Annotated in this window: 108 protein-coding genes and 1 pseudogene (1 of these 109 cut by a window edge); 40 read left to right on the top strand and 69 right to left on the bottom strand. The window is 67.5% G+C overall.

The features are described from left to right. Nucleotides 1-89: 89 nt before the first annotated feature. From KHC24_RS14150 to KHC24_RS14200, 11 genes are all read right to left on the bottom strand, one after another. A complete protein-coding gene (locus KHC24_RS14150; RefSeq protein WP_213363960.1) occupies nt 90-533 on the bottom strand; it encodes an acyl-CoA thioesterase in 444 nt (147 codons plus the stop codon). Nucleotides 534-542: 9 nt separating this feature from the next. Continuing rightward, nucleotides 543-2,069 carry an acyl-CoA carboxylase subunit beta gene (locus KHC24_RS14155; RefSeq protein WP_213363961.1) on the bottom strand — a complete coding sequence of 509 codons (1,527 nt, stop codon included), beginning with the start codon at nt 2,067-2,069 and terminating at the stop codon, nt 543-545. Between the two features lies 1 nt (nt 2,070). After that, nucleotides 2,071-2,289 carry an acyl-CoA carboxylase biotin carboxyl carrier protein subunit gene (locus KHC24_RS14160; protein ID WP_213363962.1) on the bottom strand — a complete coding sequence of 73 codons (219 nt, stop codon included), beginning with the start codon at nt 2,287-2,289 and terminating at the stop codon, nt 2,071-2,073. A 40-nt stretch (nt 2,290-2,329) separates the two neighbouring features. After that, on the bottom strand, nt 2,330-3,610 hold the full coding sequence (locus tag KHC24_RS14165; protein ID WP_213363963.1) for a TRAP transporter large permease: 1,281 nt from the start codon (nt 3,608-3,610) through the stop codon (nt 2,330-2,332). A 4-nt stretch (nt 3,611-3,614) separates the two neighbouring features. Next, on the bottom strand, nt 3,615-4,121 hold the full coding sequence (locus KHC24_RS14170) for a TRAP transporter small permease (protein WP_213363964.1): 507 nt from the start codon (nt 4,119-4,121) through the stop codon (nt 3,615-3,617). A 66-nt stretch (nt 4,122-4,187) separates the two neighbouring features. After that, nucleotides 4,188-5,207, bottom strand: a complete 1,020-nt coding sequence (gene dctP, locus KHC24_RS14175) for a TRAP transporter substrate-binding protein DctP (RefSeq protein WP_213363965.1) — start codon at nt 5,205-5,207, stop codon at nt 4,188-4,190. 66 nt (nt 5,208-5,273) lie between these two features. Further along, nucleotides 5,274-6,185: an HpcH/HpaI aldolase/citrate lyase family protein gene (locus KHC24_RS14180; RefSeq protein ID WP_213363966.1), complete on the bottom strand. Its 912-nt coding sequence runs from the start codon at nt 6,183-6,185 to the stop codon at nt 5,274-5,276. Further along, nucleotides 6,182-7,441, bottom strand: a complete 1,260-nt coding sequence (locus KHC24_RS14185; protein WP_213363967.1) for a CaiB/BaiF CoA transferase family protein — start codon at nt 7,439-7,441, stop codon at nt 6,182-6,184. Before KHC24_RS14185 ends, KHC24_RS14180 begins: the two co-directional genes overlap by 4 nt. Next, nucleotides 7,438-7,917 carry a MaoC family dehydratase gene (locus KHC24_RS14190; protein WP_213363968.1) on the bottom strand — a complete coding sequence of 160 codons (480 nt, stop codon included), beginning with the start codon at nt 7,915-7,917 and terminating at the stop codon, nt 7,438-7,440. The genes KHC24_RS14185 and KHC24_RS14190 overlap by 4 nt, the downstream gene beginning before the upstream one ends. A 1-nt stretch (nt 7,918) precedes the next feature. Beyond that, the gene (locus tag KHC24_RS14195) at nt 7,919-9,073 is read right to left on the bottom strand and encodes an acyl-CoA dehydrogenase family protein (RefSeq protein ID WP_213363969.1); all 1,155 of its coding nucleotides are present in this window, start codon (nt 9,071-9,073) and stop codon (nt 7,919-7,921) included. Then, nucleotides 9,070-9,546, bottom strand: coding sequence for a MaoC family dehydratase (locus KHC24_RS14200; RefSeq protein ID WP_213363970.1), 477 nt, complete (start codon nt 9,544-9,546; stop codon nt 9,070-9,072). Before KHC24_RS14200 ends, KHC24_RS14195 begins: the two co-directional genes overlap by 4 nt. 260 nt (nt 9,547-9,806) lie before the next feature. Between KHC24_RS14200 and KHC24_RS14205 the strand changes: the two genes are divergently transcribed. The 5 genes and pseudogenes from KHC24_RS14205 to KHC24_RS25645 form a co-directional block, all read left to right on the top strand. Further along, a complete protein-coding gene (locus tag KHC24_RS14205) occupies nt 9,807-10,559 on the top strand; it encodes a helix-turn-helix domain-containing protein (protein ID WP_213363971.1) in 753 nt (250 codons plus the stop codon). A gap of 30 nt (nt 10,560-10,589) precedes the next feature. Continuing rightward, nucleotides 10,590-11,966, top strand: coding sequence for an acetyl-CoA carboxylase biotin carboxylase subunit (locus tag KHC24_RS14210; protein ID WP_213363972.1), 1,377 nt, complete (start codon nt 10,590-10,592; stop codon nt 11,964-11,966). A gap of 66 nt (nt 11,967-12,032) precedes the next feature. Next, the gene (locus KHC24_RS14215; RefSeq protein ID WP_213364276.1) at nt 12,033-12,386 is read left to right on the top strand and encodes a RidA family protein; all 354 of its coding nucleotides are present in this window, start codon (nt 12,033-12,035) and stop codon (nt 12,384-12,386) included. Nucleotides 12,387-12,421: 35 nt separating this feature from the next. After that, a complete protein-coding gene (locus KHC24_RS14220; protein ID WP_213363973.1) occupies nt 12,422-13,846 on the top strand; it encodes an aldehyde dehydrogenase family protein in 1,425 nt (474 codons plus the stop codon). 328 nt (nt 13,847-14,174) lie between these two features. Then, nucleotides 14,175-14,411, top strand: a pseudogene (locus tag KHC24_RS25645) (2-oxo-4-hydroxy-4-carboxy-5-ureidoimidazoline decarboxylase); the annotation flags it as partial. A gap of 180 nt (nt 14,412-14,591) precedes the next feature. On the opposite strand, the gene KHC24_RS14230 reads toward KHC24_RS25645, so the two are convergent. From KHC24_RS14230 to KHC24_RS14240, 3 genes are read right to left on the bottom strand one after another with little or no spacing between them, the layout of a single operon-like run. Beyond that, nucleotides 14,592-15,806 (bottom strand): amidase, encoded by a 1,215-nt coding sequence (locus KHC24_RS14230; RefSeq protein ID WP_213363974.1) that lies wholly within the window; start codon nt 15,804-15,806, stop codon nt 14,592-14,594. After that, nucleotides 15,793-17,040, bottom strand: coding sequence for an amidohydrolase family protein (locus KHC24_RS14235; protein WP_213363975.1), 1,248 nt, complete (start codon nt 17,038-17,040; stop codon nt 15,793-15,795). The genes KHC24_RS14230 and KHC24_RS14235 overlap by 14 nt, the downstream gene beginning before the upstream one ends. 41 nt (nt 17,041-17,081) lie before the next feature. Continuing rightward, on the bottom strand, nt 17,082-18,044 hold the full coding sequence (locus KHC24_RS14240; RefSeq protein WP_213364277.1) for a LysR family transcriptional regulator: 963 nt from the start codon (nt 18,042-18,044) through the stop codon (nt 17,082-17,084). A 306-nt stretch (nt 18,045-18,350) separates the two neighbouring features. Between KHC24_RS14240 and KHC24_RS14245 the strand changes: the two genes are divergently transcribed. The 19 genes from KHC24_RS14245 to KHC24_RS14335 all read left to right on the top strand — a co-directional run bounded on the left by KHC24_RS14245 (nt 18,351) and on the right by KHC24_RS14335 (nt 36,530). Further along, complete coding sequence (locus KHC24_RS14245; protein WP_213363976.1) at nt 18,351-19,541, top strand: ABC transporter substrate-binding protein; 1,191 nt, start codon at nt 18,351-18,353, stop codon at nt 19,539-19,541. A gap of 62 nt (nt 19,542-19,603) precedes the next feature. Continuing rightward, nucleotides 19,604-20,479, top strand: a complete 876-nt coding sequence (locus KHC24_RS14250) for a branched-chain amino acid ABC transporter permease (protein WP_213363977.1) — start codon at nt 19,604-19,606, stop codon at nt 20,477-20,479. Beyond that, nucleotides 20,476-22,269: a branched-chain amino acid ABC transporter ATP-binding protein/permease gene (locus tag KHC24_RS14255; protein WP_213363978.1), complete on the top strand. Its 1,794-nt coding sequence runs from the start codon at nt 20,476-20,478 to the stop codon at nt 22,267-22,269. The genes KHC24_RS14250 and KHC24_RS14255 overlap by 4 nt, the downstream gene beginning before the upstream one ends. Next, the gene (locus KHC24_RS14260; protein ID WP_213363979.1) at nt 22,266-23,024 is read left to right on the top strand and encodes an ABC transporter ATP-binding protein; all 759 of its coding nucleotides are present in this window, start codon (nt 22,266-22,268) and stop codon (nt 23,022-23,024) included. The genes KHC24_RS14255 and KHC24_RS14260 overlap by 4 nt, the downstream gene beginning before the upstream one ends. A gap of 45 nt (nt 23,025-23,069) precedes the next feature. Then, the gene (locus KHC24_RS14265) at nt 23,070-23,765 is read left to right on the top strand and encodes a cyclase family protein (RefSeq protein WP_213363980.1); all 696 of its coding nucleotides are present in this window, start codon (nt 23,070-23,072) and stop codon (nt 23,763-23,765) included. A gap of 65 nt (nt 23,766-23,830) precedes the next feature. Then, nucleotides 23,831-25,267, top strand: coding sequence for an amidase (locus KHC24_RS14270; RefSeq protein ID WP_373878569.1), 1,437 nt, complete (start codon nt 23,831-23,833; stop codon nt 25,265-25,267). Continuing rightward, entirely contained in the window at nt 25,264-25,740 is a 477-nt protein-coding gene (locus KHC24_RS14275) for a nucleoside deaminase (protein WP_213363981.1), read from the top strand. Before KHC24_RS14270 ends, KHC24_RS14275 begins: the two co-directional genes overlap by 4 nt. Nucleotides 25,741-25,822: 82 nt before the next feature. Beyond that, complete coding sequence (locus KHC24_RS14280) at nt 25,823-26,983, top strand: ABC transporter substrate-binding protein (protein ID WP_213363982.1); 1,161 nt, start codon at nt 25,823-25,825, stop codon at nt 26,981-26,983. A gap of 89 nt (nt 26,984-27,072) precedes the next feature. Beyond that, a complete protein-coding gene (locus tag KHC24_RS14285) occupies nt 27,073-27,981 on the top strand; it encodes an ABC transporter permease (protein ID WP_213363983.1) in 909 nt (302 codons plus the stop codon). Continuing rightward, complete coding sequence (locus tag KHC24_RS14290) at nt 27,978-28,784, top strand: ABC transporter permease (protein WP_213363984.1); 807 nt, start codon at nt 27,978-27,980, stop codon at nt 28,782-28,784. Before KHC24_RS14285 ends, KHC24_RS14290 begins: the two co-directional genes overlap by 4 nt. Then, nucleotides 28,781-29,878, top strand: a complete 1,098-nt coding sequence (locus KHC24_RS14295) for an ABC transporter ATP-binding protein (protein WP_213363985.1) — start codon at nt 28,781-28,783, stop codon at nt 29,876-29,878. The genes KHC24_RS14290 and KHC24_RS14295 overlap by 4 nt, the downstream gene beginning before the upstream one ends. Before the next feature lie 31 nt (nt 29,879-29,909). Beyond that, on the top strand, nt 29,910-31,445 hold the full coding sequence (locus tag KHC24_RS14300; protein WP_213363986.1) for an amidohydrolase family protein: 1,536 nt from the start codon (nt 29,910-29,912) through the stop codon (nt 31,443-31,445). A gap of 1 nt (nt 31,446) precedes the next feature. After that, nucleotides 31,447-32,232, top strand: coding sequence for a creatininase (locus KHC24_RS14305; protein ID WP_213363987.1), 786 nt, complete (start codon nt 31,447-31,449; stop codon nt 32,230-32,232). A gap of 388 nt (nt 32,233-32,620) precedes the next feature. Beyond that, nucleotides 32,621-32,800, top strand: coding sequence for a hypothetical protein (locus tag KHC24_RS14310; protein ID WP_213363988.1), 180 nt, complete (start codon nt 32,621-32,623; stop codon nt 32,798-32,800). A 177-nt stretch (nt 32,801-32,977) separates the two neighbouring features. Continuing rightward, nucleotides 32,978-33,169: a hypothetical protein gene (locus KHC24_RS14315; protein WP_213363989.1), complete on the top strand. Its 192-nt coding sequence runs from the start codon at nt 32,978-32,980 to the stop codon at nt 33,167-33,169. Between the two features lie 257 nt (nt 33,170-33,426). Beyond that, nucleotides 33,427-33,642 (top strand): hypothetical protein, encoded by a 216-nt coding sequence (locus KHC24_RS14320; RefSeq protein WP_213363990.1) that lies wholly within the window; start codon nt 33,427-33,429, stop codon nt 33,640-33,642. Nucleotides 33,643-33,810: 168 nt separating this feature from the next. After that, nucleotides 33,811-34,707, top strand: coding sequence for a LysR family transcriptional regulator (locus tag KHC24_RS14325; protein ID WP_213363991.1), 897 nt, complete (start codon nt 33,811-33,813; stop codon nt 34,705-34,707). A gap of 194 nt (nt 34,708-34,901) precedes the next feature. Further along, nucleotides 34,902-35,798, top strand: coding sequence for an alpha/beta fold hydrolase (locus tag KHC24_RS14330; protein WP_246546957.1), 897 nt, complete (start codon nt 34,902-34,904; stop codon nt 35,796-35,798). Between the two features lie 102 nt (nt 35,799-35,900). Further along, nucleotides 35,901-36,530, top strand: a complete 630-nt coding sequence (locus KHC24_RS14335) for a pyridoxamine 5'-phosphate oxidase family protein (protein ID WP_213363993.1) — start codon at nt 35,901-35,903, stop codon at nt 36,528-36,530. A gap of 142 nt (nt 36,531-36,672) precedes the next feature. Here KHC24_RS14335 and KHC24_RS25555 read toward each other — a convergent pair whose 3' ends face one another. From KHC24_RS25555 to KHC24_RS14350, 3 genes are all read right to left on the bottom strand, one after another. After that, complete coding sequence (locus KHC24_RS25555) at nt 36,673-36,969, bottom strand: aldo/keto reductase (protein WP_271180560.1); 297 nt, start codon at nt 36,967-36,969, stop codon at nt 36,673-36,675. 149 nt (nt 36,970-37,118) lie between these two features. Then, entirely contained in the window at nt 37,119-37,331 is a 213-nt protein-coding gene (locus KHC24_RS14345) for a hypothetical protein (RefSeq protein ID WP_213363995.1), read from the bottom strand. Nucleotides 37,332-37,507: 176 nt separating this feature from the next. Beyond that, a complete protein-coding gene (locus KHC24_RS14350; RefSeq protein WP_246546959.1) occupies nt 37,508-38,215 on the bottom strand; it encodes a FadR/GntR family transcriptional regulator in 708 nt (235 codons plus the stop codon). A gap of 323 nt (nt 38,216-38,538) precedes the next feature. On the opposite strand from KHC24_RS14350, the gene KHC24_RS14355 reads away from it, so the two are divergent. The 7 genes from KHC24_RS14355 to KHC24_RS14385 all read left to right on the top strand — a co-directional run bounded on the left by KHC24_RS14355 (nt 38,539) and on the right by KHC24_RS14385 (nt 46,210). Continuing rightward, nucleotides 38,539-38,931, top strand: coding sequence for a VOC family protein (locus tag KHC24_RS14355; protein WP_213363997.1), 393 nt, complete (start codon nt 38,539-38,541; stop codon nt 38,929-38,931). Between the two features lie 3 nt (nt 38,932-38,934). Then, nucleotides 38,935-39,987, top strand: a complete 1,053-nt coding sequence (locus KHC24_RS14360; protein ID WP_213363998.1) for an ABC transporter ATP-binding protein — start codon at nt 38,935-38,937, stop codon at nt 39,985-39,987. Between the two features lie 37 nt (nt 39,988-40,024). Then, nucleotides 40,025-41,062, top strand: a complete 1,038-nt coding sequence (locus KHC24_RS14365; protein WP_213364279.1) for an ABC transporter ATP-binding protein — start codon at nt 40,025-40,027, stop codon at nt 41,060-41,062. Beyond that, a complete protein-coding gene (locus tag KHC24_RS14370; protein WP_213363999.1) occupies nt 41,059-42,681 on the top strand; it encodes an ABC transporter substrate-binding protein in 1,623 nt (540 codons plus the stop codon). Before KHC24_RS14365 ends, KHC24_RS14370 begins: the two co-directional genes overlap by 4 nt. Nucleotides 42,682-42,755: 74 nt before the next feature. After that, on the top strand, nt 42,756-44,336 hold the full coding sequence (locus KHC24_RS14375) for an ABC transporter substrate-binding protein (RefSeq protein ID WP_213364000.1): 1,581 nt from the start codon (nt 42,756-42,758) through the stop codon (nt 44,334-44,336). 34 nt (nt 44,337-44,370) lie between these two features. Beyond that, a complete protein-coding gene (locus tag KHC24_RS14380; protein ID WP_213364001.1) occupies nt 44,371-45,342 on the top strand; it encodes an ABC transporter permease in 972 nt (323 codons plus the stop codon). A 31-nt stretch (nt 45,343-45,373) separates the two neighbouring features. Beyond that, nucleotides 45,374-46,210: an ABC transporter permease gene (locus tag KHC24_RS14385; RefSeq protein WP_271180570.1), complete on the top strand. Its 837-nt coding sequence runs from the start codon at nt 45,374-45,376 to the stop codon at nt 46,208-46,210. 133 nt (nt 46,211-46,343) lie between these two features. On the opposite strand, the gene KHC24_RS14390 is transcribed toward KHC24_RS14385, so the two are convergent. The 8 genes from KHC24_RS14390 to KHC24_RS14425 all read right to left on the bottom strand — a co-directional run bounded on the left by KHC24_RS14390 (nt 46,344) and on the right by KHC24_RS14425 (nt 55,441). Continuing rightward, nucleotides 46,344-46,697 carry a cupin domain-containing protein gene (locus KHC24_RS14390; RefSeq protein WP_213364003.1) on the bottom strand — a complete coding sequence of 118 codons (354 nt, stop codon included), beginning with the start codon at nt 46,695-46,697 and terminating at the stop codon, nt 46,344-46,346. A gap of 21 nt (nt 46,698-46,718) precedes the next feature. Next, nucleotides 46,719-47,663 (bottom strand): 2-hydroxyacid dehydrogenase, encoded by a 945-nt coding sequence (locus KHC24_RS14395; RefSeq protein ID WP_213364004.1) that lies wholly within the window; start codon nt 47,661-47,663, stop codon nt 46,719-46,721. Beyond that, the gene (locus KHC24_RS14400) at nt 47,660-49,294 is read right to left on the bottom strand and encodes an ABC transporter ATP-binding protein (RefSeq protein ID WP_213364280.1); all 1,635 of its coding nucleotides are present in this window, start codon (nt 49,292-49,294) and stop codon (nt 47,660-47,662) included. The genes KHC24_RS14395 and KHC24_RS14400 overlap by 4 nt, the downstream gene beginning before the upstream one ends. A gap of 5 nt (nt 49,295-49,299) precedes the next feature. Further along, on the bottom strand, nt 49,300-50,142 hold the full coding sequence (locus KHC24_RS14405) for an ABC transporter permease (RefSeq protein ID WP_213364005.1): 843 nt from the start codon (nt 50,140-50,142) through the stop codon (nt 49,300-49,302). After that, nucleotides 50,139-51,086 carry an ABC transporter permease gene (locus KHC24_RS14410; RefSeq protein WP_213364006.1) on the bottom strand — a complete coding sequence of 316 codons (948 nt, stop codon included), beginning with the start codon at nt 51,084-51,086 and terminating at the stop codon, nt 50,139-50,141. Before KHC24_RS14410 ends, KHC24_RS14405 begins: the two co-directional genes overlap by 4 nt. Continuing rightward, entirely contained in the window at nt 51,086-52,693 is a 1,608-nt protein-coding gene (locus KHC24_RS14415) for an ABC transporter substrate-binding protein (RefSeq protein ID WP_213364007.1), read from the bottom strand. Before KHC24_RS14415 ends, KHC24_RS14410 begins: the two co-directional genes overlap by 1 nt. Nucleotides 52,694-52,814: 121 nt before the next feature. Further along, on the bottom strand, nt 52,815-54,104 hold the full coding sequence (locus KHC24_RS14420; RefSeq protein ID WP_213364008.1) for an NAD(P)/FAD-dependent oxidoreductase: 1,290 nt from the start codon (nt 54,102-54,104) through the stop codon (nt 52,815-52,817). 11 nt (nt 54,105-54,115) lie between these two features. Next, nucleotides 54,116-55,441 carry a glutamine synthetase family protein gene (locus tag KHC24_RS14425; protein ID WP_271180561.1) on the bottom strand — a complete coding sequence of 442 codons (1,326 nt, stop codon included), beginning with the start codon at nt 55,439-55,441 and terminating at the stop codon, nt 54,116-54,118. A gap of 102 nt (nt 55,442-55,543) precedes the next feature. Here KHC24_RS14425 and KHC24_RS14430 point away from each other — a divergent pair, with 102 nt between their 5' ends. Further along, the gene (locus tag KHC24_RS14430) at nt 55,544-56,224 is read left to right on the top strand and encodes a GntR family transcriptional regulator (RefSeq protein ID WP_213364010.1); all 681 of its coding nucleotides are present in this window, start codon (nt 55,544-55,546) and stop codon (nt 56,222-56,224) included. Between the two features lie 326 nt (nt 56,225-56,550). Here the strand turns inward: KHC24_RS14430 and KHC24_RS14435 are convergent, their stop codons facing one another. The 9 genes from KHC24_RS14435 to KHC24_RS14475 form a co-directional block, all read right to left on the bottom strand. Beyond that, on the bottom strand, nt 56,551-57,672 hold the full coding sequence (locus KHC24_RS14435; protein WP_213364011.1) for an FAD-dependent oxidoreductase: 1,122 nt from the start codon (nt 57,670-57,672) through the stop codon (nt 56,551-56,553). Next, nucleotides 57,672-58,382: a metal-dependent hydrolase gene (locus KHC24_RS14440; RefSeq protein ID WP_213364012.1), complete on the bottom strand. Its 711-nt coding sequence runs from the start codon at nt 58,380-58,382 to the stop codon at nt 57,672-57,674. Before KHC24_RS14440 ends, KHC24_RS14435 begins: the two co-directional genes overlap by 1 nt. A gap of 39 nt (nt 58,383-58,421) precedes the next feature. Further along, the gene (locus tag KHC24_RS14445; protein ID WP_213364013.1) at nt 58,422-59,213 is read right to left on the bottom strand and encodes an amino acid ABC transporter ATP-binding protein; all 792 of its coding nucleotides are present in this window, start codon (nt 59,211-59,213) and stop codon (nt 58,422-58,424) included. Beyond that, entirely contained in the window at nt 59,210-59,893 is a 684-nt protein-coding gene (locus KHC24_RS14450) for an amino acid ABC transporter permease (RefSeq protein WP_246546963.1), read from the bottom strand. Before KHC24_RS14450 ends, KHC24_RS14445 begins: the two co-directional genes overlap by 4 nt. A gap of 11 nt (nt 59,894-59,904) precedes the next feature. Beyond that, nucleotides 59,905-60,585, bottom strand: coding sequence for an amino acid ABC transporter permease (locus KHC24_RS14455; RefSeq protein ID WP_213364014.1), 681 nt, complete (start codon nt 60,583-60,585; stop codon nt 59,905-59,907). A 112-nt stretch (nt 60,586-60,697) separates the two neighbouring features. Beyond that, a complete protein-coding gene (locus KHC24_RS14460; RefSeq protein WP_213364015.1) occupies nt 60,698-61,531 on the bottom strand; it encodes a transporter substrate-binding domain-containing protein in 834 nt (277 codons plus the stop codon). A gap of 70 nt (nt 61,532-61,601) precedes the next feature. Beyond that, on the bottom strand, nt 61,602-62,402 hold the full coding sequence (locus tag KHC24_RS14465) for an alpha/beta fold hydrolase (protein WP_213364016.1): 801 nt from the start codon (nt 62,400-62,402) through the stop codon (nt 61,602-61,604). Further along, complete coding sequence (locus KHC24_RS14470; RefSeq protein WP_213364017.1) at nt 62,402-63,253, bottom strand: alpha/beta fold hydrolase; 852 nt, start codon at nt 63,251-63,253, stop codon at nt 62,402-62,404. The genes KHC24_RS14465 and KHC24_RS14470 overlap by 1 nt, the downstream gene beginning before the upstream one ends. A 1-nt stretch (nt 63,254) precedes the next feature. Then, nucleotides 63,255-63,842, bottom strand: a complete 588-nt coding sequence (locus KHC24_RS14475; RefSeq protein WP_213364282.1) for an amino acid synthesis family protein — start codon at nt 63,840-63,842, stop codon at nt 63,255-63,257. Nucleotides 63,843-63,950: 108 nt separating this feature from the next. Here KHC24_RS14475 and KHC24_RS14480 point away from each other — a divergent pair, with 108 nt between their 5' ends. The 5 genes from KHC24_RS14480 to paoC all read left to right on the top strand — a co-directional run bounded on the left by KHC24_RS14480 (nt 63,951) and on the right by paoC (nt 70,326). After that, nucleotides 63,951-64,640 carry a GntR family transcriptional regulator gene (locus KHC24_RS14480; protein ID WP_213364018.1) on the top strand — a complete coding sequence of 230 codons (690 nt, stop codon included), beginning with the start codon at nt 63,951-63,953 and terminating at the stop codon, nt 64,638-64,640. A 146-nt stretch (nt 64,641-64,786) separates the two neighbouring features. Continuing rightward, nucleotides 64,787-66,232: a cardiolipin synthase gene (gene cls, locus KHC24_RS14485; RefSeq protein WP_213364019.1), complete on the top strand. Its 1,446-nt coding sequence runs from the start codon at nt 64,787-64,789 to the stop codon at nt 66,230-66,232. Nucleotides 66,233-66,502: 270 nt separating this feature from the next. Further along, nucleotides 66,503-67,165, top strand: coding sequence for an aldehyde dehydrogenase iron-sulfur subunit PaoA (gene paoA, locus KHC24_RS14490; RefSeq protein WP_213364020.1), 663 nt, complete (start codon nt 66,503-66,505; stop codon nt 67,163-67,165). Next, complete coding sequence (locus KHC24_RS14495) at nt 67,162-68,112, top strand: FAD binding domain-containing protein (RefSeq protein ID WP_213364021.1); 951 nt, start codon at nt 67,162-67,164, stop codon at nt 68,110-68,112. Before paoA ends, KHC24_RS14495 begins: the two co-directional genes overlap by 4 nt. Nucleotides 68,113-68,115: 3 nt before the next feature. Further along, nucleotides 68,116-70,326 (top strand): aldehyde oxidoreductase molybdenum-binding subunit PaoC, encoded by a 2,211-nt coding sequence (gene paoC / locus KHC24_RS14500; protein WP_213364022.1) that lies wholly within the window; start codon nt 68,116-68,118, stop codon nt 70,324-70,326. 226 nt (nt 70,327-70,552) lie between these two features. Here the strand turns inward: paoC and KHC24_RS14505 are convergent, their stop codons facing one another. Beyond that, nucleotides 70,553-71,497, bottom strand: coding sequence for a hydrogen peroxide-inducible genes activator (locus KHC24_RS14505; protein WP_213364023.1), 945 nt, complete (start codon nt 71,495-71,497; stop codon nt 70,553-70,555). Between the two features lie 98 nt (nt 71,498-71,595). Here KHC24_RS14505 and katG point away from each other — a divergent pair, with 98 nt between their 5' ends. Beyond that, on the top strand, nt 71,596-73,773 hold the full coding sequence (gene katG / locus KHC24_RS14510) for a catalase/peroxidase HPI (RefSeq protein ID WP_213364024.1): 2,178 nt from the start codon (nt 71,596-71,598) through the stop codon (nt 73,771-73,773). A gap of 136 nt (nt 73,774-73,909) precedes the next feature. Here the strand turns inward: katG and KHC24_RS14515 are convergent, their stop codons facing one another. From KHC24_RS14515 to KHC24_RS14585, 15 genes are all read right to left on the bottom strand, one after another. Beyond that, nucleotides 73,910-74,833, bottom strand: coding sequence for a DUF6734 family protein (locus tag KHC24_RS14515; protein ID WP_213364025.1), 924 nt, complete (start codon nt 74,831-74,833; stop codon nt 73,910-73,912). Beyond that, complete coding sequence (locus KHC24_RS14520; RefSeq protein ID WP_213364026.1) at nt 74,830-77,478, bottom strand: DUF6519 domain-containing protein; 2,649 nt, start codon at nt 77,476-77,478, stop codon at nt 74,830-74,832. The genes KHC24_RS14515 and KHC24_RS14520 overlap by 4 nt, the downstream gene beginning before the upstream one ends. Before the next feature lie 57 nt (nt 77,479-77,535). Further along, entirely contained in the window at nt 77,536-79,710 is a 2,175-nt protein-coding gene (locus KHC24_RS14525; RefSeq protein WP_213364027.1) for a hypothetical protein, read from the bottom strand. After that, nucleotides 79,707-82,436: a baseplate J/gp47 family protein gene (locus KHC24_RS14530; protein WP_213364028.1), complete on the bottom strand. Its 2,730-nt coding sequence runs from the start codon at nt 82,434-82,436 to the stop codon at nt 79,707-79,709. The genes KHC24_RS14525 and KHC24_RS14530 overlap by 4 nt, the downstream gene beginning before the upstream one ends. Further along, entirely contained in the window at nt 82,433-85,039 is a 2,607-nt protein-coding gene (locus KHC24_RS14535) for a putative baseplate assembly protein (RefSeq protein WP_213364029.1), read from the bottom strand. Before KHC24_RS14535 ends, KHC24_RS14530 begins: the two co-directional genes overlap by 4 nt. Beyond that, nucleotides 85,036-85,401, bottom strand: a complete 366-nt coding sequence (locus KHC24_RS14540) for a GPW/gp25 family protein (RefSeq protein WP_213364030.1) — start codon at nt 85,399-85,401, stop codon at nt 85,036-85,038. The genes KHC24_RS14535 and KHC24_RS14540 overlap by 4 nt, the downstream gene beginning before the upstream one ends. Before the next feature lie 3 nt (nt 85,402-85,404). Further along, a complete protein-coding gene (locus tag KHC24_RS14545; protein ID WP_213364031.1) occupies nt 85,405-85,728 on the bottom strand; it encodes a hypothetical protein in 324 nt (107 codons plus the stop codon). Between the two features lie 13 nt (nt 85,729-85,741). Then, on the bottom strand, nt 85,742-86,257 hold the full coding sequence (locus KHC24_RS14550; RefSeq protein WP_213364032.1) for a phage baseplate assembly protein V: 516 nt from the start codon (nt 86,255-86,257) through the stop codon (nt 85,742-85,744). Further along, entirely contained in the window at nt 86,254-87,393 is a 1,140-nt protein-coding gene (locus KHC24_RS14555) for a PAAR domain-containing protein (RefSeq protein ID WP_246546965.1), read from the bottom strand. Before KHC24_RS14555 ends, KHC24_RS14550 begins: the two co-directional genes overlap by 4 nt. After that, complete coding sequence (locus tag KHC24_RS14560) at nt 87,393-87,755, bottom strand: LysM peptidoglycan-binding domain-containing protein (RefSeq protein WP_213364033.1); 363 nt, start codon at nt 87,753-87,755, stop codon at nt 87,393-87,395. The genes KHC24_RS14555 and KHC24_RS14560 overlap by 1 nt, the downstream gene beginning before the upstream one ends. Beyond that, a complete protein-coding gene (locus tag KHC24_RS14565) occupies nt 87,752-88,408 on the bottom strand; it encodes a hypothetical protein (RefSeq protein WP_213364034.1) in 657 nt (218 codons plus the stop codon). The genes KHC24_RS14560 and KHC24_RS14565 overlap by 4 nt, the downstream gene beginning before the upstream one ends. A 29-nt stretch (nt 88,409-88,437) precedes the next feature. Next, entirely contained in the window at nt 88,438-90,339 is a 1,902-nt protein-coding gene (locus KHC24_RS14570) for an eCIS core domain-containing protein (protein WP_213364035.1), read from the bottom strand. A 101-nt stretch (nt 90,340-90,440) separates the two neighbouring features. Beyond that, nucleotides 90,441-90,698: a hypothetical protein gene (locus tag KHC24_RS14575; protein ID WP_213364036.1), complete on the bottom strand. Its 258-nt coding sequence runs from the start codon at nt 90,696-90,698 to the stop codon at nt 90,441-90,443. Then, nucleotides 90,695-92,638, bottom strand: a complete 1,944-nt coding sequence (locus KHC24_RS14580) for an ATP-binding protein (protein WP_213364037.1) — start codon at nt 92,636-92,638, stop codon at nt 90,695-90,697. Before KHC24_RS14580 ends, KHC24_RS14575 begins: the two co-directional genes overlap by 4 nt. After that, nucleotides 92,635-93,978: a Pvc16 family protein gene (locus KHC24_RS14585; protein WP_213364038.1), complete on the bottom strand. Its 1,344-nt coding sequence runs from the start codon at nt 93,976-93,978 to the stop codon at nt 92,635-92,637. Before KHC24_RS14585 ends, KHC24_RS14580 begins: the two co-directional genes overlap by 4 nt. A 99-nt stretch (nt 93,979-94,077) precedes the next feature. Between KHC24_RS14585 and KHC24_RS14590 the strand changes: the two genes are divergently transcribed. Beyond that, on the top strand, nt 94,078-94,698 hold the full coding sequence (locus KHC24_RS14590; protein WP_213364039.1) for a hypothetical protein: 621 nt from the start codon (nt 94,078-94,080) through the stop codon (nt 94,696-94,698). Here the strand turns inward: KHC24_RS14590 and KHC24_RS14595 are convergent. The 19 genes from KHC24_RS14595 to KHC24_RS14685 form a co-directional block, all read right to left on the bottom strand. After that, entirely contained in the window at nt 94,695-95,432 is a 738-nt protein-coding gene (locus KHC24_RS14595; RefSeq protein WP_213364040.1) for a T4 family baseplate hub assembly chaperone, read from the bottom strand. The genes KHC24_RS14590 and KHC24_RS14595 overlap by 4 nt on opposite strands. Further along, on the bottom strand, nt 95,432-95,956 hold the full coding sequence (locus KHC24_RS14600) for a phage tail protein (RefSeq protein WP_213364041.1): 525 nt from the start codon (nt 95,954-95,956) through the stop codon (nt 95,432-95,434). The genes KHC24_RS14595 and KHC24_RS14600 overlap by 1 nt, the downstream gene beginning before the upstream one ends. 10 nt (nt 95,957-95,966) lie before the next feature. Further along, entirely contained in the window at nt 95,967-98,297 is a 2,331-nt protein-coding gene (locus KHC24_RS25100; RefSeq protein ID WP_246546968.1) for a phage tail sheath family protein, read from the bottom strand. A gap of 834 nt (nt 98,298-99,131) precedes the next feature. Continuing rightward, nucleotides 99,132-100,292 (bottom strand): BatD family protein, encoded by a 1,161-nt coding sequence (locus KHC24_RS14610; protein WP_213364042.1) that lies wholly within the window; start codon nt 100,290-100,292, stop codon nt 99,132-99,134. Beyond that, nucleotides 100,286-100,900 (bottom strand): hypothetical protein, encoded by a 615-nt coding sequence (locus KHC24_RS14615; protein ID WP_213364043.1) that lies wholly within the window; start codon nt 100,898-100,900, stop codon nt 100,286-100,288. Before KHC24_RS14615 ends, KHC24_RS14610 begins: the two co-directional genes overlap by 7 nt. Then, nucleotides 100,897-101,778: a vWA domain-containing protein gene (locus KHC24_RS14620; protein ID WP_213364044.1), complete on the bottom strand. Its 882-nt coding sequence runs from the start codon at nt 101,776-101,778 to the stop codon at nt 100,897-100,899. Before KHC24_RS14620 ends, KHC24_RS14615 begins: the two co-directional genes overlap by 4 nt. After that, on the bottom strand, nt 101,775-102,716 hold the full coding sequence (locus KHC24_RS14625) for a VWA domain-containing protein (protein ID WP_213364045.1): 942 nt from the start codon (nt 102,714-102,716) through the stop codon (nt 101,775-101,777). The genes KHC24_RS14620 and KHC24_RS14625 overlap by 4 nt, the downstream gene beginning before the upstream one ends. Next, complete coding sequence (locus KHC24_RS14630; protein WP_213364046.1) at nt 102,713-103,054, bottom strand: hypothetical protein; 342 nt, start codon at nt 103,052-103,054, stop codon at nt 102,713-102,715. Before KHC24_RS14630 ends, KHC24_RS14625 begins: the two co-directional genes overlap by 4 nt. After that, nucleotides 103,041-103,880 carry a DUF58 domain-containing protein gene (locus tag KHC24_RS14635; protein WP_213364047.1) on the bottom strand — a complete coding sequence of 280 codons (840 nt, stop codon included), beginning with the start codon at nt 103,878-103,880 and terminating at the stop codon, nt 103,041-103,043. The genes KHC24_RS14630 and KHC24_RS14635 overlap by 14 nt, the downstream gene beginning before the upstream one ends. Further along, entirely contained in the window at nt 103,874-104,824 is a 951-nt protein-coding gene (locus KHC24_RS14640; protein ID WP_213364048.1) for an AAA family ATPase, read from the bottom strand. Before KHC24_RS14640 ends, KHC24_RS14635 begins: the two co-directional genes overlap by 7 nt. A 92-nt stretch (nt 104,825-104,916) precedes the next feature. Beyond that, nucleotides 104,917-106,245 (bottom strand): histidine kinase, encoded by a 1,329-nt coding sequence (locus KHC24_RS14645; protein ID WP_246546970.1) that lies wholly within the window; start codon nt 106,243-106,245, stop codon nt 104,917-104,919. Further along, nucleotides 106,242-106,877 (bottom strand): response regulator, encoded by a 636-nt coding sequence (locus KHC24_RS14650; RefSeq protein WP_213364049.1) that lies wholly within the window; start codon nt 106,875-106,877, stop codon nt 106,242-106,244. Before KHC24_RS14650 ends, KHC24_RS14645 begins: the two co-directional genes overlap by 4 nt. A gap of 88 nt (nt 106,878-106,965) precedes the next feature. Continuing rightward, the gene (locus KHC24_RS14655; RefSeq protein WP_213364050.1) at nt 106,966-108,144 is read right to left on the bottom strand and encodes an MFS transporter; all 1,179 of its coding nucleotides are present in this window, start codon (nt 108,142-108,144) and stop codon (nt 106,966-106,968) included. A gap of 1 nt (nt 108,145) precedes the next feature. Beyond that, a complete protein-coding gene (locus tag KHC24_RS14660) occupies nt 108,146-109,465 on the bottom strand; it encodes an NAD(P)-binding domain-containing protein (protein WP_213364051.1) in 1,320 nt (439 codons plus the stop codon). A 50-nt stretch (nt 109,466-109,515) separates the two neighbouring features. Further along, nucleotides 109,516-109,833 carry an ArsR/SmtB family transcription factor gene (locus KHC24_RS14665; protein ID WP_213364052.1) on the bottom strand — a complete coding sequence of 106 codons (318 nt, stop codon included), beginning with the start codon at nt 109,831-109,833 and terminating at the stop codon, nt 109,516-109,518. A gap of 84 nt (nt 109,834-109,917) precedes the next feature. After that, on the bottom strand, nt 109,918-110,973 hold the full coding sequence (gene arsB, locus KHC24_RS14670) for an ACR3 family arsenite efflux transporter (protein WP_213364053.1): 1,056 nt from the start codon (nt 110,971-110,973) through the stop codon (nt 109,918-109,920). A gap of 6 nt (nt 110,974-110,979) precedes the next feature. After that, entirely contained in the window at nt 110,980-111,405 is a 426-nt protein-coding gene (gene arsC, locus KHC24_RS14675) for an arsenate reductase (glutaredoxin) (RefSeq protein ID WP_213364054.1), read from the bottom strand. A gap of 8 nt (nt 111,406-111,413) precedes the next feature. After that, complete coding sequence (locus KHC24_RS14680) at nt 111,414-111,941, bottom strand: arsenate reductase ArsC (protein ID WP_213364055.1); 528 nt, start codon at nt 111,939-111,941, stop codon at nt 111,414-111,416. After that, nucleotides 111,934-112,290 (bottom strand): ArsR/SmtB family transcription factor, encoded by a 357-nt coding sequence (locus KHC24_RS14685; RefSeq protein ID WP_213364056.1) that lies wholly within the window; start codon nt 112,288-112,290, stop codon nt 111,934-111,936. The genes KHC24_RS14680 and KHC24_RS14685 overlap by 8 nt, the downstream gene beginning before the upstream one ends. Before the next feature lie 239 nt (nt 112,291-112,529). Between KHC24_RS14685 and KHC24_RS14690 the strand changes: the two genes are divergently transcribed. Further along, nucleotides 112,530-113,017: the start of an Hsp70 family protein gene (locus tag KHC24_RS14690; protein ID WP_213364058.1), read on the top strand. Its footprint extends 760 nt past the window's final position; only the first 488 of its 1,248 coding nucleotides appear in the window; its start codon is at nt 112,530-112,532; its stop codon lies off the right edge, out of view.

The raw sequence follows: 113,017 nt of genomic DNA on the forward strand, positions 1-113,017 counted from the left end.
CGGATCTTAACGTTGTAGTCCACAACCCGCTTGACGGGCACAAGGATCTTCATCGTTCTGCCTGCATCCTGGCCGGAGGCCGATCGGAATCAGAGGTTGAGGAGTTTCAGCAGCATGTCGCGTTCCGCCTCCGAAAAGGCGGCCGCACGCCTCTGGGTGCGATCCACATTCACGGTCACCGCGCGCCCGGTCGCCGCGACCCGCCCGCCGTCGAACAGCGCCTGTCCGAACACCACCGAGGACCGCCGCACCTCGACGATGCGACACGCTGCCTCGACCGTGCCCGGGTAATGCAGCTCGCCGACGAAATCGGCTTCGAGATGCACCAGCATGAAGGTGCGCTCATCGTCGCGGACGAGCGGCGTGCGCCCGGCGATGAAGCGGTTGCGGACGTTCTCGAACAGCTGGAGGAAGGCGAGATTGTTTACATGCCCGTTCTGGTCGAGGTCGGAAATCCTCAGGCTCTCGGTGGTGAAGAAATCAAAGGACGCCTTCAGTTTGAGGTCGATGGTCGGTTCGGTCGTCTCGCTCATCGCCGGTCCTCAGCACGTCGTCGGCCAAGTGGACAGGCGGTGCAGTCCGATGCCGCCGGTCGGGCGGCGGGCATGCAGCGCCCGCATGTGGATCAGCCAGTCGCGCGTCTCGCTCGGCTTGATGACGGTCTGCGCCATGAAGGCGTCGGCCAGTGCATAGGCCGAAGTGTCGCGGGTGAGCTGCGCCTCGAGCGCGGCATATTGCTCCGGCGTCTCGCCCGGTTTCAGCCGGTGCAGCACGTTCATCGCCGGCTGCCGGCCCATCAGGCTCACTTCGGCGCTGAACCAGGCCGCCATCTCGTCGCAATAGCCCGCGCCCATATTGAGATGGGCCTGCCCGTAGGACTTGCGCATGATGACGCTGAGCTTCGGCACGCTCGCCGCGCCGAGCGCCTGGAGGTAGTTCATGATCTTGCCGGGCATCTTCTGACGCTCGCCGGCCGCCCCGACCATGAAGCCGGGCGTATCGGCGAAGGTGACCAGCGGGATGTTGAAGCTGTCGCAGAGTACGATGAAGCTGACGATCTTGTCGCAGGCCTCGGCGTCCAGCGCGCCGCCCTTGTGCATCGGGTTGATGGCGATGATGCCGACCACCTCGCCGGCGAGGCGGGCGAGGCCGGTGAACGCTACCGGTGCGAAACGCTCCTTCAGGGGAAACAGCGTGCCGGCGTCGAAGATCACCTGAAGGATGCGGCGCACGTCATAGGTGCGCTTGGGACTCTCGGGCAGGATGGCGAGCAGGCTTTCCTGGTCGCCGCCGGGCTCGCCCGCTGTGGTGCGCGGCGGCAGCTCGTTGGCATGCGAGGGCATATAGGAGAGGAAACGCTTGATGAGCTCGATCGCTTCCTCGTCGGTATCGACGGCACGGTCGACGGCGCCGGTGACCGAGGTCTGCACCTCCCAGCCGCCAAACTCGCGCGGATCGCCGGCCTCGGCGAGGGCCACGGAGGTGACGTGCTCGCTCGACACCGCCATCACCGCCCCCTTGCGCATGACGACGAAGTCCGACATCGAGGCGTAGAAGGATCCGTCGCCATAGGTGAGGCCGAGGATCGCCGTCGCCCAGGGCGAGGACCGGTCGCGCCACAGTTCGGAGTGCTCGCCGGCGCGGTGCAGACCCTGTGCGCCCATGATGTCGGGAATGCGTGAGCCCGCACATTCGTTCAGCAGCACCAGCGGCACGCCGTTCCTGGCGGCGTTGACCTTGGCGTGGTGGAATTTCTTGTCGCCGATCGCCGAGGTCGAGGCGCCGAGCGTGGTGAAGTCCGCGGCGTGCACCACGACCGGGCGTCCCTCGACGGTCGCGCTGCCGCTCACATAGCCGTCGCCGGCCGAACGTTCGCGATCCTCGGGGCGGATGGAGACGGCGAGCAGGCCCCATTCGGAGAAACTGCCCTCATCCGTGAGACCTGCCACGCGCTCGCGCGCATTGAGGATATTCTGCGCGCGCCGCTCATCGAGGCGCTTGGCCGAGCCCATGGCGAGCGAGCGGGCGCGGCGTTCCTCGAGCTCGCTGATTTCCTTTTCGAACGCCATGTCAGTCGATCCACGCGACGGTCTGCTCGGCAGCGACGGAGGACTTCTCCGCCACCAGGATCTCGGTGATGCGGCCAGCGCGCGGCGCCAGCACGGGAATCTCCATCTTCATGGATTCGATCAGGACCAGCTCCTGAAATTCCTCAACCGCGTCGCCGACCGCCACCAGCACCTGCCACACGGTGCCGGACACCTCGGAAAGGACAGCTGTTCGATTCATTTCTGGGACCTCTGCATGAACGGGGCGCGCCGTGACGCGGCTATTTCGAGAAGACGAGATTGGGCAACCAAAGAGATAGCGAGGGTACGAAGGTAACCAGCATCAGCAGCAGGAAGAGCAGCACCTCCAGTGGGAACACCCCTTTCGTCACCACGCTGAGCGGCGTCTTCGACACGCTGCTGAGCACGAAGAGATTGAGGCCCACCGGTGCCGTCAGCAGCGCCAGTTCCATGTTGATCGTCATGACGACGGCGAAATGCACGGGGTCGATGCCCATCGGACCGAGAAGCGGAACGAGGATCGGCAGGGTGATCAGCATGATCGCCACGACCTCGAGGAACATGCCGAGGATGACGAGCAGGATGTTGATGATCAGCAGGAACTGCCAGGGTTGCAGATTGATCTCGACGATGAAGCGAACGATGGCCACCGGCACACCCGACGCGGTCAGCCAGTGCGCGAAGGCCAGCGCCGTCGCGATGATGACCGTAATGACGGCGGCGCTGCGCACCGAATCGCCGATCTCCACCGGCGCCTCGCGCCAGCCGATGCCCTTGTAGTAGAGCAGCGAGATGAGCAGCGCCACCACGGCGGCGAGCACCGACGCCTCCGTCACCGTGACGAGACCGCCATAGATGCCCACCCCGACGATGACGGGGAGCAACAGGGCCGGCAAGGCATGGAGCGTGACCTGCCAGGCATCCTCGCGGGACCGGTGCGGCTCGCGCGGCAGCTTGTGGCGATAGGCGTAGTAGAGCGCGTAGACGAGGAAGATGCCGGCCTGCAGAAGGCCGGGCACGACGCCGGCGAGAAACAGGCGCGGCACCGACTCCTCGGCGATCAGCGCGAAAAGGATCATCGCCAGGCTGGGAGGAATGAGGATGCCGAGCGTGCCGGAGGCGGCGAGCACGCCGAGCGAGAACGGCATCGGGTAGTCGCGCTGGGCCATGGCCGGCACGAGGATCGCGCCCATCGCCATCGCCGTGGCGACGGAGGATCCGCAGATCGCCGAGAACAGCGCGCAGGCCAGGATGGCGACGATGGCAAGCCCGCCACGCACCGAGCCGACCCACAGACTGACGAGGTCGATCATCGCTTTCGCCACCCCGCCCTTCTGCATGAAGGACGCGGCCATGACGAAGAACGGCACGGCCAGCAGCGTCTCGGAGTTCAGCCCGTCCAGCATCTTCTGGACGACGCCGACCAGCGGGTCGCCATTGAGCGCGTACATGAGGAAGGCGACGGCGCCGAGCACCAGGTAGATCGGCATGCCGATCGCCAACATCGCGAAGAAGACGAGGCCGAAGACTTGGACCGCCATGGTCTCAGACCTCCGCCGCCGAATGGAGGGCCATGGTCCGCTCGTCGAAGGCGGCGGCGTAACGAACGAACCGTTCGAGATAGCGAAGGACGATGAACACCCCGCCGGTCGGAGCGGCGGCATAGTAGAGCCACATGGGAAACATCAGGGCGGTGGCGCTCCGCTCGTCGAGGTCCCAGGCGTCGTAGGTCGCCTGCCAGCCATACCAGACGAGGCCGGCCCCGAAGAGCAGACCGACGAGGCAGTTCACCAGTTCGAACCAGCGCTGGGTTCTCACCGACACATGCGTGATGAGGAAGTCGGCCCGAATGTGCGAGTCGACACGGATCAGTTCGCTGCAGGCGAGGAACATGGCCCAGACGAGCAGATAGATGGACATCTCGGCGCCCCACGAGATGCTGTACTCATGGAAAGCCCAGGTGGAAACGATCTGGTAGAAATAGAGCAGGAGTGCAGCGACGCCGAAGCCGCCGATCACCACCCGCAACAGCATTCCAAGACGATGGGTCATCACATTCGTTCCAGCAGAACCGTGGAGGGTCGGGAGAAGTTGCCTCCTCCCGATAGCCGTAGGCCACTAATCGAGCTTGAGGTCCTCGCGCGCCTCGGCGGCAAGAGCTGGATCGATCTTCAGGGTCTTGATGAGTTCGTCCTGCGACTTCATCAACTCCTTGCGAACCGCCGACAGTTCGGCGTCGCTCGGAGCGACGACGGTGACGCCATGTTGGGCAAGCACGCCGAGCGCCTGCTTCTGCGCATCGGTGGTCATGGCGCGGTATTCGCCGATATTCTTCTCCCAGCTCTCGACGATCAGCTTCTGAAGGTCCGGCGGCAGCTTGTCATAGGCCGGCTGGGAGATCATCGGAATGAACTGGTGGAAGAACTCGCGGTCGGCCAGCGTGTACTTGATGCCGGCCTCCCAGAGCTTGGCCGAGGCGATACTGTTGGACGTGCTGAACAGCGCACCGAAATTGCCCTGGCTCAGACCCATGGCGACGTCCGCCCACGGCACCAGCACGGGATCGCCGCCCAGCGCCTTGATGCGCACTTCCGTGCCGGCGCCGCCGAAGGAGCGCACGCGCAGGCCCTTGAGGTCGGTGCTGGTCTTGAGCGGCGTGTTGGTGCTGTGGGTGTCGCTGTAGCCGTGGTCGAGCCAGCGGCCGATCACCTTGACCCGGAGCTTGTCTTCCAGGGACTTGTTGATCGCCGCACCGACCCGCCCGTCGCTGACCGCGTACATTCGTTCCTGCGGGACGCCGTAAAACATCGGCAGCAGGAACAGATCGTTGTTGGGGTCGATGCCGCCGAGCACCCAGTTGCCCGGCATCGCCATATCGACGGAGCCCTGTCGCAGGGCGCGGCCGACATTGAGGTCGTTGAAGAGCTGGGCCGAATGGAACAGCTCGATGTCGAGCTGCCCGCCGGATTCCTTCTTCAGCAGCTCGAGCCATTTCATGACGACGATGGTGCGGTGATGAGCCGGCGCCGTATCGATCGACATTTTCAGCTTGTAGGTCTCGGCCGAGGCCGTTCCCGCGAAAGCGGCAAGCCCGACCGCCATGACGGCGCCGGCCAGTCTGGTCAAGATGGTCTTCATGGTCCCCTCTTTATTGTGCAGGCGCCGGATCGTTCGCCGGGCTCTGTTCGGAAGTCGAAAAGTCCCCTACATGCCGATCAGGTCGGCTTGCTTCAGGATCGCCCCGAACATGCGGATCGAGGCGACGTCGACCATGGTGCCGTCGACCTGGATGGCGCCGAGGCCCTGGGCCTCGGCCTCCTTGTAGGCCGCCGCGAGCTTGCGGGCGCGGGCGACCTCGCCGGCATTCGGCGTGAACACGTCGAGCGCCCAGTCGATCTGCGCCGGGTGGATGGCCCATTTGCCGACACAGCCGAGGGTCAGCGAGCGCGAGGCTTCCTCGGTGTAGCCGGCGGGATCGCGGAAATCGGCATAGGGGCCGTCGACCGGATCGATGCCGGCGGCGCGGCAGGCCATCACCAGGCGGAAGCGCGAATAATGCCAGACGTCGCCCGGATAGGGGCCGACCTTGCCGTCCGGCTTGATCAGCACGCCCATCGAGGCGGAGAAGTCCCCCATGCCGAAGATCAGGCATTCGAGGCGCGGGGAGGCCTTGGCGATCGCCTCGACGTTCTGCAACCCCTCGACCTCCTCGATCAGTGCCTCGAGGCCGATGGATTTCGTCAGCCCGATATCCTGCTCGAGCTGGTTCAGCAACGTATCGGCAAACAGGATGTCGGCGGGCGTCTTCACCTTGGTGAGCATGATGGTGTCGAGGTTCTCGCGGGCGCCCTCCACCACCTCGATGATGTCGCGATAGGCGTATTTCGTCGTGAAGTCGTTGATGCGGATGCAACGCGTCTTGCGGCCCCAGTCGAGCGTGTTGAAGGCTTCGACGATCTTCTTGCGGGCACCGGCCTTCTCGCTGGGCGCCACCGCGTCCTCGAGATCGAGGAAGACATGGTCGGCGGCGGAAGCGGCCGCCTTGCGGATCATCTTTTCCGAGGATCCCGGAACGGCAAGCTGGGCGCGCCTCAGGCGCTGGGGACGAATGGTCATGCTGCGGTCTCTGTGGTCTGGGAAAGCAGGGCGCCGAAGATGCCGGCGGCGCGGAGTTCTTCGATGGCAGCGGGAGCGAGCCCGGCCTCGGCGAGCACCTCATCGGTGTGTTCGCCGAGCAACGGCGCCCGGCGGCGGATGGATCCGGGTGTCTCGGTCATCTTCACCGGTATGCCGGCGAGCATGACGGGCTGGTCCATCCCCGGCTGCTCGACCGGCACGATCATCTCGCGGGCGGCGAAATGCGGATCGGCCATGATGTCGGCGACGTTGTAGACCGGACCGAACGGGACGCGCCCGCCCAGCAGGACGAGGAGCTCCTGCTTGGTCCTGCGCCGCGTGAAGCCGGAGAGGATGTCGATCAGCTCGACATGGTTGTCGTAGCGCACCTGCCAGGTGGAGAACCGCGCGTCGGCCGGCAGCTCCGGCATGTCGAACAGCCGGCACAACTCGCAGAACATCCGGTCGTCATAGGCGGTGATGGTGCAGGAGCCGTCGCGGGTCGGAAAGGTACCGAAGGGGCACAGAAAGGGATGCTGGTTGCCTTGCGGCACGGGTACCGTGCCGCCATACGCATATTGGTGGAGGACCCGCTCGCACAAAGCGAGGATCGAATCCACCATGCTGACGTCGACGAACTGCCCCTGCCCGGTCCGGCCGGCATGGTGCACCGCGCAGACGATGCCGAAGGCGGCCAGCATGGCCGGTACGATGTCGCCCACGCCCGGCCCGATCTTTGTCGGCTCACCGCCCAGCTCGCCGGTGATCGCCATGATGCCGCCGAAAGCCTGCGCGACCACATCATAAGCCGGCCAGTCGCCATAGGGGCTCGGCAGGGTGCGCGCATCGCCAAAGCCGCGGATGGTGGCGTAGACGAGCTTCGGATTGCGCGCCCGCAGCGTCTCGTAGGAAAGACCGAGCTTCTCCATGACGCCGGCGCGGTAGTTCTCGACCACCACGTCGGCGCCGTCGATCAACGCCAGCAGCACCTCACGGGCGGCATCCTGCTTGAGGTCGAGCGTGATGGAGCGCTTGTTGCGGTTCACCGAAGCGAAATAGCCGGCATAGGCCCTCAGCCCGTCCTCGGGATGGAACGGCCCGAAGGTGCGGGTCACGTCGCCGGCCGGCGGCTCCACCTTGACGACGTCGGCGCCCTGATCGGCCAGCATCTGTGTGCAATAGGGGCCGGCGAGGAAATGCGTCAGGTCGATCACCCGGAGGTCGCCGAGCGCTCCCGCCGGCGCGGCGCGGCTCACGCTGCCCCCCAGTGGCTGGCGCGCTTGACGAGCACCCTGCGCACGCATTCGCAGACGACGACGTCGTCCTGGTTCACGCCCCAGTGCTTGAAGGTGACGATGCCGGCATCCTCGCGTCCGGCGTCTTCCTTTGCGAGCACCTCGGTGTAGGAATAGAGCGTGTCGCCATGGAACACCGGCGACTTCAGCCTCAGTCCGGTCATGCCGATCTCGGCGAGCGCATTCTCGGCGGTATCCTGGCTCGCCATGCCGATCACCAGCGAGGCAGTGACACCGCCGAAGGTGACGCGCCGGCCGAAGGGCGAATCCTTCATCGCGTGCTCGTCGAAATGGCCGGAGGCGGTGTTCATGACCAGATTGGTGATCAGCACGTTCTCCAGCGGCTCCACCGTCTTGCCGCGCGCGTGCCTCATCACCTCGCCGACGGTGAACGCCTCGAAATAGCTGTCCTTTGAGGTGAGCGATGCGATCTTCATCTCACATCCTCCCGAGGATCTGGTCGGAGATGACGCGCAGCTGGATCTCCGAGGTGCCTTCGAACACCTTGGTGAGGCGCGCGTCGCGCCAGTAGCGCTCGACCGCATGGTGGGTGGTGTAGCCGGCGCCGCCATGGATCTGCAGCGCCTCGGACGTCACCTTCTCGGCCATCTCCGAGGCGAGATATTTCGCCATCGAGGCTTCGCGATCACAGCGCTCGCCGGTGTCGATGCGGTCGCAGACATAGTGGACGAGCTGCCGGCAGGCCTCGATTTCCGAAGCCATCCTGGCGATCTTGAATCGCGTGTCCTGGAAGCTGGCGATCGGCTTGCCGAACTGCACCCGCTCCTTGGCGTACTCGACCGCGTCCTCGAGGCCGGCACGGGCGACGCCGACCGCACGGGCCGCCGTCTGGGCACGGGCGCATTCGAGGCCCTGGGTCGCGTAGTAGAAGCCCTTGCCCTCTTCCCCGATCATGTTCTCCGCCGGGATGCGGAAATTGTCGAAGGCGAGCTCGTAGGTCTTCATCCCGAAATAGCCGATCTTCGGGATGGCCGAACCCGCCATGCCCTTCGGGAACTCGCCTCGCTTCTTCTCGAAGATGAACATGGAAAGGCCGAGATGCCGGCGCTCCGGCGGCGCCTTGGAGGTGCGCGCCACCAGGATGATGAAGTCCGCCTCCTTGGCGAAGGTGCACCAGTATTTGTTGCCGGTGACGAGATAGGAGTCGCCGTCCTTCACCGCGCGGGTGCTGATCGAGGCGACGTCGGAGCCGGCGCCCGGCTCGGACATGGCGAAGGCACCGACCATCTCGCCCGCCGCCATCTTCGGGAGGTAGTGCTTGCGCTGTTCCTCGCTCATCATGTGGCTGCCGATGAGCAGGTTGCCGCGCACGATGATCGAGCCGACCGACATCCAGCCGCGCGCCAGCTCCTCGGACACGAGGCAGTATTCGAAGCAGCCCAGGCCGAGCCCGTCATATTCCGGCGGGATGAGGATGCCGAAATAGCCCATCTCGGCGAGCTTTTCGCGCAGCGACATCGGAATGTCGGCGCGCTCGGGATCGAGTTTGTTGGCGAGCGGGATCACCTCGCGACGGGTGAATTCGCGAGCGTGCTCCTGAATTTCACGCCGCTCTTCGGTCATGTGCGTCATTGGACTGCCACTTCCCGCGGCTTCAGGCGCGGGACCATGTTGGTGCGGACGAACGAAATGACCCGCTCGCCCTTCTGGTTGAAACCTTCGGTGTGCCAGGTCGCGATGCCCATCATCGGGCTGGATGAGGAATCGCGCAGGGCGACGACCGTGCTGCGGGCCGTAAGCGTGTCGTCGGGGTAGACGGCGGCGCCGTAGTCGAGGTCGTCGACGCCGAGAAAGGCGCCGCCCGCCTCCGAAAGGTCCTCGACCGACAGGCCGAGCACGAGGGTGAACACCATCAGCGGGTTGACCGGCGTGTCCGCATGGCCAAGCGCGGCGGCGTATTCGCGGTTGAAGTACAGCGGATTGAAATGAAGCGTCAGCGTGGAGAACAGCGCGGCCTCCGAATGGCGCAGTGTCCGCCCCCAATGGTGCTCGAAGCGCTTTCCCACTTCGAAGGCCTCGAAGTGGTTTCCCTTCGCCCTGAGCACCGCCGAATTTCGAAAATCTGCTGTCATTTCAATATGAAACCTCCGGCCATGAGGCCATGGCCACATTTTTCGGCACCGCTGCCTATCCTTTAATCACGATTAAATCTTCACGAGCAGGTTCGATGCTATGAAAAAAAATGTCAACGGCAATTTTCCATGTCATCGAAACTTGACACCAAAATTTCGATAGCACTAATTGTCCATCGATAGCCGCGGAGGCATGGGCCGCACGGCGACGATCGGTTCCCGGGACGCGTTTCATGGATGACAGGACCAAGATGGCCGGCACAAAGACCCGGACGAAAGCGGCGAAGCCCAAGGCTGCGGTCGTCGAGCCGGTGTCGGCGAAGGCGGCGGCCAAATCGGCGCGTCCGACGCCTGCCAGCGCGGAGACGACGGCCGACATTTCGCCTGACGACCTTCACGCCGAGTCCGATGCCCGTGTCGGCGCCGTGGTGCGCGCCGAGCGCCTCCGGCGCAGCTGGTCGCTGGGCACTCTGGCCGAACAGGCATCTATCTCGATCGGCATGTTGAGCCAGATCGAGCGTGGCCTCGCCACGCCCTCCCTGCGCACGCTGCGGCTTCTCGCCGGCGCGCTCGATATGCCGATCACCCAGTTCTTCGAGGGAGATTCGGTTCCGTCTTCGGCCAACCCCTTCATCGTGCGGGCCAACGAGCGGCATTGCCTGAATCTGACCGAGACCGGCATCAACAAGATGTTCCTGATGCCGCCGGGGGCGAGCCTGCTCGAAATGTGGGAGTTCCGCTTCGCGCCCGGCGGCACCTCGGGCGGCGCACTCTACAACCACAATGGCGAGAAGGCCGGCGTCGTCATCAAGGGCCGCATCCGGCTGCTCATCGGTGATGAAACCCATGTGCTGGAGGAAGGCGACAGCTTCCGCTTCTCCAGCATGCTGCGTCACCGCGTCGACAACGATTCCGACGAGGAGGCGCGCGTCTTCTGGGTGGTCACCCCGCCCGCCTCGGGAGGGCGGGCTCCGTCGCGGCAGTGATGCGCCCCATCCGTTTTTGAAGGCTATGTCATGAAGAAAGTTCTGGTCGCCAATCGCGGCGAGATCGCCAGACGTGTGTTCCGCTCCTGCCGCGCACGAGGCATCGCGACCGTCGCGGTCCATTCCGACGCGGATGCGGCAGCCGCCCATGTCGCCGAGGCCGACGAGGCTGTCGCGATCGGTCCGGCCCCCGCACGGGAAAGCTATCTGCGCCCCGACGCGGTGATCGCGGCGGCACATGCGAGCGGGGCGGACTCCATTCATCCCGGCTATGGGTTTCTCGCCGAGAACGCCGCCTTTGCCCAACGGGTCGCCGATAGCGGCCTCACCTGGATCGGCCCCTCGCCACAGACCATCACCGACATGGGCGACAAGCAGCGCGCGCGCGAGATCGCCAGACGAGCGGGCGTGCCGGTTGTTCCCGGCAGCGCGCGCTTCTCCATCGAAGATGAGGGTTGGCAGGAAGCCGCCGCCGAGGTCGGCTATCCCCTGCTCGTCAAGGCGGCCGCGGGCGGCGGCGGCATTGGCATGCGCCGCGTCGACAGTCCGGATACGCTCGCCGGCATGTTCGCCGCCACCCGCTCGATGGCGGCGAAGGCCTTCGGCGACGCGACGGTCTATATGGAGCGCTACGTTCCCAGAGCCCGCCATGTCGAGCTACAGGTCTTCGGCTTCGGCAATGGCGAGGCCATCCATCTTTTCGAGCGGGACTGCTCGCTCCAGCGGCGCTTCCAGAAGGTGATCGAGGAGAGCCCCGCCCCCGGCCTTCCCGCGGACACGCGCGCCGCGATGGCGGAGGCGGCGCTGCGTCTCGCCCGCGCCACCCGCTATGCCGGTGCCGGCACGGTCGAGTTCATTCTCGATGTGGCGAGCGGCGAGTTCTTCTTCCTGGAAATGAACACCCGCATCCAGGTCGAACACCCTGTCACCGAGATGCTGACGGGTCGCGATCTCGTCGGCATGCAGCTCGATTTCGCCGCCGGTGTGTTCGACGCAATGCCCCAGGAAAGCATCACCGCGAGCGGCCATGCCGTCGAATGCCGCCTCTATGCCGAGGATCCCGCCAAGAACTTCCTGCCGGCTCCCGGCCTGATCACGCGCTACGAAGAACCTTCGGACATGGAGGGCATTCGTGTCGATTCCGCCTATCGCCAGGGCGATGTGGTGACGTCGTTCTACGATCCGATGATCGCCAAGCTCATCGCTCACGCACCGACGCGCGAGGCGGCTATCGACCGGGCGGTGGAGGCGCTTCGCCGCTTCCGCGTCGAAGGCGTGACGACCAATCGCGACTTCCTCATCGCGTGCCTGAAGGATGCGGAATTCGCCGAGGGCCGCGTGCACACCGGCTTCATCGAGGCCCGTCGCGCGCTGCTTCTGCAAGCGCTCGCTCCGGCGGCCGAGTAATCGGCCCCGCAAGGCCTCACTTTCTCTCGTCCCTTGAAAACTGGAAGGTCGCCCATGAGCGTCAGCATGCCGATCGAGCGTCTCGGAACCGGCCCGCGCATGTCGCAGGTCAATGTCTTCGGCGGCGAGACCGTCTATCTCGCCGGACAGATCGCCAAGGCGAAGGCCGGCGCCTCCATCCGTGAGCAGACGGAGGAAATCCTCGCCAATGTCGACGCGCACCTCGCCTCGGTCGGCAGTTCCAGGGAGCGCATCCTTCAGGCGACCATCCTGCTCGCCGACATGAAGGACTTCGACGAGATGAACAGCGTATGGGACGTCTGGGTGCCGCAGGGCAGCACGCCCGCCCGCGCATGCTACGAAGCGAAGCTGAACCGCCCGGCGCTTGGCGTCGAGGTCATCATCGTCGCGGCGCGCTGAGCACCTCGATGGCGTGCGCGCAGCAGGAAACCGTGATGTCCCGGCTCGACCGGTTCTATATCGATGGGGCCTGGGTGGAGCCCAGATCCACGGCCGTCACCTCGCTGGTCGATCCGGCGAGCGAAGCGGTCATCGGGCAAGTCGCACTCGGCAGCGAGGCAGACGTGGATCGCGCCGTCACTGCCGCGCGGGCCGCCTTTCCGGGCTTTGCGGCGATGGAGACGGCCGAGCGCATCCAATTGCTCGAACGGATCGCGGAAATCTATCGCCGACGCATGGGCGAGATGGCCCACGCCATTTCGCTGGAGATGGGGGCACCGATCCGGCTGGCGACCAAGGCACAGGCTCCCGCCGGTCTCGCGCACATCCTTGAGGCGGCAAATGTTCTGCGTCGTTACAACCGCGATGAAATGATCGGCAAAACCCTGGTCACCCGGGAGCCGATCGGCGTCTGCGCGCTCATCACGCCCTGGAACTGGCCGATGAACCAGATCGCCTGCAAGGTTGCGCCGGCGCTTGCGGCCGGCTGCACCATGGTGCTGAAGCCCAGCGAGTTCGCACCGCTCTCGGCCCCGCTCTTCGCCGAAATCCTGGACGAGGCCGGCGTGCCCGCCGGCGTCTTCAATCTCGTCAACGGCACGGGAACCGTCGTCGGGGCGGCGCTGTCGCGCCACCCGGACATCGACATGATCTCCTTCACCGGCTCGAACCGTGCCGGCGCGCTCGTGGCAAAGGCCGCGGCCGACAGCGCCAAGCGAGTCCATCAGGAGCTCGGCGGAAAGTCCCCCAATCTTCTTCTCGACGACGTCGATTTCGCCAAGGCGGTCCCGGCAGCCGTCCGGGCCTGCTTTCTCAACAGCGGCCAGAGCTGCAACGCGCCGACGCGGCTGCTGGTGCCCCGCACCCGGCTTGCCGAGATCGAGGCCTTGGCGCGCGCCGAGGCTGAATCGCTCATGGTGGGCTCGCCGCTCCACGAAAGCAGCTTCATGGGACCGGTCGTCAGCGCGCGCCAGTTCGAGCGGATCCAGGCCTTGATCGAAGCTGGCATCGCGGAGGGTGCGAAACTCCTTTGCGGCGGTGTGGGCAGACCGGAACACCTTGCGACGGGCTTCTACGTCAAGCCGACCATTTTCAGCGGCGTCGACAATGCGATGAGCATTGCTCAGGAAGAGATATTCGGTCCGGTGCTCTGCATCATCACCTATGAGAACGAAGAGGAAGCCATCGCCATCGCCAACGACACGCCCTACGGCTTGTCCAGCTACGTCTCCTCGGCCGACCCGCAGCGCGCACGCCGTGTCGCCCGGCAGCTACGGGCCGGCATGGTGCATATCAATGGTGCCTTTGCCGACTTCGCCGCACCGTTTGGCGGCTACAAGGCTTCGGGAAACGGCCCCGAATGGGGCCGCCATGGCGTCGAGAGCTATCTCGAGGTGAAATCGATCTTCGGCCATGCATGACCGCCGGGCGCGGTGCCTAAAGGGACATTCACCGGGCCGTTCGGCATGGCAACGGCGCCCTCCCTAGGATGCCTGCCGGCGATACAGTTGCACGCGACGCTCGCGCACCGCGCGAATGGAGCTCAGATGGGTTTCCACCACCCTCGATGCGCAACGGCATAATAGGCGGGCGCGACATGATCGGCGACCAGATATTCCTCGGCTGACGGCAGTTGCCGGACGAACGCATGATCCTGATCGACGCGGCAGACGAACTCGTCCTCGAACCTGCCGAGCGGCGAAGATCGCTCGGCAGGTTCGGCCAGTTGCGGCCTCCGAGAGCGAGCAGATGCGCCTGCTGTGCGCTCATCCCGAGCTGGCCGGCCGCGAGGCGCAGGGCGGCGAGCTCATCCCGGCCTCGGAACTCGAACAGGCCAGTGCCGGGCTGAAGCGTCTGGCGCCGCGCGAGCTGGAGGAACTGCGCCAGCTCAATGCCGCCTATCTCGCCCGGCACGGCTTTCCGTTCATCGTTTGCGTGCACCATTGCACCAAGCGCGGCATCCTGGCGGAACTGGAAAGGCGTAGCCGCCGCGCCACCGCCTTCGAGCGCGAGGAGGCCTTCGCCCAGATCGCCTGCATCGCCCGCGCGGCTGGAGCCGCTTCTGGATCTCGCGGAAGCATCCCGCAAAGAGCCGGCTTTATAAGCCAGCTATTATCTGGCCACGCCGCCAATGCCGCATCGCGCGCCTCACCTCGCGCGCCTCCCTCAGCCCGGCACGTTCTCGACGTGCCGATGCCGGTCGATCCGCTGCGCGATCCCGAGCAGGGACAGGTCGGAGCCCGCGGCGCCCACCAGCGACACCCCCAGCGGGCATCCCTCGTGGCGCGCCAGTGGCAGCGAGACCTGCGGCAGGCCGGCAAGCCCGGCGATGCACAGCAGGTTCATGGCCAGGTGCCGATAGGCGACCTCGACCTCTGCCACCGGCAGCCCCTTCAGCGGCGCGATGCGTGGAACGGTCGGCAGCACCAGAAAAGTGCCGGGCACGATGAGCCGCCGCAACGCGTCGACGATCCGCGCCCGTTCGATTGTGGCGGTCGCCACCGCTTCCTGCTCCACCGTGCCGGCGAGCCTGAAGCGTTCCTCGACCCCCGGGCCAAATCGCGGTTGCGTGTCCTCGATCCAGCCGCCGAGGGAGCTCCAGATTTCGGCGGCCTGCAGCGTCCGGAAGGTCGCCGACCAGGCGGACAGCCCCTCGGGAGCGATCTCGATCGTCTCGGCCGGCCCCAGCAGTTCCTCCACCAGGTGGAAAGCCGGCTCCAGGGCGCCGGCGACATCCGGTGCCAGCGCCTCCAGCGCCTCGCGCGGCTTGAGCAGGCGGGGCGGCGCCAGTTCCTGCCCCGATGCGGCCCCCAGCAGCGCCTCGCCAGCCCGCAGCAATGTCGAGGCGTCCCGCGCCATCCAGCCGACGCTGTCGAAACTGGGAGCGAACGGCGCGCAGCCGTCGAGCGGGATCGCGCCATGGCTCGGGCGAAAACCGAAAAGGCCGCAATAGCTCGCCGGCACCCGGATCGATCCGCCGCAATCCGAGCCGAGGCCGATATCCGCCAGCCCGGCCGCCACCGCGCTGGCCGAGCCCGAGGAGGAGCCGCCGGACACCCGGTCGGGCGCGGCCGGGTTCAATGGCGCGCCGTAATACGTGTTCTCGCCGGTCAGCGAGTAGCAGAGCTCGTCGCAGACCGTCCGGCCGACCAGCTCCGCACCGGCATCCAGCAGCCGCGCCACGGCCCAGGCATGGCGGGGCGCCGGTTCGTGGGTACGTAGCCAGTCCGGGTTGCCGTTGCCGGTGACCGAACCCGCAATGTCGAACATGTCCTTGGCGACGAAGCTCAGGCCGGCAAGCGGCCCGTCTGTCGCTCCCGTGGCGGTGACGTTGTTCGGCCGGCAGAAGGCGCCGGTCGCCTGTGCCTCAGCGGGCGGCATGGCGCGCTCCATCGGGGAAATGGAGTTCGGCCGGCTTGCGGGTGAGCGTCCGGCGCCCGCGCTTGAAGCCGTCAAGCACCGGAGCCAGCTCGGCAACGGCAGCCTGCGGACTGGCGGCGTCGAGGACGACGAAATCCGCCGGGTTCCCGACCGCGATGCCGTAGCCGTCCAGGTTCAGCAGCCGGGCCGAGCGGCTGGTCACCATGTGGAAGCATTCGCCCATGTCGTGCGCCGAGCCGACATGGCAGATGTTGGCGTTCAGATTCGCCATCCGCACCAGCGAGCAGTCGCCGAAAGGCGTGAAGGGGTTGAGCACGTTGTTGGTCGACAGCGAGCAATTGACGCCGTGGCGCAAAAACTCGTGCGCCTCCGCCACGCCGCGGGTCTTGGCGTGGTCGCGGTCGCGCCCCATCAGGAACAGGTCGGTCGAGGGCAGCACCGTCAGCGCCACCCCGGCATCGCCCATGCGCCGGGCGATCTCGGCCCGCCGCGCCGGCTCCACATAGGCGAGCTTGGTGACATGCCCGATCGCCGTGCGCCCGCCCCAGCCGAAGCGCGTCGCGCAATCGCACACATGCTCGAGATCGAGCCAGGCGGTATCGGTGCCGAAGTCGAGATGCATGTCGATATCGACATCAAATTCCCGCGCCATCTCGAACACCCGGTCGATCTGGCCGTGCGGATCGCTGTCGGTGTAGGGCGCCGCGCCGACGCAGGTGGCGCCGCCCTTCAGCGCCGCGACCATCAGTTCGTCGGTGCCGGGATTGTTGAGCAGCCCTTCCTGCGGAAACACGCAGATCTCGATGTCGATCGCCCAGCGATAGGCGTCGCGCACGGCGAGCACGCCCTCGAGGCTGCGCAGGCCGATGCCGGGATCGACCTCCAGATGGGTACGCATCTGCGTCGTGCCCTGGGCGATGCACTTCTCCACCGTGCGGCTGGCCCGCGCGAAGACGTCCTCGGCGGTAAAGTCGCGCTTCACCCGGGCGACCTCGGCGATGGCCTCGGTCAGATCGCCGCGCGCCGACTGGCAGCGCTCCAGAATGCAGGACTTGTCGAGGTGGATATGCGTCTCGACGAATCCGGGGGCGACCAGCCGGCCTTGCACGTCCAGCCGCTCGGCATCGCCGGACAGCCCCGCCGCGATCGCCACGAAGCGCCCCTCGGCGATACCGATGTCGACCAGCCGCTCCGGCTCGTCCGGCAGTCGCGCATTGGCTACGATCAGGTCCATCTCTCGGTCTCCTCGCAATCAGGCATCAGCGTGTGCAGGCATCAGCGTGTGGCGGTACGCAGCGTGTCAGGGCGTGCCCGGTCGCCCCGGAGCCGGGCCAGCCAGACGCCCGCCCCCACCATTTCGGCGATCACGTCGGCCATGACCTTGGCCACCGCCTCGCTGCCGCGCGGGTTCATCGTGCGCTGCGAGACCACGACCGACAGCCGCCAGGACGGGGTGGGATCGACGATCGGCACGGCGACCATCTCGCCGCGCTCCATCTCGTCGGAAAAGGCGAAATGCGGCATCACCGCCAGCGCCTTGCGGGCACGCACCATGCGGGCGATGGCGGGAAGGCTGTCACAGGCCATGGCGTTGGGCACCACATCGTGGCGGGCGGCGAACTGCTCGATCACCGTGCGCATCACATTGGGCGCGCCGGGCAGCACGATGGGAAGCGCGAACATATCGCGGAAGGAGATGCTGCCGAGCGCCGCCACCGGATGATCCGGCGGCACGAACAGCATCAGGTCCTCCACCATCATCTCGGTCCACGCCACATGCTCGAAGGCCTTGTGGTCGTAGAGCAGGGCGACGTCCAGCCGCCCCAGCTGGATGAAGTCGTCCAGATAGCCGGTCATCGCTTCGACGATGTGCAGCGTGATGTTCGGCTGGCGCTCCGCCATGGCGGTGATCAGCGGCAGGGACAGGCCGCGGCACGCCGAGGTGGGCAACCCCACCGAGACCCGCCCGGACGGAGTCTGCGATTGCGAGCGCACGACGTCGCGTGTGCGCTCGACCTCCTCGAGGATGCGCCGCGCGTGGTCGTAGAGCTGCTGCCCGATCTCGGTCGGCGTCACGCCGCGGGCATGGCGCAGCAGCAGCTCGACCCCGAGTTCCTCCTCCAGATTCTTCATCTGCTGGCTGAGCGAGGGTTGCGCGATGCGCAGCACCTCGGCGGCACGCGAGAAATTTCCGCTTTCGGCAATCTGAACGAAATATTTGAGCTGACGCAGATCCATGGACAGGCCTTTCATCGCCAACTCTGCCGCGCAAAGGCCAAATGTCAAATGACTAAAAAATAGTCCATATGCACAAACTATTGACACTAGCTTTCAATTTATTAAGTAAAAACAATAAGATACATGAATCATAGAGTCATATGAATTGCCTATAATTCATTGCAATAGTTATTGCCTATATCACCGATTGGAAAATCATCTTTGTCGATAGGCCACACTTATACGTAGCCTCGCTTCGTACCCGACAGTAACGGGCCCACACGCCCACCCCATCCGTTCATCCTGGCCACGACAGGAGAAATAAACATGTCTTCCAAGGGACTTATGCGCAGCCAGCTTCTGGCGGCGACGGTGGCGTTCGGCCTTTTGAGCTCGGTGGCACACGCCCAGCAGCAGCCCTGCATCGGCAACTCGGCCGCCGTCACCGGCCCGGCCGCGTTTTCCGGGCAGGCCATCAAGATGGGCGCGCAGATCGCCATTGACGAGATCAACGAGGCCGGCGGCGTGCTCGGCCAGAAGCTGCGGCTGGTGCAGTATGACGACGCTGGCGCGCCGCCGCGCGGCGTCGACAACACGAGGCGCATCGCGCTGGCCGACAAGTGCATCGCGGTGCTGGGCGGCTTCCATTCCACCGTCGCGGTGGCGCAGGTCGAGCCGGTGCACGAGATCGGCATCCCCTACATGGGCGTGTGGGCGGCCAACACCAAGGCGGTGGAGAACGGGCGCGACCCGAACTTCATGTTCCGCGTCTCCGCCAAGGACAAATGGGTCGCCCGCTTCCTCGTCGACGAGGCGCTTAAGGTCTCGAAGGACGGCAAGATCGCGTTCTTCTACGAGAACACCGGCTGGGGCAACGGCGCGCTCCCGGACATCAAGGCGGCGATGGCCGCGCGCGGCAAGGAACTCGTCGCGGCGGAGACCTTCAACTGGAACGACCAGGACATGTCCCCGCAGGTCATCCGCGCCCGCGATGCCGGCGCGGAAGTGGTGATGATCTGGTCGCTCGACCGCGAAGGCAACCAGGTCCTGCGCGCCATGGACAAGATCGGCTACAAGCCGGCCGTCATCGGCGCCTGGGGCATCAGCGGCAATCTCGGCGAGCTCGCCGGCCCGCTCGCCAATGGCGTGCGCGTCATGCAGACCTATTCCTTCCTCACGCCGCAGAGCGAGACGGGCAAGAAGATGCTCGCGACGCTGGCCGCCAAATACGGCCTGAACGATCCCTCGGCGATCAAGGCGGCATCCGGCATCGCCGATGCCTATGACGCCGTCTACATCCTCGCCGATGCCATCAAGATCGCCGGAGCCTTCGACTGGGCGAAGGTCCAGAAGGCGCTCTACGAGGTCAATCGCGACGGCCTGGTGGCGCCCTACAAGCCGGCCTTCGACAAGTCCGACCCCGAGCGGAACGACGCCCTGCTGCCGGAGAACTACCTGCTCGCGGTGTGGCACGACGGCAAGCTGATCCCCTTCAAGGGCTCGCCCTACGACAAGTGAACCGGGGACGGCGGCGCACCGCCGCCGTCCTTCTCACCGGCACGATGCGAGGACCCCGGCATATGTCGACCGTGGCGCAATACATCTTCTCCGGGCTGGCGATCGGCGGCATCTACGCGCTGGTCGCCCTCGGCTTCCACATCATGTGGTCCGCCGCCCGCGCGGTGAATTTCGCCCATGGCGACACGCTGATGATCGGCGGCCTCATGGCCGCCTATCTGGTGGCGAGCGGATGGTCGCTCGTCCTCGCCTGCGGGCTGGCGATCCTGGCCGGAGGCGCCTTCGGCTTCGTTCTCGAGCGTCTTGCCGTCCGTCCCTTTGCCGGGCAGGCAAACTCCATCGGCTGGATGCTGACCACCATCGCCGTCGGCATCATGGTCGAGAGCCTGGCGACGATCGAAACCCAGGGCTATGCGCTCCCCCTGCCCTCGCCCGGCGTCGCCGGCTCGGTGCAGGTCTTCGGCGCCGGCCTCTACCCGCAGGAACTGGTCATCCCCGTCATCGCGGTGATCGCCATGGCCGGGCTGCGCCTGCTCCAGCGCCACACGCTGATCGGCCGCGCCATGCAGGCCGTCGCCCACAACAAGAACGCCGCGGCGCTGATGGGCATCGACGTCAATCTGGTCATCGCCTTTTCCTTCGCGCTGGCGAGCCTCACCGGCGCGGCGGCGGGCGTGCTGATCGCGCCGGTGGTGCAGGCCTCCGCCACCATGGGCGTGCTGCCGGGGCTCAAGGGCTTCGCGGTCGCCATCATGGGCGGCATCACCTCGGCGCCGGGCGTGGTGCTCACCGGCCTCGCCTATGGCGTGATCGAGAAATTCGTCGAGGGCTACATCTCCACCGCGGCACGCGAGATCGTCGGCTTCTCGCTGATGATCGTGGTGCTGCTCGTCTTCCCGCAGGGCCTGTTCGGCAAGCGCGAGGTGGCCAAGGTATGAGCCGCCTCCACGCAATCGGCTTCCTGCTGCTGGCGGCGATCCTCGTCGCCGTGCCGCTCGCCTCGGGCAACGAGTACGAGCTGCGGCTGTTCATGCTGTTCCTGATCTACGCGATCATCGCCGTCGGGCTCAACGTGCTGGTCGGGCTCGCCGGGCTGGTCTCGCTCGGCCAGGCGGGGCTGTTCGCGCTCGGCTCCTATACCGGCGCCATCGTGGCGACGCGGCTCGGCTTCGACATGATCAGCTCCGGCCTGATCGCCGCCATCGTCGCCGGCCTGTTCGGCGTGCTGCTGGCCTATCCCACCGTGCGGGTGCGCGGCGTCTATCTCGCCGTCGTCACCATTGCCTTCGGCCTGATCGTCGAGAACGTCGCCATCGAATGGCAGTCGCTCACCGGCGGCACGACGGGTATCACCTCCATTCCCGCCCCTAACGCCTTCGGCGTCGCGTTGTCGGGCTATGCCTATTACGGCGTGCTGGCGGTGTCGCTGTTCCTGCTGGTGCTGGCCACCCATCACCTGAAGAACTCGCGCTACGGCCGCGCCATGCTGGCGATCGCACAGAGCGAGACGGCGGCGCGGGCGCTGGGGCTTAACCCCACCGCCCTGCGCACCCTCGCCTTCGTGGTCGCGGCGGTGACGTCGGGCATCGCCGGCACCTACTATGCCTTCCTCAACGCCTATATCTCGCCCGACATCTTCACTTTCACCGACAGCGTGCGCTTCCTGCTGATGGTGATCCTGGGCGGCGCGGCCTCGACCTTTGGCCCGGTGATCGGCGCCTACATCCTCACCTATCTGCCGGAATACCTTCAGGAATTCGCGGTCTGGCAGAAATTCGCCTATGGCGCGCTGCTGCTCGTGGTGATGTTCGTGCTGCCGCGCGGCATCATGGGCTCGCTGGGCGCGCTCGCCGCGCGCCTGCGCCCGGCGGCGAAGGCCGCACCCCTGGAGGCTGGGTTGCCGGCCGAGGTCACGCTGGCGCCGGACGCGAGCCGGCCGCATGCCGAGCTGGTGGCGCGTGACCTCACGGTGCGCTTTGGCGGCCTCACCGCGCTCGCCTCCGCCTCGCTGCGGGTGAAGCCTGGCGAGATCCACGCGCTGATCGGGCCGAACGGCGCCGGCAAGTCGACCTTCGTCAACACCATTTCCGGCTTCTACCGGCCGACCTCCGGCGCCTGCGAACTCGACGGCGTCCAGCTCACCGGCCTGTCCTCCCATGAGATCGCGCGCGTCGGCCTCGCCCGCACCTTCCAGAACACCGAGCTGTTCGGCGAAATGACCGTGCTGGAGAACGTGATGGTCGGCTACCAGCAGCGCCTCGGCTACGGCATCGCCGCGGCGGTGCTGCACACGCCGGCGATGCGCCGCGAGGAGACCCGCTGCCGCCGGACGGCGGCCGGGCTGCTCGCCTTCGTCGGGCTCGAGGCCTATGCGAACGAGCAGGCCCGCTTCCTGCCCTTCGGCCTGCAGCGCCGGCTGGAGATCGCCCGCGCGCTCGCCGCCGGGCCGCGCCTGCTGCTGCTCGACGAGCCCGCCGCCGGCCTGACCACCCAGGAGATCGACGCGCTCGAGGCGATGATCCGCAAGATCGCCGGCCTCGGCGTCAGCGTGCTGCTCATCGAGCACCATGTCGAGCTGATCATGGCGGTCGCCGACACCGTGACCGTCCTCGATTACGGCCAGGTGATCGCCAGCGACACGCCTTCCGTGGTGCAGGCGGACCCGCGCGTCGTCGAGGCGTATTTCGGCACCTCGGGCCATGGCGCCACCGCGGAGGCTTCGGCATGAACGTCACCGACAGCGCGACCGACGCCCCCCTCCTCGACATCCGCAATCTCGAGCTGCGCTACGGCGCCGCCGTCGCGGTGCGCGACATCTCGCTCAGCGTGAAGCGCGGGCAGCTGGTGGCGGTGATCGGCAATAACGGCGCCGGCAAGTCCTCCATGGTGCGCGGCGCCAGCGGTCTGGTGCGCCCCTCGAAGGGACGGGTGTTCTTTCGCGGCGAGGACACCACCTCGCTGCCGGCCAACCGCAAGGTGCGGCGCGGCCTGGTCATGGTGCCGGAGGGGCGACTGCTGTTCCCCGACCAGAGCGTCGAGGACAATCTGATCCTCGGCGCCTATGCGCATGGCGGCCTCAAGGGTGCCCGCGCGCGGGAGACGCTGGAGAAGGTCCTCACCCTGTTCCCGCGCCTCAGGGAACGGCTCGCCCAGCAGGCCGGCTCGATGTCCGGCGGCGAGCAGCAGATGCTCGCCATCGCCCGCGGCCTGATGGGCGAGCCCGAATTGCTGATCATCGACGAACTCTCCCTCGGCCTGGCGCCGAAGATCGTCGACCAGCTGATGGCCGTGCTCGCCGAGCTCAACCGGCAGGGCCTGTCGATCCTGCTGGTCGAGCAGCTGGCCGCGCATGCGCTCGCCATCGCCGACCATGCCTATGTGATCGCCAACGGCCACGTGGTGCGGCACGGGCCGAGCGCGGAAATCGCGCGCGATCCCGAGGTGATGGAAGCCTTCCTCGGCAAGAAGAAATCCTCCGCCTGAGGCGCCCGCACGGCGCCGCCTTTCCTAACCGTTCAAGGAGCGAACATGTCCCGCGTCATCGACCTGAGCCTGCTCATCGAGGACAACATGCCGGCCCACAAGCTGTTCCAGCGGCCGGTCATCACCACCCATCTGAGCCATGAGCGCTCGGCGGCGTTCGGCCTCGGCGTGCCGGGCGACGCCATGACCTTCCAGACCAACTTCATCGCCATGCTCGACCATGTCGGCACCCATGTCGATGCCTTCCGCCATGTGAAGCCGGATGGCGCGCCGATCGACGAGATGCCGCTCGAGATGTTCATGGGCAAGGCGGTGTGCTTCGATCTGCGGCACATCCCCGATCTCGGCGACATCACCGCCGAGGACATGCAGGTGGCCGAGGAGAAGGCCGGCGTGAAGGTGGACGGCCACATCGTGCTTTTGTGCACCGGCTTCCACGCCCGCAACTACCCGACGCTGGATTCGGTGTGGAAGAACCCGCTGCTCACCGTCGAGGCGACGCGCTGGCTTTATGACCGCGGCTCGAAGATGCACGGCGTCGAAGGCCCTTCCACCGACAAGCCCAGCGACGACATCTTCGCCCAGCACCGCCTGTGCCGCGAGCTCGGCATCAGCCACTGGGAGTGGCTGGTCAATCTGGAAGAGCTGATCGGCAAGGGCGAGTTCCAGTTCTTCGGCGCGCCGCTGAAGTTCAAGGGCGGCTCCGGCTCGCCGGTGCGCGCTTTCGCCATCGTGAACTGAACGCCGGCCGGGCGGCGTGCCGTCCGGCATCGTTCTTGCTCTTCAAGTCGGTGATGATGTCCTGTTTGCTAGCACATGCTCCCTTTGCCCATCTGAGCGCCCGCGAGACGCGCGACCGTATCGCGCGGCGCGAGCTCTCGCCGGTGGAACTCACCCGCGCCGCGCTCGACGCCGCGCGGGCGACGCAGGACAGCCTCAACGCCTTCTTCCTCATCTTCGAGGAGGAGGCGATGGCCGCGGCGCGGGCGGCGGAGGAGACGGTCCTGCGCGGCGACGCGCTCGGCCCGCTGCACGGCGTGCCGTTCTCGGCCAAGGACCTGATGGCAGTGAAGGGCGCGCCCTATGCCTCCGGCTCGCGCGCCATGGCGGACAATATCGCCCAGGTCGATGCACCGGCGGTGCAGCGTGCCAGGGCGGCGGGCGCCATCCTCATCGGCAAGACCACCACCAGCGAGTTCGGCTGCAAGCCGGTCGGCGACAGCCCGCTGACCGGCATCACCCGCAACCCGTGGAACCTCGAAAAGACGCCGGGCGGCTCCAGCGCCGGGGCTGCCGCCTCGGTGGCGGCCGGCATCACCCCCTTCGCGCTCGGCACCGATGGCGGCGGCTCGATCCGCATTCCCTGCGCCTTTTCCGGCCTCGCCGGCCTCAAGGGGCAGTTCGGCCGGGTGCCGGTGTGGCCGGTCTCGGCGACGCCCACCCTCGCCCATGTCGGGCCGATCGCCCGCGACATCGCCGATGCCGCGCTCATGTTCGCCGCCATCGCCGGCTATGACGCGCGCGATCCCTTCAGCGTCGCCGGCCCGGTGCCGGATGTCGAGGCCGCCATCGGCGCCTCCATCGAGGGCATGCGCATCGCCTGGAGCCCGACGCTGGGCTATGCCCGCCCGGATGCCGAGGTGCTGCGCGTGACCGAGGCGGCAGCCCGGCGCCTCGCCGATCTCGGCGCCGTCGTCGAGGAGGTCGGGAGCGTCTTCGAGACCGACCCGGCCGATCTGTGGATCGCCGAGTTCTATGCCGGCGTCGGCACCCGCCTGCGCAGCGTCATCGAGAACCAGCGCGATTTGCTCGATCCGTCCGTCGCCGTGGTGCTGGAAGCCGCGCTCGGGCAGGAGATGCGCGCCTATTACGAGACGGTGTTCAAGCGCTACGCGCTGCGGGACGAGATGCGCCGGTTCTTCGAGCGCTACGACGCCCTGCTCTCGCCGGTGCTGCCGGTCGCCTCGCTCGATGCCGGCCTCGACATGCCCGCGCATCTTTCCGACCGCAATCTGGTGAGCTGGGTCTTCTACACCTACCCGTTCAACCTCACGGGCCAGCCCGCCGCCAGCGTCTGCGCCGGTCTCGATGCCGCCGGCATGCCGGTCGGCCTGCAAATCGTCGGCCGGACATTGGGCGAGGCCGATGTGATCAGGCTCGCCAGCGCCGTGGAACGGCTGCGCCCGGCCAGCGACCTCCTGCCTCCCGCCCTGCGTCCTCCCCAAAGCGAGCACCTGTCATGAGCACGCCCGAAATCTTCATGCGCCGCGCCATCGAGATCAGCCGGGACAAGATGCGCGCCGACGGCTCGGCGCCGTTCGGCTGCGTCATCGTCAAGGATGGCGAGATCGTCGGCGAAGGGGTGAACAACGTCGTCAATAATCACGACGCCACCTCGCATGGCGAGGTGGAGGCCATCCGCGATGCCGGCCGCCGCCTGAAGACCTGGGATCTCTCCGGCTGCGATCTCTACACCACCTGCGAACCCTGCGAGATGTGCGTCGCCTCGATGTTCTGGGCGAAGATCTCGCGCATGTACTACGCGAACACGCTCAAGGACTGCACCGAGGTCGGCTTCGACCTCGAGCCCCTGACGCAGGCGGTTCGCGCCGACCTCCACGACCGCGCTCTCCCCGCCGAACGCCTGCTCGCCACCGAGGCGCGCGAGGTGCTGGACGAGTGGGTCGCCTCGCCGGGGTTCAACGCCTTCCAGTGACGTGCCGACGCCTGCGCCCATGCCGGCTGCGGAAAAGGCCGGCCAATACCTTCAAACAACCTTCCCGACGGAGCCATCGTCAATGAACGAGTTCGACGACAAGATCACGGACTTCCGCGCGCTGCTTCATCCGCTCAATCGCCGCCGCTTCATGCAGGGCGCCAGCGCGCTGGCCGGCGCCGCCGCCATCGGCGCCTCGGCCGTGCCGGAGACCGCCTATGCGCAGGACAAGGTGCTGAACCTGCTCTGCTGGCCCGGCCATGGCGATCCGGCCTTCGTGAAGCCCTTCGAGGAGAAGTACGGCTGCAAGGTCGTCGCCAAGGAATATGTCGGCGGCGAGCCGATGCTGGCGCTGATGAACCAGTCGCCTCCCGGCACGTTCGACGTAGTGCTGGCGGATGCCGAATATATCGGCATGCTCGCCCAGAGCAGCCTCATCGACAAGATGGACCCGGCCGACTACCCGCTCGCCGACTACTGGCCGGAGTTCCAGAAGTTCGGCCCGCACTGGGTGAACGAGAGCCTTTACTCGGTACTGATCCGCTTCGGCTATCTCGGCATCGCCTATCGGACCGACGTGCTCAGCGAGAAGGATGTCGAATCCTACAAGGTGCTGTGGGACGACAAGCTGAAGGGCAAGCTCGGCTTCTTCGACTGGTACCTGCCGACCATGGGCTGCCTCAGCCTGTATGATGGCAACAAGGCGCCCTTCGACATCTCCGCCGAAGCCTTCGACAAGCTGAAGAAGACCCTGTTCTCGCTGAAGCCGCAGGCCTCGGGCTTCTACTCGATGGCCGACCAGTTCTCGATGCTGACCAACGGCACCGCAGCGGCGATCCCCGGCGTCGGCGACTGGGTGGTGCTGCTCCTGCAGAAGAACGGCGTGCCGGTCTCGGCCACCGTTCCGAAGGAGGGCGGCATCCAGTGGACGGAATCGATGTCCATCGTCTCCTCCTCCACCAAGAAGGACCTCGCCAAGGCGTTCATCCAGTACGCCTCCTCGCCGGAAGGCCAGGCCCGCTCGGCGATTCTGCCGTCCTACTGGGCTTCGATTCCCAACAAGAAGGGCTGGGACTTGCTGATCAAGGATCATCCGGCCGAAGCCAAGGCGCTGCGCCATACCTTCGACGCGCGCAACGTCATGGATGAGTACAAGGACGGCAGGATTCACATCCGCCAGACCCCGGTGAAGCAGTCCATCGAGGAATGGAACGACGTCTGGTCGGAATTCAAGTCGATGTAAGCCCCAATGCCGGACGGCGGCCTCCCGGTCGCCGTCCGGCTCCGGCCCGTCACGCCTTCCGACCACGCCCCGCCACGAGCGCTCGCCCTATGTCCGACGCACGATCCACCCAGACCTTGCCGTCGGCCTCACCGGTCACCTCATCGGCCCGGGCGACCCGGCTGCGTTTCGCCGCCTTCTGGGGTCTGCCGCCGCTGGTCTGGCAGCTGGCATTCTTCGTCGTGCCGCTCGGTTTCCTCGTCGCCATGACCTTCTGGTCGGTGAAGAGCTTCCGGCTGACGCCGGATGCGACGCTCGCCAACTGGACCTTCATCCTGAACGCCGGCTTCTTCCGCAACGCCTATGTCTACACCTTCTGGCTCGCCGGCCTCACCGCGCTGTTGGCAAGCCTGATCGCCTTTCCCGCCGCCTATACGCTGGCGTTCCGGCTGCAGCCGGCGACCCGGCGCTTCCTCGTCTTCATGCTGGTGGTGCCGTTCTTCACCTCCTATCCGGTCCGCATCTACTCGACGCAGATCTTCTTCAGCCCGCAGGGCATCATCAACGCCGCGCTGCACCCGCTGGGCCTCGGCCCCATCTCGGTGCTCAACAGCCCGACCGGGACAGTGATCGGCTATCTCGTGCTGACGCTTCCGCTCGTCGTGTTGCTGCAAACCTTCGCTTTGATGAACGTTCCCAAGACCTTGATCGAGGCAGCGCACAATCTTGGCTGCGGCCGGCTGCGCACCATTCTTACCGTGATCGTGCCCTCCGCCCGCATCGGGTTGGTCGTCGCGGCGACCTTCGCCTTCGTGCTCGCCTTCGGTGACTATGTGGCGCCGCTCTATCTCGGCGGCTCCAAGCCGCCGACCCTGTCGATCCTGATCGCCGACCAGGTAAAGTCCGGCAACCATTGGCCCCGCGCCTCGGTGGTCGCGGTGATCATGATACTTACCCTGGTGGCGGTGATGAGCACGATGCTCGCCCTCGCCTATGGCCGCAGGGGAGCGAAGCCATGAGCCGGGCCCTGCTGCGCCGGGCGGCGCTCCTCGTCTGGACCTTTCTGGTCTTCACCTTCATCTTCGCGCCGATCATCTCGACGATCGTCTTCTCCTTCAACGCCGATCGCTTTCCGAGCCTGCCCTGGGGTGGCTTCAGCCTCCAGTGGTACGAGGCGGTCTTCGCCGATGCCAGCGTCCAGCGTGGTCTGGTGAACAGCCTGATCGTCGCCGGGGCGACGTCGGTAATCGCCACCTTCCTCGGCTTCGCCGCCGCCTATGTCGACTACAGGTATCGCTTCTTCGGCAAGGCCGCCTACACCGCCATCGTCGCCCTGCCGCCGACCGTGCCGGTGGTAATCCTCGGCGTCGCGATGCTGACCTTCGAGGGACGCATCGGCCTCTCCGGCACGCTGACCGGCGTCACCGTCGGCCATGTCGTCCTCGCCGCGCCCTTCGCCATGGCGCTGGTCCGCATGCGCCTCGCCGATCTCGATCCCGATATCGAGAGAGCCGCGTGGAACCTCGGCGCGACGCCCTGGTCGACCATTACCGGCGTCGTCATCCCGTTCTGCCTGCCGGCGATCCTCGCTTCGATCTTCCTCACCGCCGCGGTCTCCTTCGACGAGTTCATGATCGCCTGGTTCGTCTCGGGGGTGAACGAGACGCTGCCGGTCCGCGTGCTTGCCATGCTCCAGGGACAGGTCAGTCCCCGCATCAACGCCATCGGCGCCCTCGTCTTCGCCGTATCGATGACTTTGGTCGTCGCCGCCCAGATTCTGCTCGGGCGCAACGGCCGTCGCAGCAAGGAAACCCAGCCATGACGACCACGAAAGCCGGCCCGATGCTGGAGATCGACCGTGTCGCCAAGCGCTATGGCGGAACGCTAGCCGTCGCCGAGGTGTCGTTCACCATCGGAAAAGGCGAGTTCATCGCGCTGATGGGTCCCTCCGGCTGCGGCAAGACAACGACGCTGCGGATGATCGCCGGGCTCGATACGCCGAGCGAGGGAGAAATTCGCCTGTGGGGCCGGCGCATCAACGAGGATGCCCCCTGGGAACGCGATGCCCCCCTGGTCTGGCAGAACTACGCGCTGTTTCCTTTCCTCTCGGTGGTGAAGAACGTCGAATTCGGCCTCAAGCAGCGCCGGGTGCCCGCCGCCGAACGCCGCAAGAAGGCGATGGAATGGATGGAGCGGCTCGGCATTGCCGGCTTTGCCGAGCGCGGCGTCGACCAGCTCTCCGGCGGCCAGCGGCAGCGCGTCGCCCTCGCCCGTGCCTTGGCTCTCGAACCCGAAATGCTGCTGCTCGACGAGCCGTTATCCGCCCTCGATCCGCATTTGCGGGTGCGCATGCAGTCGGAGCTGGTGCGCCTCCATCGGGAGCTCGGCATCACCTTCGTCTGCGTGACGCATAGCCATTCGGAAGCCTTCGCCATGGCGGACCGCGTCGTCATCATGAGCGAGGGTCGCGTGCAGCAGATCGGCGCGCCACGCGAGATCTACCGCCGCGCCTCCAACCGTTTCGTCGCCGAGTTCGTCGGCGGCAACAACCTGTTCTCCGGCACGGCGTCGAGCGCGGGCAACGGGGCGCTACGCGTCGAGGGACCGTTCGGCGCGGCGCTGGCGCCACGTCCGTCGGAACCGGCAATCCACGATGGTGCGGCGGTGACGCTGGTGGTGGCGGCCGACCGCATCGACATCGCCTCGGCCCGGTCGGGCATCGGCAACGAGATCGACGCACGGGTAGTGACGCTGGAAGTCGTCGGCTCATCCGCCACGGTGTTTCTCGAAACCGCCGGCGGCGTGGATCTGCGCGTGCAGCGTTCTCTGCATGAAATCGAGAACACCCCTCTCAATCCCGGGCAGGCCGTCATCGCCCGCTGGTCGCAGGACGAAGGCTACTTCCTGCCGGCCTGACCCCCATCCAGTCCTTCTACGGAGTGAACCGATGTCGACCTTCATTCGCGGTGCCACCGTGCTCGCCATGGGCGGCGCCTCCGGCAGCACGCCCTTCACCGGCGATCTGCTTGTCGAGGGCGACCGCATCGCGGCGATCGGCCCGAACCTTCCGGTGCCGGACGGCGCCACCATCATCGAGGGCGCCGGCAAGCTGGTGATGCCAGGCCTCATCAACGCGCACCTGCATTCCGGCGAGGCGCTGTTCAAGGGCCGCTACGACAATCTGCCGCTCGAATTGTGGATGCTCTATTCCTACCCCATTCTCGGCGCCAAGGCGCTTGCCGAGCGGATGATCTATCTGCGTTCCATGGTGGTCGCCATCGAGTCGCTGAAGACCGGCGTCACCTGCCTGACCGACGACATCTTCGAGGCGCCGCGCCAGTCGCTGGCGCAGCTCGGCGCCGCCGTGCAGGCCTATGACGATGCCGGCATCCGCGCCACCGTCTCCGGCCATGTGATGGACAAGGACTTCCTCGATTCCATCCCGTTTTCGCGCGAGCACGTCCCCGCCGACCTGCAGGCCGAGGTCGCCAAGCTCGGCGTGCCGACGACCGCGGAATATATCGACTTCGCCAAGGAGGCCTACGCCGCCTTCCATGGCCGCTCGGGCCGCATCCGCTTCATGGTCGCCCCCTCGGCGCCACAGCGCTGCACGCCGGAGCTGATGCAGGCGGCGAACGAGCTGGCGCTGGAATGGAAGGTGCCGTTCCACACCCACATCGTCGAGACCAAGGTGCAGGGCGTCACCGGCCCGGCGATCTACGGCAAGACGTTGATGCGCTACATGGACGATCTCGGCCTCATGCATTCCGGCACCACCATCGCCCATTCGATCTGGGTGACGTCGGACGATATCGCGCTGATGGGCGAGGCCGGCGTCTCCATCGTTCACAACACCATCTCGAACCAGAAGCTCGGCGCCGGCGTCGCCCCGGTGCGTCAGCTTCTCGACGCCGGCGTCAATGTCGCGCTCGGCTCGGACGGCATCTGCTCCAACGATACGCCGCGCATGTTCGACGTGATGCATGCCTGCGGCCTGATCCACAAGGTGACGACGCCGGACTACAAGCAGTGGGTGAGCGCCGCCGAGGTGCTGCACGCCTGCACGCTTGCCGGCGCCAAGAGCGCGCTGATCGGCCACGAGGCCGGCTCGCTCGAAGCTGGCAAGAAGGCTGACCTGCTGATCATCAACCTCAACACGGTGAGCTTCACGCCGCGCAATGACATCCTCAACCACCTCGTCTATTGCGAGAACGGTTCATCCATCGAGAAGGTGATGGTGAACGGCGAGATCGTGGTCGAGAACGGCAAGCTGACCAAGATCGACGAAGAAGCCTTGCTCGCCGAGCTTCAGGCGGCGATGCCGGGCTTTAATGAGTATCATTCCGGCGTGGAGCGGACGAACAAGGCGTTCGAACCTTCCTTCGACGCCATTCATCGCCGCTGCAACCAGATCGACATCGGCGTGCATCGCCTCATCGGCAACAGCGACATGTGGCCATCAACGCCGTCGGGGAACTTCTGAAATGCCCGTCTCCAACACCCTCATCGCCGATCTCACCTGGTACGACTTCGCGGAAAAGGTGAAGGCAAACCCGATCGTGTTCCTTCCCATCGGTTCGGTGGAACAGCACGGTCCGCATCTGCCGCTCTCCACCGATATCCTGCTGCCGCAGGCTATCGCAGCGGAGGTGGCCGAGCGTGTCGGCGGCCTCGTCGCCCCGCCGGTGGCCTATGGCTACAAGTCACAGCCGAAATCCGGCGGCGGCAACCATTTTCCCGGCACGCTCAGCCTCGATGCCGGCGTGCTGATCGGCCTCGTGCGCAACGTCGTCAACGAGCTCGTGCGGCACGGCGTGCGCCGCATCGTGCTGTTCGACGGCCATATGGAAAACCAGTGGTTCCTGGTCGAGGCCGCCGATCTCGCGCTACGCGATCAGGCGATGCTCGGGCGCAGCGACGTGAAGATCATCAAGCTCGGCTATTGGGAGTTCATCACCAAGACTACCGAGAAGGTGCTGTTTCCCGACGGCTTCCCGAGCTGGGAGCTGGAGCATGCGGCGGTGATGGAGACCTCCGTCATGCTGCACATCCGGCCCGATCTCGTGCGGAGCGAACTCATCCCCGACGGTCCGGCAGCGGATTTCCCGCCCTACGATATCTACCCCTTCGACACCCGCCCGATCCCCCCCACCGGGGTGCTCTCCTCGGCGGGCTCGGCCTCGGCGGAAAAGGGAGCGGCCGTTCTGGCGCAAGTGGTACCCGATATCGCCGATGCCCTGATCAAGGCCTTCGATGCACCGACAGCGTAACGCTGCGCCATCGTAGTGCGTTCGCAGCAGGGGAGCACCATCCGCAGCAGGCCTCGCTCCCCTGCAGTCGATGAGACCCCGCCTTTGCCAACGCCCGCCTTCTAGCGACTGGCTTTCACGGACGACGCCAAAACCCTCCCGGCGTGGTGGCGATGGTCAGCGTGACGGCCAGCATGCAGGTCGGGCTCAGCCGAGTAGTGCCGATCTGATGGTGATGAGCCGCGACGCACCGACTAACATCACCAACGCGCTGCTGATCGTCGAGCCGACGGACAGCACGGTCGCGGCCTATGTCTTGCCGAGGGCCGATACTCGTGGCTTCATCGGTCTTTAGGCGCAGCGTATCCTTCGCACCGGCCGATCCGGCTACGGGAGCGCCGCCGAGCAGGTGGACCTGATCGGCTTCGACCCAGCGACGGATTTCACCATCCTTCCCTGGCTCTCCGAGCGGCTGGCCGGCACGATGCAGCCCGATGATGTGATCTTAGGCGGCAGTCGGGATCTGCCTTTGGGCTCGCAAGCCCTCAAGCAGGCCGTCCACATCGCCGACGGCGTGATCGTGCCATGAATAGACCGCATCTCCGGGATCTCGAACGCCTGAGTTCGGCAGAGAAGGACGCGCTGATCGTCAATCTCTGGAAGACCTTGCAGGCGCTCGATTGCCCCCTGCCCGTTCCCATGTGGCGCGGCTTCGACGGATGCTGGCCAGTCCGCCGATACGCCGCCCGGAGCGGACCGGCTGGCATTGATCCGGCGCATTGAAACGACCGCAGCCTCTCCTCGCGCATGGCACCGTTTCGGCCAGCGGCAACCATGGCTCTCGAAGCTGCTGGACTATCGCCCGCTCCAGATCCTGCTCGCCGTCATTGGCCTCGGATTGGTCGGTGACTTCGGCATCGGTTGGTATCAGCGCCAGCAGACGACCGCGCGGCAATAAGAAAGGCTGCGCCTCGAACAGGCTGCGTTCGGTGGCCTCTACATGGAACTCGTCCGTGCCGGTCCTGTACCGCAGGACAGTGCCCACCAAGCAACGCTGAGGCTGCGACGCACCTTGCCGGAGAGCGCGATGTATATATTGCAGAATCCGCCTCGGGTTTTCGTGCAGACCGGTTTGGTATGGCGCAAAGTGCGAGCGTGCACTCCCGTCGACAATTCGTGAGGTGTGACAAGGCTTGAAGATGGACCGATGTTGTCGTGATCTTCGAGGCCAATGTCGAAGGTTGGCGCGAACTGATCCCCAGTTACATGCATGTGCGGCTTCAGTTCGACCAGTTGATCAGCTTGCCGAGCGAGCCGGACGACGACATCGTGGAGCGCCAGAAACGCTTTTGCTTCTACCTGAGGCCACAAGGCACGGATGATTCGGAAATCGGGCAGCGGGTGGGCTTCAGCGGCCCGCCTTCATGCTGATGCCGCCGTATTAGCGACTCCAGGGAAAGCCGTGGCCTCGGGAATTTTTTTGCCCAAGCTAAATCAGAGCGGAATATTCGGCCGCCCGATACCGCTTTGTGAGCCTTGACCGCCTGGCCCAAGCGCGAGCAGCCTGCAGTGGCGGCCAGGCGGTCGAGGGGGATGGGAATGGATCGCTGGCAGGCCATGAAGGTGTTCGTCAAAGTTGCCGAAGCGGAGAGCTTCGCCGAGGCGGGACGCCAGTTGAACATGAGCCCGCCGGCGATCACGCGCGCCATCTACGCCTTGGAAGAACAGATCGGCGTCCGGCTTCTCACTAGGACCACGCGATCGGTGAAGATCACCGAGGCGGGAAGACGGTATTTCGATGACTGCCGCCGTATCCTTGCCGACATCGCCGATGCCGAGGCATCCGCCGCAGGCTCGCACGCCAACCCGACCGGCACGCTCATCGTCACCGGGTCGGTGATGTTCGGCCAGATGTATACGCTGCCCATTCTCCTCGAATATCTCGATCGATATCCCTCGGTGACGGGGCGCAGCCTGTTCGTGGACCGCATAGTGAACATCATCGAGGAAGGCATCGATGTTGCGATCCGGATCGGGCATCTGCCGGATTCCGGTCTCAGCGCCATAAAGGTCGGCTCGGTCAAGCGGGTGATCTGCGGGGCTCCGTCCTATTTCGAGAAGCATGGGGTTCCCCAGGTTCCGGCCGATCTGGCGCAGCATCGGATCGTCGCGCCGACGGCCGCCTGGGCATCGCCCGAATGGCAGTTCGGGGAGGAAACAAAGACCAGCGTCACCGTCCGCCCCCGGCTGCTCTGCAATACCAACGAGGCCGCGATCACCGCTGCCGAGCAAGGATGGGGTCTCACCCGTATCCTTTCCTACCAGATAGGTCCCGCCCTGTTGGAGGGACGCCTTCAAACCGTGCTCTCCGCATATGAAGAGAAGGCGCTGCCGATCCATGTCGTGCACGCAGAAGGAAGGCACGCACCGGCCAAGGTGAGAACCTTCGTCGACTTGGCGGTCGAGCGCCTGCGCGCCAACCGATTGTTCAACTGATGCCGAAGCCTGCGGATCGTGCGCGGACAGTGCGTGCCGACCGGACTGCGCATCGCGTGGCCGCACGATTATTCCATTATAAGGAATAATAACTTCCAATATTTACCGATTAAAGCCTTGAGAAGGAAGGGCTATTTCTCTTCTCGAGGCTGGCATCACGTCGTTCATCGGCCTCGACAAAGATGGAGGACGCTATGAACCGACCCAATATCTCCCCCGCGCCGGTCACCGTTCGCTACCGTTCCGCGACGGTCGATGGTGTAGAGATGTTCTATCGGGAAGCCGGTCCGGCGGATGGGCCTGTCGTGCTGCTGCTGCACGGCTTTCCGACGTCGTCGCACATGTTCCGCAACCTGATGCCGCTACTCGGCGATCGGTACCGCGTCATCGCCCCGGACTATCCGGGCTTCGGCCAGAGCGCCGCGCCCGATCACACGACGTTTTCCTACAGCTTCGGCCATTATGCCGACCTGGTGGATACGCTTCTCGGCCAGCTCGGCATCACCCGCTATGCCATGTACGTCATGGATTACGGCGCGCCGGTCGGCTACCGCCTCGCCCTGAAGCATCCCGAACGCGTCAGCGGCCTGATCATCCAGAACGGCAATGCCTATGAAGAGGGCCTGGGCGCGTTCTGGGATCCGGTCAAGGCCTATTGGGCGGATGGATCCGCGCAGCACCGGGAGGCTCTGTCCGGCCTCGTGACGCTCGAGATCACGAAGTTCCAGTACACCGATGGCGTCAAGGACCTGTCGCGCATCAGCCCGGACAATTGGGTGCACGACCAGGCGCTGCTCGATCGGCCGGGCAACAAGGATATTCAGCTCGACCTGTTCTACGACTATCGCACCAACGTCCCGCTCTATCCGCAATTCCAGCAGTTCTTCCGTGAGCGTAAGCCGCCGACCCTGATCGTCTGGGGCAAGAACGACAAGATCTTCCCTGAGGAGGGCGCACATCCCTATCTCCGCGACCTGCCGGCGGCCGAGCTTCACATCCTCGACACCGGGCATTTCGCGCTCGAAGACAAGCTCGACGAGATGGCCCCGCTGATCCACGATTTCCTTGATCGCAACGTTGCGGCGCGCTGAGGCGCCTGACCGCGCGGCCGCACTCGGAACCCGCTGAAAAGGAAGCTCCCGGCCGAGATGCCCGACGGAGGCATGGCCGGGAGTTCACGTCGGAGAACCATCATGTCCTATGGATTTATGGATATCGCCGTGACCCCTAGTGTCCGGGCCGCTCAGGCCGAGATGGGCGCCGATCACATCTGGACCGATTTCGAGGGTCATCGCGAATTCGGGCGGTTCACCGAGAACGAGGCCGCCTTCATTGCCGAGCGCGACAGCTTCTACATCGCCTCGGTTTCCGAAACCGGCTGGCCCTACGTCCAGCATCGCGGCGGCCCACCAGGCTTTCTCAAGATGATCGACGACAGGACGCTGGCCTTCGCCGATTATCGTGGCAACCGGCAGTACATCAGCACGGGAAATATCGCGGCGAACGACAGGGTTTGCCTCTTCCTGATGGACTATCCCAGACGCGCGCGACTGAAGATCTACGCGCATGTCGAGAAACTGGCGCTCGATGCCGACCCCGCCCTGACCGACCAGGTCACCGACGTCGCCTACAGGGCAAAGCTGGAACGGATTTTCCGGCTGCGGCTGGAGGCCTTTGACTGGAACTGCCAGCAGCACATCACCCCGCGCTTCACCGAGGCGGAGGTGGCCCGTGCGGTCCACCCGCTCCGTGAGCGCCTCGCCAAGCTGGAGGCCGAGAACGCGGCGCTGCGCGCCAGGCTCGCGCCCACCGACGGTCAGTGAAGAGCCGTGTCTTGTCGCAGCCGTCGTTCACGGTGACGGACTAGCGAACGCGGACCTGATGGCCAGGTTCGGAATCGTTGGGATAGTGCGGCGCCGGCTTCGAGACCTCGTCGAGACGCTTCAGCGCCTCGTCCGGCAGCGTTCAGCTGCTGGTGGCGAGATTGACCTTGAACTGGCTGGCGGTCCGGGCCCCGAGGATGATGCTCGCCACCGCTGGCTTCTCCAGTAGCCAGCGTAATGCCACGCTGGCCGGCGTGAAGCCAAGCTCCGCGGCCACCTCGAGCAGCTCCGCGACGATTGCGCCACGGTTAGGTGCCAGAAAGGGGATGCGGCTGCTGAAGCCCTGCCCGTTCTGCGAGCCTGTGTTCGCCGCTGGCTCAGGGCCTTCCTTGCCGCAAAGTATCAGCGCGACGCCCGTCCGCCGGGCGCCCCACCACACCGTTCGAGCAGAGCCAACGCGATCAGAAGCCCGGAACGGAAGCCGCTATCGATGCTCATCTGGCCGTCACCCGCGACTTCGGCCTCGATCCGGCCCAGCTCACCATCGCCTATGTCACCACAAGTATCCGTCAGAAGGCTGCACTGATGTCAGCTCTTGACGGGATCGTGCTTTTCCACGCCCAGGGCAGCAATTCGTCGAGCCCGGGCCGAGCGATGAAGATGCGGCACCCGCCAATCGATCGCCACCTCACCCTGGTCCAGCCGGTCGCGCCAGATGCGCAGGAACGTCGGCGAGAGCTGCAGCGCGGCGGCGTACTCGCGCACGCCCATGCCGCTCCATTTCATCGCCTCGACATGCATTGCTCAGAACGCCTGGAGCACACGATTGTGCTTGTCGGTGTTCACGGCAAACCGCAACCGAGCGCGTCTCTTCTGACGCTCTTCCTGGGCTTCGCGGCGCCGCTGAGGGCGATAAATCTCATGTAAAATGCAGAATATATTCAGAAACAATATATAATTAAACCAATATTTAATGCCTAATCTAATCCAAACACCTTAGAAGCTACATTATCAAGATGAAGTCGCATGAATTTTTCGGCGCTTTCCGGATTTCGGTTCGAGATAGCCGAGACGATATCCACGTGCTCCTTGAACTCCCGGCGTCCCGGCTGCGGCCCATTCGCATCCTCTCTTAGTCGCCCCCAAGCAACGGCCCTGCGAACAGTATTCAACGTATCGAACATAACAAGAAGAAGTGAATTTCGAGCCGATTCAGCAATGGCTCGATGCAAACGGTTATCCCAATGCTCAGCTCGGCGCCATGACGTCGCCTCGCTTCCCCGCAAAAGGCAGAGGTTCATTTCGGATATATTCGCCGAGGTGGCATTTATAGCCGCTTCACGGGCCATCATGGGCTCGAAGAGGATCCTCGCCCGCATCACCTCTGCCGGGCTGGTCAGATGCGCCAGATTGACGATTTCCATCGGCCCGTCGGACTGCCGAGGGCCGACAAAGGTACCCTTGCCTACGTGGCGCCAGACCTGGCCATCGGCTTCGGCGATTGCAAGCGCCTTGCGTAATTCGCCACGCGAAACCCCCAGCAGATCACAAAGCTCACGCTCCGCCGGCAGGCGCTGATTGGGAGCCAATTGTGATTGGGCAAGGAAGGCCTGCAGCTGGGTATAGGCTGCGAGCTCTCTGCCGGATTGAATTTCGGCGGCAACTACCACGTCCGCAAATTCCATCGCTTTCTCCATGCCGAAGCCTGCGGACTATTCGACCAGAAAAGGTCATGGCGAGTGTCACCGATGCTGTCAAGCGGCAAAAAATGCGTTGCGGCGCGAATGGCGCTTGCAAACCAATCCGGAGCCGGTCTTTAATTGGTCAAGAAATTGGTTAGATCGGTTCGGCAGCTAAGGTCGGCGCGAAACCGACTTGGAAGGTTGAGCCTTCATCAAGATCCTGCGCATCCGCGATGGGGCGCAGTCGACACAACGTCTTAAGAAGCAGAAACAGCTGCAGATGCGCATGCTGTGTGCCTGAAACTATATGTAACGAGGACACATCCATGATTGTCGGCATTGACCACATCGAACTGATCGTCAGAGACGTGAAAGAATTCGTGGAATTCTATCAGAAGCTGGGCTTCAAGCTCCTGAACTGGACCGATCATCATGGCGGCTCGGCCGAGCTGCAGCTGCCGGGCGAAAACCAGCCGATATTCGAGATCCATCAACTCCTCACCGAGGAGAACCCGGGGATCAACCACATTTCCTTCAGGGTCCGGGACATCGACGGCACGCATGCCGACCTGGTGAGCAAGGGCATCAGCTTCTACCGGGATGTGCATCCCTCCCCGTCGACCGGCCGCAAGAACGCTCTGCTGCGCGATCCGGATGGCTGGCGCCTCCAGCTCAGCGACGAGCAGCGCGTCGAACACGTCCAGCACGAGACCGTCTAACCAATGAATGCGGGAGGCGTCCGGTGCGCGGGCGCCTCCAATGCCCCCAAAGGGCCTGCCAGAAGCGATGAGGGCGTCTTGCCGGAGGAGGTAATCAGCATCCGCAACCTTCACACCCACTTCCGCACGGAAGATGGCGTCGTGAAATCCGTTCGCGGCGTCGATCTCGATATTGGTCGCGGCGAGGTTGTCGGATTGGTCGGGGAATCCGGCTCGGGAAAGAGCGTCACCGCTCATTCGGTGATGCGTCTCATCCCGCCGTCGGGACGGATCGTCGAAGGACAGATCCTCTTCGAGGGGGCGGATCTCGCCCAGGCTTCCGTGCGGCAGATGCAGAAAGTTCGCGGTGATCGCATCGCGATGATCTTCCAGGAGCCGATGACCTCGCTCAACCCCGTGCTGCGCGTCGGCGAACAGGTCGCGGATGTGCTGCGGCTCCATCGCGGGCTTTCAAAGCGGGAGGCGCTCGACGAGGCGCGCGACCTTCTCGGGCGTGTCGGCATTCCTGATCCGCAGGCCCGGCTCGCGAGCTTTCCGCATGAACTGAGCGGCGGCCAGCGGCAACGGGTGATGATTGCCACCGCGCTCGCCTGCCGGCCCCAGCTCATCATCGCCGATGAGCCGACCACGGCGCTCGACGTCACCATCCAGGCGCAGATCCTCGATCTTCTGCGCGATCTCAAGCGCGATTTCGGCTGCTCGGTATTGCTGATTACCCACGATCTCGGCGTCATCTCGGAAACCGCCGATCGGGTCGCCGTCATGTATGCCGGCCAGATCGTCGAGGTCGCCGAAGTTGCCGCACTGTTCGATGAGCCGATGCATCCCTACACGATCGGCCTCATGCGTTCGGTTCCCCGCCTCGACGGCGATCTGCCGGAGGATCGGCTCCTGCCGGTGATCGGCGGCGTGGTGCCAAATCTCGCTGAATTGCCGGCAGGTTGCGCTTTTCAGACCCGCTGCCCGCATGTGCATGAGCGCTGTCGCTCGCAGGAGCCGCTGCTGCACGCCGTCCATTCCGGTCATCAGGTCAGGTGTTGGCTCCATGATGCTTGAACACACCGCAAGCATCGACGGCACGATGCCGGAGCAGATGGCCCCGCGCGACGAGGCGCCACTGCTTCAGCTCGTCGATGTGCGTAAATATTTCCCCGGCCGCAAACTGTTCTTCAAGACCGGCCTGACCGCGGTGAAGGCGGTCGACGGCGTATCGCTGTCGGTGCGTCGCGGTGAAACGCTCGGCCTCGTCGGCGAGTCGGGCTGCGGCAAGAGCACGCTCGGACGTTGCATCCTGCATCTCGATCCGCCGACGACCGGGCAGGTGCTGTTCGAGGGCAGAGACCTCGCGACGCTGTCGCCGGAGGAGATGCGCGGCCGCCGGCGCGACATGCAGATCGTGTTCCAGGATCCCTATTCGGCGCTCAACCCGCGCAAGACGGTGGGCTCCATCCTGACGGAGGCCTACCGCATCCACGGCCTGCTCACGCCGGCGCAGCGGGTCGAAAGGGTATGTGAGCTTCTCGATATGGTCGGGCTGCGGGCCGAGCATATCCATCGCTATCCGCACGAATTCAGCGGCGGCCAGCGCCAGCGCATCTGCATCGCCCGCGCCATCGCGCTGGACCCCAAGCTGGTGATCGCCGACGAAGCCGTCTCGGCCCTCGACGTCTCGGTCCAGGCGCAGGTGCTCAACCTGATGGTGGCACTACAGAAGCGTCTCGGCCTCACCTATGTGTTCATCTCCCACGATCTGCGGGTGGTGCGCCACATCAGCGACCGCGTCGGCGTGATGTATCTCGGCCGGCTGGTTGAACTGAGCGACACCGCTTCGCTCTACCGGCGCCCGCTGCACCCCTATGCCGAAGCGCTGCTTTCCGCCGTGCCCCGGCTTGGCCCGCGCAAGGACGGCACGCGCATCGTGCTGAAGGGCGACATCCCATCGGCGATGAACGCGCCGAGCGGCTGTGCCTTCCATCCGCGTTGTCCCCACCGCCGCGAGCGCTGCGCCGTCGATGTGCCGGAACTGCGCGAGCACGCACCGGGACGCTTCGCCGCCTGCCATTACCCGCTTCTCGACCAGCCTGCACCCCAAGAACACAACAGAGTCCAGAGCATAGGGGCGTCCGCATGAAAAGCATGATCGCGAAAAGTCTGCGATGCGGCGGCGCGACCGCCCGCATCGCGCTCGTCTCGCTGGCATTGGCTGCCGTCGGCAGCACCGCATCTCAGGCCACGCCTGCGGGCGGCAAGGAGGGCGGAGCGATGGTGGTGGCGCTGCCGGGCGATCCGCCGGTGATCAACTCGACCATCACCACCGACATCTCGTCCAGCAACATCTCGGGACAGGTCTACAGCACCATCGTCCGCCTCGACCGCGACGGCAAGGTGCTGCCCTATCTCGCCAAGTCCTGGGATATCTCCCCGGATGGCCTGACCTACACCTTCCACCTGTATGAGGGCATCAAGTGGCATGACGGCACGCCGTTTACGGCGGAAGACGTCGCCTGGAGCCTGTGGAACGTCAACAAGAAGTATAACGGGCCGGCCTCGGGCCTGCTGGCGCCGGTGGAATCGATTACCGCGCCGGATGCCGACACCGTGGTGTTCAAGCTGAAATACCCGTCGCCGCCGCTGCTGCGCGGGCTGGCCTATTTCAACTCGTCGACCATCGTGCCCAAGCACCTGTTCGACAATGGCCAGGATCCCCGCAACAACCCGGCCAACCTGAAGCCGGTCGGCACCGGTCCCTTCGTGTTCAAGGAATACAAGAAGGGCAGCCACATCATCCTTGAGAAGAACCCGAACTTCCATCTCGAGGGCCTGCCGCATCTCGACCGGCTGGTGTTCCAGATCATCCCCAATGAAGGCGCGCGGTCGATCGCGCTGGAGAAGGGCGATATCGACTTCATCCCCTATTACGCCATGCCGCTCGGCGAGACCGAGACGCTGCGCAAGAACAAGGAACTGGTCGTCACCTTCGCCAAGCGGATGATCGCCGGCGAGTACATGGCCTTCCTCAATACGCGCGAAGGTCCCCTCGCCAAGAAGGAAGTCCGTCAGGCTCTCTATTATGCGCTGAACCGGCCGGACATGCTGGAGAAGGCGGGTTTCGGCTACGGCAAGATTTCCGCCGGCCCGGTCTCCTCCGAGCAGCCGATCTTCTATACCGAGGACGTGCGCAAATACGGCTATGATCCGGCGCTCGCCAACAAGATGCTCGACGAGGCCGGTTACCCCCGCGGTGCCGATGGCAAGCGTTTCAAGCTGCGCGTCAGCTTCGACCTCAAGGAAGGGCCGATGAACGACGTGGCGCGGCTGATGCGCGTCAACTTCGCCGCCGTGGGCGTCGATCTCGAGATCATGGGCATGGACAGCGGTGCGTGGCGCGACACCGCGTTCAAGGACTGGAACTTCGACATCACCATGGGGAGCTTCTCGACCGGGCCGGACCCTGCCGTCGGCGTCGAGCGCATCTATGTCTGCCGCAACATCGAACGGCTGATGGCACGGAATGCTTCGGGATATTGCAACCCGCAGCTCGACGAGATCTTCGACAAGGCGAGCCGCGAAGGCGACGAAGCCAAGCGCGTGGCGCTCTATCGCGAAGTGCAGAAGATCCTGGTCGAAGACGCGCCGCATTGGTGGCTGTGGGACCGCTACTACCCCATCGCCTTCAACGCCAGGCTCGAGGGGCTGCTCGACGACCCGACCGGCTATGGCGCCTTCGACGTCGTCTACTGGAAGAACTGAGCCGACAGTGCAGGCGGGCGCGGGGTTTCCCGCGCCTGGACATCCCCCCAACCATCCGATTCCGGAGAGCTGCCATGTCCGCCAAAGCCGTGTCGTTTCTGGTCGCCGCCACGATGTCCGCCTTGGCCGCGCCCGCCGCATTCGCGCAAGGCAAGCCGATCCGCACCTTTGTCGTCGGCATTCCCGGCGACCTTGCCGTCATAAACTCGACCATCACCACGGACATCTCGTCGAGCATCGTCGGCGGCCAGATCTACAGCACGGTGGTGCGCCTCGACAAAGACGGCCAGGTCGTGCCCTCGCTCGCCAAGTCGTGGGAGATCTCGCCCGACGGGCTGACCTATACTTTCAAATTCTATGACGACATCAAATGGCATGACGGCGTGCCCTTCACCGCCGAAGACGTCGCCTGGAGCCTGTGGAACGTCAACAAGAAGTATAATGGCCCGGCTTCAGGCCTGCTGGAGGCGGTGGACTCCATCACCGCGCCGGACAAGACCACGGCAGTCTTCAAGCTGAAATATCCCTATCCGCCGCTGTTGCGCGGATTGGCCTATTTCAACTCTTCGACCATCGTCGCCAAGCATATCTTCGACGATGGCGGCGACCCGCGGAAGAACCCGACCAATCTCAAGCCGATCGGCACCGGCCCCTTCATATTCAAGGAGTACAAGAAGGGCAGCTATATCGCGATGGAGCGAAACCCCGCCTACCATGTCGAGGGGCTGCCGCATATCGAGCGGCTGATGTTCCAGATCATTCCGAACGAGGCGTCGCGCGGCCTCGCCATCGAGAAGGGCGATATCGACTTCATCACCTATAATTCGATGCCACTCGGCGAGGTCGATCGGCTGCGCGAGAGCAAGAACGTCACCGTCGCGTTCCAGAAGCGCGTCATTGCCGGCCAGTATCAGGCGTTCCTGAACACACGGAAGGGACCTCTCGCCAAGAAGGAGGTCCGGCAGGCGCTCTACCACGCCATGGACCGCGCCGCGATGCTGGAAAAGGCGGGCTTCGGATTCGGCAAGGTTTCCAAGGGCGGCCCGATTTCTTCCGAACAGCCGATCTTCTACACGGAGAACGTGCCGCAATATGACTACGATCCGGCGCTCGCCAACAAGATACTGGACGAGGCCGGTTTCCCGAAGGATGCCGGCGGCAAGCGCTTCTCGCTGCGCGTCAGCTACTCGCTCGCCGAAGGTCCGCTGAACGATGTGGCCCGGCTGATGCGCAGCAATTTCGCCGCCGTCGGCGTCGAGCTCATCGACCAGGGCATGGACGCCGGCGCGTGGCGCGACAGCGCCTTCGTGAAATGGGATTTCGACATCACCATGGGCTCCTTCGCCAGTGGCCCGGATCCGGCGATCGGCGCCCAGACCTTCTTCCTGTGCTCACGCATCGAGCCCCTGTTCGGCCGCAACGCCTCCGGCTACTGCAATCCGAAGGTCGATGAGCTGCTCAATACCGCGGCGCAGGAAATCGACGAGCAGAAGCGCGTGCAGCTCTATCACCAGGCCGCGGCGCTGATTGCCGAGGACGTGCCGCATTGGTGGCTGTGGGACCGCTATTACCCCATCGCCTTCAATGCCAACGTCGTTGGCGTCACCGACGACGTTACCGGCTACGGCACGCTCGACCAGATTTCCGGCAAATGAGCCGGCTATCTCCGGCATCCAACGGGAGCGGACGATGAGTCTGTTGGTCTTCGTCATCCGGCGGTTGCTCTATATCGTGCCGCTCCTCGTCTGCGCGGTAACGGTGATCTTCTTCCTCGTCCACGCTGCGCCGGGCGATCCGGTCGACTACATCATCGGCGAAGCTGGCGCCGACAGCGAGGTCGTCGCCCGCCTGCGCGCCGAGATGGGACTGGACCAGCCGCTGCTGGTCCAGCTCTGGCGCTATGTCCTCCAGGTGCTGAGCGGCAATCTCGGTTATTCGCTGGTATCGAGCGCGCCCGTGCTCGACCTGATCCTTGAGCGCTTTCCCGCGACGCTGCTGCTGATGGCGAGCCAGTACACGCTGTCCGCCATCCTCGGCGTTCTGCTCGGGGTTCTCGCCGCGCGGCGCCCCAACTCGCCGGTGGACACCGCGCTGACCTTCCTGTCGCTGACCAGCTTCTCGCTGCCGATCTTCTGGCTCGGGCAGATGATGATCCTCGCCTTCGGCTACCATCTGAACTGGTTTCCGATCCAGGGCATGAGCAACCTGCGCGAAGGCTATACCGGCTGGCGCTACGCGCTCGACCTCGCCCACCACATGGTGCTGCCGGTGGCGACGCTGACCATCTTCAATCTCGGCCTCATCATGCGCCTCACCCGCGCCAGCATGCTGCAGGTGGTTGGGCAGGACTATGTGAAGGTCGCCTACGCCAAAGGGCATTCCGAGCGAACGGTGCTGCTGCGCCACGCGCTGCGCAACGCGCTCCTGCCGGTGGTGACGGTGGTCGGGCTGGAAATTCCCGGCCTGATCGCCGGCGCCGTGCTCGCCGAGACGGTGTTTGCCTGGCCGGGACTTGGCCGCCTGACCTTCGATGCCATCAACTCGCGCGACTATCCGCTGCTGATGGGCATGTTCATCTTCATCTCCTTCTTCGTGATCGTGGCCAACCTGCTCGTGGACATCATCTATGGGCTGCTCGATCCGCGGATCCGCTACCAGTGAGGCCGCCATGTCGATGAGCCTTCCCGTATCGATGAGCGTGCCCGCGGGACCCGGCCGGCGCGCCTGGCGCCGATTGCGCCGGCAGAAAACCGCGGTTTTCGGCATGGCGGTCACCACCGTCTTCCTGCTGACCGCCATCCTCGCTCCCGCGCTGGCGCCCTATGGATTACTGGACATCGGCCGCTCCTTCGTGCCGCCTTCGGCCACCCACTGGCTGGGCACAGACAGTCTCGGCAGCGACGTGCTGAGCAACATCATCTTCGGCGCGCGGACGTCGTTGATCGTCGGCGTGTTCGCCATGGTGACCTCGTCGGTGATCGGCATCACCCTCGGCAGCATCGCCGGCTATTTCGGCGGCTGGGTCGACGACGCCCTGATGCGGGTGACCGAACTATTCCAGATCCTGCCGCAGTTCTTCCTGGCCATCGTGATCGTGGCCCTGTTCGGGTCGAGCATCTGGAACATCGTCCTGGTGATCGGCATCCTCGCCTGGCCGGTCACCGCCCGTCTGATCCGGGCCGAGTTCCTCACGCTGAAGCGGCGGGACTTCGTCGAGGCGGCGCGCAGCCTCGGCATGTCCAATCGCGACATCATCATCCGCGAGATCCTGCCGAATGCCCTGCCGCCGATCATCGTCAACGGCACGCTGCAAATCTCCGGCGCCATTCTGCTCGAGACCAGCCTCGCCTTTCTCGGCCTCGGCGACCCGAATGTGATGAGCTGGGGAACCATGCTCCACAACGCGCAGGAATTCTTCAACCGCGCCTGGTGGATGGCGGCGTTTCCCGGCCTCGCGCTGTTCCTGGCGACGCTGAGCCTGAACCTCATCGGCGACGCGCTGAACGATGCCTTGAACCCGAAGCGATGAATGGCCGAGGGCCCCATGGCCCGCAGCGCGGCTTCACGTTCGTCGCCATCACGTGTGACGAGGCCCATCGTGATCGAGCGCACCAGCGCATGTGGGAAGATGTTCATCTTCCCACATGCGCCCCTGATCGGCGTCACGCCTCGTAGGTTACCCAGATCTTGCGGGTGGTCTCGATAACGTTCCACACGCCACGGAAGCCGGGTCGCATGACGAAGCTGACGCCCGGCTTCAGCACCACCGTCTCGCCCCCCTCCTCGGTAAGTTCCGAATGGCCGGAGACGATATGCATGAACTCCCAGCCGTCCTTGACGACGTTCCACGCACCGGGCGCCACTTCCCAGACGCCGGTCTCGACCTTGCCATCCGGGGTTTTCTCCAGATCCCATGTCTTGTTGGAGGGATCGCCGGCAATGACGCGCTCCGGGCGCGGCGCGCCGAGGACCGGCTCGCCAGGACTGACGGCGTCGATGACAAGAATGGTGCTCATGATAGGTTCTCCGTTCAGTTCTCAGTAGCCGCGGGCGCGGTCGCCCACCGGCTCAGGCGGCAGGCCGGTCTCGATGCGGCGGATATTGGCGGTCACCGCATCGCCGCAGATCTCGGCATTGCCGTCGCTGGCGATATGCGGCGTCACCCGCACCTTGGGGTGCGTCCAGAACGGGCTGTCCTGCGGCATCGGCTCGGGGTCGAACACGTCGAGCGCCGCGCCGGCGAGATGGCCGGAATCGAGCGCCGCCAGCAGGTCGGCCGGCACCAGATGGTTGCCGCGGCCGATATTGATCACCACCGCCCCCTTGGGCAGCGCCGCGAACAGCTCGGCATTCAGGATGCCGACCGTGTCTTCGGTCGCCGGCAGCACCGAGAGGAGGAAGTAGCTCTCCGCCAGCATCGCCTTCAGCCCGTCGGCACCGGAGAAGCTGGTCACGCCGTCGATCTGCCGGGCGCTGCGCGACCAGCCGAGGACCGAGAAGCCGAGCCCTGCCAGCGCGCGCGCCGCTGCCCCGCCCATCTCGCCGAGGCCGAGCACGCCGACCTTCAGCTTGGCCTTGTCGCGGATCTGCAGGAACGCCCACTTCCTGCTTGCCTGCTGGGCGCTGGCGACGTCCATCAGCCGGTAATAATGCAGCACCGCATGCAGGGCGTAGTCGCGCATCTGTTCGCGGGTCTTGTCATGCATCAGCCGCACGATCGGCGGGCCGGGCGGCAGTTCCGGATCGGCCAGCACATGGTCGATGCCGGCACCCATGGAGAAGATAGCCTCCAGATTGGGCAGGCGCGCCATCAGCCCGGCCGTGGGCTTCCACACCAGCGCATAGGCGATACTGGCCGGGTCGTAGCTCTCGCTCTCGTCATGCACAACGAGATCGGGCATGTGGGCCTTCAGCGCCTCCCGATAGGGCTCCGGATCCTCGCCGGTGGCGGCGATGAGAAGCGCTCTGGCGTCACGGTTCATGATGGTCTCCGGTCTGGAAATGCGTCTTGCGAACGTGTCTTGCGGGCAGCGATCACGGCATCGAGCCAGCCGAGCCGCAGCTCCGGCACGGCGCGGATCAGCGCTTCGGTATAGGGATGATAGGGAGGTTGCAGCACCTGCGCCGTCGGCCCGGTCGCGACGATGGCGCCATTACGCATCACCGCCACATGGTCGGCCAGCGCCTCGACGGCGCCGAAGTCGTGGGTGATGAAGAAATAGCTCACCCCTTCCTCCGCCTGCAGCCGCGCCAGCAACTTCAGCACCCCGTCGGCGACCAGCGGGTCGAGCGCGCTCGTCACCTCGTCGCAGACGATCAGGCGCGGGCGGGCGGCCAAGGCGCGGGCGATGCACACGCGCTGCTTCTGCCCGCCGGACAGCGCACCGGGGCGGCGGTCGGCGAGCTCCGGCTTGAGTTCCACCTGTTCCAGCAGCGCCGCCACCGCCGCCTCGCGCGCCGCACCGGACAGGCCCTGGAAACGCCCGAGCGGCGCGCCGATGATCTCGCGCACCCGCTGGCGCGGGTTCAGCGCCATGTCCGGGTTCTGGTGCACGATCTGGATGTCGCGCAGGTCGTCGAGCGGGCGCCGATGCATGTCCGGCTCCAATGGCCGTCCGGCAAAGACCAGGCGCCCGGCCTTTGCCGGCAGCAGCCCGCAGATCACCTTGCCGAGCGTCGACTTGCCCGAGCCGGATTCGCCCACCACCGCCAGCGTGCGCCCCTCCGGCACGACGAGGCTCAGATTCTCGACGATGTTCACATTGCCGTAGCCGGCGGTGACGCCCCGCATCTCCAGCAGTGGCGGACGCTCGGGCTGCACCGCATGGCGCAGGCCGCGAGCGGCGATCAACTGGCGGGTGTATTCCGTCGCCGGGGCCTCGATCACCTGCTTCACCGAACCCGTCTCGACCATCCTGCCGTGCCGCAGCACCATGATGGCGTCGGCCATCTGCGCCACGAGAGCGAGGTCGTGCGAGATATACAGTCCCGCCATGCCCTCCTCGCGGATCGCTTGCCGCATGGCGAGGATCACCTCGATCTGGGTGGTGACGTCGAGCGCGGTGGTCGGCTCGTCGAACACGATGAGGTCCGGCCGCGCGCACATCGCCATCGCGGTCATCGCGCGCTGGAGCTGACCGCCGGAAGCCTGATGCGGGAACTTCTCGCCGAAGGTCTCCGGTGACGGCAATTCCAGCTTGGCGAACAGTTCGATCGCCCGCCGGCGCGCATCGGCCTTGCTCATCAGCCGGCGCTGCACGCTGGTCTCGATCACCTGGTCGATCAGCCGGAACGCCGGGTTGAAGGCCGAGGCCGCCGATTGCGCGACATAGGCCACCCGCCTTCCCCGAATGTCGCGCAGCAGCGCCGGCCCGCCGGTCAGGAGGTCGATGCCGCCGAGCCGCACCTCGCCCGCACGCACATAGGCGCCGCCGCGCACCGCGCCGAGCGCGGTAAGGCCGAGCGTCGACTTGCCGGCACCGGATTCGCCGATCAGTCCCAGCACCTGCCCGCGCGCCAATGTCAGCGAGATGTCCTGCAGCAGATGCGCGGTGCTGCCATTTGGCAGTGTCGCGTCGATATGGAGGCCGCGTATCTCCAGCAGCGGCGTCATCGTGTTCATCGTCCGCCTCCGCGCCGGGCGACCAGCCAGTCGCCGATCAGGTTCACGCTGATGGCGAGAAGGGCGATGAACCCCGCCGGCACCAGCGGAGTGAGCCGCCCATAGTTCAGCGCCCCGACATTCTCGCGCACCATGCCGCCCCAATCCGCCATTGGCGGCTGCACGCCGAGGCCGAGGAAGGACAGCGAGGCGACGAACAGGAAGGCGAACACGAAGCGCAGCCCGAATTCGGAAATCAGCGGGATCGCCGCATTGGGCAATATTTCCCGCCACATGATGCGGGCGGTGGAATCGCGCCGCAGCCGCGCCACATCGACGAAGTCGCGCGCCGCGATGTCGATGCCGAGCGAGCGGGTCAGCCGGAACACCCGCAGGCTGGCGATGAAGGCGGCGGTCAGCGTCAGCGTCACCAGCGAGGTGCCGGAGACGCTCAGCGCCAGCAGCGCCAGCACCAGCGGCGGCAGCGCCATGAACAGGTCGACGATACGGCTGATCACCGCGTCCGCCCATCCGCCCAGCGTCACCGCCGCCAGACCCAGCGCCCCGCCGACGGCGAAGGCCAGGGTGACGATGGCCAGGGACAGGCCGATCGAGGTGCGGGCGCCGAAGATGATGCGCGAGAGCATGTCGCGCCCGAGCTGGTCGGTGCCGAGGGGGTGGGCGAGATCTGGCGCCTGCCAGGGCATGGCGACCAGATCGGCCTCGCCATAGGGAGCGATCCAGTCGGCGCCGATCACGCAGACGAGGCAGGCGAGGCAGAACAGCGCCGCCAGCGCGACCGGCAGGCCGGCGAGGCGGGAGGGAGCGGCCGGACGGGCCGTGGCGTCAGAAAGGCTCATCGCGCATATCTCAGCCGGGGATTGAGCGCGATCGCCAACAGGTCGGCGATCATGTTGAGCAGGATATAGGTGGCGGCGAAGATCAGCCCGCAGGCCTGCACCACGGTGATGTCCTGCTTCGACACCGAATCGACCATCAGCTGCCCCATGCCGGGATAGGCGAAGATGGCCTCGACGATGATCAGCCCGACTACCAGGTCGGCAAGATTCAGCACCACCACCGCGGCGATGGGGCTCATGACGTTGGGCAGCACGTGGCGCACCACCACCTTCCATTCCGGCAGGCCCTTGAGCAGGGCGGTGCCGACATAGTCGGAATCCATCACCGAGACGATGCTGGCCCGCGTCATGCGGATCATGTGGGCGCAGGAGGTGATCACCAGCGTCAGCACCGGCAGCGCCAGCAGCGGCAGCATGCGCTCGAAGCTCATGCCGGCGGTGATGATGGAGATCGACGGCACCCAGTGCAGGTTCACCGCGAACACGGCGATCGCCATGTAGGCGAAGAAGAATTCCGGCGTCGCCACCGTCACCATCGACAGCACGAGGATCGCGCGGTCGAACAGCCGGTTGCGGAAGATCGCCGCCAGCGTGCCGAGCCCCACCGCCAGCGGCACCGCGATCAGGGCGGCGGCACCGGCGAGAATGAGCGTGTTCTTCAGCCGCGTGGCGATCAGCGGCGCGATCTCGCGGCCATTGGTCAGCGAGGTGCCGAGGTCGCCCCGGAACAAGCCGCCGAGCCATTGCAGGTAGCGCGCGAGCGCGGGGGCGTCGACGCCGCGCGAGCGGCGCAGCGCCTCCACCGTCTCCGGCGTTGCCGAGGAGCCGAGGAGCTTGGTGGCGAAGTCGCCCGGAAGCAGCTCGCCGGCAAAAAACAGGAGGGCGGAGGCCATGAGGACCAGAACGATCCCCATGGCCAGCCGCTTGGCGAGAATGACCAGCATCAGCCTTCGAGCCAGACGCGTTCGGTGAAGCGCGCACCCATCAGGTACCAGGACGGCGTCGGCATCAGGCCCTTCACCCGCGGGCTGTAGGCGTCGATGAAGTCGGCGAAGACCGGCACCACATGGCCGGCATTGTCGTGGATCAGCGTCTGCAGCTCGCCATACATCGCCTTGCGCTTGCCGGCGTCGAGCTCGCCGCGCGCCTGCACCAGCAGTTCGTCGAAGCGGGCATTGGACCAGAACGACTCGTTCCATGGCGCCGCCGAGGCATAGACCATCGACATGATCATGTCGGCGGTCGGCCGGCCCATCCACACGCCGGTGGTCATCGGCTTGTCGACGTTCAGCCAGATCTGGTCCCAGTAGCCGTCGGCCGGCTGGCGGACGACATCGATGGTGATGCCCGCCGGCAGCGCCGCCTGCCGGTAGAGCTGGCCGACATTGGCCGAGTTGGCGAAGGTGGCGTCGGAGGTGTTGAGCTCGATCTTGAAGCTCTCCATGCCGGCCTTCTTGAGGAAGAACTTCGCCTTTTCCGGATCGTAGGGGGTCTGCGCCAGATCGGGATTGAACATCGGGTCGGTGGTGGCGAGCGGCTGGTCGTTGCCGATCTTGCCATTGCCGCGCAGCACGATATCGAGGATCTTCTTGCGGTCGATGGCGTGCTTCATCGCCTCGCGCAGGTTCGGATCGGTGAAGGGACCCTTCTTGCAATTCAGCGCATAGCTCCAGAACTGGCCGCCGGAGGAGTTCACCACCTGCACGCCGGCATTGCCCTTCAGCATCTCCACCGCCGCCGGGTCGACAAGGCCGAGCGCGTCGATCTGGCCGGATTGCAGCGCGGCGATACGGGCCTGGGTGTCGTTGAGGACGAGGAACTCGACCTCCTCGACATGGGCGCGGCCGGGCTTCCAGTAATTCTTGTTGTGCACCCAGGTGGCGCGCACGCCGGGCTCGAACGAGGTCTGCTTGTAGCCGCCGGTGCCGACCGGCTTCATCCAGTCCTCGAACCCGTCCGGCGTGATCGCCATGTGGTCGCCGGTGAAATTATACGGGAAGTCGGCATTGGCGCTCTTCAGCGTCACCTGGATCTGGTTGGCGTCGAGCTTCTTGATGTCGGCAATCGCCGCCATCAGGCTCTTGGCGCCGGACTGGGACTTCTCGCCGCGATGGCGGTTGATCGAATAGATCACGTCGTCGGCAGTCAGCGTCTTGCCGTTGTGGAATTCGACGCCCTTGCGGATGTTGAAGATCCATTCGGTGGCGCCGGGCTTGGCTTCCCAGCTCTCGGCCAGCTCGGGCTTGATGGTCTTGTCGGGGTTCAGCTCGACGAGGTGGTTATAGGTCGTGTAGGCGGCCATCACCCCGAACTCGTCCTGGCGCAGCGCCGGGTCGTTGGTGTTGGTGGTGGCGCCGAGAATGCCGGCGCGCAGCTGCCCGCCCTTTTTCGGCTCATCGGCGCGGGCGGCGCCCGGCATCAGCAGGCCGCCGGCCCCGGCGACGAGGCCGAGCGCGGCGGCGGACTTCATCAGGTCGCGGCGGCTGATACCGCCATGACCGTGATTGCCCGCGCCGGGCATGATGCGGATCTTTCCCATGTCGTTGCTCATCTGGTCCTCTCTGGTGGGTTCGGTCCGTTTCGGACTCGTGTCGTGAAGGCGTGCGCCAGCGCCCGATCGTCGCGAAAGCGGACCGTGGCAGCGGGCGAAAAGAGGTGGATCGGGGCGCGCGTCATCGCAGCCGCTCCCGCAGCGTGTAGTACCACATGCCCAGTGCCAGGGACTGGTGGGCGAGCCATGCGCCCATCGGCAGCCGCAGGCGGCGCACGGCGTCGAACACGTCGAACTCGCCCATGGTGCCGGTGATGGCCCGCGCCATGATCTCGGCGACGATATGCGTGGTGGCGATGCCGTGGCCGGAATAGCCCTCGGCATAGAAGATGTTCGGCGCCACCCGCCCCAGATGCGGGATGCGGTTGGCGATGATCCCGGCCTTGCCGGACCACTGGAAATCGATGCCGACGCCCTTGAGGCGCGGATAGGTGCGCTCCAGTGCCGGGCGCAGCTCGGCGGCGATGTCGGCGCTGTCGCGGCCCGAATAATTGGTACCGCCGCCGAAGATCAGCCGCCGGTCGGCGGTCAGCCGGTGATAGTCGAGCACGAAGCGGTTATCATAGACCGCGATGTCCAGCGGGTTGATCGCCCGTGCCGTCGCCTCGTCCAGCGGCGCGGTGGCGAGAATGCCGAGCGAGGCGGGGAACAGCACGCCGCGCATCTTGCCCCGGCCGAGCCGGTGATAGGCATTGCCGGCCAGCATCACCGTGTCGGCCGTCACCCGCCCCTGCGCGGTCTCCACCACCGGCCGCTTGCCTGGTGTGAGGCGCGTGACCTCGCTGTCCTCGAAGATCCGCACCCCGAGCCCGGCCGCTGCCACCGCCTCGCCGATGACCAGGTTCAGCGAATGCACATGCATGTTGCGGCGATTGTGCAGCCCGGCGAGATAGATCGGCACCTCGATGAGCGAGGCAAGCGCCTCGCCTTCGACCAGCGACACGTCTTCGCCCATGCCGCGCGCCACCGCCTCGGCGTGCATCGCCTTCAGCTCGCCGACATGCACCTTCTTGGTGGCGGCCTGCAGATGGCCGTGCTTCAAATCGCAGTCGATGGCGTATCGGGCGACGCGCTCGCGGATGATGGCATGGCCGCGCCAGCGCAGGTTCCAGATATAGTCGTCGGCCGCCGCACCCAGCGTGCGGCGGAATTCGCGCCCCATGGCGACGTCGCCGGAGAGCGAGCCGGTGATCTGCCCGCCATTGCGCCCCGTGGCGCCCCAGCCGATACGGTTGGCCTCCAGCACCACCACCTTCAACCCGCGCTCGGCGAGTTCCAGCGCGGTATTGATGCCGGTGAAGCCGCCGCCGACGATGCAGACATCCGCCTCGACGCTCTCTGTGAGGCACGGGAACGGCGCGTAGGGCTTGGCGGTGGCGGCGTAATAGGAGCCGGTGTGAGGAGTTGCCATTCCCGCCCGCCTCACACGCTGTGCAGGTAGCTGCGATATTCGAGCTCGGAAATCTCCGCCTCGAACACCGCCAGCTCCTGCCGCTTGCAGGTGGCGAACATGGTGATGAAGTCGGCCGGGAACAGCCGGGCCATCAATTCGCTCGTCTCGAAGGTCTCGATCGCCTGCCGCCAGTCCGGCGGAATGGCGCGTCCGGCCGCCTTGTAGACATTGCCCTGCGTCGGCGCCGGCGGGGCGATGCCGGCCTCGATGCCGTCCAGCGCGGCGGCGAGGATGGCAGCCAGCACCAGATAGGGATTGGCGTCGGCGCCGGAGACCCGGTGCTCGATGCGCCGCGCCGGGTTCGGCCCGCCGGGAATGCGCACCGCCGCGGTGCGGTTCTCATAGCCCCATGCCGCCGTGGTGGGCGCGAGCGTGCCCGGCCGCAGCCGGCGCGACGAGTTGCGGTGCGGCGCGAAGATCAGCGTAGAGTCGTGCATCGCCTCCAGCAGCCCGGCCACCGCATGGCGCATCAGGTCGGTGCCGGCCGGGGTGCCGTCGTCGAAGACATTGCGCCCCTCGCCGTCGAGCAGGCTGAAATGCACATGCAGCCCGCTGCCGGAATGGTTCGCATAGGGCTTGGCCATGAAGCTCGCCGCCAGACCGTGCCGGCGGGCGACATTCTTGACAATCTGCTTGAAGAACACCGTATCGTCGGCGACGCGCAGCAGGTCGGGGCCGTGGACGAGGTTGAACTCGTACTGGCCGGGACCGCTTTCGGAGATCGCCGCATCCACCGCGACGCCGCAGGCCTCCGCCATCGCATAGACGTCGTCGAGAAAGGGACCGACATTCGCCAGTTCCTGCAGACAATAAATAGTGTCGCCGGCGCCCTCATGCGCCTCCGGCAGCGGCGTCAGCGGGCGGGCGCGCGCCTCATTGGGGTCGACGAGGTAGAATTCCAGCTCGGTCGCCACCACCGGGGTCAGGCCACGCGCGGCAAAGCGCGACGCGACATCGGCCAGCACCCGGCGCGGATCGCCGAAGAACGGCGCGCCGCTCTCCAGCCGCATCCACATCGGCAGCAGCAGGGCCGGCGTCTCTGTCCAGCTGAGCGGGATCGGCCCGCGGCCGGTCGGCTCGACGATGCCGTCAAGATCGCCGCGGTCGAACAGCGCGTTGCCGAGCACGTCGGTGCCCCAGATATCGACGCCGATCGAGGACATCGGCATGCGGATGCCGGCCTTCAGCACCTTCTCGGCGCCCGCCGCGCGCACCCGCTTGCCACGAAAAATCCCGTTGAGGTCGCAATGCGCGGCGAGCAAAAAGCTCGGCGGCTCCGGCAAACTGCGGTTCACGGCGCCTCGCGGCATTTTGTACTCCGGTCCGGTGGCGTGTCGTTACGTGTTATAATACATGCCTAGGTCATATAACAACGATCCGAAGGGATGAGATGGCTCATGAATGATGTCAGCGGCGAGTATCAGCCGGACACTGTTGCCGACGCGCTACACCGTGACCTGCGGAGCCGCATCTGGGAGGGCGAGTTCATGCCCGGCGACCGGGTGTCGATCCGCGCGGTGGCGCAGGAGCATGGCTTGAGCGTCATCCCGGTGCGGGATGCGGTGCGCCGGCTGGTGGCGGAAGGCGCGTTGCGTTTTGCCGACAGCCGCACCATCGAGGTGCCGCGGCTCAGCCTCACCAATCACCGCGACGTGGTGTTCGCCCGCATGCAGATCGAGCCGGAAGCGGCACGCCGGGCCTTCGAGCACCTGACGCAGGCCGATCTGAACGAACTCGTCCGTCACGACATGCGGGTCAACACCGCCATCGAGACCGACGACCGGCGGCTCTACATGAAGAGCAATTTCGATTTCCACTTCCTGATCTACCGGCGCGCCAACGCCCCGACCCTGATGCGGATCATCGAGATGCTGTGGCTGCAATCCGGCCCGTCCATGCGCTACATATCGAGCCAGTACGGTTCGGCGGCCTTCGCCATCGATTATCACCGCGCCGCCACCGATGCGCTGGCGGCGCGCGACGGCGAGGGTTTCGTCGCCGCCATCCGCTCGGATATCGGCCAGGGCATGGAATACATCCTGCGCGCCGAACGCGAGCTCGTCGAACGAGCAAGCTGAGGCCGGCGTCATCGAGATGACGAGACCGAGGACCCGCGCCTTGCTGTTCTGAACCGTCAGAATTCTGCGCATCGGCTGGCGGCCTGGAATTCATTTGGATGCCTGGAATTCATTCCGATCCGGCTGCTCGGACCCCGCCTTACGCCGCAGAAGCCCCGCAATCGGACGGCATTCCGGAGCACGAACCAGCCCGTCGCCGCCTCGCTCACGCGCCAGAGATTGGAAGGGAAGGCAGCAGACGCGCTTCCGAAGGCCGACCGCGCGTCACCTGACCCCGCTTTCAGGCCGGCGAGGAAGCGGCCGGCCTCACATAGGGAGACGCCTCATCACGGTGCCAGCCGCACCCGGTCGGCAACACGCACCCGATCGTTCAGCACCGCGCCGATCGCCCAGATCACCCCGCGCCGCAAGGGCGCCAGCGCCGGAGGCCAATGCGTGGTCAGGCTGTCGAGCCGTGCCGACCAATTCTGCGTCTGGTCGGATATCCAGCGATATTCCGCCTCCCAGGCTTTCAGCCCGGCCGTCACGTCGCGGTGCCCTTCGAGCGTCTTCGCCAGCGAATAGCCGTTGGTAATGGCGAGACCCGCGCCTTGCGCCAGCGTCGGCGGCAACGCGGTCGCGGCATCGCCGACAATCGCCGCGCGTCCGTTCGACCAAGCCTTGGCCTTCGCCAGCGGGTAGGCATGGCGGACCAGCGCCGTGTCCTCCGGTATGCGGTCGAAGAAGCCGGCCAGGGCCGGGAACGCCGCCTTCCACGACGCCGTGTCGAGCGGCAGCGCCGTCCCGCGCGCGTCGTCGTTCGGGCAGCTGAGATAGGCGTAGGTCAGGCCCGGCGACGAAGGGGTGATGCCGATCCGTCGCTTGCCCGACCAGTATTCGCGCATCACCAGATCGGCCTCCGCCGCGCCGCGCGGGATGAGCAGCCGCGTGGCGCCGGCGGATCGCTCCTCGACAAGGCCGGTGAGGCCGAGCGCGTCGCGCAGGCGCGAGCGGAAACCGTTGGCCGCCACGGCGAGGTCGACGCGGCGGCGCTCGCCGGCGGCGGTGACCACCGTGCCGTCGGCATGCATCCCGGTGATCATCGAATCGGTGACGATCTCGACGCCGGCCCGCCGCGCGGCCTCGGCGAGGCCCAGCACCAGATCGGCGCGGGGCAGCACATACCAGGGTTCGGCCGGATCGAAGCTCCGATGCTGGATCAGCCGGCCCTCCGCGTCCCGCCGCTCGGTGCCGGTAAGGGTGACGCTGTTGCGCAGGATGGTGCCGGCAATGCCGTGATACTCGAAGATCGAGACGGTGTTGCGCATCAGATAGATGCCGGCACCGACTTCGCGAATCTCCGGGCTGCGCTCATGCACCCGCACCTTCCAGCCGCGCAAGGCCAGCGCCCATCCGCAGGCGAGGCCGGCAATGCCTCCGCCGGCAATCTCCGCCGTGCGCTCGCCCATCACCGCACCCCTGAAAATTCGGCGCTCGCACCATAGGCCAGCACCTCGACCTTGACCGGCGCCCCGGCGAGTTCCCGTACCAGTTCGTCGGCGGAGGCGGCGAGCAGCGGGAAGGTGGCGTAATGCGCCGGGATGACCGTCTCGAAGTGAAAGAAGCGCTTGCAGGCGATAGCGGCCTGCCTCGCGTCCATGGTGAAGCGGTCGCCGATCGGGACGATGCCGATCTGCGGGCGGTACAATTCGTCGATCAACGCCATGTCGCCGAACAGGCCGGTATCGCCCATGTGGTAGAGCGTGGGCTGGCTCTCGGCACGGATGACGAGGCCCATGGCGGGCCCGAGATAGACCATTTTGCCGTCGACGATCATCGAGGAGGAATGCGTCGCCTCGGTGAACGACACCTTGAACGCCCCGCAATCGATGGTGCCGCCAATATTGCCGGGATTGACCTTCGCCACCCCCTGAAGCGCCAGCCAGCCGCACACTTCCGGCGAACTGACCAGCTCGGCACCGGTCGCGCCGCAGATCTCGACCGTATCGCCGACATGGTCCTCGTGGCCGTGGGTGAGCAGCACATGCGTGCAGCCGGCAATCATCTCCTCGAAATTGCCGGCATAGGCCGGCTGGTACTTGAGAAACGGGTCGATCAGCAGCACCGCTCCGGGAAGCTCGACACGAAAGGCGGAATGTCCGAACCAGGTGATCTTCATGGGCTTTGGTCTTCCACTATTGATGAATGGGCCGCCGCTTCAGTCGAGATGCGGGAGGCGGAATTCGCTGTGGCCGAGCATGAACTGGCGGGTGCGCTCGCCCTTGGGGTGCAGCATCACCTGCTCGGGCGGCCCCTGCTCGTAGATGCGTCCCTCGCTGAGGAACACCACTTCGTCGGCAATATGGTAGGCGAAGCCGAGCTCGTGGGTGACGATGAGCATGGTCATGCCGTCCTCGCGCAGCGAGCGCATCGTGCGCAGCACCTCGCCCACCAGTTCCGGATCGAGCGCCGAGGTCGCCTCGTCGAACAGCATCACGTCCGGGTCCATCGCCAGCGCACGGCAGATGGCGACGCGCTGCTGCTGGCCGCCCGAGAGATGCGAGGGATAGGCGCCGCCGCGTCCGGCGAGGCCCACGCGGGCGAGCAGATCCTCCGCCCGCGCCGCCGCCTCCTCGCGGCTGCGTCCCAGCACGGCGCGCTGGCCTTCCATGATGTTCTCCAGCGCCGTCATGTGCGGGAACAGGTTGAACTGCTGGAAGACGATACCGATACGGGCGCGCAGCACCCGGAGCTCGCGGTCGGAATAGCTGCGCTCGCCCGCGGCGCCCTTCGGCGTGCCGACCGGCCGGCCATTGAAGGCGACGGTGCCGGCGGTGGGTGTCTCCAGGAAATTCACGCAGCGCAGCAGCGTGCTCTTGCCCGAGCCGCTGGCGCCGAGCAACACCACCGTCTTTCCCTTCGGCACCACGAGATCGATGCCCTTGAGCACCTCATGCGCGCCGAAGCTTTTCCGCAAGCCCGAGATTTCGATGACGTTGTCGGTGGTCACGGGGCGCTCCTGCGTAGACGGGCTTCGAGGCGGCGGAGGAGATAGGAAGCCGGAATCACGATGGCGATGAAGATCGCCGCCACGAGGGTGAACACCTCGACCGGATTGAAGTAGCTGTTGGAGATCTGCTGCGCCGAATAGACCAGTTCGGGATAGGCGATGACCGAGGCGAGCGAGGTGAGCTTGAACAGCTCGATCCAGCGATTGGTAAAGGCCGGGATCATGTTCCGCACCGCCTGGGGCAGCACGATGCGGAACATGACGCGGGCCCGGCTCATGCCCAGCGCGTTCGCGGCCTCCCACTGTCCCTTCGGCACCGCCTGCATGCCGGCCCGGAAAATCTCCGCCGAGAAGGCGCCGGAATTCAGCGACAGGCCGAGTGCGGCGGCGATAAAGGCACTGATCTCGAAATTGACGAGGATCGGCAGCGCGAAGAAGAACCAGAGGATCTGCACCAGCACCGGCGTGTTGCGGAACACCTCGACATAGGCGATCGCAAGGGCGTGCAGCATGCGCCCGCCGGCATAGCGCATCACGCCGAAGACCAGCCCGAGCAGCAGGCTCGCCACCAGGCAGACCGCCGCGAGTTCCAGCGTGTAGACGAGTCCGCGTCCCAGCGCCGGCAGGCTGATCATGAGACTAGGCGAGAGCATGAGACTGGGCGAGAGAAGGAAATCCATCACATGCTCCCTCAGCGCGCGGTAAATTCGCCGCTGCGGGCAAGGCGGTGCTCGATGAGCCGCGTAAGCTGGCTGCACAGCAGGATGACGAGGAAGAACATCACCGCGATCGCCGAAAAGATCTCCAGCGTCCGGTAGGTGCGGTAGGAGATATCCTGCGCGACGAACAAAAGGTCGCCGAAGGAAACCGTGGCGGCAATGGTCGAGGTCTTCAGCAGTTCGATATAGCGCTCCAGGAACACCGGCAGCATGCGCCGCACCGCCTGCGGCAGGATGATGGTGCGCAGCATGCGCGGGTAGCTGAGGCCGATGCCGCGCGCGGCATCCCACTGCCCCTTGCCGATGGCGGCGATGCCGCCGCGGAACACTTCCGACAGGAAGGCGCTCGACAGGATCGACAGCGCGATGGCCGCCGCCTCGAATCCGCCGAGCCGGAGGCCGGTCAGCCGCGGCAGGGCGAAATAGAGCCAGTAGAGCTGCACCAGCGCCGGCGTGGCGCGGAACACTTCCACATAGACCGTCGCCGGCCAGGACAGCCAGCGATGCGACGAGAGGCGCAGCAGCGCCACCGCCAGGCCGAGCGGCGTGCCGATGAGGATGGCGATCAGCGTCAGCAGCAGCGTATTGCCGAGGCCCCAGAACAGCAGCCCGGCATTGTCGCTGATGACGGAGAAGTCCCACTGATAGTGCATTGCCGATCCTTGGGAGCGCTTCCTTGATGGTCGCGGCCGATGAGCCGGTAGAGGGCTCGGCGGACAGGAGGCGGGCCGGCACGTCCCGGCCGCCCCGCCTTGTTCGCAGGCGTTATTTCGCGCTCGTCCAGGCTTCGCGCTGGATGCCGGGCACGCCGCTCGGATCCATGCCACGGCTCTTCAGGAACGCCTCGTACCATTCCTGGGTCTTGCCGGTGTTGTAGAAATAGCCGTCCGCCACCGAGAGGAAGTCGCGGAAGGTCTTGTCCGGCTCGCGCCGCACCGCGACGTCGGACGAGTCGATGTGATAGGGCGTTGGGATGGTGATCGTGCCCTTGCCGACGCGGCTATGCATCACCGCCAGTGTCGGGTGATACAGCAGCACGGCGTCCGCATTGCCGTTCTGGAAAGCGGTGAGTTGCTCGGCATAGGAAGGGAAGCGCAGCACCTTCGCCTTCGACAGATAGGTGGTGACGAACTGATCCTCCGAGGCGCCATGCGGCACGGCGATGGTGAGGTTGGGATCGTTGGCCTGGTCCCAGGTCTTGATCTCCAGCCCGTCGCGTTGCAGCAGCGCGAGACCGGAATAGGCGAGCGGCGCATTGCCGTAGTCGACGGTGAGCGCGCGCTTGGGCGTGATGTTCAGCAGCGGCATCAGGTCGATCTTGCTCGACTGGAGCGCCGCGATGGCGGTTCCCCAGGTCACCTCGACGAGTTCGAGCTTCACCCCCATCGCCTCGGCGAGCGCCGCCGCATAGGACGGGCCGATGCCGGTCCATTGTCCGGTGGCGGGGTCCTTGAAGAACCACGGCTCCGCCTGGGCGACGCCGACCTTGATCACCTTGTCGGACTGGATCTTGTCCCATGTGCTGGCCTGCGCCGAGGCGCGGTCGGCCGGGCCGACGAGGCCGGCGGCGATGCCAAGAGCCAGGACGGCGTATTTCATTCGGCTCCAGATGCGCTGCGATCGTTCATGCATGACACGTTCCCCTTTTTTTGAACTTGCATGACCCAGGCTATCGATAGGCGTAAGCTGTCCTTTCGTTGACGAAGCCAAGCACGGCCTCGCCGAGGGCGGCGCCGGCTTCGAGCGAGACGAGGTGGCGTACGCCCGGCAGTATCGTCAGCGTGGCATCGTTCAGCGCCTCGCTGACCTGACGCGCCATTTGCGGCGTCGCATTGGCATCGTCCTCGCCGGTAAGCACGAGAACGGGAGCGGCGATCTGCGCCGCCTCGTCGGCGATCGCGCCGTCGACGGTGGCGAAGACCCGGTAGGCGGACAGAAAGCTGGCAAAGGGCGTGGCAAGCAGCACCGCGCGCAGTCGCGCCTCGATATCGGGATGCGCGGCGCGAAACGGCGGAGACAGCCAGCGCTCGACCGAGGCATCCAGCGTGCCGGCGACGCCGTCGGCGGCGGTCTCGCGGAATCGCGCGGCTACGGCTCGCGACTGTTCCGGTGTCCGGCGCCCCAGCGGCGAAACCAGCACCAGCCCCGCCACCCGTTCCGGGTGGAGACGGGCGAACCGCCGCGCGATGAAGCTGCCGAAGGCGGCGCCGACCAGCACCGCCTTGTCGACGCCGGCCGCGTCCAGCACGGAGGCGAGGTCCTCGACATAGGCATCGAGCGAATCCGATTCAAAGCCGCGTTCGTCGCTGCCATGGCCGGGCAGATCGTAGCTGACGACACGGAGATGCGGGGCCAGCGCCGCAACCTGTTGCCGCCAGACCCAGCGGGAGAGACCCACGCCATGGATGAGCACGACCGTGTGTCCCGCGCCGGCGGCGGAAATCCGTGCCGCGAGTTGGGTGCCCGCCATCAGCAGGATTCCCCGGAGGCCAGGGCCTGTCGACGATGCGCGTCGCGCGTGCGCACCCAGAAGTCCCGCAGCCTTTCATTGATCCGCTGCGGCGAGACGAACGCCATCATGTGCCGCTCCCCCGGCAGAATCTGCGCCTCGCCGTGGGGCGCCTCGCGCGCCATGGCCTCCGACATCGCCGGCGTCGAATTGGGGTCCAGCTCGCCGGTCATGAACAGGGCGGGCGGCGCCAGTCGCGGCATTGTCTCGACAAGCGCACGATCGGAGCGGGCAAACAGCGCATAGCTCCGGCCATATCCGGCCGCATCGACGGTGGAGAGGTGGCGCCTTACGGTCCGTTCCGCCTCCGCCAGTTCTTCGGGGACGGGCGAACCGAACCAGCGTCCGATCGCGATGTCGAAACTGTCCGCGAGCCCGACCGCCGCGATTTCGTCGGCCCGGCGGATGACCGCCTCGGATTGCTCGGGCGTCCGGCACCAGACCGCGTTGAGCGCCACCAGGCTACGCACCCGCATCGGGTGCGCCGCCGCGAAGGACATCGAGACCAGCGCGCCCATCGAATGGCCCACGACATGCGCGCTTTCAAGGCCCAGATGGTCGAGCAGGGCGTCGAACTGGCGAATATGGAGAGCGAGCGTATCCGCCGGCCCGGAGGTGCGGGCCGAGCCGCCATGATTGAGCATGTCGAAGGCGACGACATCGTGATCGACGGCCAGATCGGCGAATTGCGGCGCCCAGATCTCGGCATTGAGCCCCACGCCATGGACGAAGACGATCGGCTCGCCCTGTCCCTGGCGCAGATACGCGGTGCCATCGGGCGTGTGGCGGCGGTGAAGCGACGGCGTGCCCATGTCAGAGTTCCAGCGGTCCGAGTTCTTTCAGATCCTGATAGCGGTCGCCGATGCGGTGGTGCGGGCGACCGCCGATCGAGGCACCGAGGGCGACGACGATCTCGTCGGCCGCCGGCGCATCGGGGATCGAGAAGTTCACGGTGAGGTAGTGGGAGCGCATCCCCTCATCCAGCTTGTGCATGAGCGGGATCATGATCGCGGTGCCGGCGCCGGCCCGGATGTTGGTGAAGCTGAGATAGGACTTGGCGCCGACGGCTTTCCGGTAATGGTTGCCGAAACGCAGCGTGTGGATGAGCGCGGAGGCGTGCTCGACCTCGCCGTCGAGGCCGACGACGGCGGCCTTGCCATAGCCCTCGATGGCCTGCCCGCCCCCCGCCATGTCGCAGACGGCCGCCGTCAGCAGCGCGCCGAGATCCCCCGCCACGGCGTGGATTTCCGGGCGCAGATCCTCGACGAATCCCCGTCCGGCCCATGGGTTCTTCAGCACCGCCGCGACGCCGATCAGCTTGAACGGCGCGCCGACGGCCTTGCCTCCCTCGATCCGCGTGTCCTCGACATACGTCACGAGCTTTCGCAGCGCGGCCACCATCATCTTCCTCTCGACGTTGATAGGATGATATCATGGTATACCATAATATTGGATGTCAACGTTGACTCCCGGTAACGAAGCGCGGAAATGAAAGAGGCAGGGGGAAACATGGCCGACACGCTGAATCTGAGGGTCGATCGCACGACCAAGACGCTGCGCCAGCTCTCGCTGGAGAAGATGCGCGACGGCATTCTCAGCTTTCATTTCAAGCCGGGCGAACGGCTGGTCGAGCGCAATCTCGTCGAGATCCTCGGCGTGAGCCGCACCGTGGTGCGGGAGGTCATCCGCCACCTGGAGTCGGAGGGGCTGGTCGAGATCGTCCCCCATCACGGCCCGATCGTCGCCCGTGCCGAGCCGGAAAAGGTGGCGCAGATCTACGAGCTACGCGCCATGCTGGAAGCCATGGCGGCGCGCGATGCGGCACTGCGGGCGACGGATGCCGACATCGCCCAGCTCGACGGTTGCCTGGAGGCGATCCATGCCGGCTATGACGAAGCCAACATCAACAAGGTGCTCGAAGCGACCACGCGCTTCTACGAGGTGCTGTTTCTTGCCGCCGGCAAAAGCATCGCCTGGGACATGCTCCGGGCGTTGACGGCCCGCATAAACCACTTGCGGGCGATCACGGTGAGCAGCAAGGGGCGCTCGGTGGACGGGCCGCAGGAAATGCGCCGCATCGTCGATGCGATACGTGCCCGTGACGGCGAGGCCGCCTATTCGGCCTCGCGGGCGCATGTCGAGCGCGCCGCAACGCTTGCGCTGTCCTATGTCAGCGATGCCGACGGACCGAAGAAATAGCCGGCGGCTCGGTACCGCATGATCGAATGGCGCACGCTGCTGCAGCTCGGCTGTAAGCCCATGCTCGAATCGCGTCAGGCCCGCTTCGCGCCGGCGGCGAACATGGTTTAATGCGGCACATATCGTTCACCGATTGTGCCGCCCTCATGCATGATTCCGCCGTTCTCGCCTGGCTGCTGTTTGTCGCCCAGGCCTGCGTCCAGCTCATCTTCATCGCACGCGCCTTGCTGCGCCCGCACCGCGAGCCGTCGTCGCGCTTCGCCTGGGTGCTGGTGATCGCGCTGGCGCCGGTGCTCGGCGTGCTGGCCTATATATTGTTCGGCGAGGTCAATCTCGGCCGCACGCGCATCGGGCGGCTGCGGGCGGCGTTCGCCGCCCTGCCGGAGGCCCGCGAAGTAGCCGGCGCCTCGGCGGAAGCGACGATACCCGAGCGCTTCGGGCCGCTGTTCCGGGTCGGCTATTCGGTGAGCCATTATCTGCCGGTCGCCGGCAACCGGGCGACGCTGCTGCCGGATTCCGCCGCCGCCATCGCGGCGATGGTCGCGGATATCGATGCCGCGCGGCAGAGCGTGCACGTGCTGTTCTACATCTGGCTCGCCGATGAGAGCGGGCTGAAGGTCGTCGCGGCGCTGAAGCGCGCGGCGGCGCGCGGCGTCACCTGCCGGGCGATGGTGGACGATCTCGGCTCGCGGGCGCTGATCCGCTCCGCGCACTGGCGCGACATGGCGTCGAGCGGGGTGAAGGTTGCGGTGGCGCTGCCGGTCGGCAACCCGCTGCTGCGCCCGTTCAAGGGCCGGATCGACATGCGCAACCACCGCAAGATCGTGGTGATCGACAATGCCATCACCTATTGCGGCAGCCAGAACTGCGCCGATGCCGCCTTCGCGGTGAAGGCGGAATTCGCCCCCTGGGTGGATGTGATGGCGCGCTTCGAAGGGCCGGTGGTGCGGCAGAACCAGCATCTTTTCGCCAGCAATTGGATGGCCCAGACCGACGAGGATCTCAGCCCGCTGTTCGCGGAAGCGCTGCCGCCGTCCGGGCCGGGGTTCATCGCGCAGGTAATCGGCTCCGGCGCCGGCGTGCGCTATTCGGCAATGCCGGAGACCTTCGTCGCGCTGATGAACGCGGCACGGCGCGAATTGGTGATCACCACGCCCTATTACGTCCCGGACGAGCCGATCCAGGCCGCGCTGTGCGCCAGCGCCCGGCGCGGGGTGGCGACCACCATCGTATTCCCCCGGCGCAACGATTCCTGGATCGTGGCGGCGGCAAGCCGCAGCTATTACAGCGAACTGCTGGAGGCCGGCGTCGAGATCCGCGAATATGTCGGCGGCCTCCTGCACGCCAAGACCCTCACCCTCGACGACGAAATGGCGCTGATCGGCTCCGCCAACATCGATCGCCGCAGCTTCGAACTGAATGCCGAGAACAACATCCTGCTGCACGATCAGGCTTTTACCCGCGCGGTACGGGCGCGCCAGCAGGTGTTCCTCGACGCCGCGACGCCGGTGACGACGGCCCATGTGCAGGCCTACAGCCGGTGGCGGCAGTTGTGGAACAACACCATCGCCATGCTCGGGCCGGTATTGTGAGGCCCTGCCGGCGGAATTGAGCCCACGCCCCGGGTGGCCCCTCCGCACGAACGGCCGCCGTCCCGGTCATTGACCACGATGCGCCCCGCCCGCACAGTGCCCGTTCCGGCAAGGTTGCCCCTGACGAGGGAACCCTTCGCACCGGGCCCGCATTCATCTCCTCAGACATTGCGCCCTGAGCCGGGATCAGGGCCCTTCCGACACCAGGCCGCGCAGAAGGCCTCCGTCCGTTCCCGGCGCCGCATTTCTTTGATCCATCGGGATGCCGATATGCAAAAGCTCGTCCCTTCAAGCCTTTCGCGACGCGATTTGCTGGCCGCAAGCACCGCCTCGCTCACAGGAGCCGTTCTCGCCCAGGCCGAGGATGCTTCACCCGAGGAAACGGCACACGCCGATGCCGGCACCGCCATGCGGCCGCCGATCCGGGCGCAGGTGAGCTTCACCGTCAATGACCGGCCGCGCGAACTCGATCTCGACACCCGCACCACTCTCCTCGATGCCTTGCGCGAGCATCTGCATCTGACAGGCACCAAGAAGGGCTGCGATCACGGCCAATGCGGCGCCTGCACGGTGCTGGTGGGCGGCGTGCGCATCAATTCCTGCCTCACCCTCGCGGTAATGCACCAGGGCGATGCCATCATCACCATCGAGGGCCTCGGCACGCCGGAGAACATGCACCGGATGCAGACAGCCTTCGTGAAGCACGATGGCTATCAGTGCGGCTATTGCACGCCGGGCCAGATCTGCTCGGCGGTGGCGGTGATCGGGGAGATCGAGGCCGGCATTCCCAGCCACGTCACGCCCGACCTAACCGGCACGCCGGAACTTGTCGCCGAAGAGATTCGCGAGCGCATGAGCGGCAATATCTGCCGCTGCGGCGCCTATTCGAACATCGTCGATGCCATCACCGAGGTCGCCGGGAGCCGCGCATGACACCCTTCACCTATGAACGCGCCGGCTCGCCGGCGGAAGCCGCCGCGGCGGCGGCGCGCACGCCCGGCGCCCGGTTCATCGCCGGCGGCACCAATCTGCTCGACCTGATGAAGCTGCAGATCGAGACGCCGGCGCATCTGATCGACGTCAATGGCCTCGCGCTCGACACCATAGAGGCGACGAAGGACGGCGGGCTGCGCATCGGCGCCCTCGTCCGCAACACCGCTCTCGCGGCGGACCGGCGCGTGCGGCGCGACTACGCCCTGCTGTCGCGCGCCCTGCTCGCCGGCGCCTCCGGCCAGCTTCGCAACAAGGCGACCACCGCCGGCAATCTCCTGCAGCGCACGCGCTGCCCGTATTTCTACGACACCGTTCAGCCCTGCAACAAGCGCAGGCCCGGCAGCGGCTGTGCCGCCATTGGCGGGGTTTCGCGGCAGCTGGCGATCATCGGCACCAGCGAGGCCTGCATCGCCACCCATCCCAGCGACATGGCGGTCGCCCTGCGCGCACTGGATGCCTCGGTGGAGACGGTGCAGGCCGATGGCGCGCCGCGCCGCATCCCGCTGGCCGAGTTCCACCGGCTGCCGGGCGACACGCCGCACATCGAAACCGTGCTGGAGCCGGGCGAGCTGATCACGGCGGTGCGGCTGCCCAAGCCCGTCGGCGGCCGGCACATCTACCGCAAGGTGCGCGATCGCGCCTCCTATGCCTTCGCGCTGGTGTCGATCGGCGCCATCCTTCACGAGGATGGCAGCGGGCAGGTGGCGCTGGGCGGCGTCGCGCACAAGCCCTGGCGGGTCGAGGCGGCGGAGGCCGAGTTGCCGCGCGGCGCCAAGGCGGCGGCGGAACAGATTCTGGCCGGCGCGCGGCCGAGCCGGGACAACGCCTTCAAGATCACGCTGGTCGAGCGCACGCTCGCCGCGGTCCTTGCCGAAGCGAGGGGCTGAGCCATGAAATTCGACCGGCCCGCAACCCAGAATCCGATCGACCGTCTCAAGGTGGTCGGGCAGCCGCTCGACCGCATCGACGGCCCGCTAAAGACCACCGGCACCGCGCCCTATGCCTATGAGCACCACGACGTCGTGGCCGACGCCGCCTATGGCTGGACCATCGGCGCCGGCATCGCTATCGGGCGCATCACCCGGATGGACCTCGCCGAGGCCGAGCGCGCGCCCGGCGTCATCGCCATCGTCACCGCCGACAATGCCGGCTTGCTCGGCAAGGGCGATCACAACACCGTCCGGCTGCTCGGCGGGCCCGACGTCCAGCACTATCACCAGGCGGTGGCGCTGGTGATCGCGGAAAGCTTCGAGCAGGCCCGCGCCGCCGCCGGGCTGGTGAAGATCGACTATGCCGCCGAGCCGGGCGTCTTCGACCTGACGGCCGCCAAGGGCTCGGCCATCGCTCCCGAACCCAACGAACTCACCGGGCCGGTCGATACCCGGATCGGCGATTTCGCCGCCGCCTTCGCCGAAGCGCCGGTGACGCTGGATGCCACCTACACCACGCCCGATCATTCGCATGCGATGATGGAGCCTCACGCCACCCTCGCCGCCTGGGAGGGCGACAGGCTCACCGTGTGGACCTCGAACCAGATGATCGCCTGGGCGACGGCCGATCTCGCCAAGACGCTTGGCATCGCGCCGGAAAATGTGCGGGTGGTCTCGCCCTTCATTGGCGGCGGCTTCGGCGGCAAGCTGTTCCTGCGCGCCGATGTCCTGCTGGCGGCGCTCGGCGCCCGCGCGGCGCGGCGGCCGGTCAAGGTGGCGCTACAGCGCCCGCTGATCGCCAACAACACCACCCATCGTCCCGCCACCATCCAGCGCATCCGCATCGGCGCCCGGCGCGACGGCACCATCACCGCGATCGGCCATGAGAGCTGGTCGGGCGATCAGCCGGGCGGCGGCCTGGAGACGGCAGTCAGCCAGACCCGCCTGCTCTATGCCGGCGCCAACCGGATGACCGCCATGCGGCTGGCGGAGCTGCATCTGCCGGAGGGCAACGCCATGCGCGCGCCGGGCGAGGCGCCGGGCATGATGGCGCTGGAGATCGCCATGGACGAGGTGGCGGAAAAGCTGGAAATCGATCCGGTGGAGTTCCGCATCATCAACGATACCTCGGTCGATCCCGAGAACCCCGAACGGCCGTTCTCGGCGCGCGCGCTCGCCGAGTGCCTGCGCCAGGGGGCCGAGCGCTTCGGCTGGAACCGGCGCGATCCACGCCCCGGCCGCACCCGCGACGGCCGGTGGCTCATCGGCATGGGGGTGGCGGCCGCGTTCCGCAACAACCTGTTGATCACCTCCGGCGCGCGGGTGCGGCTCGACGGCACCGGACAGGTGACGGTCGAGACCGACATGACCGATATCGGTACCGGCAGCTACACCATCATCGCCCAGACTGCCGCCGAGATGATGGGCGTGCCGGTCGAGCGGGTAACCGTCCGTCTCGGTGATTCCGACTTCCCGGTCTCGGCGGGCTCGGGCGGCCAGTTCGGCGCCAACAATTCCACTGCCGGCGTCTATGCCGCCTGCGTGAAGCTGCGCGAGGAAATCGCGCGCCGGCTCGGCTTCAATTCCGAGGCGGCCGAATTCGAGAATGGCGAGGTGCGTTCCGGCAATCGGGCGATGCCGATCGCCGCCGCCGCCGCCGAGGGCGACATCGTCGCCGAGGACAAGATCGAATATGGCGATCTCAGCGAGCGCTATCAGCAGTCGACCTTCGGCGGCCATTTCGTCGAAGTCGGCGTCGACATCGCAACCGGCGAGGCCCGGATCCGCCGCATGCTGGCGGTGTGCGCCGCGGGCCGCATCCTGAACCCCAAATCGGCCCGCAGCCAGGTGATCGGCGCCATGACAATGGGTGCCGGCGCCGCGCTGATGGAGGAGCTGGCGGTCGACACCCGGCGCGGCTTCTTCGTCAACCACGACCTCGCCGGCTACGAGGTGCCGGTGCATGCCGATATTCCGCATCAGGACGTGATCTTCGTCGACGAGACCGATCCGATGTCCTCGCCGATGAAGGCGAAGGGCGTGGGCGAACTCGGCATTTGCGGCGTCGCCGCCGCCGTCGCCAATGCGGTCTACAACGCCACCGGCGTCCGCGTTCGGGATTATCCAATCACGCTCGACAAATATCTCGACCGGCTGCCGGATGTCGCCTGAAACACGGAGGACGTGGCCCTCGGGGGCATGAACCTCGAGAGCGTGAAGCTCGGGAGCGTGAACCTCGGGGTATCGCTTGCCGCCCGCGAGCCTGCGCGGCGTCCCAAACGGGGACTGGATCGCCGCACCGCCTTAAAAGGTGATGCGGCGGCTCGCGGGATCGCCCGTCCCCAATCCTCATCCGCCACGGTCGCGCCCGCGCAGCCGTTGCCGCCTCTCCTTCCCGTCAGGCCGGAGGTGTTTCCGTCAGGGCGAGGGCGTTGTGCTGCCGGCGCAACGTATCGGTCGAGCGGCGCACCGCCTCGGATATCTGCACGAGCTGTTTGGCTAGCGGGCTGGTCTTGCGCCAGACCATGCCGATGGTCCGTGACGGCTGGGGATCCCGGAAGCGCACCACCGAGACCGAGGCCGAGCGGGTCTCCACCGGCACCGCCATTTCCGGTATCAGCGTGATGCCGATGCCGGCATCGACCATCTGCACCAGGGTGGACAGCGAACTTGCGTCGAGAAAATCGCGCGACGGGGTGGCGCGCACGTCCACATTGCAGAAGGACAGCGCCTGATCGCGAAAACAGTGCCCCTCCTCCAGCAGCAGCAGCCGCATTTCGCGCAGCGCCTCGGGATCGGGCACCGGCTTCCCCTCGTCCTCGCCCGCGCGCACCAGCACGAAGTTCTCGGTGAACAGGGCGATTTCGGTCAAGGCAGGTTCGGACACCGGCAGGGCGACGATGGCGGTGTCGAGCCGCCCCTCCTCCAGCTCCCGGATGAGCCGCGGCGTCTGCGTCTCGCGCACATGAATGTCGATGCCCTTGTGCAGGCGGCTCAGATTGCCGAGCAGGGTCGGCAGCAGGTACGGCGCGACCGTCGGGATCACGCCGATGCGCAGCCGCCCCACCAGCGTACCCTGGGAGGCGCGCGCCAGATCCCCCAGTTCGTCGATTGACCGCAGGATGCTGCGGATGCGCGGGGCGAATTCTTCGCCGAAGCCGGTCAGGCGGATCTGGCGCGCGCCGCGTTCGAACAGCTCGATGCCGACCTCCTCCTCCAATTCCTTGATCTGCATCGACAAGGCCGGCTGCGAAATGCCGCAGGCTTCCGCCGCGCGCCGGAAGTGGCCATGCCGCGCCAGCGCCTCGAAATAGCGGAGCTGCTTGAATGTCAGGTTTTTCATAACCAGAACTTATCAGCACAATCAGCAAATCGGAATTAATCTAATGAAGGAAGTTTGCTAAGAGCCTGGGTGAAACACAGCCTCGATCGGAGAAAAGCATGAACGCGACCACTGACGGCAGCACGGGTAAATGCCCGGTCGCTCACGGCACCGGCGGCACCCAGAATCGCGACTGGTGGCCCAGCCAGCTGCGGGTCGACCTGCTCAACCAGCACTCGTCCAAGTCCGATCCGCTGGACCCCGCCTTCGATTACCGTGAAGCGTTCAAGAAGCTCGACTACGAGGCGCTGAAGAACGACCTGCGCAAGCTGATGACCGATTCGCAGGATTGGTGGCCGGCCGATTTCGGCCATTACGGCCCGCAGTTCATCCGCATGGCCTGGCACAGCGCCGGCACCTACCGCCTGGCCGACGGCCGTGGCGGCGGCGGTCGCGGACAGCAGCGCTTCGCGCCGCTCAACAGCTGGCCGGACAATGTGAACATCGACAAGTCGCGCCGCCTGCTGTGGCCGATCAAGCAGAAATACGGCCAGCAGATCTCCTGGGCCGATCTGATGATCCTCACCGGCAATGTGGCGCTGGAGACCATGGGCTTCCGCACCTTCGGCTTTGCCGGCGGCCGCGCGGATACCTGGGAGCCGGATCTGGACGTGAACTGGGGTTCCGAGACCGCCTGGCTGACCCACCGGCCGCTCGACAAGTTCGCCGCGCCGCTCAGCGCCACCGAGATGGGCCTGATCTACGTCAACCCGGAAGGTCCGGGCGCCAATGGCGATCCGCTTTCCGCCGCCGCGTTCATCCGCGAAACCTTCGCCCGCATGGCGATGAACGACGAGGAAACCGTTGCGCTGATCGGCGGCGGCCACACCTTCGGCAAGACCCATGGCGCCTCGGCCGAGTCGCATAAGGGACCGGACCCGGAAGCCGCCGGCCTGGAGGCACAGGGCCTGGGCTGGGCCAGCAATTTCGGCTCCGGCTTCGGCGCGGATGCCATCGGCAGCGGCCTGGAAGTCACCTGGACGCAGACGCCGGCGCAGTGGAGCAACTTCTTCTTCGAGAACCTGTTCAGGTTCGAGTGGGTGCAGACCCGCAGCCCGGCCGGCGCCATCCAGTGGGAGGCCAAGGATTCCGAGGCGGTCATCCCCGACGCGCATGATCCGTCGAAGAAGCGCAAGCCGACCATGCTGACCACCGACCTGTCGCTGCGCTTCGACCCGGTCTACGAGAAGATCTCGCGCCGCTTCCTGGAGAACCCGCAGGCCTTCGCCGAAGCCTTCGCTCGCGCCTGGTTCAAGCTGACCCATCGCGATCTCGGCCCGCGCTCGCGCTATCTGGGCCCGGAAGTGCCGAAGGAAGTGCTGATCTGGCAGGATCCGGTGCCGGTCGCCAGCCATCCGCTGATCGACGACGCCGACGCCGCGGCCCTCAAGGCCACGATTCTGGCCACCGGCCTGACGGTGGCCGAGCTGGTCGGCACCGCCTGGGCGTCGGCCTCCACCTTCCGTGGCGGCGACAAGCGCGGCGGCGCCAACGGTGCGCGCCTCCGGCTCGCGCCGCAGAAGGATTGGGAGGTCAACCAGCCGCTGCAGCTCGCCAAGGTGCTGCAGGTGCTCGACGGCGTCCGCTCGCAGTTCAACAAGAGCGCCGACGGCGACAAGCGGGTCTCTCTCGCCGACCTGATCGTGCTGGCCGGCAACGCCGGCGTCGAGCAGGCGGCGAAGGCCGGCGGCCACGACGTGACCGTGCCGTTCGCGCCCGGCCGCACCGACGCCACGCAGGACGAGACCGACATCCATGCCTTCGAGGTCATGGAGCCCGCCGCCGATGGCTTCCGCAACTACCAGAAGGCCGGCGCCGCGACGCCCGCCGAGGTGGCGCTGATCGACAAGGCGCAGCTGCTGACCCTGACCGCGCCGGAGCTGACCGTGCTGGTCGGCGGCCTGCGCGCGATCGCCATCAATGTCGACGGGTCCGCGCACGGCGTATTGACCGAGCGGCCGGGCGTGCTCAGCAACGACTTCTTCGTCAACCTGCTGGACATGGGGACGCAGTGGAAGGCCGCCTCCGAGGCCAAGGACGTCTATGAGGGGTACGATCGCAAGAGCGGCGAGGTGAAGTGGACCGGCACCCGCGTCGATCTGGTGTTCGGCTCGAACTCGGTGCTGCGCGCCCTGGCCGAGGTCTATGCCAGCGCGGATGCGCAGGCGAAGTTCGTCAACGACTTCGTGGCGGCCTGGACCAAGGTGACGAACCTCGACCGCTTCGACCTCGCGTGAAATTGGCGCGACCCTGGCCGGCTTCCGGCCAGGCCACCGCTTTTCTCTCCCGACCGCCGCCGCACCCCGGCGGCGGTCGGATCGTTTGGCCGCCCCTGATCGCAGCGCCGATACGCGCGCCGGGCGCGATACCTACCTAGCCCAGCCATGCCGATGACGGACCGTTGCGCTCCGGGCTCGCCAGAAAATCGACCACGCGCCGATATCGTTCGGGGAAGTGGCGCGCGACCGCGTCCTCGAGATGGCGCGACATGTCCGGGTCGCGCTTGGAATCGGCGGCGAGGTGGGTGTAGCCGCGCGCATTGGCGCGGGCCAGGGCGTCGTCATGGCTGTCGAACAGATGCGCCATGGTGACGCCGGCAAAGGGCGAGCCGGCCTGGGCCTGATGATAGGCCAGGCATGCCGACAGCATCAGCTGCTCGAAGGTGACGAAGTCCTGGTCGCGCCGCGGCCGCTGCGCCCAGACGCTCTGGTTCGCCGGGTGCTCGATGAAGTCGATCGCCCGCTGCGCGTAATAGCGCATGAAGTCCACGCGGGTGCCGCCGACGATGCCGCAATTCTCCGCCCGCAGCTCGCCGCCGAACGGCATGTAGTGCTCGAATTCCTCCGGCATCCAGCCGCCATGGCGCCGGATGTCGTGCTCGATGCTCTCCGGCCGGTAGTAGGACGCGCCATAGAGCGAGATCTCCGGATTCTGGGCGAATACGGCGGTGTGCACCAGCGGCTCGGGCAGCGGCTCCCACAGGAACACGTCGCTGTCGATATGGACATAGGGCCGGTCCTGCTCGGCCTGGGCGTAGAGCTTGCCGATCGCCCACCAGTCGGGATCGTGCGCGTCGAGCGCGTTCAGGCCGAGGCTGACGGTGCCGAACCGCAGCCCCAGCGCGTCGACCAGCACCGCGGCGGCCTCGTCGTCGGCGACGAGGCAGGTGTCGGCATAGTGCCGGCTGGCGAGCTCAACGGAGAGCACCCAGGCCAGCAGATGATGCCGCGGAGTGAGCCAGCTCATGCGCCGCTTGGCCTTGAGCGGCTTGGTCCACAGCGACCATACCGCCCTCATGGCTCCCTCCGCCGTTCCATCATGCCGGCGCCGGCCACCAGCCGCCCGAAGCCGATGCCGAGGAAGCCGCCATAGCCGCCATAGCGGTAGCCGTAATAGGCCGAGGTCGGCGGCGTCAGCCAGAACCAGGTCTCGAAATCGGGCTCCGGCGCCGGCGTGGTGGAGAGGGTGCTGCGCTCCGAGGTCAGCTCCAGCAGCGAGCGCTTGACCACCAGCCGCGAGAGCAGGCGGGAATTCAGCCCGGCCGGCACCAGCGTCGTGGGCAGGTCGTTGCCATAGATGACCTGCAACCGGGTGAAGCGCGTCGTGCCGGTGCCGGCGGTCAGCAGGCCGAGCCGGCTGTCGGGAAGCAGCCGGGTGGTGATGGGAAATTCGAGGTCGGGGAAGGTGACCGGCTGTCCGGAAAACTGCGCGCTGCAGCCGAATTGCAGCCGCCGCCCGGTCTGCTTGATGTCGAGGGTGATGCGCCGCGGGTCGCTGGCGCCGAACACCGTCTTCTCATGCTGGCTGCCGGGGACGATCTGGCCGCCCTTGATCTGGCTGTGCGACACGACGAGGTTCGCCATGGCGCCGCTGAAGCCGATCGGCACCCAGACCTCGCGGGCGACGAACAGCGAGAAATCGGCCGGGGAAAGCCAGTTGTAGACGAGGCCGATGCTGCCGCTCAGCGGTTCCTCGCAGGTAAGGCCGACATAGGCGGCGTCCTCCTTCATCCGGTGACGATGCACCGCCATGGTCGGCAGCGTCACCGCCTGGGGGGTGGTCGAGGTCCCCGCCAGCGCCTGCGTCTGCACCACCACATTGCCGCCGCCCACCGCCCAGCGCGAGGCCGGGCCGCCATTGTCGAACACCTCGAACTCGCGCTCGAAGCTGACATTGCCGAGGCGCGGCACGTCCTTCTGCACGAGGTCGCCGAGAAACGACAGCGTCTGCGCATAGGGCCGCCAGCCGAGGATCCCGTCGCCCGCCAGCACGACATCCGCCGGCAGCGTCACCGGCTGGTAGGCAACCACGCCCCCGCCGGCACCGGCATAGGGCGCCGGCAGCCGGTAGGGAATCTCGGTGGTGACGTAGAACGAGCCGTCATTGACGCTGTCGGCGTCGATGCTGTCATGCAGCAGCACGTTCAGCCCATCGGCGAGCAGATTGACCGGGATCTCCTGTCCGGCCCGTATCGGCCGGGTGCGGCCATCGGCGTCCACATGCAGCGCCGAGGCGACCCGGATCCGGCCGGCGGCCGGGTTGAACAGCGGCCGCAGGTCGATCACCTCGGCGGTGCCGAGCAGCGCCAGCGGCACGCAATGCCGGTGCACGCCCTGCGGCGGCGCCCGGTCGAGCTTTTCCACCGAGGCATCGATGCTGCGCGCGGCGAAGGTCCAGCTGTCGCCGGGGCGGAACCCGCCATCGGCCTCGGCAAGGTCGAAGGCCACGCGGATGCCGCTCTCCAGCGCCACGGCGGTGCCGGCCGCGGCGGGTATCGGGATGGCACCGACGGCGCCGGCGGCATCGAGATCGGCCACCACGCCGCCGGCGCCGTCGCGCACGATGCCGGCCTGGTCCCAGCGGCGCAGCCGGGTGTGGCGGCGCCCCGGCGTATCGCCGCCGACACCGCTCGGCAGCAGATCCGCCGGCACCGGCGTGGCGAAGCTGATGCGCCGGCTCTCATGGTCGACATCGGCGATCTTCATGAGCGCGCCCGGCCGGGCCGCGAATTCCCTGTGGTCGTCGGTCACCTCCACCCATTGGCCGGCGTCGAAGCCCAGCAGCGCATCCCGTCCGGTGGAGGCCACATGCAGGAGGGTGTTGGAGATCACCTCGTCGACGGTGGTGGTCACGGTGGCGTTGTCGCGCGACCATTTGAACGTCGCCGTGCCCGGTGGCCCGCCTTCGTGTACCTCGACGCGGTAGAGCTGGTTCTCCAGCCCGCCATAGCCGCCGGAGGTGGCGATGAGGCAGGGATTGGACGGCTGGACGGCGGGATCGAGCTGCGTGGTCAGCCGGCCGGACGGCGCGCGCGGCCGCTGCACCCGCTGCCACAGCGCCGCCGCGGCCTGGACGACGCCGGTGCCGACATTCGGCAACACCCGTACCTGCCACACCGTCTGCAGCCGCGTCGTGGTGTCGACGCCGCCCAGCGCCTTCTCCAGCAGCGTGGCGTCCTCGATCGCCGTCACCTCGCGCTGCCAGACGTCGAGATAGACGAGATGCGGTCCGGCGCCGGCAGGCAGCGGATCGGGGGTCGGCCAATAGGGCTGCGCGGCATAATCCAGCGTCGCCGCGCCGAGGGCCTCGCCCAGCACGCCCGCCGGGCTGCGCCCGTCCGCCCTCAGCTCGGAAAGGTCGAAGGACAGCGGCGGCCCGCCATGGTTCTCGGCCAGCAGCCCGTCGACATAGATGCGGCCGCGCCCGATGGCGAGCGTCGGCGGGCCGCCGGCGGGGCCGAGGGTGATGCGGAAGCCGTCGACGGTCTCGCGCGGAACCCCGTGGCGCCCGAGCGCATCCACGGCATGGGCGCGCGCGCGCCGCTCGATGATCTCCGCCTGTTCGTTCCAGTCCGAATCGAGCCCGACACGTCCCTGCTGGAGGCGCACGAGGCTGAAATGCCGCCGTGCGTCGAAGCTGTTCCGACTATAGTCGCCGCTCATGGCATCCCCCCGAGATGACGCTTCGGTATGCCGGCCCGCTTGTCCGTCGTGCCCGCTTCAGGTCTCGTAGAACAGCCCGGCTTCGAGGCCGAACCGCAGATATTCCTCGACGCGGACCTTCAGATTGGTCTCGCGCTGGGATTGGAACAGAGTGTGGAAGGCCCCCATCTCCGCCTCGTCGTCGGCACCGGAGCGGATCTGCGCCGGGCAGCGGGTCGCGAGCTGGCCATAGCCGGGACGGCCATAGCGCCGCGAGGTGAAGCTGGGCTTCAGCCAGGCGAGGACGCCGGCGCGGAGGGCGGCGGCCTGCGCGTCGGAAAGCTCGGCGCCGGTCTCGCGCTGGCGCCGCTCGGTGGCGGCGGCGACCTCCTGGTCCGGCTGGCAGCGGTAGCGGCTCGGCGTCGCCGAGGCCGGCGGCACATAGGAGAAGCGCACGCATCCCTGTTGCAGGCGCTCGGCGCGCACCGGCACCGGCGTTGTGTCGGGTCCGGGCTCGGCCACCACGATGGCGTTGCTGACCAGCGCGAACTGCTCGGCGAAGAGGCCGCCGATCACGGTGGAGGACACCAGGGTCAGGCTGCCGCCGGGAGTGCCTGCCGCCGGGCCGGCATAGGCGAGCGCCGAGGCGGCGGTGGCGTCGACGATGCTGTCGGTGATGCTGGCCTGCGACAGCGCCGAGATGCGCAGCCCGCCGACGACCGAGCGCTCGATGCGGATGTCGGTTCCGGCGATGTCGGCGATCAGGCTGGGCGCGGCACCGGCCGGCGTCCCGTCGGCGGCCAGCGTGCGGCCCGGCACCAGCGTGCTGTCGCGGATCACCAGGCGGCGCAGCCCGGTGACGCCGGCGGCGGCCAGCACCACCGCCCCGCCGGCGATGACGAGACCGTCGAGCATCAGCGACGCCTCCGCCGCGGCATCGTTCACCGTCACCGCGAGGTCGGCGGCCAGCACCAGGGTCGGCCGGCGCTCATTGGCGGCGCGCAGGATCAGCGTACCGCCCGCCGGCACGGTTATGTTGAGCGTCTCGGCATAGGTCCGGTTGTCGGCGATCTCGACGATGCCGCCGGTGCCGGCCAGCTCGTCGAGCCCGGCCTGGATCGTCGGCTGGTCGCCGGCAGCCTCGGAGACGCGGATGACGGGCAGCCCCGCGGCGAGATCGGCGACCGACACGGCGGCGCGCTCATACTGGCCGCCGCCCATCGGGCCGCTGAAGCCGTGATGGAAGCTCACGCGCAGCTCGCTCCCGGCCGCCGGCGCGTCACGCAGCAACAGCCGCCCCAGCACCGGGTCGATGGCCACCGCCCTGGACGGGCCGGCCAGCGACCAGCTGTCCCCCGGCCGGTCCGACAGGTTGCACACCTCGATATCGCCGGAGGCCAGCGCCGCGAATTCCTCGCCCGGCGCCGCGCGGGTCTCGATCAGCAGGCTCCTGCCGGCGCCGTAATAGCGGTCGAGGCGGCGCTGCGTCCCCCCTCCGTCCACCGCGTCCCGTGCCGCCAGCACGCGGCGGCTGATCGGCGCGGGAACGTTGAGCGGGCTCGCCAGATGCGCGATGTGCGGCTCGGTCGCCGGATTGGTGAACAGCGGCATGTCGATGCCGAGCGGGTTGAAGCGGAAGCGCCGGTCGTCGAGCCGCGCCGGCATCGCCCTCTCCAGAGGAAACGCGTCGAGCCGCCACAGGAACAGCCCGACATTGGAGATGTTGTGCCGGCCGCGCCCGCGGGCGATCGACCGTACGTCGACGCCATGCGGCAGCCGGTCGAAGGCGGTGCCGAGGCGCTCCATCCCCTCCCAGCTGCGCAAATCGGCGGTGATTGCGGCGTGCGGGCGCAGATGGTTCAGATACTGCACGGCGGCGAGGCGCTCGAAGAACTCGACGACATGGGCGTTCCAGCCGGTGACGTCCTGCGCCAGCTGCTCCAGCACGCTCGCCGTGCCCTTGCGGCGGCGATAGGCGATGGTGTTGGCGACCTCGGCCCGCGGGCTCGACACCGTCGGCACCACGCCATGCAGAGTGCGGTAGCCGATCAGGCCGCCAATATAGGGCGCCACCCAGTCGGCGCAGGTCTCGATGAACTGGTCGTCATAGAGCTGGTCGAAATCCTCCTCGATCACCGCCACCTGCTCGGCGATCACCGCCATCAGGTCGCGCAGCACGCCGTCCTGCTCGGCGTCGCGCAGGCGGTAGATCGCCGGAAGCAGCGCGTACAGCGTCTTGGCGTCGAAGCTCACGGCATCACCTCCAGACGGTCGAACGGCTCGGCGGCCAGAACCAGCAGCTCGGCGCCGTCGAAGCCGCCATCGGGCCGGCGCGCCGCCGGGGCCGCGAGCAGCTGGGCATGGCGCTCGGGAGCGTTGTCGGGAGCGGTCGAGCGGTACAGGCGGTCCACCGTCACCGCCTCTATGCCGGGAACCGCACCGGCGGCGGCGAACACCTCGCTGAGGTAGAGCGGCTGGCCGAGGCTGCGGGCGCCGAAGCCGAACACCTCGCGCAGCCGCGCCTGCAGCGCGGCCAGCACCGCCTCGGTTCGCCGCCTGGGATCGACCTTGACCCGCAGCGCGAGCCGCACCCCGACCGGGCGGCAGGGCCCGGCGTCGAGGGCGACGAACGGGTCGCCGTCGACGCGCAGCGCCTGCAGCATGTCGTCCACCGCCACCACGGTCCCGGCGGCGCCGGCAACGGTGAGGAAGATGCGCCGCGCCTGCCCGTCCCAGATCAGCGTCGCCTGCGCCTTGGCGATGCCGGCGAAGCTGCGCGCATGGTCCTCATAGTCGCGCAGCGAAACGGTGCGCCCCAGCGTCAGCACGCTGGCGGGCGCGTTGAGGCGCGCCTCGCCCATCTGCTCGGGGTCCTGCGCGCCCTCGGCGGCGAGCGGGTTGGTCACCGCCTTGACGCCGAGCGGGCGCGAGGTGAGCAGGCTGAGCTGGTTGGCGCGCACCAGCCCCTCCAGCCCGGCGCCCTTGCGGTAGCTGGCGACGATATTGTCGCGCCCGCTCGGCAGGCGCGAACCGGCGGCGCCGTCGCCGAACTCGACCAGGGTGCTGCCGTCGTCGGCCAGCCGCGTGGCATACACCCGTTCGCGCGGGCCATGGCCGAACAGATACGGCACCTCGTCCCACAGCACGTCGTTGACGCGCACCGCCAGCGTCGATTGCCGCCCCTCCCCCTGCGCCGAGCGCACGAAGGTCAGCGGCGGCTGGCGCAGGGCGAAGCGCTGGAACACCGCGCCGGCATCGCCGCCGCCGAGAATGTCGCTGACGCACTCGCCATGCGTCGCCCGCGCCACATTGGCCAGCACCTCGGCCGAGGCCCGGTCATAGGCATGGGCCAGCGGCTTGCCGAGCCGCAGCCGGGCATGGGTCGCGTCCTCCAGCTCGACGGCCTCCAGCGTCGCCGCCTCGGCGATGACAGGGTCGTCCTTGCCGGCCGGGATGAAGACGAGCGGGCGCGTCATGGCGCCGATATCGATGGTTCCTTCGCGCCCGCCGGGGCTGCGCAGGCGCCAGCGCGTCGCCTTTCCCCCGGACAACTCCACCGGCGGGGCGGTGACGGTGAGCACCTCGCCGGCCGCCACCGCGAAGGTCTCGCCGGGCCGGTCGGCATCGGTGAGGGCGAGCCGCTCGCGCACACGCACCAGCGGCCGCTTGCCGCGCACGATCAGCCGGCGTCCGGCCGGCAGCTCCGGCACCAGGGCGCCGAGCACGATGGTCTCGCCCCACAGCGGATCGACGACCGGCGCCTGCGCGAAGTCCATCGCCTCGGGCTGCGCATAGACCGTCGTCAGGCGGTAATTGCCGGCGCCGAAGTCCTTCAGTCCCTCGCCGGTATCGAGGCGCAGCCGTGTCGACTTGCCGCTGATGAGAAACCGGGCCCGGCCGGTCTCCGCCGTGGCTTCGACGCGATACAGCGCCCTGGCATCGGGGCGGGCCAGCGCCAGCCAGCTGCCCGGCACGATGCCGGGATAGGCGTTGTCGAGATCGATGACGTCGTCCTCGATGGCGAAGGGCCAGTCCTCGGTCGGCAACTGGTTCGGGAAGTTGCGTCCCAGCTGCTGCGGGTGCAGCGCCGAAGGGTGCGGGGCGTTGTAGGCGAACAGCGCCGCCCGTTGCCGGAACACCAACAGCGACAGCTCGGCCTCCGGTCCCAGCGCCGATACCCAGGAGCCGAGGCCGCGGTCGAGGGTGATGGCGGTGCGCTCGGCGTCCACCTCGGCCTCCACCGCGACGATGGTCCGCAGTTCCCAGTTGCTGCGGCTGGCGGCGGCCAGCAATTGCCGGTCGAGCACCAGCACGGCGTCGCCGACCCGCAGCGACAGCGCGAGGCCATTCAGGAAGGCGATGCGGTCGCCGCTGCGCAGCCGGTGCGGCACCGATTGCCGGGGCTTGAGCGCGTTCCACGCCACCCGCCCGGCGATCGCCTCCACCGTCTCGAAGCTCTGGCTGCGCTCGCCCGGTCCGGGAATGCTCTGCACCCGCGAGCCGACCGGAATCGCCGCCTCCGCCACCGCCTGCTCGGGTGCTCCCGGCGCCGGCTCGAGGGTGAAGGCGAGATCGACCGAGGCCGCCATCCCCGGCCGCCGGCGATAGCCGATCAGCCGTGCCAGCTCGGTCACCGACAGCGATTCGCCGGCGGTCGTCAGATAGGCCTCGTTGGCGATGCGCTCCTGATAGAAGGTCAGCACGTCGCAGGCGGTCGCCCAGCCGTCGATCAGCGCGATGGCGAAATCATCGTCGGCCCGGGTGGACAGCCGGCCGAGGGCGGGAAACCGCGGCGAGGACAGCAGTGCCAGCATCGCCTGCTTGAACGCGGCATGGGTGCCGGCGCGGTAGGCGATGGCGGGCTGGCCCGGCGGGTTGTGGCGGGCCGCCGGCAGCGCCGCCGAGGTGCCCTGGCAGCAGCCGCAATCATCGGTCGATGCCGGCAGGGAGGCGTCGCCGACGATGATATCGTCGCTCATTTGCCGCCTCCGATGGTCAGGCGCAGCACGCCGTGCTCGGGAAAATTGCGGTCATTGTCGAGGCGGGCGATCTCCAGCCGGCCGAGATCGAGCCGGCTCTCGTCCAGCGCCCGCCGGCTCGGCAGACCCTGGCGGTGAAAGCGCGTCACCTCCACCGAGACCACGCCCGGCACCGCCTGCGCCGCCGCATAGATCGCGCTCAGATAGATCGGCTGCGCGAAGGTCAGGTTGTCCGGGTGGAACAGGCCGCGGCGTCCGTCGCCCAGCGTCCGGCTGCCGAGCGCCTGCATCAGCGCCGCCCGGATGTTGCTGCGGAAATAATCCGGCGCGACCTGTACCGACAGGTCGAGTTCCAGCGGCACGAAGCGCGGCGAATCCACCTCCACATCATAGCCGGCCATGCGGAACGGCTCGAGCCGGCCCCGCAGGCCGGCCTCGAACTCCTCGGTCACCGCCGCCCCGCCGGTGCGATCGACGGTGACGAAGGCGGTGTGCCAGCTGCCGGTCCAGCGAAAGGTGGCCGCCGCCCGCTGCACCCCGTCCTGCCGTTCGGCGAGCGCGGCGTAATCCGCCGGCGTCACCGCGCGTTCCAGGGTGCGGAAGGCGAAAGGCGCCTTCTGCCGCGCCTCCTCCATGCTTTCGGGCTCGGTGCCGCCGCGTGCCGGCAGCGGGTTGGCGGCGCCGGCGATCCGGGCATCGTCGATGACCACATGCACCAGCGCGCGGGCACCGACATTGCCGGCCCGGCCCTGACCGATCCGGTAGGTGGCGGAGAAGGCGCTGCCGGGCTGTGGCCGCATGCCGTGGCGGTCGTCGCCGAAGCGCAGCCGTACCTCGCCATCGGCTTCGATTTCGGCGACGAAATGGCGGTCGGATGCCTCGCTGCCGAGCAGGTCCTGCCGCGCCTCCCAGCGGGGCCGGCCCGGCGCCGAGGTTTCGGTAAGCGCGATGGCGGGTCTCAGGCCGGCAGGCGGCATCGTCATCGCCGCAGCGGCGGAAGGCGGCGGCGCGGCGCCGAACCCCGCCTCGTGGGTGAGCGGCCGGGCGCCCAGCGCCGGACGGAACCGCGGCGGCACCGCTTCCCGCGTCGGCGGCGTGCAGGGCCCGCCGGCCTGGCTCACCATGAACAGGTGCGGCGGCGGCACCGCGCCGAGCGGCTCCTCCGCCAGGGTGCGGCCATGGTCGGCGAGAACGATGTTGCCGCGCGCCATGCTGACATCGGACACCGCCACTTCGCCATGGGCGAGGTCGGTGCGCGAGGAGACGCACAAGGCGAAAGGCAAGGCGTCGTCCTCGTGCCAGCGCAGCTCGGTAATGGCCTCACCGGTCACCGCATCGGTCAGCGGTGCGGGTGGATCGGCCTCGTTCTGCTTCGGCGCGAAGGCACGCACCGCCGTCAGCCGCACGGCATGCCGCATGGCCAGATCGGCATCCTCGGGGCGGCCGGTGAGCGGCCCCAGAACCTCTTCGAAAACCAGCAGCTTGCCCGGCTCGCCATCGGCCGCGGCAAGGTTGGGGAAATGGCCGCGCAGCGTGGCGCGCACCGCGCCCTTGGGCAGGCAGCACGCGCTGTCGCCCCAGGTATAGAACGGCATGAGATGGTGCGAGGTGAACAGCCGCAGCGGGTGCAGCGTCTCGAACACCGTGGGATTCTGGCGCAGCGCCAGTTCTAGCGGCGCCAGCCGGCCCGGAAGGGGATTGGTGAGCGGAATGCATCCACCGGCGCCGACGACCTGGGTCAGCAGCATGCTGCCCTGCGGGACGAGGATCGGCCGTCCCGGCTCGTCGTCATCGGCCTCGGGAGCGACCAGAAGCTGCACGAAGGCGCGTGCATTGCTGCCCTCGTGCAGGCGATAATCCACCAGCCGCGCGTGGCGCCGCACCGATATCCGCCGGCGCGCCGTGCCGAGATAGGCCTCGGTGGCGACAGCGTCCTGCCGGTAGCTCAGATGGTCGGCGACATAGGCGAGCACCTCGACGAGGGCGATGCCGAGATCGGCCGGCCCACGGTCGCGCCAGTCCGGCATCAGCAGCGACAGGCGATCCAGCATCAGCCGGCGGAAGCTGGCATAGTCCTTGGCGAGGTAATCAATGTCCGGCGCCTCGCCGGGCTCGGGCGCGCAGCGATGATCGTCCTGGCAGTCGAAATCGGTCGGGCACTCGACCTTGAAGGAGAAATCGATCGCGGCCAGCGGCGGATCGAAACCGGCATGCGGCGACGGATCGGTGCGGGATCGTACGAGGCGCAGCCGATAGGCCGAATAGTCGCCGGCGGCATCGGTGCGCACCACCAGCGTGGCGGCGGCCTCGGGCAAGCCGGCAAAGAAGCTGGCGTCCTCCGGGCCGAGATCGGCGGGCGGGATCGCGTCCGCCGGATGCGCCCACAGCGCGCGTATGGCGGTGATCCGCTCGCCCCCCTCGATCGCCACATTCTCGGCGGCAAGCCCGGCGGCCGGGCGCAGCAGGCGGACCAGAAGCGTGCGCTGGCGCGGCGTCGCCGAGGGAGCGGCGCGGTCGAGCACTTCGAGGAAGTCGATGCCGTTCAGCGTGCTCTCGCTGCGCACCAGATCGCGGCGGTTCTCGTTGCAGCAGGAATAGATCATGGCGCCGGCGCCCCCCGCGCGAAATCGGCGACCGACCGCTGCTGGGTCCGGCGGTTGACATAGACCACCCGCACGACGAGGCGTGCATCCTCCGCCTCGATCTCCACCGCATCGACCACGATCAGGTCGCCGAGCCATTGCTGAAGCGCGCCCTGCACCAGGAACTGCACGGTGGCGGCGAGTTCCTGGCTGTTCGGGGCGAAAACCAGTTGCAGCACGCCGCTGCCGAAATCCGCCCGGTTCACCCGCTCGCCGGGCGAGGTGAACAGCACCTGCTCGATCTGCTGGCGAACATACTCGTCGTCACCGGCCTGGGCGGTACGCGACCGCCCGTCGAAGCGGAACGGATAAGCGAGATGCATGGCCTAGCTCCCCATCACCCGCGTCTGCATCACCACCGGCATCAGCGGAGTGCCGGTGGGGGCGCATATGGACTGGCTGTCCTGCAGCAGCACCGGCTGGCCAAGGGCGGTGACGCGCAGCGCCGCGGTGACAAACTGCCCGGTGAGGCACGGCCCGTTGCCCGCCGGTGGCGGCGGCATGGCGCAGCCGGCGACCATATAGGGGCTGGCAATGGTGACCACCGGCTGGCCGCTGACCAGCACCCGCGGCACCGGCGTCGCCGGCTGCGCCTGTCCGCCATGGGCGCACAGGACGGTGGCGCCGACATGCAAGAGAAAGCCAGGCATTGCCGTCTCCTCCTCAGATCACGGTGAGCGCGCCGTTGTTGATGGTGACGGAAGGGCCGACCATGACCAGGCTCGCACCCTTGCCGTTCTGGATGTAGATGCCGGTATCGTTGACGATCAGCGTCGCGCCGGTGGCGCTCTTGATCATGATACCGCCGGTCGGGCCCGGCACGTCGTTGATGGTGAGGCCGTTCTGCAGCGTGGTCTGCAGGGTGATGCCGGGCACGGCGGGCGGCACCATGCGCGCCAGCGCCGGCACCTCGGCGCCGCTGCCCCAGTAGCCGCCGACCCAGATCGGGTGGTTGGCGTCGCCCTTCTCGAACTCGACCCACACGCCCGAACCGATCACCGGCACGGTGAACATGCCCATCTGCATGCCGGCGACGGGGACGCAGGGCATCGCCCAGCTCGACAGCATCACATTGGAGACGTCGGGCACGATCAGCTGGATGCGCCCCATCATCATGGGATCGACATTGTTGATGCAGGTGCCGCGATACTTGCCCAGGAAGCGGTTTTCGGCGGTCATGCGGGCACCTGCGGCAAAGTGGAGATGACGCCGTTGCGGGCGAGCTCGAAGGATTGCTTGTAGTGCCCGCGCCGAATCTCGTGGGTGACGCGCGAGACGTAATAGAGCCCGTCGAAAGCCAGCCCGGCGCCGCGCAGCCCGACCAGCCGCCGGGACTTCAGCACCTGGCCGTAGCGCAGCACGTCGAGGCTGCCGCTGGCGAACACGCAGTCGCTGTGCTGAGAGGCATAGGCGATGCCGCGCATCAACGCCGCCAGCGGCGACAAATGGGTGGTGTCGTTCATCAACGTCACCTTGGGCGGCAGCGGCGGCACCGCGCCGAGCGGCGGGTTCAGCGGCGTGACGTCGGGAATGGGAATCGGAATGGGCGCCTTGCTGATGGATTCCTGGATGAACACCACCGGCAATTCCTTGCGCTCCTTGTCGTAGCGGAAGTTCAGCTGGTCGACATTGGTATGGGCGTCCATGTCGATGCTGAGCGCCGGCTGCGGTGGGCCGACGCGAATTTCCGGCCCCCAATAGGCGACGCTGGCGCCCGGCACCGGCCCCGGCTCGATATAGAAGACGTAGCCGCATTGCTGCGCCAGCGACTTGACATAGTCGAGGTCCTTGCCCTGCTGCACCGGAATGCGGTCGGTCGGCAGCGGGATGTCCTCGACCACGCTGGGGATGGTCAGCGGGATGAGCCCGAGCCAGGCATATTTGGCGATGATGAGCGCCACGCGGGCCACCGGCGGCATCGCCGGATAAGGCAGGCCCGAAAAATCGATATAGCCCATGACGGTACTCAGATCCTTGCCCTGGACCTTGAGCGTCGCGGGGCCGCCGCCGGTGCCGGGCTCCATCTGATGATGCGTCATCACGCCATCGATCAGCACATTGGCCGTCCCGTTGATCGTCACCACCACGATCACCCGTACCAGTGGGATCGAAGCGCCGCCGGACACGAGGAACAGCGTGGCGAGCGGCGAACGGCGGTCGAGCGCGAAGGTGAGATCGAAGCCGCTCTGCGTATCGCCCGCGGCATTGGTCACCTGCACCGAGGTCAGGGCGTCGAGCACCTCGCGCGGCACCGGCACCGGCACCCCGGGACCGATCAGCAAGGTGAGATGGATGCCCTGGATCCGCATCGCCATCAGTCCCCGAACGGTCCTGGAATGCCTTCCGGCAAGGTGATGCGCAGGCGCCGGCCGACGGTCTCCACCAGTTCGTCCGGCCGGATGGCGCCATTGGCGTCGCACAGGCTCCAGAACCGCTCGGGGTCGCCGAGATAGCGGGCGGCGAGACGGTCGAGCCGCTCTCCCTGCGCCACGCTGTGTTCCTGCAGCAGGGCGAACCGCTCCGGCGGCGGCACGAAGCGGCGGGCGAGATAGACCACAACCGTGCCGTCCGGCCGCACCAGCTGGCGCGTCGGCACGTCGTGGTAGCGGCTGTTCGGCGGAAAGTCCGTCGTCTTCAGCACGCCCGCCTGAAACAGCGCCTGTACGGGGTCGTTCATGGCAGTCCTCCAATACCGAGAACGCCGAGGCTACTGGCCGCCGCCCTGGCCGCCATCTGCTCCTTGGCCTGCAGATAGCTCATGAACAGGCTGCCGCCCCGATGGGCGAAGCCGAGATCGTCGACGCTCAACACCCGCATGCCGAGGCTGACCTTGGCGCGGATCGGGTTCAGGTTGGCGTCGAAGGCTTCCTCGGTGACGCTGAACTCGGTGATCCGCACCGGCACGATGCGGTTCTTGCTCCAGATGAACAGTGTGAGCGGCGCCTCCATCGGCGCGATCTCGAGCGTGCCGCTTGCCGCCCGGGCATTGTTCGCCTGCAGCTGGCTGCTGCTCGGATAGACCATGATCTCCAGCGCCGCGAGCTGGGGAAACACGCCTAACCCCGTGGCGGCCGGATTGGCCTGCGGAAATTCCAGCTGGTCGGTGGCGTCGATCTCGGCGTCGATCTTGATGGTTTCGACCGCCGGCCCCTTCAGCCGCAGCGCCTCCGCGCGCTGGCCGTTCTCGCCGATGCCCTGCACCTGCAGGCTGCGGCTGACGCTCTCGGGATTGTACTGCAACGCGATGACGCGCTGCACCGCCGCGCCCTCGGTGGCGATCTGCACGATGCCGCCCTTGATCAGCTTCGGCGAATTGGGAAAGGAGGTCATCGGTCAGCCGCTCCCACCGTCTTGTGCTTTCATGGGTTCGCCGCCGGTTTGATATTGCGGTAGGGGAGGTCGATGGTGGCCTCCTGCGTGCGGAGCCCCAGTTCCTGAAGCTCCATCTGCAGCCTCCAGATCAGTGTGCCCCGGGTCGCCGCCGGCATGTCCGGTATCTGGTCGATGGCCTCGATCATGATGCGCTCGAACTCGACGGAGGAGCAGGTGCTGTGCCCGGCGCGCCGCTGCGCCATCGCCCAGTTCTTCCAGTAATTGTCGAAGGCGGCGTGCCACTTGGGCGTGAGGAGGGTGGTGAGCGCGCTGCTGCGGCTGTAGCCTTCGACGTTGCGAAGCGCCGAGGTCGCGCCGATATGCGCCGATTCCAGATCGGCGCCGGTCACGCCATATTCGCTGCGTACCGCCGGTGCCGTCGAATGGGTCTGGACGGCCGCGTCGACGGTTCCCGGCTCGCCCTTGGGGCCGATCAGCCCGCCAGCCCGCGCATCACGGGCGGCTCCGCCGGCCCCGCCGCCGCGCGCGTCGCCGGTCCCTCGCGGCTCGAGGCTCAGATCCTTCGACAGCTCGGTCCAGATCTCCTCGCCGCGCGGCTTCGGTGCCGGGCCGCCTCCGCCGGGCGCCTGCGGCGCAGGCGAAGGCGAGTTCCCCGAACCACCGCCGCCGGCGCCCGTGGGCGGCACGGCCACCGCATAAGAGGCGATGGATTGCAGTTTGGAGGTTGCGGCGATCTCCTGCACGGCGGCGACCGGGACACGCACGATCAATCCCTCGGCAGTCACCAGTTCGGCGGTCGCCGAGGGGGGAGGTCCGCGATAGGGCCTGCCACCGCCCTTTCCCTTCAGCCCCCGCGTGAGAAGGGCGACGACCACGGCGACGAAGCCGCGGGAGAGCGCGCGGGAAAGTGCCGCGCCCGAAGCGCGCAGTTCGGCCTCGGACGAGGCATTGATCGCCGAGAAGAAAGTAATCAGGTCGCGCACGATGTCGAACAAGGCCTTGCCGACGAAGATCGCCGTGATGGTAAGCGTGGTCAGGGCCAGGGCGTCGGCAACCCAGCCGGCAGGCGTCGCCTGGGCGGCGATATAGAGGATGGCGAAGCCGACCAGCGCGGCGATCGATTCCGGGGAGAACAGGTGCTGGACCTCCCGCACCACGTCGGCGCCGAGGGTCTCGCGCGCGAAGCCCCAGGCGCGGCTGAGCTTCTCGGTCTTGGCGAGATTGGCGATCTCCGAAGCCACCGGCGCGGGGGCCGGTGTCGGCGTGGCCGCCGGCGCGTTCTCGACCGCGTCCACCATCCGGGCGACACGGCTCTGGCCGCCGGGGTCGAGAGTGTTCGCCGCAGTGCGCAAATGGGCGCGCTGATCGGATGGAAGCGCCTGCAACGCATTGCGCACCATGCTGTCCGGCTGCTCTTCCAATATTCGCACCGCGCGATCGAAGTCGCCGGCCAGCAGGGCGCTGTTGAGATCGGCGCCCTCTCCTTCTTGGCGCTGGATCCCATGGGTACGCTGCTGGCGCGGGGAGGCGGCACGGTCGCGATCCGCGATCCGTGGGGCAAGGACGCTCGCCTCCCGCTCCGCCGGGTCGTCGGCCGGCGCAATTGCGTTTTTCGCCCGGCTGCTGTCGGCGGTGTCCGGCTGCGCCACATGCGCCAGTTCGTGCGCCAGGAGCCGCCGTCCCTCGGCGGTCTGCGGCGAGAGGCGGCCGGTGCCGAAGACGATGCGGGACCCGCTCGTATAGGCCACCGCATTGATCGCCCTAGCGGAAAGTCCGGCCCGGTGGTCGCAATAGATGCGCACCTGCGCGAAGTCGCGGTTGAAGCGCGGCTCGAAATGGGCACGGGTCGGCTCGTCGAGTGGCCGGCCCGGCGAGGACAGCACCTCGTTTACGATGGCGGGAGCCCGCTCATTCGGTCGTGACGACACGCCGCCGGCGCGCGCCGGCGCCTCCCGGCGGTGCGTCGGGGCGGCCCGGGCCGCCGATGCGGACGCGGGCATTGTGCCGGCACGGACTGCGGCGGCCACTTTCATCGCTTCAGCCCTCCCATGACCTGGCCGGCAATAGCGACGCCCAGACGCTGCGGGCCGGCCGACACCGGCACCGCCATCGTCCCGGCATCGACATGGCCGGCAGGCCGCGGCACATCGGCACCCGTCCCCGCCTGTGCCGCCAGCCGGCGCGCCAGCTCCCGCTCCACCGCGCGCCGCAACGCGCCGGCATCGCTGGGCGCGACGCCCTCGACCACCAGCCGGTCGATGCTGAGCTCCACGATGGGCCGGCTCATTGCCATCCCCCCAGTTCGGTGCTCGTCACCGGCTTTTCCAGCTTGGCGTATTCGGTGAGGGCGGCCTCCCTTATGTGCTCCATGCCGACCGCCTCGTCGCGGCCGGCGGCGAGAAACGCCGCGTTCATCGCCACATTGCGTATATGCCCGCCGGCAAGGGTGAGCTGGGCGAGACGGATGGGGTCGAGGCCATGGGTCGGAGTGTCCTCCGGGAAGGCGCGACGCCAGATCTCGCAGCGCTGCGCCGCATCCGGGAACGGGAACTGCACCACGAAACGGATGCGCCGAAGGAAGGCCTGGTCGATGGCGTTCTTCAGGTTGGTGGTCAGGATGGCGAGGCCGCGATACGCCTCCATGCGCTGGAGCAGATAGCTGACCTCGATATTGGCGTAGCGGTCGTGACTGTCCTTCACGTCCGAGCGCTTGCCGAACAGCGCGTCCGCCTCGTCGAACAGCAGCACCGCGCCGCTCTCCTCGGCGGCGTCGAAGATCCTCTTCAGGTTCTTCTCGGTCTCGCCGATATATTTGCTGACCGTCTGGCTGAGGTCGATGCGGTAGAGATCGAGCCCGAGATCATTGGCCAGCACCTCGGCCGCCATGGTCTTGCCGGTGCCGCTCGCCCCGGCGAACAGGGCGCTGATGCCGAGCCCGCGACCGGTCTTGCCGGCGAAGCCCCAGTGTTCATAGACGGTGGAGGCGTGACGCACATGCATCGCCATCTGGCCGAGCAGCGCGATCTGCGGCGCCGGCAGCACCAGATCGTTCCAGGTGGCCCGCGTGTCGATGCGCTGCGCGAGCGCGTCGAGGCCGCGGCGCGCCTGCACCCGGCAGGCCGCCCACAGCCGTTCGCCGAAACGGTCGGGATCGGCCCCATCGGCCCGTGCTGCCGCGCAGGCCGCCTCGATGCCGGCGCCATCCAGCCGGAAGCGATCCACCAGCGGTTCGAGCCGTCCGTTCAGGCCGGTCGCCAGCGCCCCCAGCGTTCCCGTCCACAGCACCCGCTGCTCGGCGGCGTTGGGCCGGTTCACCTCCAGCCGCCGGCTGGGCCGCCGCGGCAAGGCCAGCGGCTCGTCCAGCGCCAGCATCAGCGGTCCTGTCATTTCTTCCACGAAGGCGAGCAGGCTGCGCCCGTCGCGCTCGCCGGTCCCGTTCAGAAACAGCGCGCCGCCGCCGAGCGCCAGTTCGCGCTCGCAAAGCCGCGCCAGGGCGCTCCGGTCGCGCGGCACGGCGGGGAGGTCCTCGGCATGCAGTCGCAGCAGCGTCATCCCGGCGGCCTCGCACGCCGCCGCCGCCGCACGGGACTGGCCGAGCGGGTCGTCGCCGCAGAGCTGGATGACCGGCCATGGCGGCCGGCCGGCCCCGCCGGTCCATAGCTGCGCGATCCTCTGCGCCGTCACAGCCTGAGAGGCGGTCAGGGCGCCGCCCGGCGCGACCTCGGACAACAAGCCGTCGAGGCGCGGGTCCGGGCAGTCGATACCCGCGAGATAATGCAGGATCGGCTCATCGATGCCGAGCGGCGCCTCAGCCAGCGCCTCGCCGCGGCCGGGCTCGATCAGGCCCCATCGACGCAGCGGACTGGTGGGGGCGATGGCGCTCCAATGGGCGCCGGGGAGCACCGCCAGCGCCAGCCCAAAACTCGGGGCGCGGCGGCGCGGATCGGCATGCAGGGTGGCGCACAGCCGGGCCACGCCGGCATCGAACTCGGCACCGGCGCAGAGCAGCAGCAGATCGCGCTCGAACGGCGACAGCATGAAGGTGGCGCATAGCCGACCAAGCATGGTCTGCGCATCGACGGGCGGGATCGGTCCACCATCATCGGCGGCAGCCGACGGCGCATTTCCGTCGAGATGGCGCTGGAGCAACAGCCGCACCCGTTCGATCTGCGCCGAGAGATGGCGCTGGTTCCGGTCCATCCAGCTGGAATCCGCTGTAGCCCTCATGGCAGCGTCACCTGCTGGGTCGGGTCGAACGCCGGCGGGCGGGCGGTCCGGTCGATGAGGAGGCTGTCAATGCCGTCGACGCGCAGGCGCAGCGGCACGATCTGGCCGGCGGCGAAGCCGGCACTGCGGAACGTCACCGTCGTCGCTTGCGGCGTCGCGAGCGGCTCGGCCGGCAGTTCGCGGCTGCCGACGATGAGCGACACCGCCGCGCTCTGGCGCACCGGCGGGGCGCAGACCACGGTGAAAGTGACGATATCCGCCGCCCGCGCCGTATTGATCTGGCGGATCAGCGGCGCCAGCACCAGCGGCAGCACATTGGTGGTCCGCACTTCGCCGCCCGCATCGCGTATCTCGGCGCTGACGCGGTAGACGCCGACCTGCCAGTTCGCCGGATCATTTTCCGGCGGGGTGGGAGGCGGCGGCGGCGCAGCGACCGCCGGCGGCAACTCGACGGTGATCGTGCCGTCAGCCGCGGTGGCGGCGGCCAGCGTCAGCGCCGCGCCGTCCGGTTCGGCGGCGAACCGCACCGTGACCTGCTCGCCCGCCAGATGGTGGCCGTCGAGGCGGATGGTTTCGCCGAGCCGGGCCGCTCCCTGCTGCCGCGGTGGCACGAGCGCGATCAAGGTCGGGATGGCCGGCACCAGCGAGGCCTGCAGCACGATGCCGGCATCACGGCCGGTATCCGGATCGGGCTGGCCGCGCGACAGCACCGGCAGCGGCGTCCGCTTGGGACGCGGGCGCTGGATCAGCACCACCGAGACCTCATAGGCGGTACTGGTGCGGTAATGCGACTGGAACGCGGTCCAGAGCTTCGACATGTCGTCGGTGCTCAGATGGCGCGGGCGGATCTTGATCAGTTCGACCTGCTCGGCAAGGTCGGACATCGTCAGCGCCTGAAGCGCCGCGCCGGCCATGCCGCCGCCGGGCGGATTGGCCAGCACGTCGCGGATGAAGTCGCGGCTCAGCACCGCGTTCTCGTGCAGCAGCTGCATGGCATGGCCAAGCAGGATCTCGCCCTGGAACTCCAGTTCGCCATAAGCGGTGAGGAGATAGTGCAGGTCGAGGGCCAGCATCGGATCGATCAGACGGTCGGCGCGCGCGTCCCGGCTCGGCAGGTCGCGGCCGGTCCAGCCGGCATTGGGCGACACCTGATGCAGGAACAGGTTCAGCTGCGTTGCTTCGGTCGCCGGAGCGCCATCGCCCAATATGCGGTCCGGCGGCAGTGCCGTCACGGTGACGGTGCCGCCCACCGCCCCGGCTATGCCGGACGCCACCAGCCCGGAATGCAGCATGTCCTGCATCACGCGGGTCACTGCGGCGATGGCGAGGCCATTGCTCATCGCCGCCCCCCGGCGTCGCCTCGCAGATAGTCGTCCAGCGTCATCAGGCGGCTGGCGGGCCGGGTGGGCGGTGGCACCACGGCCGGCGCCCTCACCTCGATGCTGCCGATGCTGACCCGGACGATCGGCGCGGCTTCGGGGGCCGCAACGACCGGATGCGGGGCCGTCTCGCCGGCGGGCGCACGCGGCGCTTCCGGCGCTCGCGACACCAATGTCGGCGTACGGCTTGGCGAGGCGCTCCCCTCTGGAACCGCGGATGCCGGCGCGGGCGGCTCCGGTACGGGAGGGAGGGAGCGCGGGACGACGCTCCGGTGCTCCGGCGGTGCCATCTCGGTCGGTGCGTACGAAGGCGCGGCGGCGGCGGCCGAAGCCTCGGCCGCCGGTAGCGGTGATGGTGACGAGGTTCGAGGCTGGGCCGGCGCCGGTGCGGCGGCCGCGCGAACGGTCGGCCCGGCGGGCGGCGGGACGACCGACGGCGGCGGCGATTCGGCAGCCGGTGGCGCCGGATCGGAAACGGCGCCGCGCAAAGGCAGCGGCGCGACGATCGGACCCGAGGGCGCGGTCGCCGGCTGGGAAGTGGCATGCGCGGAAACCGGCGCCGCGGGTGTTTGCGGTTCGGCGGCTACCGCCTCGAACCGCGAGGCATGGCGCGGCAACGCCACCGGCATCGCCCCCTTTGCGCGTCGCGCCAGCCGGCTGAACAGGTCGCCCATGGGTTAGCCCGCCCATGCCAGGTAGCTTTGCCGGCGGGTCGGGCTCATTTCCAGTATATCGCGCTCGGACCAGCCATAGGCCCGCGCCAGCAGCGCCACCTCGCCGACCAGTCGACTGGCGTGATGGCCGATCTCGTCCCAGAGAAGGGCGGGCACATCCAGGGCAAGCGACCATCCGAAACCGCAGCCGGGACAGGCGACGTCGAAGCTGACATCGGTCAGCGGGTCGAGTGCAAGTATGGCATCGGACGCCGCAGCCCGCGCCATATCCGGCAATGCCGCGACGGGAATGGAATGTCCGTCTTCGCCGGTGGCGGTGACGCAGGCGGCGAACAGCAGGGCTTCGGCGGTGGCGGCATCGGCGCAGCGCTCCGCCGCCGCCAGGTCGCGGCTGTCGGGCGGGCGCACCGTCAGATGATAGCCGCCGGCCCGTATTGCCAGCGGCTCGACGGCCTCGTCAGGCCCTCTCCCGGTCAGCAGCGCGTCGACATCGATCGGAAACTCCAGCGCCGCGGCGCAGGCCGGGCAATCGGCGAAGGCGTTGAGCCGTTCACCGAGCGTGGCCGCCCGGATCGTCAGCAGCGCGCGGTCGCGCGCGCCCAGCGGCAGCCGTTCCAGAGCCTCCGGCGCGGCGGTCGGCGCCGCGGCGGCCAGCACCAGCAGCGCGCGCGCCCCGGAATGCTGGCCATGGCCGGCCTCCCAGATCCGCAGCACGTCGGCGCCGGAGAGCCCACGCCACATCACTCGGGCTCCGTGAAGGTGGGCTCGCTCGGCTCGGCGACCTCGTAGTCGCGCTCCCACCCCTCGTTCTCGAGCTTGATCGACTGGATCGCGACGGCGTTCGCGTTGGCGTCGAGATCCGGCAGCGCCTGATATTCCGAGACCCAGCAGCGGAACACCTTGTAAGCGAGCGCCAGCTGGCCGGCCTCGTTGTAGACCTCGACGATGATGTCCTTGCGGAAGTCCTTTAGCGATACCTCGGCCCCGAGCCCGGAGGCGAAGTTCCACACCTTGGAGGCCCATCTCTCGAATTCGGCGTCGTGGGTGACGCCGCGCTCCAGCGAGATCGCGTCATATTTGGTGCGGCCGGGGGATTTCCGGCCGGTGGACGGGTCGCCGCCCTCGCGATGCTCGACGACTTCGGTCGAGCGCTTCAGCGCGCCCACCTTGCTGATGCCGGCGACGTAGCGCCCGTCCCATTTCACCCGGAACTTGAAGTTCTTGTAGGGGTCGAAACGCTGCGCATTCACGCTGAACTGAGCCATCGTCGTCCCCTCAGACCTGGATCTGTCCAGCCATCTGCTGGAGTTTGATGATGACGAATTCGGCCGGCTTCAGCGGAGCGAAGCCGACGACGATATTGACGATGCCGAGATCGATGTGGTTCTGCGTCGTGGTCTCGGAATCGCACTTCACGAAGTAAGCCTCGCGCGGGGAGCGCCCCTGGAAGGCGCCCTGGCGAAACAGATTGTTCATGAACCCCCCGAGGTTCAGCCGGATCTGCGCCCAGAGCGGCTCGTCATTCGGCTCGAACACCACCCATTGCGTGCCCCGGTAGAGGCTTTCCTCGAGAAACAGCGCCAGGCGGCGCACCGGCACATATTTCCACTCGGATGCCAGCTGATCGCTGCCGCGCAGGGTGCGCGCGCCCCACACCACCGGCCCGAAGCCCGGCCGGTTGCGCAGGCAGTTCAGGCCGAGCGGGTTGAGCACGCCGTTCTCGGCATCGGTCAGCAGATAGTCGAGCCCCATCACGCCGCGCAGCACCGCGTCGGTTCCCGCCGGCGCCTTCCAAACCCCGCGCTCGCTGTCGGTGCGGGCATAGAGGCCGGCGACGGCACCGCTATTGGCGAAGGATTTGAGCCGGTTGCCGTCGAGCGGATCCGCCTGCTGGATGCGGGGGAAATACACCGCGACATTGGGATCGCGCAGGAAGCCGTGGCCGTTGAGCCAGGTCCGCGCCTCGTCGAGCGTGTCGACGCTGCGGGGCAGGTCGGCGACGAAGAATGCCCGCCGCTCCTTCGCATAGTCGAGGGCGGCCGCCAGCAGCCCGTCATCGGACTGGTCGGGCACGCAGAGAATGTTGAAGAGGTCGACCTCCTCGAGCGCGTAGAGGCCGGTCTTGGCGCTGCGGCTTCCCGCGAGCTGGGTCGGGCTGGCCGGGGTGCCGTCGTCGCCGGGAACCGCGTCGACCTGTCCCTGCCCTGCCGGGCCGACGCCGAGGGCATAGCGGGCAACATTCTCCGCCGCTGTGGTGAGGCCGAGCGTGGCCCCGGCGGTGTTGCCGCCATTATTGGTGACGTTCAGCCGGACCGCTGGATTGACGCCGCCGGGCAGGAGGCGCAGTCGTCCGTCGATCATGCCGACCCGCGCCTGGTTCAGCTCGGCCTTGGGCGAAGCCGACAGCGCGGCTTGGATAGCGGAAACCAGGGCCTGCGGCGTGGCCGGCCGGCCCGCGGCGCCCCACAGATCCAGCGTATGCGGGCCGTCATTGGCAACGCCGCCGGCCAGCAGGGTGACGTTCATCGATGCCGGCTGCGGCAAGGTCGATAGGTCGAGCGCGGCGATGCTGGCGCCCACCGTCCCGGTCTGCGCCGGCCGGATCACCGCCGCGGCATCCACCTCGCGCCCGCCATTCAGCGTGCCGAGCTTGAGGATCTCCGTCGCGCTGCGCTGTCCCGCGCGGGAGAACCGCACCGAGGAGCGCTGCCCCTGGCCGTCGGGTGTGCCGGAGGCGGCGACGATGTTGGTCGCCCCACCGGTGCAGCTGAAATTGGCGAAGGCGCCGACCGTCGGCCGGATCAGCCGCACCCGCTCCTGGATCCGGTCACCAAGGTTGTCCAGCAATTCGGCGAGATCGTCGCCGACCAGCCCGCCGCCTGCATCGAACAGGTCGAACTCATACGGTCCGTCGCCGTCGAGGCTGATGGCGATACGGCGGTGGGCGTCGTCGAGGCGATCGAGATCGGCTTGGGCCAGGGTGCCGCTGGTGCTGGTGCCGTTGCCGTTCGCCACTCCCGACACCGCGGCGGCGGCGGCGGGCCGCGTCACCTTGATCAGTTCGGAGGCGGCATTGATGGTGGCGACCGCATAGGCCGGAGAGAACTCGTTCATGGAGAGGTTGCGGTGGACCTCCACCCGCGCCGGCACCGGCCCCGCTCCCTGATCGACGAACTCGATCACCTGCAGGTTGAACAGACTGGCCGGATTGGCGGTGTCGTAATCGACGTCGAGCCTCAGGCCGTTGCCCCATAGGCCCTCGGATCGGGCCGCGATGCTGAGAACGACGACGCCACCGGCGCCGACATCGTTCCTCAGGCCGATCGCCGCGCCGGCGGCCGCGTTCGCGACGCGGACGATCCATGCCTGGCCGCCACCGTTGCGGAAGAAGTTCTGCACCGCATAGCTGAGCGGGGCATCGACATCGAGCCCGCCGAATGCGCGTTCGAAATCGCCGAAATTGAAGATCTGCACCGCCTTGTTGACGGCACCGCGGGTGGTGTAGCCGACAAAGGCGGTGACGGAGGTGGCGACGCCGACGATGGTGCGGACACCGCTCGGCACCTCCTCGATATAGACCCCCGGATAGCTGACGGTGACCGGCATGGCGACGGCTCCTGGCTCTGGGACCGCGGACCAGCCCGGTCACCCGCAGCGAAGATCAAACAGGCACATAAAATGGGTACTTCCCGGCCCCTAAGAAGCAGGTAAGCATCGACGGCGACTTAACCCTGGAGGAATAGATGGCGTGGACCGTGCTCCCCCAATATTCGTCACTGGACGTGATCTTTATTGTTGGTCCGACGGACTGGCAGAACATGCGGGCCTAGCCCGGGCTAACGGCGAAACAAACGCATCGAGCGGCGCGAGCAAGCCGAGATGCCCGACACATACCCCAAGACGCAACCAGCCATCGAAACAACCTCGCCTCAACGACGCGCTTGAGGTCGTCGGCAAAGGCGCCACACAATAGTGAGGACACCGCAGGGCACTGTTCAGATTTCGGCTACGGCACAGCTCAAGGCATGGAAGAACATTGCCCCTTCGGACAATGACTGCCATCTACTCACTTGCACGAAGCTTCCGGTACGGAGATACCCGAACCAGCATGTAGAAACAGGTAAAGAAAGACGTAAATCTCACCCATTGCTGTCGCATTGGATAATGCACGGCGGGCGATCCTGCCGCAAGCACCTTTTCCAGTCAGTAATTCTGACGTATATTTCTAAGAAATTCTACTAATTATTTGAATTCGAAACGAATTCGTTAGAGCTTCTCCGCCCCACTCTCGCGCGCGCGAGGCATCGACCCCGCCGGGTTTGCCGGCAAAGTGTCTGCTCGCGTGAACCCGATTTGCCGGCGGCGCACGGCATGTCGTCTCCCCGCATTATCGGTCACGACAGCGCGACATCCGATGGCGATCTCACAGACCGTCCACGACTATCCGTGCCGAAACATCGCCTCGAGTTCGACCTTTGCCGTGACCGAGGAAGTCGCCGCGTTCCGCCCATAGAGCTGTTCGTCGAGCTGGGCGGTTTCCCGCCCGCTCACCGGCAGCCCTAGGGAGCGCCGGCGGCGCAGATAGGTCTCGGCGGCGCGGCGGATATCGAGCAGGGCGCCGGTTCTGGCGGCGCGCACCAGGGCGCGGCGGGTCGGGTCGATCGGCGACAGCCTGCGGATCGCCCGCAGCATGTCCGCCCGCCGCGACGGCGAAAGCCCGATGAGCGCAAAGGCCAGGCCAGCCATCAGCCCCATCCCGGTGGCGAACCACGCCAGGCCGACCTGTGCGGCGGGCAGGCGCTCGGTGCCGCTGCGATTTCCGCCGAAGCTCGAATAGCCAAAAGGGATCGCCGGCATTTCCGCCGTACGCATCTGCCGGGCGGCGGTATCGAACCAGGGAATGGAGACGGCGGGAAGCACGCCCGGCTCGCCGGTCTTGGGGCGAAGATGCCACTCCCAGCTCACGGTCGTCACCGGTCCGTCCGGCGTCGGCTGCATCTCGCGCCGCTCCGGCGCCACGAAGCTGATCAGCCAGGGCTCGCGCAGCAGCGGGCGCGCCGGCAGGAGATGCGGAAGCGTGCCTTCGGCCTTGAGCGTGACCCGCCGAACCAGGGTCTCGCCGTCGCGCAGTTCACCCGGCTTGGCCGACAATTCATCCTCGATCGTGAGGCTGCGGGCGGAAAGCGGTGCTCCAGCATCCGGAAACGGCGCGACCGGCAGGGTAACGGGCGGCGCGGTCACCACCAGCGGTTCGCGAAGGTTGTTGGCGCCGACAACGGTGAGATGATGCGCCACCGGCCCGATGGCGAGCGCGCCGGCATGGCGGGGGAACAGGGCGATGCGGCGCTCGAAAACCCGGACGCTGCGCCCCTCGATTTGTTCATCGCGCCACTGGTCGCGCGACAGCTGCATCCAGTCATAATCTTCCGAGTTGGGAAAGCTTAGCTTCTCCAGCGTGATCTGCCGCGTGTATTCGCCCCTGACCGTGAGCGGGATCATCTCGCCCACCACCGGCTGCCCATCCGGCACGACGAGGCGCAGGCTTTCGGCGCGCGCGACGCCGGTCATCAGGACCAGCAGCAGGACGAGACGGATCACCATCGGTCGCTCCCTTCCGGCCGGAGCAGGCCCGCGCCCGCCCGACGTTCGTATTCCTTCTGCAGACGCAGGCGCAGGAACTCTCCCGGATCATCCGTGAGGGTGTCGAGCCAGGCATCGGAAGCGGCGATGCCGCGCGCCTCGATCGGCCGCTTCCATGTCGGGTCCGGCGTGCTGGCCGCCGCCTGGCCATCCGCGGCGCCCGATGGTTGCAGGCCGCCATGGCCGGGCAGCCGGCCCGGCATGATATTTTCGCCCCGCGTCTTGGAAACCAGCGAATCGATCAGGTCCCGCAGCCGCGTGGCTTCGGCATCCGCCGGATTGGCGAACAGCACGGCGTCGAGATAGGCGACCGCCAAGGCGTGCTTCCCGGTCGCCGCCAGCGTAAGGGCGCGGTTGAAGGTCTGGCTGCGCCCGGCCTCGGCGAAGGCGGCATCCGCGTCGGCATAGGCGCCGTCGCGATAGAGCGCGAGGCCCCTGGCCGCCGGGTCGTCGAGCAGCGCCGCGGCCCCGGGGATCCCGGCCCGGAAGCCGAGGCGCCCCCAGGCGGCCGGACCGGCGAGAGCGAGGCAGCCGAGGCCGGCGGCCGCCAGGAGCGCGAGCCGATTCATGCCCGCCTCCGGAACAGGCCGAGAAGCGGGATGATGGCCAGCGCGGCCACGAACGGGCCGAGATCGTGGAACTCCAGCGCCGCCACGGTCGGATCCCGCTCCAGCCCGCCGGCGCGCGACAGCCGGCCCAGCACGGGCGCGGGGGAGCGGGCCGGCGCCGCGGCATCGCCGAGCGCTTGCAGCGCGGCGGGATCGCTGGTCCCGCCCGCGCCGCCGGCCAGCGTCAGCACGGAAAGCCGAATGCCGTCGCCCGCGAGGCGCCCAGCCTCGGCACGTGTCGCCGCGTCGACGCCGCCACCGTCGGAGATCAGCACCAGCTCGGCATCGCGGCTGCGTTGCAGCATCTGCCGCGCCAGGGCGACGGCGGCGGCCGGGCGGCTGCCGCCGCCCGGCATGGTGCCGGAGCCGAGCACCGCGATCTGGCTCTCCAGGGTGGCGGGATCGGCCGTCGGCGCCGCAACCTCATAGGCCTCGCCCGCATAGAGCAGGAGGCCCACCGGCCGGCCGGCCGCCGCCGTGAGCACCTCGGCGGCGGCGGCCTGCGCGTCGGCGAGGGCGGGGCTTTCGGCGACGGAGGGCGACATGTCGATGGCAATCAGGATCGCGCCATCCCCGGCGAGCCGCGGTGCATCGGCACGCGGTACCGCCGGCCCGCAAAGCCCGAGGCTCAGCAGCCCGGCCGCGATCAGCGGCGCAAAGCCGCTGCGCCCGCCGCTCCGGCGCAGATGCCCGAGCGTCCGCATGGCGACGAGCATGGCGGGCGGCATCACCCGCTCCCACCCGCCGGCGCCGCCGCGCCGCCACAACCACAGGGCGAGGAGGGCGAGCAGCGGGATCGCCGCGAGCCACCATGGACGCAGCAGCACGAGAGCGCTCATGCCCGCCTCCGCACCGCCAGCAGCAGCGCCAGAGCCAGCGCCGCCCCGCCGGGCCACACCCACAGCGCCTGCCAATAACGCAGCGGCGGCCGCTTCATCGGGTTCGGCTCCAGCTGGTCGAGGGCTACGGCCATGGCCGTCAGATCGTCCATGGTGCGCACCCGGAAGCTGGCGCCGCCTCCCAGCTCGGCCATGGCGCGCAGGGCCGCGGCATCCACCGCGTCGCGCGATTGCGGCTGGTTCTCCAGATCCTCCGGGCCGAGCGCGATGGTGTGCACCCGGATGCCGTGGCTGGCAGCAAGCCGCGCCGCATCGCTCGCCGGCACCTTGCCCGAGGTATCGGCTCCGTCGGAGAGCAGGACGATGACCTTGCTTTTCGCGTCGCTCTGCATCAGGCGCCGGGTGGCCAGCCCGAGGCCGTCGGCGATCGCGGTGGAGCGGCCGGAAATGCCGATCTGCGCACCGTCGATGGCATGGGCCACCGCGGCCACGTCGAAGGTCGGCGGCTGCGCCACATACGCCCGGTCGCCGAAGATCACCATCCCGATCCGGTCGCCCTTCCGGGACGCGACGAAGCGGGAGGCGACGCGCTTTACCGCCTCCAACCTGGACAAGGGCCGTCCATCGAGGCTGAAATCCTCGTTAAGCATGCTGCCGGACAGATCGAGCGTCAGCAGGATCTCGCGCCCCGACGAGGTGACGAGATCGGTCGTGGCGGCGAGCCGCGGACCGGCGAGCGCCAGCACCAGCGCCGTCCAGGCGCCAATCAGCAGGGCCATATCGAGAAAGCGGCCTCGCCCCTGCGCCGCGCCGGCGGCCGCAAAAGTGCCGGCATCGACCCGCAGCGACGCGCCCGCCGGAGCGGTGACGGCCAGGAAGCGACGCGCCAGCAGCGGCAGCGGCAGCAGAAGCAGCGCCAGCGGAAAGGCGAAGCTCATCGGCGCACCGGCCGCGCCTTCAGCGCGATGCGCTCGATCGCCGCCTCGCCGAGCGGCGACGCGGTACCGTAGGCGGTGTCGCGCAGTTCCTGCGGAAGGTGTCCGACAATGCGCGCAATAGCCAGGGCCTGCTCCGCCGGCGGCATCCCGCGGGTGGAGCGGATACGGGCACGCCGCGAGGGCAGCCGGTCGAGAAACGGCATCAGGAGCGACGCCAGCAGCGCGGCCAGCACCAGCCCGACCCCGAACAGCATCAGCAGATCGGCGGCACGAAGCTGCATCAGGTAGGGCGGCAGGCGCCCCTCCGGAAGCGCGGCGATCAGCTCAGCCTGCGTCATGCGGGATTACCTCCAGGCTCACATTCAGTGCCCGCATCCGCAGCGCCAGCGGCGCGGGATCGCAAGGATGCAGCCGGGCCAGCCGGCTGAACGCCCCGGCATGGATCGGCAGCGCCCGCGGCGGCGGAGCGGTGTCGATCGGATCGCCCGGCAGCAGCAGCCGGACCTGCCGCCGCCGGGCAAGGCGTGCCAGGTCCGGCTCATCGGCCGGAGCGATGCCTTCCATGCCGGTGGCGATCAGCACCTCGGCGCCCGGCGGACTGAGCCGGGCGGCGCGGACCAGCGCCTCGGAAAGCGACGGCCCCTCGCTGCCGGCTTCCAGCGCCTGGTCGTGGCGGCTGGCCAGCATGTGGCTGATCCGGCTCATCTGCGACACGCCGCTGCCGAGCGGGATGACCGCGACGCCGGCGGCGTTGACGCTGATCGCCGCGATCGACGCCCCGCGCGCGGTGGCAAGCCAGCCCCGCCGGGCCAAGGCTCGCGCTCCGCGTACCGAACGCAACGCCGCACCGGTCCCCCACAGCATTGGCGGGCGAAAATCGGCGATCAGCAGCACCGTGTCGTCGCGGTCCTCGTGAAAGCTGCGAATATGCGGCATCCCGGTGCGGGCGGTGGCGGCAGGGTCAATGCGGCGGGCATCGTCACCCTCGGCGAAGGCGCGGATCTCCCGCAGATCCATGCCGGCGCCGGCCGGCTTGGCCGGAAGGGCGCCGGGACGGCGCGAGGCGGGGCGATGCCGGCCCTGCCGGGGAACGCCGTCGCGAAGGGCCAGCAATTCGGCGGCGTCGAGACGGATGCCCGGCACGTCGAGCCTCGCGTTCACCATGGCTCGACCGCCCGCACGATGTCGGCGACAAGGCTGCGGCCGCTGCGCCCCTCGCTGATGGCGGTCCAGTTGGGAACGAGACGGTGCGACAGCGCGTCGGGGGCGAGAGCGATCACATCCTCGGGCAGGGCATAATCCCGCCCCTTCAGCCAGGCCCGGGCCTGCGCGGCGACGGCCAAGGCCAGCGTGCCGCGCGGAGATATGGCATGCTCGACCCATTCGGCCACCGCGCCGCCGGGCCGCGAGGCCATCACCAGCCGCACAATGAAGTCCTTGAGCGCGGGAGCGAGATGCACCCGGGCGACTTCCGATTTCGCCGTGTGCAGATTGTCGGCCGACAGCGCGACGGCCTGCAGGGCCGGTGGATCGATTCGCTCCGCCACCACCAGATCGAGAATGGCGCGCTCGTGCTCCGCCCGCGGCAGGCCGAGCGAAAGATGCAGCAGGAAGCGGTCCATCTGCGCCTCCGGCAACGGGAAGGTGCCTTCATGCTCGATCGGGTTCTGGGTCGCGACGACCATGAAAGGGTTCGGCAGTACCCGGCTCACCCCCGCCGTCGTCACCTGGCTCTCCGCCATGGCCTCCAGCAGCGCCGACTGCACCTTGGGTGGCGCACGGTTGATTTCATCCACCAGCACCAGCGCGTGGAAAATCGGGCCGGGGACGAAGTCAAAGCTCCCGGTATCGGGGCGGAACACCTGTGTGCCGGTCAGATCGGCGGGCAGCAGGTCCGGGGTGCACTGGATCCGCGCATGGCTGCCCGGAAGATACGCCGCCAGGCGCTTGACGGCGCGGGTCTTGGCGATGCCCGGCGGTCCCTCGATCAGCACGTGGCCGCTGGTGAGCAGGGCGATGAGCAGCCGCTCGACCATCTCCTCGTGCCCGATCAGGCCCGCCGCGACCTCGGCGCCGAGCCGGGCGATCGGATGGCTCATGTCGTTCATGCGCACTGCCTCCCTGTGCCCGCCGAGGATGCGCGGGGCGGGGGCGGGCCGCCAGAGAGGCTTTCCCGGTCGAGCCGGGAAGATCTCCCGGGTCAGCGCGGCAGCCGTGCCGTGGCGCGCATGCCGTCCCCGGCCGGGACGAGCGAGAAGCTGCCGCCCAGCGCATCGACCCGCTCGCGGATGCCGAGCAGCCCGTAGCCGTCGCCGATCGGACCGTCGTGGCGGGCGGAACCGTCATCCGTGGCGGTCAGGGTGATGGCGTCGGCGACGTAGATCTTGAGCGAGACGGTCGTCGGCGCGCCGTGCCGGATCGCATTGGTCAGGCATTCCTGGGCGATGCGGTACAGGCTGAGCGCGAGCTCGTCCGGCACCGCCTCGATCTCGCCGGTGAGCTCCAGCCCGAAGCGGACCGCCGGCACCCGGCTGCGCCAGTCCGCCACCAGCCGCTCCAGCGCCGGGCGCAGCCCGAGATCGTCGAGATCGGGCGGGCGCAGGCGGGAGAGCTCGGCGCGCAGGCTCTCCATCATCTGGCCGGTGATCTCGGCGATGCGGGTGCCGTCCTCGGCGGTGGATTCGCCCGATTGCGCGATGGCGGCGGCAAGGGCGCGGGTGGCGGTGAGGCACTGGCCGAACTCGTCGTGCAGCTCGCGTGCCAGCGCCCGGCGTTCGCTTTCCTGCACGGTGAACAGCCGCCGGGTGAGCTCGGTCCGCATCGCCTGCGCCTCCTGCAGCGTCGCGGCGGTCTGGTTCAGCGCCGTGCTCAGCCGGTCGAACTCCGTCACCCGCAGATTTGGCAGGCGAGCGGCGAAATCGCCGCGCTGCAGGTGCTCGATACCGCGCAGGATGGCGCGAAACGGCGCCAGAAGCCGCACCACCAGCAGTCCGGTCAGGATGGCGCCGCCGATCGCCATGCCGACCGCGACGCGCATCAGGTCGCCGGTGCGGGCCCAGGCGCGGGTGACGATGACGCCCGGATCGGCCATCGCGGTCACGCGGGCGTCGGAGATGTAGCGCATCCGCACCGGCACGGCGGCCGGATCGGGCACCAGCCCGGTTCGCTCGGCCAGCCACACGAACCAGGCCGGCGGGGTTCCCTCCGCCGCGAGATAGGGGCCGCAGCGCCGGTGCGTCGGCTGGTCGCGCGCGCCGAATTCGACACAGATGCCCGGCGCGATCAGCGTCCAGGCCGGGAATTGCTGCCAGTCGCGGAAGACCGGCGTCGGCGCCACGCCGCCAAAGGCGAGGCCGATGAAGTCCGGGCGCGCGGCGATGGCGTCGGCGACGCGCCGGGCGGTGGTCTGCACATCCTGGCGGGCGGCGTTCGCCGTGTCCCACAGCACCCAGCCGGCGGCGACCAGCACGGTCAGGAGACCGGCGGCCAAAACCCGCAGAACCAGTTGCGGCAACAGCCGGCGCATCATGTCGCCGGCACGAAGCCGGCGCGCTGCGCCTTGAGCACCAGATCGGCATCGCCGGAGGCCCCGAGCTTGGCCCGGATCTGCGACAGGTTGTTCTGCACGGTCTTGGACGACAGGCCGAGGCTGTGGGCGATGGAGCGCCCGTTCATGCCGCGCACCAGCAGCAGCAATATGTCGCGCTCGCGCGGCGTCAGGCCGACGAAGTCGTCATCCTCGATCGAGGTTCGCGCGAATTCCTGCGCCATGTCGGCCGAGAGCACCCGCCGGCCGGACACCACCGTGGTTATGGCGCGGACCAGTTCGTCCGGGGGACTGCTTTTCGACACGAAGCCCCGCGCTCCCGCCTCCATCGCCTTGCGCGCGAAAAACGCCCCCTGATGCATCGACACGACGATGATGCGGGCCTGGGGATCGCGCGCCAGCATGGCGTCGACGGCGGCGAAGCCTCCCCCGCCCGGCATGGAAAGGTCCATCAGCACGATGTCCGGCCGGTGCTCGGCGAAGGCTGTCAGCGCCGCCTCGCCGTCACCGGCCTCGGCCACCACCGAAAAGCCCGGCTGACGCCCGAGCAGCCGGCGATAGCCCTCGCGCACGATTGGATGATCGTCGACCAGGAGAATGCGGATCAGGTCCATGGCCGGAGGATATCGCTTGCCGGCGCCGGCACAATGGAGATGCGTGCCGGGGTGCTCCGAGATCATCCCGCGTCCGGCCGTCCAGCCCCTAGCCCGCCGGCACCGGCGCCGGGCGGCGGTGCTGCCAGAGCATGCCGACCAGCAATGCGTTGCCCAGCCCCAGGATCGCCACCGCGCCCAGAGCCTCGGAGGGGCCGCCATGTTCGATCAGGAACGCTCCCAGAAACGGGGCGGCGGCCTGCGCGACCAGCGACGGCCGCGCCAGCCGCCCCATCAGCGCCGCGTAGCGTTCGGGACCGAACAGCGCCAGCGGCAGCGTACCCCGCGCGATCGAAAACACCCCATTGCCGGCGCCGTAGAAAATGAGCGCGATCGCGGCCATCACCAGGCCGCTCCACAGCAGCAGCAGTCCGAGGGCAATCAGGCCGCAGGCCGCGCCGAGCGACCACAGGGGATGATGCCGGCCGCGCCCGGCCATCTCGACCAGCCGGCCGCCGACCTGGGCGGGACCGATAAGGGCGCCGAACAGCACCGCATCCGCCAGCGAAAGCCCCTGGGCCTGGAGCAGCGTGAGCAGATGCACCGATAGCGTCGCGGTGATCGCTCCCGCAATGATCATGACGGCGGCGAGCAGCAGGAAGGCCCGGCGTTCAGCGCCAAGCAGGGGTTCCGTCCCCGCCGCCCTCTCGGCCGAACGGGCGGGGGGTGGAGCGGCTCGCGGGATCACCCGCAGCAGAAGCGGCAGCGAAAAGCCGATCTGGATGGCGGCGTAGATGAAGCAGGTGCCCCGCCATCCCACCGAGCCGACGAGATAGGCCGAGAGCGGCCAGCACACCGTGCTGGCAAACCCGCCCCACAGGGTGAGCACCGTGATCGCCGAGCGGGCCGAGCTTCCGAACAGGCGGCCGAGGGTGGCAAACGCCGCATCATAAAGGCCGGCGCCCATCCCCAGGCCCAGCACCAGCCACCCCGCCACATAGACCGGGAGCGCCTGCGACAGGCCGAGCGTGACCTGGCCGGCGGCGATCAGCACCGCCGACAGCGCCAGCACGCCGCGCCCGCCATGCCTGCCGATGGCGCGCCCGATCCATGGCGACACCAGCCCGGCGGTCAGCAGGCCGATCGAGAGGCCGCCCACCACCCACGCCAGCGCCCAGCCGGTTTCCGCGGCCACCGGACCGGCCAGCACCGCCGACAGATAATAGGACGATCCCCAGGCCATGATCTGGGTGATGCCGAGCGTGCTGATGATGGCGAGGCGGCTCATCTCACGCCGCCGTACCGCAGCAGCTCTTCACCTCCGGCTTGGGCGCGCAGCAGCTGGCCGGCGCCGGCGCTTCCCGATCGACGGTGCATACTCCGGTCTCCGGCAGCACCAGGTGCACGTCGTCAGCCGCCGCCCGGTCGCCGGCAAGCGCCGCGGCGATCGAACGCACCTGCTCATAGCCGGTCATCATCAGGAAGGTGGGAGCCCGTCCATAGCTCTTGATGCCGGCGATGTAGAATCCCGGCTCGGGGTGGCTCAGTTCGCGATGCCCGTGCGGCGGCACCGAGCCGCAGGAATGCAGGTTGGGATCGATCATCGGGCCGAGCGCCCGGGCGCTCTCGAGCCAGGGGTCGAGTTCCACGCGCAGTTCGCGCGTCAGCGACAAATCAGGGCGTTGACCGGTTGCCACCACAATGCGGTCGACCGGGCCGAGCCGGCTCTGCGCCTCGCTCTCGAGCACCAGCCGGCCCTCGATGTCGCGCACCGCCGCCACCGCAAAGCCGGTCTCAAGCTGGATAGTTCCCTGCGTCACCAGGGCGTGCAGGCGGGTGCCGAGCGTGCCGCGTGCCGCCAGCTGGTCCGCGGCGCCGCCGCCATATACCCGCGACAGATCCGTACCGCGCGTGGCCCAGATCAGCGACGTGCCGGGCACCTCCTCCGCCAGCCGGGCGAGGTCGAGCAGCACATTGGCGGCGGAATGCCCGGCCCCGACCACCACCGTGGCCTTGCCGGCATAGGTGCCACGGTCGTGGCCGAGCACGTCGGGGATGCCATAGGCGATACGGCCGATGGCGGCCTCCTCCCCTTCCGCCGCAAGGCCATCGGCTCCCAGCGGGTTGGGCGTTCCCCACGTGCCCGAGGTGTCGATGACGGCGGAAGCCAGCACCTGCCGCTGCCGGCCGGCGCCATCGGCGACACGCAGGGAAAACGGCCGCGCCTCCCGCTCGCGGCTTGTCACCTTGTCGGTGCCGCGGCGGCTGATCGCCACGACGCGTGCATCGGTCTCAAGCACATCGCGGATCTCCGGCGTGGCCGCCAGGGGCTCGAGATACCGGGCCACCAGTTCGTGGCCGGTCGGATAGATCTCCGGCTCCGGCGCCCGCCAGCCGGAGCGCTCCAACAATGCGCGGGCGGCCGCGTCGAGGGCATAGGCCCATGGCGTGAACAGCTGGACATGCCCCCAATCGCGCACATGGGCGGCAACCGTCTCCCCGGCCTCGAAAATCCGCACCGGCAGGCCACGCTGCACGAGATGGGCGGCCGCGGCCAACCCGACCGGACCGGCACCGATGACGGCCACGGGATGGATCATGGAGGGCATGCATACGCTCCTTTTATATTTCTGGTACCATCGAATAATACGGCAAAAAATTAAGCCGCCGCCTCGCCGCTCGGGATGCAGCCGGCATCGGCGCAGCACTCATCGACCAGGAAGCCGACCAGGCCGCGCATCGCCGGATAATGGGCGCGGCAGATCAGGGTGGTGACCTGGCGCTCCTGCGTCACCAGCCCGGTGGTGACGAGGCGGCGCAGGTGATGCGACAGGGTGGAAGCCGGCAGCCCAAGCCGCTCCTGCAAGCGGCCGACCGGCAAGCCGGCATCGCCGGCGCGCACCAGGATTCGGTACAGCGCCAGACGGGTCGGGTTGCCGAGGGCTTCCAGTTGGCCGGCAGCTTCTTCGAGTTTCATGGAAATAGATTGCTCGGGCGGGACACCCCTGTCAAGGCGCCGCGCCGCCCCACTCTCATCGCCACCGTCGCGGCCCAGTCGCCGTCACGGCCGCCGCGGCACCACTGTGCGGGTGGAAGCGCCGGCCTCGTACCACCCCTTCGAGCGGTTGACGATCCAGACCACGGTGAGCATCACCGGCACCTCGATCAGCACGCCGACCACCGTCGCCAGCGCCGCTCCCGACTGGAAGCCGAACAGGCTGATGGCGGCGGCGACCGCCAGCTCGAAGAAGTTGGAGGCACCGATCAGCGCCGAGGGGCCCGCCACGCAGTGCTGTTCGCCGGCGAGCCGGTTGAGCAGATAGGCGAGGCCGGCATTGAAGTAGACCTGGATCAGGATCGGCACCGCCAGCAGGGCGATCACCAGCGGCTGCCGCAGGATCTGCTCGCCCTGGAAGCCGAACAGCAGCACCAGGGTGGCGAGCAGCGCCAGCAGGGAAAGCGGCTGCAGGCGCGCCAGCAGCCGCTGCACCGCCGCCGGGCCGCCGCTCGCCAGCAGGCGCCGGCGCAGCAGCTGCGCGGCAATGACCGGCACCAGAATGTAGAGCACCACCGAGAGCACCAGCGTGTCCCAGGGCACGATGATGGCCGAGAGCCCCAGCAGCAGGCCGACCAGCGGCGCGAAGGCGAACACCATGATGGTGTCGTTGAGCGCCACCTGACTCAGCGTGAAATGCGGTTCGCCCCGTGTCAGGTTCGACCAGACGAACACCATTGCCGTGCAGGGAGCGGCGGCGAGAATGATCAGGCCGGCAATGTAGCTGTCGATCTGGTCGGCCGGCAGGTAGGGCCGGAACAGGGTGCCAATGAATAGCCAGCCGAGCGCCGCCATCGAGAACGGCTTCACCGCCCAGTTGATGAACAGGGTGACGCCGATGCCGCGCCAATGCTCGCGCACCTGGCCGAGCGCGGCGAAATCGATCTTCACCAGCATTGGGATGATCATCAGCCAGATCAGCGCCGCCACCGGGAGGTTCACCCGGGCGACTTCCGCCTCGCCGATCGCCTGGAACACGTCCGGCAGCATGTGGCCGAGGGCGATGCCGGCGAGGATGCACAGCGCGACCCACACGGTCAGGTAGCGTTCAAATCTCGACATGGCCTCTCAGGCTCCCTCGACACGGCGGCCATGCGCATCGACGACGCGCTCGCCATCTTCCTTCGTGAACGCGCCGCGCTGCGGCGGCAGCAGATCGAGCACCTCCTCGGAAGGCCGGCAGAGCTTCACCCCCAGCGGGCTGACGACGATCGGCCGGTTGATGAGGATGGGATGCGCCAGCATGGCATCGAGCAGTTGCGCGTCGGTGAGCTGCGGATCGTCGAGGCCCAGCTCGGCATAGGGAGTGCCCTTTTCGCGCAGCACCGCCCGCACCGGCACGCCCATGCGGGCAATCAGCTGCGCCAGCAGCTCCCGGCTCGGCGGGGTCTTCAGGTACTCGACCACATGCGGTTCGACGCCGGCATTTCGGATCATCGCCAAGGTGTTGCGCGAGGTGCCGCAGGCCGGGTTGTGATAGATCACGATGTCCATGGCCCGCCTCACGCCGCGCTCGGACGGGGCGATGTCGCCCCTTCGCCGCGGCCGATATCCCGCAGCCTCGTGCCGAGCGCGATGGCGTCGAGACTGCCTATCGGCAGCGCCGCGAACACTGAAATCCGGCTCTTGAGATAGCGAAACGCCGCATTGAACGCCGCTTCCTGCTGCAGCTCGGAGCCCTGGACCGCGGCCGGGTCCTCGATGCCCCAATGTGCGGTCATCGGCTGGCCCGGCCACACCGGGCAGGCTTCGCCGGCCGCGTTGTCGCAGACCGTGAACACGAAATCCATCACCGGCGCGTCGGCGCCGGCGAACTCCTCCCAGCTCTTGGAGCGGAAGCCGTCGGCCGGATAGCCGAAGCGCCGGAGCACCTGCAGCGCGAGGGGATGAACCGCGCCCTTCGGCTGGCTGCCGGCGGAGAAGGCGCGAAACCGCCCGGCCCCATCCTTGGCGAGGATGCTTTCGGCCAGGATCGAGCGCGCCGAATTGCCGGTGCAGAGGAACAGGACATTGTAGGAGCGGTCAGTCATCGAAGCGGTCCTTGGGAGCGCAGCAGGGAGAAAGGTCGGCGATCAGCGGCGCACACAATTCGGCACGGCCGCCGCAGCAATCCTTGAGCAGGAACAGCACCACCGCGCGCAGGCGGTCGAGATCGGCGCGATAGATGATGACGCGGCTGTGCCGCTCGCCCCGCACCAGGCCGGCCCGCGTCAGCACCGAGAGATGCGACGACATGGTGTTGTGCGGAACATCCATCCGCCGCGCCAGTTCGCCGGAGGCGACGCCGTCCGGTTCACGGCTCACCAGCAGCTTGAAGGTGTCCATGCGCGTCGGCTGCGCCAGCGCGGCGAGGGCGTCGATAGCTTGAGCGTTGTCCATATCCCCATATTTCCAGAATTATCGACATATGGCAAGATACCTCTCTGCATCCCGCTCATGGGACCGGCCGTATTCTGGCCCGGCGCCTCAAATGCCGAAGGATTGAAGCCTGCCGCGGGACGGCCGCCCGCCTTCGCGGTCGCTCGCGGCGCTTCCGGCGCACTTCCGCACTTGCGCTGCGGCGCAGCGTGCTTTAGCAAGCGCGCCCTCCCGTATTCCGCATCATCTGAGGAGGTGTCATGACCGCCTGCGGCCTCGACTTCGGCACCTCGAACACCACGCTCGGCCTCCACGGCGCCGGCGAACCGCGGCTGGCGGCGCTGGAAGGCGCGGCCGACACCCTGCCGAGCGCCATCTTCTTTCCGCGGCAGGGCGAGCCCCTGGTGGGGCGGGCGGCGATGGCGGCCTATGTGGAGGGCCAGCAGGGGCGGCTGATGCGCTCGCTGAAATCGGTGCTCGGCACCTCGCTCATCGACGAGACCACGCCGGTCGGCCGCCAGCGCCTCGGCTTCCGGGCGGTGATCGGCAAATTCCTCGCCGAGGTGAAGGCGCGCGGCGAGGCGGCGGCCGGCGGCGAGCTGCGCGAGGTGGTGCTCGGCCGGCCGGTGCATTTTGTCGACGGCGACGTGGCGGGCGACGCACGGGCGCAGGAGGTGCTCGGCAGCATCGCCCGCGACATCGGCTTTGCCGAGCTCTCGTTCCAGTTCGAGCCGATCGCCGCGAGCCT

It is taken from the genome of Ancylobacter defluvii, assembly GCF_018390605.1.
GTDB classification, from domain to species: Bacteria; Pseudomonadota; Alphaproteobacteria; order Rhizobiales; family Xanthobacteraceae; genus Ancylobacter; species Ancylobacter defluvii.

Bases quoted from the DNA above. Each gene is read 5' to 3' on its own strand.
- KHC24_RS14495 (WP_213364021.1), top strand. From the start codon at position 67,162: ATGACACCCTTCACCTATGAACGCGCCGGCTCGCCGGCGGAAGCCGCC.
- KHC24_RS14280 (WP_213363982.1), top strand. From the start codon at position 25,823: ATGAACGAGTTCGACGACAAGATCACGGACTTCCGCGCGCTGCTTCAT.
- KHC24_RS14160 (WP_213363962.1), bottom strand. From the start codon at position 2,289: ATGAATCGAACAGCTGTCCTTTCCGAGGTGTCCGGCACCGTGTGGCAG.
- KHC24_RS14435 (WP_213364011.1), bottom strand. From the start codon at position 57,672: ATGGGCGAGCGCACGGCGGAGATTGCCGGCGGAGGCATTGCCGGCCTC.
- KHC24_RS14330 (WP_246546957.1), top strand. From the start codon at position 34,902: ATGAACCGACCCAATATCTCCCCCGCGCCGGTCACCGTTCGCTACCGT.
- KHC24_RS14345 (WP_213363995.1), bottom strand. From the start codon at position 37,331: ATGCATGTCGAGGCGATGAAATGGAGCGGCATGGGCGTGCGCGAGTAC.
- KHC24_RS14545 (WP_213364031.1), bottom strand. From the start codon at position 85,728: ATGCCTGGCTTTCTCTTGCATGTCGGCGCCACCGTCCTGTGCGCCCAT.
- KHC24_RS14655 (WP_213364050.1), bottom strand. From the start codon at position 108,144: ATGAGCCGCCTCGCCATCATCAGCACGCTCGGCATCACCCAGATCATG.
- KHC24_RS14630 (WP_213364046.1), bottom strand. From the start codon at position 103,054: ATGACGCAGGCTGAGCTGATCGCCGCGCTTCCGGAGGGGCGCCTGCCG.
- KHC24_RS14380 (WP_213364001.1), top strand. From the start codon at position 44,371: ATGAGTCTGTTGGTCTTCGTCATCCGGCGGTTGCTCTATATCGTGCCG.
- KHC24_RS14430 (WP_213364010.1), top strand. From the start codon at position 55,544: ATGAATGATGTCAGCGGCGAGTATCAGCCGGACACTGTTGCCGACGCG.
- KHC24_RS14245 (WP_213363976.1), top strand. From the start codon at position 18,351: ATGTCTTCCAAGGGACTTATGCGCAGCCAGCTTCTGGCGGCGACGGTG.
- KHC24_RS14600 (WP_213364041.1), bottom strand. From the start codon at position 95,956: ATGGCTCAGTTCAGCGTGAATGCGCAGCGTTTCGACCCCTACAAGAAC.
- KHC24_RS14360 (WP_213363998.1), top strand. From the start codon at position 38,935: ATGAATGCGGGAGGCGTCCGGTGCGCGGGCGCCTCCAATGCCCCCAAA.
- KHC24_RS14275 (WP_213363981.1), top strand. From the start codon at position 25,264: ATGAGCACGCCCGAAATCTTCATGCGCCGCGCCATCGAGATCAGCCGG.
- katG (WP_213364024.1), top strand. From the start codon at position 71,596: ATGAACGCGACCACTGACGGCAGCACGGGTAAATGCCCGGTCGCTCAC.
- KHC24_RS14480 (WP_213364018.1), top strand. From the start codon at position 63,951: ATGGCCGACACGCTGAATCTGAGGGTCGATCGCACGACCAAGACGCTG.
- KHC24_RS14155 (WP_213363961.1), bottom strand. From the start codon at position 2,069: ATGGCGTTCGAAAAGGAAATCAGCGAGCTCGAGGAACGCCGCGCCCGC.
- KHC24_RS14210 (WP_213363972.1), top strand. From the start codon at position 10,590: ATGAAGAAAGTTCTGGTCGCCAATCGCGGCGAGATCGCCAGACGTGTG.
- KHC24_RS14335 (WP_213363993.1), top strand. From the start codon at position 35,901: ATGTCCTATGGATTTATGGATATCGCCGTGACCCCTAGTGTCCGGGCC.
- KHC24_RS14400 (WP_213364280.1), bottom strand. From the start codon at position 49,294: ATGACGCCGCTGCTGGAGATACGCGGCCTCCATATCGACGCGACACTG.
- KHC24_RS14540 (WP_213364030.1), bottom strand. From the start codon at position 85,401: ATGCATCTCGCTTATCCGTTCCGCTTCGACGGGCGGTCGCGTACCGCC.
- KHC24_RS14170 (WP_213363964.1), bottom strand. From the start codon at position 4,121: ATGACCCATCGTCTTGGAATGCTGTTGCGGGTGGTGATCGGCGGCTTC.
- arsB (WP_213364053.1), bottom strand. From the start codon at position 110,973: ATGTCGAGATTTGAACGCTACCTGACCGTGTGGGTCGCGCTGTGCATC.
- paoA (WP_213364020.1), top strand. From the start codon at position 66,503: ATGCAAAAGCTCGTCCCTTCAAGCCTTTCGCGACGCGATTTGCTGGCC.
- KHC24_RS14375 (WP_213364000.1), top strand. From the start codon at position 42,756: ATGTCCGCCAAAGCCGTGTCGTTTCTGGTCGCCGCCACGATGTCCGCC.
- KHC24_RS14295 (WP_213363985.1), top strand. From the start codon at position 28,781: ATGACGACCACGAAAGCCGGCCCGATGCTGGAGATCGACCGTGTCGCC.
- KHC24_RS14645 (WP_246546970.1), bottom strand. From the start codon at position 106,245: ATGATGCGCCGGCTGTTGCCGCAACTGGTTCTGCGGGTTTTGGCCGCC.
- KHC24_RS14350 (WP_246546959.1), bottom strand. From the start codon at position 38,215: ATGGAATTTGCGGACGTGGTAGTTGCCGCCGAAATTCAATCCGGCAGA.
- paoC (WP_213364022.1), top strand. From the start codon at position 68,116: ATGAAATTCGACCGGCCCGCAACCCAGAATCCGATCGACCGTCTCAAG.
- KHC24_RS14215 (WP_213364276.1), top strand. From the start codon at position 12,033: ATGCCGATCGAGCGTCTCGGAACCGGCCCGCGCATGTCGCAGGTCAAT.
- KHC24_RS14205 (WP_213363971.1), top strand. From the start codon at position 9,807: ATGGATGACAGGACCAAGATGGCCGGCACAAAGACCCGGACGAAAGCG.
- KHC24_RS14615 (WP_213364043.1), bottom strand. From the start codon at position 100,900: ATGAATCGGCTCGCGCTCCTGGCGGCCGCCGGCCTCGGCTGCCTCGCT.
- KHC24_RS14190 (WP_213363968.1), bottom strand. From the start codon at position 7,917: ATGAAGATCGCATCGCTCACCTCAAAGGACAGCTATTTCGAGGCGTTC.
- KHC24_RS14535 (WP_213364029.1), bottom strand. From the start codon at position 85,039: ATGATCTATTCCTGCTGCAACGAGAACCGCCGCGATCTGGTGCGCAGC.
- KHC24_RS14550 (WP_213364032.1), bottom strand. From the start codon at position 86,257: ATGACCGCCGAAAACCGCTTCCTGGGCAAGTATCGCGGCACCTGCATC.
- KHC24_RS14235 (WP_213363975.1), bottom strand. From the start codon at position 17,040: ATGGACCTGATCGTAGCCAATGCGCGACTGCCGGACGAGCCGGAGCGG.
- KHC24_RS14370 (WP_213363999.1), top strand. From the start codon at position 41,059: ATGAAAAGCATGATCGCGAAAAGTCTGCGATGCGGCGGCGCGACCGCC.
- KHC24_RS14250 (WP_213363977.1), top strand. From the start codon at position 19,604: ATGTCGACCGTGGCGCAATACATCTTCTCCGGGCTGGCGATCGGCGGC.
- KHC24_RS14595 (WP_213364040.1), bottom strand. From the start codon at position 95,432: ATGTGGCGTGGGCTCTCCGGCGCCGACGTGCTGCGGATCTGGGAGGCC.
- KHC24_RS14405 (WP_213364005.1), bottom strand. From the start codon at position 50,142: ATGAGCCTTTCTGACGCCACGGCCCGTCCGGCCGCTCCCTCCCGCCTC.
- KHC24_RS14450 (WP_246546963.1), bottom strand. From the start codon at position 59,893: ATGGATTTCCTTCTCTCGCCCAGTCTCATGCTCTCGCCTAGTCTCATG.
- KHC24_RS14470 (WP_213364017.1), bottom strand. From the start codon at position 63,253: ATGGGCACGCCGTCGCTTCACCGCCGCCACACGCCCGATGGCACCGCG.
- KHC24_RS14365 (WP_213364279.1), top strand. From the start codon at position 40,025: ATGGCCCCGCGCGACGAGGCGCCACTGCTTCAGCTCGTCGATGTGCGT.
- KHC24_RS14220 (WP_213363973.1), top strand. From the start codon at position 12,422: ATGTCCCGGCTCGACCGGTTCTATATCGATGGGGCCTGGGTGGAGCCC.
- KHC24_RS14240 (WP_213364277.1), bottom strand. From the start codon at position 18,044: ATGGATCTGCGTCAGCTCAAATATTTCGTTCAGATTGCCGAAAGCGGA.
- KHC24_RS14560 (WP_213364033.1), bottom strand. From the start codon at position 87,755: ATGAACGACCCCGTACAGGCGCTGTTTCAGGCGGGCGTGCTGAAGACG.
- KHC24_RS14290 (WP_213363984.1), top strand. From the start codon at position 27,978: ATGAGCCGGGCCCTGCTGCGCCGGGCGGCGCTCCTCGTCTGGACCTTT.
- KHC24_RS14515 (WP_213364025.1), bottom strand. From the start codon at position 74,833: ATGAGGGCGGTATGGTCGCTGTGGACCAAGCCGCTCAAGGCCAAGCGG.
- KHC24_RS14565 (WP_213364034.1), bottom strand. From the start codon at position 88,408: ATGACCTCCTTTCCCAATTCGCCGAAGCTGATCAAGGGCGGCATCGTG.
- KHC24_RS14590 (WP_213364039.1), top strand. From the start codon at position 94,078: ATGCTGCCGATGCTGACCCGGACGATCGGCGCGGCTTCGGGGGCCGCA.
- KHC24_RS14580 (WP_213364037.1), bottom strand. From the start codon at position 92,638: ATGAGGGCTACAGCGGATTCCAGCTGGATGGACCGGAACCAGCGCCAT.
- KHC24_RS14265 (WP_213363980.1), top strand. From the start codon at position 23,070: ATGTCCCGCGTCATCGACCTGAGCCTGCTCATCGAGGACAACATGCCG.
- KHC24_RS14285 (WP_213363983.1), top strand. From the start codon at position 27,073: ATGTCCGACGCACGATCCACCCAGACCTTGCCGTCGGCCTCACCGGTC.
- KHC24_RS14475 (WP_213364282.1), bottom strand. From the start codon at position 63,842: ATGGTGGCCGCGCTGCGAAAGCTCGTGACGTATGTCGAGGACACGCGG.
- KHC24_RS14650 (WP_213364049.1), bottom strand. From the start codon at position 106,877: ATGGACCTGATCCGCATTCTCCTGGTCGACGATCATCCAATCGTGCGC.
- KHC24_RS14465 (WP_213364016.1), bottom strand. From the start codon at position 62,402: ATGGCGGGCACCCAACTCGCGGCACGGATTTCCGCCGCCGGCGCGGGA.
- KHC24_RS14610 (WP_213364042.1), bottom strand. From the start codon at position 100,292: ATGGTGATCCGTCTCGTCCTGCTGCTGGTCCTGATGACCGGCGTCGCG.
- KHC24_RS14355 (WP_213363997.1), top strand. From the start codon at position 38,539: ATGATTGTCGGCATTGACCACATCGAACTGATCGTCAGAGACGTGAAA.
- KHC24_RS14325 (WP_213363991.1), top strand. From the start codon at position 33,811: ATGGATCGCTGGCAGGCCATGAAGGTGTTCGTCAAAGTTGCCGAAGCG.
- KHC24_RS14625 (WP_213364045.1), bottom strand. From the start codon at position 102,716: ATGAGCTTCGCCTTTCCGCTGGCGCTGCTTCTGCTGCCGCTGCCGCTG.
- KHC24_RS14680 (WP_213364055.1), bottom strand. From the start codon at position 111,941: ATGACTGACCGCTCCTACAATGTCCTGTTCCTCTGCACCGGCAATTCG.
- KHC24_RS14410 (WP_213364006.1), bottom strand. From the start codon at position 51,086: ATGCTGGTCATTCTCGCCAAGCGGCTGGCCATGGGGATCGTTCTGGTC.
- KHC24_RS14505 (WP_213364023.1), bottom strand. From the start codon at position 71,497: ATGAAAAACCTGACATTCAAGCAGCTCCGCTATTTCGAGGCGCTGGCG.
- KHC24_RS14455 (WP_213364014.1), bottom strand. From the start codon at position 60,585: ATGCACTATCAGTGGGACTTCTCCGTCATCAGCGACAATGCCGGGCTG.
- KHC24_RS14660 (WP_213364051.1), bottom strand. From the start codon at position 109,465: ATGCCCTCCATGATCCATCCCGTGGCCGTCATCGGTGCCGGTCCGGTC.
- KHC24_RS14415 (WP_213364007.1), bottom strand. From the start codon at position 52,693: ATGAGCAACGACATGGGAAAGATCCGCATCATGCCCGGCGCGGGCAAT.
- KHC24_RS14255 (WP_213363978.1), top strand. From the start codon at position 20,476: ATGAGCCGCCTCCACGCAATCGGCTTCCTGCTGCTGGCGGCGATCCTC.
- KHC24_RS14420 (WP_213364008.1), bottom strand. From the start codon at position 54,104: ATGGCAACTCCTCACACCGGCTCCTATTACGCCGCCACCGCCAAGCCC.
- KHC24_RS14300 (WP_213363986.1), top strand. From the start codon at position 29,910: ATGTCGACCTTCATTCGCGGTGCCACCGTGCTCGCCATGGGCGGCGCC.
- KHC24_RS14180 (WP_213363966.1), bottom strand. From the start codon at position 6,185: ATGACCATTCGTCCCCAGCGCCTGAGGCGCGCCCAGCTTGCCGTTCCG.
- dctP (WP_213363965.1), bottom strand. From the start codon at position 5,207: ATGAAGACCATCTTGACCAGACTGGCCGGCGCCGTCATGGCGGTCGGG.
- KHC24_RS14640 (WP_213364048.1), bottom strand. From the start codon at position 104,824: ATGAACGACATGAGCCATCCGATCGCCCGGCTCGGCGCCGAGGTCGCG.
- cls (WP_213364019.1), top strand. From the start codon at position 64,787: ATGCATGATTCCGCCGTTCTCGCCTGGCTGCTGTTTGTCGCCCAGGCC.
- KHC24_RS14520 (WP_213364026.1), bottom strand. From the start codon at position 77,478: ATGAGCGGCGACTATAGTCGGAACAGCTTCGACGCACGGCGGCATTTC.
- KHC24_RS14260 (WP_213363979.1), top strand. From the start codon at position 22,266: ATGAACGTCACCGACAGCGCGACCGACGCCCCCCTCCTCGACATCCGC.
- KHC24_RS14150 (WP_213363960.1), bottom strand. From the start codon at position 533: ATGAGCGAGACGACCGAACCGACCATCGACCTCAAACTGAAGGCGTCC.
- KHC24_RS14575 (WP_213364036.1), bottom strand. From the start codon at position 90,698: ATGAGCCGGCCCATCGTGGAGCTCAGCATCGACCGGCTGGTGGTCGAG.
- KHC24_RS14585 (WP_213364038.1), bottom strand. From the start codon at position 93,978: ATGAGCAATGGCCTCGCCATCGCCGCAGTGACCCGCGTGATGCAGGAC.
- KHC24_RS14165 (WP_213363963.1), bottom strand. From the start codon at position 3,610: ATGGCGGTCCAAGTCTTCGGCCTCGTCTTCTTCGCGATGTTGGCGATC.
- KHC24_RS25100 (WP_246546968.1), bottom strand. From the start codon at position 98,297: ATGCCGGTCACCGTCAGCTATCCGGGGGTCTATATCGAGGAGGTGCCG.
- KHC24_RS14665 (WP_213364052.1), bottom strand. From the start codon at position 109,833: ATGAAACTCGAAGAAGCTGCCGGCCAACTGGAAGCCCTCGGCAACCCG.
- KHC24_RS14440 (WP_213364012.1), bottom strand. From the start codon at position 58,382: ATGAAGATCACCTGGTTCGGACATTCCGCCTTTCGTGTCGAGCTTCCC.
- KHC24_RS14460 (WP_213364015.1), bottom strand. From the start codon at position 61,531: ATGAAATACGCCGTCCTGGCTCTTGGCATCGCCGCCGGCCTCGTCGGC.
- KHC24_RS14395 (WP_213364004.1), bottom strand. From the start codon at position 47,663: ATGAACCGTGACGCCAGAGCGCTTCTCATCGCCGCCACCGGCGAGGAT.
- KHC24_RS14530 (WP_213364028.1), bottom strand. From the start codon at position 82,436: ATGAGCGACGATATCATCGTCGGCGACGCCTCCCTGCCGGCATCGACC.
- KHC24_RS14195 (WP_213363969.1), bottom strand. From the start codon at position 9,073: ATGACGCACATGACCGAAGAGCGGCGTGAAATTCAGGAGCACGCTCGC.
- KHC24_RS14685 (WP_213364056.1), bottom strand. From the start codon at position 112,290: ATGGACAACGCTCAAGCTATCGACGCCCTCGCCGCGCTGGCGCAGCCG.
- KHC24_RS14385 (WP_271180570.1), top strand. From the start codon at position 45,374: ATGAGCGTGCCCGCGGGACCCGGCCGGCGCGCCTGGCGCCGATTGCGC.
- KHC24_RS14230 (WP_213363974.1), bottom strand. From the start codon at position 15,806: ATGCCGCCCGCTGAGGCACAGGCGACCGGCGCCTTCTGCCGGCCGAAC.
- KHC24_RS14620 (WP_213364044.1), bottom strand. From the start codon at position 101,778: ATGAGCGCTCTCGTGCTGCTGCGTCCATGGTGGCTCGCGGCGATCCCG.
- KHC24_RS14305 (WP_213363987.1), top strand. From the start codon at position 31,447: ATGCCCGTCTCCAACACCCTCATCGCCGATCTCACCTGGTACGACTTC.
- KHC24_RS14555 (WP_246546965.1), bottom strand. From the start codon at position 87,393: ATGGCGATGCGGATCCAGGGCATCCATCTCACCTTGCTGATCGGTCCC.
- KHC24_RS14635 (WP_213364047.1), bottom strand. From the start codon at position 103,880: ATGGTGAACGCGAGGCTCGACGTGCCGGGCATCCGTCTCGACGCCGCC.
- KHC24_RS14390 (WP_213364003.1), bottom strand. From the start codon at position 46,697: ATGAGCACCATTCTTGTCATCGACGCCGTCAGTCCTGGCGAGCCGGTC.
- arsC (WP_213364054.1), bottom strand. From the start codon at position 111,405: ATGGACATCGTGATCTATCACAACCCGGCCTGCGGCACCTCGCGCAAC.